Genomic DNA, 97,994 nt, shown 5'->3' with positions numbered 1-97,994 from the left:
CCCCCACCTCCCCACCTCCCCACCTCCCCACCTCTTCACAAACCTCCACCTCCAAAAAATGGGTGCGTCTTTGGGTAGAAGACAATGGAATTGGCATTGCTAGCCAACATCAAGAACGAATATTCAGAACCTTTGAGCGCTTGCATGGCATAGAATCTTATCCCGGAACTGGTATCGGTTTAGCGATTATCAAGCGGGGTATTGAGCGTATGGGAGGTAGGGTAGGAGTTGAATCGCAATTAGGACAGGGTAGTCGATTTTGGATTGAGTTACCCCAAGGCGATTCAAACAGTGAGTAGTTAACAGTTATTAGTCAGAAAAACTGATAACTGATAACTGATAACTGTAAAGTTATAATCTGTACGCTAACGTACTAATCTTCCACTAGGAAGAAGAAGTAGTTTGCAAATTTTTATTAACCTATGACAACTTCTCACGTCGTCACTAGCTCTCAGAGTATGCTTTCCATTCTCTAGCAGCTACGTGCCGTCCTGACTGTTCTGCCAACAGACTACAGCATGTCTCCATCCGATAGCGATCCCAGGTCGATTAATCAACTCTTGGCATCTTTACCGGATGAGGAGTATCAGCACCTGGCTCCCCATCTAGAATATATAAGGCTCTCTCAAGGGCAAATTCTCTATGATCGTGGGGAAGTGATTCGACAAGTCTACTTTCCCACCCGCTCAATGATATCTTTAGTTTCTGTTCTCAAGGATAACTCAACCACCGAATTTGCAATGGTGGGCAATGAGGGCATGATTGGCATTCCGGCATTTTTAGGCGGGAAATTTACTAATAGCCGAGCGCTGGTACAAATAGCAGAAGGCGCTTTCAAAATGGATGCTGAAGTCCTACAGCGTGAATTTGAGCGGAGGGGAGTGTTGCAAAAAAAACTGCTACTGTATACCCAAGCACTCTTAACCCAGATTGGTCAGAATGCAGTTTGCAAATTTCACCATTCCACTGAACAACAACTTGCCCGTTGGTTGCTTTGCGTTCAGGACTGTCTTGGTCGAAATGAGATATTTTTAACTCAGCAGTATATTGCTGATCTGTTGGGAACCCGTCGTGCCACAGTTACAGTTGCAGCAGGTAATTTGCAAGAAGAAGGCATGATTCGCTACAGTCGTGGAAAAATCATAATTCTAAACCGGGCCGCACTAGAGGCAACTGCTTGCGAGTGTTATGGCATAGTAACAGACGAGTTTGCTCGGCTGCTCAATCTTTAACAGTTATCAGTTATCAGTTAACAGTTACCAGTGATCATCTATCACTGATTGAATGCCGCTTATGTACGGAACCGTACAGACAGGGTTACTTCAGCCATGTCAATTTAAGATGCTTGATTTAGAATTGATGGAAGCGATGCCGTGCTAGTTAATCAGCTACTGCTGGCTTTACCAGAGTCGGAGTTCCAACGCCTTGCTCCCCATCTAGAAGAGGTGTCACTTTCCCTTGGTCAAGTTCTTTATGAAGCAGGGGAAAATATTAAGCATGTCTATTTCCCTAATCGAGCAATGGTGTCTTTGATAGCTGTCCTTGAGGATGGTTCGACAACAGAAGTTGGTATGGTGGGTAGCAATGGAGTTGTAGGCTATCCTGCATTTTTAGGAGGCGATCTCACAACAACTCGCACAATCGTGCAGGTTGCTGGTACTGCCATGAAGATAGATGCCAAGCTCCTCAAACGGGAATTTTATCGTGGTGGAGTGCTGCAAAGGCAATTACTACTTTATACGCAGGCTTTACTTACCCAAATTAGTCAAACAGCTGCCTGCAATCGTCATCATTCCTTAGAAGCACGGCTTGCCCGTTGGCTGCTCACTGCCCAAGACCATACGGCTTCTGATACTATACAAATTACTCAAGAGTTTATTGCTGAGTTATTAGGTACACGACGCTCTGGTGTGACTGTGGCAGCTGGCTTATTGCAACAAGCAGGTATTATCCGCTACAGTCGAGGTCGGATTACGATTCTCAATCGCTTGGCTTTAGAGGCAACAGCTTGTGAGTGTTACGGTTTTATTAGAAAAGAATTCGATCGCTTGCTCAACGAAGAGCAAAAGTAAGTTATCCCAATTTTTTGAACAATATCAATAAGTCTTTTTTGGGAAAAATCTGGGTCTTATGTACGCAAGCGTACAGAGCGCTCCTGAGATTTATGTCATGCTATAAGAGTCTTTCTATGACTGTCCTCTGAAATAGTAAATACATTTGACTACTAAACACCGATATGAAAACTCTGTTTAGCACAACCAAATCTTATACTATTTATTTCTCTACTGGCCTCCAGAAATAAAAAATCTCAAGGAGCCAGCTTGTAATGATGAGTCATGGTGAATGTAGTATCTTGCTGGTAGAGGACGATCCCAACGATATTTTCTTAATAGAGAGGGCATTTCGTCGGGCAAATTTGAAGCACTCCATCCATGTTGTCAAAGATGGAGATGAGGCGGTTATGTACCTTGAGGGTCAAGGTTGTTACATAGAAAGAGAAAATTATCCATTGCCAGCGTTAATATTGCTAGATTTAAAACTACCGGGTCGTTCTGGTCTGGAAGTTCTAGAATGGCTCAAGCAGCAACCGTTACTCAAACGAATTCCGGTGGTAGTTCTCACATCTTCACGAGAAAATATTGATATTGACCGTGCTTATGATATGGGGGTAAACTCCTATCTAATTAAACCTGTTGCATTTAATGCTTTGCTGGAGATGATGCAGGCACTCGACTCCTACTGGCTACAATTTAATCAGTATCCTTCTGTTTATTTTAGTTAATCCTAGAGGGCAGAAGGCAGAGGGCAGAAGGCAGAAGGCAGAAGGCAGAAGGCAGAGGGCAGAAGGGGTTCCCCACAAATTCGCTCTCCGAATCGCGAATTTGTGGGGGCCCCGCAGAAGGCAGAGGGCAGAAGGCAGAGGGCAGAAGGAATATTCTTTATATTTCCCATCTCCCCATCTCCCTATCTCCCTATCACCCCACTGCCCCTAATCCCCAACGCCAGGTGCTTTATGCCGGGAAACCCGTCCACCGCACTGGCTCCTCCCTGTCGGTCGTGGGGTCCGGTGAGTTCCCCATCTCCCCATTTCCAGTCAATGGGTAACAACCAGCGATGAGTACTCAGGATCATTCAATTCAACGCATTTTGCTGGTAGATGATAACCCAGACGATCGCTTGTTGGTGATGAGAGAATTAAGTCGAGAGTTTGCTCAAGCTCAAGTAATAGAAATTATTGATGCCAATGCATTGAAACAGGCATTAGCAGCAAATGATTTCGATTTGGTCATTACTGATTATCAACTCAACTGGACAACAGGTATTGAGATTTTGCGTGCTGTCAAAGCTCGCGATCACAATTGTCCTGTGATTATGTTTACCAACACTGGTTCCCAGGAAATTGCGGTTGAGGCAATGAAAGCAGGACTAGATGACTATGTAATAAAATCCACAAAACATTTTCTTCGCCTGAGCCAGGCTGTACGCTCGGTGTGGCAACAACACCAAACTAACCGTAAAGCAGCCCAGTTAGAACTACGGTTACAGTCATTATTGAATCAACTGAGAATAGGTGTATTTCGTGCTACACCTGAGGCAAAAATTTTAGATGTAAATACGGCATTTCTAAATATTTTGGGTTTGCCATCTTTGGAGGAAGTTCAATCATTTATTAGTGAACAACTCTACTCCTTTATGACCAACGAACGTCCTGCTGGTCAAGAGTGGGAACGGGAAATACAATTCCAACGCCTCGATGGGAAAAACATCTGGGTATTGTTCAGTGAAACCCAAAATCAGCTAGATGGTGAAACATTTATAGATGGCTTGATGGAAGATATCACAGAGCGCAAGCAATCAGAAGCAGAGATTCGTCAGTTGAACCAAACATTAGAACTTCGAGTCCAAGAGCGTACAGCCCAATTAGAAGCTATCAACTGTGAACTCGAGGCTTTTGCTTACTCAGTTTCTCATGATCTGCGCTCGCCAATTCGCCAAATCGATGGATTTGTTAATTTATTAAAAGAACACTTAGAAAACACGACCCGTGATGAAATAAGTCTACGTTACCTGCAAGCAATTTTAGAACTAACTAACCGGGCAGGTAAGCTAGTAGATGATTTGCTGACTTACTCCCGCACCGGACGCGCAGAAATGCACTACTCTATCGTCGATATGAACCGTCTAGTTTGGGAGTCAAAGCAACAGATAGAAATGGTTTTCCCCGATAGGAATATCATTTGGTATGTCCAGCAACTACCTCATGTGTGGGGCGATCGCTCTTTATTGCGCCTTGTTTGGCAAAATTTGATTGAAAATGCTGTAAAGTTCACTCAACTGTGCCAGCAACCAATCATTACTATTGGCAGCATTGAGGATGAGCATGAAACTATTTTTTTTATTCAAGATAATGGTGTGGGATTTGACATGCAATATGTCAATCGCTTATTTGGTATATTTCAACGCCTTCATAACCAAACACAGTTTCAAGGAACAGGCATAGGACTTGCTAATGTCCAACGAATCATTCTCAGACATCGTGGCAGAGTCTGGGCAGAGGGAGATATAAATCAAGGAGCAAAATTTTACTTTAGCTTACCAAAAGAAAATATTTAATTACAGTGGGTGATGGGGTGATGGGGAGTGTGAGGAGTAAGAGATAACTAATAACCATTAACCACTAACAACTAACAATTAACAACTAACAACTAACCACTAACCACTAACTATTAACAGATTTCTAATCTACATCGACAGCTAGATGTGTGAACTTACTAAATTTCTTGAAAATAATGCTGCTAGGTTCCTATTAAAATAGGAAATTTGTGGCGTGGCGACACTATTTTAAAAAATCATATCATGATGCGTATTCTGCTGCTGGAAGATTCTTGGGCAGATGCCGAGCTTATCGGTACGTCTTTAAAAAAGAGTATAAATGATTGCGAGTTGGTACGGGTAGAAACTCGTACAGATTTTATAAAAGCTTTGAAAACCGAAACCTTGGATGTAATTTTGGCAGATTACGCTCTTCCCTCTTTTGATGGGTTTTCTGCTTTAGAACTTGCTCGTGCTATCTGTCCAGAAGTACCATTTATCATCATATCTGGGATACTTGGTGAGGAGCGAGCTATTGAAACTCTCAAAAGTGGTGCTACAGATTATGTACTTAAACAACGCCTAGAGCGACTAGTTCCAGCAGTGGAACGAGCCTTGCGAGAAGCGGAAGAACGAAAATTGCTCAGGCAAGCAGAGACAGAATTACGCAAAAGTGAAGAACTATTCCGCACCTCTGTAGAAACCATCTTAGACTGCTTTGCTATTTACTCTGCCATCCGCGATACCTCAGGTAAAATCATAGACTTTCGCATTGACTATGTGAATGCAGCTGCTTGTGAAAATCATGGTTTAACACAGGAAGAGCAATTAGGTAAGTGGTTGTGTAAACTCATGCCCGTACATCAAACAAGTGGTCTGTTTACAGAATACTGTCGGGTTGTAGAAACAGGTCAACCACTGGTAAAGGAGTTGTTGTTGGCAGACGGGGAGAGGGAAAGACAAGGGGGACATGGGGAATGGTTAATAACCAACAATCAACAACCAACCACCAACCATCAACCACCAACAAGAGCCTATGATATTCGTGCTGTGAAGTTTGGGGATGGGGTAGTTGTGACTTGGCGGGACACAACCGAACGCCGACAAGTCGAAGAAGAACGAAAACAACTAATAGCCCAAGAGCAAGCAGCTAGAGAAGAGGCTGAAAAAGCAAACCGCCTCAAGGATGAATTTTTAGCAGTTGTTTCCCATGAACTTCGTACTCCACTTAACTCTATGTTGGGTTGGGCGCACATACTTAGAAATCGGCAATTAAATGAAGCGATCGCTACTAAAGCTTTGGAAACAATTGAGCGTAATGCCAGACACCAAAAAAAATTGATTGAAGATATCCTTGATGTTTCCATGATCATTCAGAATAAACTCCGTTTGGAGTTACAGCCTCTGTACTTAGTTCCAATTGTTCATGCTGCAATAGAAGATATACAGCCACAAGCTCAGGCTAAATCAATCCAAATAGAATCTATGCTTAGTCCCTTCATCAGTCCGGTTATGGGCGATGCGGAACGGTTGCAGCAGATTATATGCAATCTCCTCTCTAATGCCATCAAATTTACTCCTCCTGCTGGTCGAGTGCAGATTTTGCTTCAACAAATAGAGTCTTTTGCTCAAATTACTGTCACCGATACCGGACAAGGCATTAGTTCCGACTTTTTACCCCATGTGTTCGATCGCTTCCGTCAAGCAGACGGCACTACAACCAGAAAATATGGAGGATTGGGACTAGGACTTGCGATTGTTCGGCATTTAGTTGAAATGCACCACGGTCATGTTTATGCTGCTAGTGAGGGAATCGGCAAAGGAGCAACATTTACAGTCCAACTGCCAATCTACAAAATAGAATAGAAAACCTGAAAATTACCGCCTGATGCACACACCACAAGATGCGCGCCAACACACTCCAGCCACCCAGCGCAATCGTGAACCAATTCTAGAAGTACTCATGCAAGTGTTGCCCACTACTGGTAGTGTATTAGAAGTGGCTAGCGGTACTGGAGAACATGCAGTTTATTTTGCTCCTCGTCTGTTTCCTCGTCAATGGATACCTTCTGACCCTAATCCCCTACATCGTGCTAGCATCGCTGCTTGGAGAAAACATGTACCGTGTGAAACTCTTCACCCACCTTTAGAGATTGATGTACGTGAGCCAGTCTGGATAGTGGAGAAAGAAATACCATTTCATCCGTCACCAATTACAGCCATAGTCAATATCAACATGCTCCACATTTCACCTTGGGATGCTTGTTTGGGACTAATGGCAGGTGCAGGTCGCATTCTTTCGTCTGGTGGTATCCTCTACTTGTATGGGCCACTCAAACGGGACGGCAAACATACTGCACCAAGTAACGCTGCTTTTGATGAGTATCTACGCGCCCAAAATTCAGAATGGGGGGTACGTAATCTCGAAGATGTGGTAACAGCAGCTAGTACACACAATCTGAGTTTAGTCAATGTTTATCAGATGCCAGCAAATAATTTTTCAGTAGTATTTAAAGTGAATTACCCTTGATGTGGATTAATGGGTTGACCAATAGTTATGTTTTAGAAACGAACACCGATACACACCGATAAACACCGATGGTTACAGATAGATTATCCGTTATGCGTTTATGTTCAAGCGAATATGAAATTATATTAAGTCCGGCTAATTGCTTACGATATAAAGCTTAGGCATTAAGCATGGGAAAATCATCAGTATCTTAATTACCAATTACCCATTACCCATTACCAATTACCCACCCCAACGGATAGTATAAGTGTTCAAGCGGAAATGACATTAGTTGTTGCTACATTTTATAAGTTTGTTAAACTGCCAGATTACGTTGAGATACAACAACCTTTGCTGTCTTACTGCCAAGCACAAGGCATCAAGGGAACTATTTTACTGGCCGAAGAAGGTATAAATGCTACTGTTGCAGGTTCCCGTGAGGCTATTGATTCCCTACTGTCTTTTTTGCGTTCTGACTCCCGCTTGGCTGATTTGGAACATAAAGAGTCTACTGCTGAGGAACCACCGTTTCAGCGTATGAAGGTACGCCTGAAAAAAGAAATTGTCACTATGGGAATGGCTGATATTGACCCTAATGAAAAAGTGGGAACTTATGTTAGTCCCAAAGATTGGAATGCAGTTATTTCCGATCCAGAAGTAGTGGTAATTGACACTCGCAATGATTATGAATTTAGTATTGGTACTTTTAAAAGAGCGCAAAATCCCGCTACAGAATCATTTCGGCAATTTCCAGAATATGTAAGTAATCACCTTGATCCTAGTCAGCACAAGAAGGTAGCACTATTTTGTACTGGTGGTATTCGCTGTGAAAAAGCTTCTTCTTTTATGTTGGCACAAGGTTTTCAAGAGGTTTATCACCTCAAAGGCGGGATTCTCAAGTATTTAGAGGAAGTTCCACCAGAGGAAAGTCTTTGGGAAGGAGAATGTTTTGTCTTCGATGAACGGGTAGCTGTGAGTCATGGTTTGGAACCCGGTTCTTATGAGATGTGTGTCGGTTGTGGACATCCTATTTCGGAAGCTGACAAAAATTCTCCCAAATATGAAGAAGGAATTAGTTGTCCCTACTGTTTTGATAGTCTCACTCCAGAAAAGAGAGAACGTCTGGAGGAGAAAAAACGACAGATGTCAAGGGGGATATAAGTTATACCAATTTGAAAAAAGAATGCGACAGATGAATTTTGTACAGACGCGATAAATCGCGTCTCATATTCTGAATGTGTCGCAAACATTTTTTGAATCGGTATTAGCTGAGGAGTGTAGTTTTCACAAAGAACTTGAAAATCGCTTATGCTTAGTTTATTTTTCCTGCTTCATTAATTAGCTGCGGTGGCGAAAAATTCTTGCAATTTCTCTGTCTTTGTAAATGCTAAGTATTGAGAAGCCATTTCTGGAGTTAACAGTTCTATCATTAATCTGTTTTCTACCCAAAACTCAATCACATCAAAGAAAGACTCGCGACTACAGCGCACCACGCGCCAACCTTCATTCATACCAACTTGTTCAATTTCTGCTTGGCTGATAGGTACAGAAATTGCTGCATGGGTAGCTGTGAACATAGAAGCATTGGCATTATGGACAAACATACACTGTTCATTTGCTGCTGCACCAGGTACGATTTCAGACCCCAAAGGATAAACTTCAATTGCTGTACCGTGTTCATCGCCAGGAAAGACAAAGTAGCTACCTGGGTGAGGAGCAAAGGGTGCGATTTGTCCTTTCATTACTTTTGCTAAAGCTTGTGCAACACGTTGGGGATTTATGGCGGAAATTGAAATGTGGTGAATCATAGGATAATCTTAATCTTCCAGATGTGACAGGATACAAGCGATCGCTATCCGATTCCGCAAATCAAAAGGTTGTGTTGTAATGTTTTGATTTAGGATATTGTATCTAGCTAGGCCTTGAGTGGTATGTGTTAAAGGCTTTGCGTCAACCTCTGTTTGGATAAAAGAGAGTTCACAACCAGAATTGGTAAGACTTTCAGCCTATAAATTTTACCCTTTGTGCAAAACACCTACAGGTTGACGCAAAAATTCTAATTTTTCATGGCTAAAGTCAAACCATCAGCGATCGCTAACATGCTCAGTGTCACTCTTTGATCTTGATGCAGTTTCTGATTAAATGCCCGAATTTTATTAGTTCGATTATCCTGTTGTTGAGGATCTGCTACTCGACCTGACCATAGTACATTATCGATCGCAATCAGTCCGCCTCGACGCACGAGTTGCAAAGCTAGTTCGTAGTAGTTGTCATAGTTGCTTTTGTCGGCATCAATAAAAGCAAAATCAAAGGTTTCTGCTTCTCCTGCTGCGAGGAGTTTTTCTAAAGTTTCCAAAGCTGGGGCAAGGTGCAAATTGATTTTATCTGCTACACCCGCTTTTTGCCAGTAACGACGAGCGATCGCTGTATATTCTTCATCTACATCACAGGCTACTACTTTACCGTCGGCTGGTAAAGCCAATGCAACTACTAAAGAACTATAACCCGTAAATACACCTATATCTAAAGTCTTTTTTGCTGCAATTAATTTAACTAGCAATGCTAAAAACTGTCCTTGATCGGGTGCGATTTGCATTGTGGCCATAGAGTGCTGTGTCGTTTCCTGACGCAGCTGAGTTAAAATTTCCGGCTCTCGCAAAGATACTGAAAGTAAGTAGTCATAAAGAGATTTGTCTAGTCCAAGAGTTTTATTGTTCATAAAGTGCGATCGCTTTTTATATATTCTTTTCTGTTTTTATCGCAAAAGTGCATAAGTTGATTCTGCCTACACCCATTAAGAAGACAAAGGGGAAGCTACCAAACTTAACTTCTGTAACAATTTGCTACCAACTCTCTTAATCAAAGCTACACATAGTTTGTAGTTGTGTCAGGGACGCAACTACAAACATTTTTTAATTCTGATACTTTTTCACAAATTCTTGAAACAAATCTTCCCCTCGTCTCCCCTGTCCCCCTTGTCTCCTTGGTCGCCAAATTTATCAAACTTATACTGAAACTGTATGAACCCCGACTGTATCCCTAAAGGGCCGAGGAACTGAATAACTTGTGGCGGAAAAAAATTATTGTGTTGTAGAAAGCACGATCACTCAATAATATATTGAGCTTTTTTACAAAAATCTTAAAAAACTCCTGTGAAAAATGAGTTTTACACAAATAATTTACTAATTTAAAAAATAATAAATTTATAGTGCATTTAATTTGTAAATATTAAGCAGTCAAGATATTTACTAATTTTGGGTTTTACGATTCTGAAGCTGGAAGATTAATTTGCTTCACCCATATTCATGAAAGCTCTACCAAATATTCAGCAAAGGGCAAGATTAGCAGCCCTGCATCACTACCAAATACTTGATACTGTCAGCGAAACTGCTTTTGATCATCTTGTGCAGTTAGCAGTCCTGATCTGTGGTACGCCGATCGCCTGTATCAATTTTGTTGATGAAAATCGGCAGTGGCTCAAAGCAAAAGTTGGTTGGGACGTCACTGAACTACCATACGATGTCGGGATGTGTCCTGTCTGTATTCAGCAAAGAGATGTTTTCATTGTTTCTGATAGCTTGGCAAATCAAGTATGGGCAGAAAACCCAATTACAGCAACGCCTTACTACGTGAGATTTTACGCTGGTGTACCTCTGGTGACACCCGAGGGATATGCGATCGCCACCCTGTGCGTGATGGATCGTCAACCCCGACGACTTAACACCGAACAGGTAAAGGCTTTGCAAATTTTAGCTCAGCAAGCAATGCTTTTACTGCACAAGCAATCCACCAACACAATAATAAGGGATTGCCAACATGTAGAAGCAGCACTACGGGAAAATGAACAACGCCTCAAGCTGGCATTACAAGCTGGTAAACTAGGTTCTTGGCAGGTAGATTTAAAAACCGGGGAACTGTTTGCATCGAATCAGTGCAAAGCCAACTTTGGTTTACCTCCCAAAATAGATTTTTCCTATCAAATGCTGTTTGACTGTATCCACCCAGACGATCGCAATTATGTAAGGGATTCTGTCAAGCAAGCTCTAGAACAACAAATTGATTATGAAGCAGAGTACCGATGTATTTGGCCAGATCGCAGTGTCCATTGGATATTAGCGCGGGGGCGTGGCATCTATGAAACTGATGGTACACCGATGCGGATGATTGGTGTCACCTTGGACATCACCGAACGCAAGCAAGCAGAAGAAGCCTTGCGCCAAAGTGAAGAACGATTACAGTTGGTGATCGATGCGACTAATGATGCTATTTGGGATTGGGATATTATCCAGAACACCTGCTTTTGGTCAAAGCGATTTTATGAGTTCTTGGGTTTACCCAATACAGGCAAAAGACACTTCTATGAATCGCTTTATCAATTAGTACACCCCGAAGATCGAGAGCAATTTGCTGAGTTACTCTACCAACATTTAGAACTCAACCAGCCTTACCAAATAGAATTGCGATTGCGTCGCGTGGATGGTAGCTACAACTGGTTTTTAATCAGAGGTAAAGTCATTCGAGATCACAATGGTCGTTCGCTGCGGATGGTAGGAGTACTCAGTGATATCTCGAAACGAAAACGCACAGAAGAAGAATTAAAACAGCAAAATCAGCGATCGCAACTTTTAGCTGAAATTGCCCTGAAAATTCGCCAACCTCTACAAACAGAAGAAATTCTGCAAACCACTGTTACAGAAATCCAAAAACTATTACACACTGATCGAGTCATTATCTTTCGACTGTGGAGTGATGGTTCCGGAACAGTAGTGCAAGAAGCACTCATCAATGGTTGTAGCTCGATTTTAGGCAGGAAATTCTTTGATCCGTGTTTTCAAGAAAATTACCAAGAAGCTTATTGCCAAGGCAGGGTTAATATCATCCCTGATGTCAAAACAGAAAATATCCATCCTTGCCACCGTGAATTTCTGGAAAACATTGGTGTGAAAGGTCACATACTTGTACCAATTATAGTCAGAGATACACTTTGGGGTTTACTAATTGCTCAGCAATGTATCCGTCCTAAAAATTGGAGTAGTTGGGAAATCGAACTATTACAACAGCTGGCAACTCAGATTGGCATTGCCTTAGCCAAAGCGCAATTATTGGAACAAGAAAGACACCGACGTGAAGAATTGGCTCGTTCCAATGCGGAATTAGAACAGTTTGCCTACGTTGCTTCCCATGATTTACAAGAACCATTGCGAATGGTAACAAGTTATTTGCAACTTTTAGAGAAAAAGTATAAAAGCAAACTTGACAGCAAAGCTGATGAATTTATTACCTATGCTGTAGACGGTGCGAGGCGGATGCAAACCTTAATTAATGATTTGTTGAGCTTCTCCCGTGTCAGCACCCGTGGACAGCCTTTTGGCGTAGTTGATTGTCATACTGTTTTGCGACAAGCGCTTGCCAATCTCAAAGTCGCCATTACCGAAACCCATGCAGTCATCACCCACGACGAACCTCTACCCCAACTCATCGCCGACAGTACCCAACTGGTACAAGTATTCCAGAACCTGATTAGTAATGCCATCAAATTCCGCAGCGAACAGCCGCCACAGATTCATATTGGCGTAGCAAGGACAGATGGGGAGGTGGGGAGAACCGGAGGTGGGGAGAATATAGAATTAGGTTCTCCCCATCACCCCATTGCCCCCCAACCCCACAAAGTGGGGACCCCTAGCCCCCCATCACCCCATAATAGAAACCCCATCACCCCATCAAAAAATGAATGGCTCTTCTGGGTGCGTGATAATGGAATTGGTATCGAAGAGCAGTATTGCGATCGCATTTTTATCATCTTTCAACGTTTGCACACCCGTGGCAAGTATCCCGGTACAGGTATCGGCTTGGCAATTTGTAAAAAAATTGTGGAACGCCACGGTGGACGTATCTGGGTTGAATCGCAGTTAGGTCAAGGCAGCACCTTCTACTTTACATTTCCAGATAGGATAGGTAGGGCATCGTGAATGTAAATACTTTAATAGATGTTATGCCTATTGAGATTTTGTTGATAGAAGACAATCCCGGTGATGTAGAGTTGACCAAAATTGCCTTAGAAGACAGCAAAATCTCTGTAAACTTAAATATAGTTGAAGATGGCGTAGAAGCGATCGCGTTTCTACGTAGAGAAGGTAAATATGCCAATGTTCCCTACCCAGACATTGTTTTGCTAGATTTAAATTTACCGAAAAAAGATGGCAGAGAAGTACTAGCAGAAATCAAAGCAGATGAAAAACTAAAGCGAATTCCCGTAGTCGTGCTGACAACTTCTCAAGCAGAAGAAGATGTTCTCAAGGTCTATAATCTCTCCGCTAACTGCTATATTACCAAGCCAGTTGACTTTGACCAATTTGTCAAAATTGTACAATCTATAGAGAACTTCTGGTTTACCATTGTCAAGCTGCCGCCGGAGTAGGGAGAGGTGGGGAGGTGGGGTGATGGGGAGGTGGGGAGATGGGGTGATGGGGCAATGGGGTGATGGGGAGATGGGGTGGTGGGGAGATGGGGTGATGGCGTGATGGGTGTGAGGAGTGTGAGAGGTGTGAGGAGTAAGTATTAAACAACTAACAACCAACCACTAACTACTAACCACTAACTAATGTACCAGACGTGCCATGGCACGTCTGGTAGAACCACTAACCACCAACAAACAACAACCAACAAACAACAATCAACAAACAACAATTGACTAATGACAAATGATCAAAGTTTTGTTGGTAGAAGACAATCCCGGTGATGTCCGTCTGTTGCAAGAATTCTTGTGGGATGTCACTACTGCACAGTTTGAATTGATGCCTGTTGAGCGATTAGACAGGACGCTGAAGTTGCTCAATCAAGAAAGCTTTGATGTCATTTTACTCGATCTTTCTTTGCCAGATAGTCAAGGTTTGGAAACTTTTATTACTTTACACCACCAAGCACCAGCTATTCCGATCATTGTGCTGACTGGTTTAGATGATGAGAGTTTGGCTCTGCGAGCTATGCAGGAGGGGGCGCAGGATTATCTGGTTAAAGGACAGGTAAGTGGTGATTTATTAGTGCGTTGTATGCGCTACGCCATTGAAAGACAAAGAATTGAAGAAGCATTGCGTCAAAGTGAGGAAAGATTTCGAGTCGCACTCAAAAACTCCCCCATTGTTGTTTTCAACCAAGATAAAGAGTTACGTTATACCTGGGTTTACAATACTTCACCGGGTTTTATTAACGAAGAAATTTTAGGCAAACGAGATTTAGACCTAACTGCTGCTGCTGATGCCCAACTGCTTTTTAATATTAAACAACGTGTCCTGGCAACGGGAATAGGAATAAGAAAAGAAGTATCAATAACTACTGCACAGGGAATACGATATTTTGATTTGACAGTAGAACCGTTGCGAAATGAAGCGCAAGAAGTAGTAGGGGTGACTTGTGCCAGTATTGACATAAGCGATCGCAAACTTGCTGAAGAAAAAATCCGCGAACAAGCTGCACTACTAGATATCACTACAGATGCAATTTTTGTCCGAGATTTAGATAATCGGGTTATTTTGTGGAACAAAGGCGCGGAAAATCTCTACGGGTGGCAAGCACAGGAAGCTTACGGCAAAAAAGTTGTGGAACTTTTATATGATGATGAACCCCCAGAGGAACTGGAAATAGCACTTTTAGCAGTGATTAATCAAGGTAAGTGGCAGGGGGAACTACCTAGAATTACTAAAAGTGGTAAGAAAGTTTTAGTTTCTAGTCGCTGGAGTTTAGTTTGTCAAGAAGACGGTACACCAAAATCTATTCTCACTGTTGATACAGACATTACTGAGAAAAAGCAGCTAGAAACGCAATTATTTCGCGCCCAACGTCTAGAAAGTATCGGTACTTTAGCCAGTGGCATTGCCCACGACCTCAACAATATTCTCACACCGATTCTGGCTGTATCTCAACTATTACCACTGAAATTCCCTGAGATTTATTCTGGACATGAACATCTGCTAGAAATACTCGAAGATAGTGCTAGACGTGGTGCTGATTTAGTCAAGCAAGTTTTGTCTTTTGCCCGAGGTGTGGAAGGCAAGCGTATGACTTTGCAAGTCAAGCACTTAATCCGAGAAGTTGTCAAGATTGTCAAACAAACTTTCCCCAGATCCATTGAAGTGTGTATAGATGTAGCGCCAGATTTGTGGACAGTTTATGGAGACAGCACACAACTACATCAAGTGCTGATGAATCTGTGTGTCAACGCTCGTGATGCTATGCCAGATGGTGGGAGTTTGACGATTTCAGCAGACAATCTCTTGATTGATGAAAACTATGCTCGTATGAACTTGGAAGCCAAAGTCGGCCCTTACACTGTGATTACTGTAGCAGACGCTGGTGTTGGTATTCCCAGAGAAATCGTCGAGAGAATTTTTGAACCATTTTTCACTACCAAAGAATTAGGCAAAGGAACGGGTTTAGGACTTTCCACAGTGATTGGTATTATCAAAAGCCACGGTGGCTTTGTCAATGTCTATAGTGAAGTAGGGCGTGGTACTCAATTTAAGGTTTACTTGCCAGCAGCACAGGGAATACAAATAGAGTTAACACCACAGTTAGAACCGCTAGCAGGTAAAGGAGAATTGATTTTGGTGGTAGATGATGAACCTGCTATTCAAGAGATTACTAGAGCATCACTAGAAACTCATAACTACAAAACCCTAGTGGCTAGTGATGGGATTGAAGCGATCGCATTATATGCCCAGAATCGGAACAAAATTAGTGCTGTCCTCATGGATATCATGCTACCGTCTCTAGACGGTTTAACAGCTATTCGTACTTTGCAAAAAATCAATCCGACAGTCAAAATTGTTGCCACCAGCGGACTAGCCTCCAGCAGCAAGTTAGCGGAAGCATCAACAACCAATATCAGTGGATTTTTGTCAAAACCTTATACTGTCAAAGAATTATTACTGACTTTACAGAAGGTTCTGAATGGTTAGTGGTTGATTGTTAGTGGTTGGTAGTTGATTGTTACAACACCCTAACAACAAACAACCCTACCCTGACGGGAAGCCACTTCGTGTCTACGGGTTCGCCAGTCCCCCTACCCTTACCTTAAGCCACTTCGTGTCTACGTGACGGAGACCGCCTTTTTGGGGGGCTGGTCTCACCAACAACCAACCTTGCCTACTGACCAACCCTACCTAATCCTCTAGCAGTTACAGATCTTTGCAAACTAGCCAAAGCGCGATTATAAGACAAAATAGCGCTGACCACATTGCCTTCTGCTTCTGTCAGGTCATCCTCAGCTGCAATTACATCTGTTTGAGTTCCCACACCTGCTTGGAATCGCAAACGCGCCAAACGCAAAGATTCTCTGGCTTGTTCTAAAGCAATATTGGCGGTGTTCACTCGGTCTAAATTGGCTCTTAATTCCGAATAGGCTTGCTCTACTTGGAAGCGAATTTGATTGCGTGTATCGTTAAACTGAGTTTCAGCAATCCTAATATTAGCTCTTTGCTGATCAGCTCTGGCTCTGGCCGCTCCCCCATCAAACAAATTGAGGGTGGCTTGCACTCCTAACGAATAACCATCGGTAACGCTGATACTATCATCAAACTGATCTAATAGGTTATAACTAGCAACTAAGCTGATTTGTGGACCCAAATCTGCCAGTGCTAAACGCCGTTGCTGTTCACTTATATTACGTTGTGCTAACTGTTGTTGCAGTTCCGGGCGGTTTTGATAAGCTAGTACAATAGTATCTTCTAGTGGCAAATTCCAAAGACCCGCCAATCTGACAGGGTCTGCGGCATTGACACTCAGGGCGTCTGGAATATTTAATGTAATGGCTAACTGACTACGAGCAATTCTTTGTTGAGATAATGCCTGACTCAGTTGTTGTTGAGCATTTGCTAAAGTTACCTGTGCTCGCAGTACGTCAAACTGAGTACCTACACCTGCCCTTTCTAGAGCTTGGGCATCGCGCAAAGTTACCTCAGCATTTCTCACAGCAGATTGCCGAATACGGACATTTTCGTCTGCTTCTTGCAGGTTGTAGTAATTTTGGGCAACATTGAGGCGAATTTCTTCAGATTGTCGGGCAACATCCAATTCCTGGAAGCGTAACTGCTCTTCAGCAGCTCCGATGTTGGCTGAGCGTCTGCCTGATGTATAGATATTATAAATAAGTTGTGCCTGACCAGTGAAGGATGTACTCGGTTCATCGCCAGTGGATTGACTACGAAGTTCTGGTGGTAAACCCTCTTCTTGCCGTTGTCGTACTTCTGAAGAGAGTTGACTTTGAGCAGATTGCTGACGGGTAATTCCAGCACTCAAGTCAACAGTAGGAAATAAAGCTGCTTGAGCCTCTCGCAAGCTAGCTCTAGCTCGTTCTAGTTCCAATAAAGCTATTTGTAGTTGTGTATTATTGCGCTGTGCTAGCTCTACAGCTTGTTCTAAGGTAATTGGCTGGGTTCCCCTTTGTCTGACTTCATCTGGTCTAGTAGGAAAGAGCAAGGGGTTACTTTTGTCAGGGTTGAGGTAATCAGGTGGAGGTGTTGTTGGTTTAGAAATAGGTGAAACAATGGGAACTTGGGGAGTTGTTGGTTTTTGTTGGTTGTTGATGGTTGGTGTTGTAGGAGTCGGTGTCGGAGAAACTGCTTGCGATACTAGTTGCGGAGGGTAATTTTGTGGAGAACAACTCATCGTATCTGGTGAACAATTCTCGATTTCCAATAGCTTCGCCGAACCTGAACCTCTAGCGACATTTTTTAAAAAAGCTGAGGCTTGGACATCAGGATTTTGCTTTAATGGTACTGGTGTGACTGAAGATTTAGGTGATTGCTGAGTCGCGATCGCATCACTTACCTCTAGCGGTACTGTTTCTGAAGTTGAGTTTCTGCTAATCCTGACTTCACGCAGCTTTTCCCTGACTTGAGACGATAATGTAGGCTGCTGCACAGAGTTTTTCTCTGATCCAGTTTGAGTCTCCGTAGGAATTTGCCACCCATGCTGATTACCATACTCAAAGGGAGCAACTTGCATAATTTCTGGCTGCAAGTTGCTATCAAAGATCGCAGAAGCGAGTTGATTGCTATCTATTGGCTGGGTTTGGTACGGATTTGCTGCTAAGCTGAAAACACTTGGCACATCCTGAAAAGAAATATCTCCTATTGGTACAGCAACTGTTTTAGTAGCTATTTTGCCAATATCTTGAGTTGCAAACCGTTGCATGTTAGGTGTCTTCAGTTCTCCTAGTGCTGCTGGCTTGATGGTGGTTGGCAAATTAGTTGCAGAACTAGTATTTTTTGCTACCAAGTCTCCAGCATCTACAGGAGTAGAAATACTGGGATTAACAACTTGCTGCGCCCAAGTTGGTTGAGTGGTTAATACTGCTGCTGTTACACCGGGTAAGAAACTATAGAATATAATCTGTCCTTTCACCGCATCCCCTCACACAAAAATAAGGCGGCTTCATACCGTTTTTTCACACAGAATATAACACGAGGCTAACTGGAAGCATCACTGCTATCTTTGTCTTGAAAACTCTTGACAATGCGAGACAGTTCAGCTTTTTCATCGATACTAACGCGAGTCGGCGCTCCGCTGACAATTCTTTCATAATTGCGGAAAGAATCTTTAATTTCCGGACCATCTGCTGTGATATTGTATTCACGAATACCCTTATCGTGCCAAGAGCCGCGCATTTTAAATACATTGATTGCCCGTGCCATTTCTCCACGAATTTCTACATACTGCAACATTAAAATCGTGTCAGTAATTGTGGAGATATGGGAGTCGGTAATCGAATGCGAACCCATAAATTGATCAGTTGTATTAGTAAAAAAGCCTGTGATTTCTTCTTGCTTGGCGTAACCCGTGACACCAATTACAAATTGTCGGAATGCATTATTACTTACACCTCGCGCTAACGCTGAGAGCGAATCAATGGCAATCCGAGCAGGTTTAAAATCAGCAATTTCTGACTTAATAATTTGTAAGTGATCTTCTAACCCAGTTGATTCAGGATAGGTGCAAATGATTTTTAGCAATCCTTGACGTTCTAAATCCTCAAACTCTATACCCCAAGATGAGGCGTTACGTGAGAGCTGAGCGCGCGATTCTTCGTAAGCAAATAGTATTGCCCGTTCGCCATTTTGGCAGCCATTTTGAATAAATTTGCTGACTAATAATGTCTTACCTGTTCCTGTTGCTCCTGTTGCTAAGATAATTGAATCTTTAAAGAAACCACCGCCACACATATCATCTAAGGTTTTAACCCCAGAAGATACCCGTACGTTGGAAGACCTTTGAGTTAAACGCATTGCCCCAAGTGGAAAAATATTGACTCCTTCATTCGTAATTGTGAAAGGATATTCGCCCTTCATGTGTGTTGTACCACGCAATTTCAAAATTTCGACGGTACGACGACGACGTTCCCCTTCCAAGACGTTGCGGACAATTACTACGTTGTCGGAGACAAATTCTTCCACCCCAAAACAAGCAACTGGTCCATATTCCTCAGTGCGTTCTGTGGTAATGATAGTGGTGACATTAAGTTGTTTGAGTCGGGCTACCAAACGGAAAATTTCGCGCCGTACTACTCCAATAGCTTCATATTGCTGAAATACGGCTGTGATGGAGTCGATCGCTACTCTTTTTGCTTTATATTTGCGGATGGCATATTGCAAGCGTTCGATCAATGCTGAGAGGTCAAAGTTACCAACAATATCTTGTCCTTCTGGATCAGGAGAAGCGTCCAAGATAAATAACTTCCCATCGTTGATTAAGCCTTGCAAATCCCAACCAAAAATATGTGCGTTTTTTATGATATCATGGGGCGATTCTTCAAAAGTGACAAACACCCCTGGTTCTTCAAAATAGCTAATACCGTTGAAAAGAAACTGGAGAGAAAATAACGTTTTGCCAGTTCCAGAGGTACCGCTGACCAGAGTAGTTCTACCTACCGGTAATCCACCATGACTAATGTCGTCAAACCCCTCTATCATCGTACGAATTTTTTCTACACCACTACATAGAGGTGCATTGTTTTTCTCTGGTTGGTCGTTTTCTCTCATCTTTTTTTATACTTAACAAATGGGAATTCAACCCAGTTATTATATTAATAAATGTTGAGACTTAGTTTTATCTGTTTATATAGTCTATTCTGCTTGGAATTGTTCGTCTTCTGTTAACTCTTCATAAAGTAAGTCTAAACCAATCAATACTCTTTCTCTGTCTGATAAATCACCAATAATTTTCCGAACTGGTGGAGGCAATATTTTAGATAATGTTGGTGTGGCTAATATTTTATCTTCTTCTGCTAACTGTGGGTTTTTGAGTACGTCTATGACTTTGAGAGTATAAACTCCTTTAAATTCTTGTTCTAATATGTTTTTTAGTGTTCTTAGTGCCATGACTGAATTGGCGGTATTCCCTGCCACGTACAACTTGAGAACATAAGTCTTTTTTATTTTCTTCATAAGGTTAGAGTTTGGGATAAAAAGTAAAGACACCAGCTTTCAGTGCTAACTGATCACGACGGTGAACCTAAGGCTCAAAGACAAAAAGCTTAACTTTGACATAATTTAGGCTTTGTGTCTTCTGCTTCCCTATACTAGTACAACGCGACGGAGATAGAGATATCATCCCAAACTTGGTTAGAAACACACCAAACTTGATTGTTTTAATTTTTTACTTTGAATTCTGTGTAGCGGTACTGCTCGACTCTGCGCCTCAACTTGTGTGATGCCAACCATCTGCAAGCTTTTTATCAATTTTAAGTAGGTAGACATAATTAAACATAAAATGCTTATGCCCATAAACTAGATAGGTTCAATCTTTCTCCATCTGCCATCTACTTACTTTTTTCGGAAGTGATCGCCGATAAAGTTCACACAAGTGAGCAAGGATATCAATCAACGTTAAGCGATAGTCTAGTAAAGTTTCGTCGCTCCGTCCTTCTAATTTTAGCTGTTTGGAAAATTCATCAATTAGTTCCATATGAATTTCTATAATTTGCGGCACAGGAATATTAGCACAAAATACTGCATTGATAAATTTATCAATTTTTTCCTTCAGAGTTTTGTCTGTGGTAAAGTAATCTATAAGAATCTGGCGGTAGTCTGATTTGAGTTCCTGTAAAAATGCCTGTTGTTCGGCTTTTGTCATTTGCTGAAAAAAACTTTGCTGTTCTGGCTGCTGACATCTATTCACATGTGAAATCTTCGCTTCGGTTTTCTATTTTTACTTTTGAACGCAACTACTTCTTCAGTCAAGGATGAGATTTTTCAAGATTTTTTAGTGGTAGTTGCTTGATAACAATATTTATTATTTGTCAAGTCACTAGTGTTACATATTCCCATTGAGCTAATTGTGATTACAGCATAAATTGACCTTAAAGCTGAATTTCTAGTTCAAAACCATAGGCATAGATATGCTTTTTAAGTTGATCAATGTTTAACTTTCCTCATAACGTTGCTAACTTCTGTTTCAAGAAAAATGACGGTGAACAAAGAGCATACTAAATTTCATATATATGAACAGTAAATTAAGTAGAACTTGTAATTTGGCGAACAATCTTACAGTCACATCGGCTGCATAGCTAATTTGTAAAGTTACCTAAAGTTTGGTTCTTAACGAATTGTACAGTCTTATTAACAACTGTTACAGATGCTATTTCAAGCAAGCATTTGAACTGTATTTTGAGGAGGGGATTAGTGTAGAGTAAATTAGTCGTCAATGCTTGCGACTAGACATTATTTATTCATGGGCGCAGCAGACATAAATTGGCACAGATTTAGTCTCATGCTAACTCGGCTGATGTTTGCCTCTTGTCCTTCATCTCTAACCAAATACAGATTCTCTAGTTTTACTCCTTAGATAAGATACTTAAACTAAGTTAAATGTTCGTCGCATTCTAAATCATTATAATTCCTAAAGGTTCTAAAGCGAATCTTTGGAGCCATAATTGTTTTAGTTGTTGCTATCTAAAGAGGCTTTTTAACACCAGCAACACAACTGGCAACAGGAGGCTAAATTCTGAGCGGTGGTTATCGCTAACACAAACTGCTTAGCAGCAAACGATAGACATGCGGTTGGCAGCTATGCTGAAAAGAAATAACACTAATGCTAAAAGCTTTTGTATTATTTCTTACCCTGCTGCACGGGCAGTCCCCCAAGGCAAAAAGTCAGGTGTCTGGGAAAAGGTTTTATTATTTACCCTTTAACTCACACAAAGAACTAAATAGCCATCATAACAACTGCATAAGCACCGAACGGATGAAAAAACTTTCCTTGCTTGTGTCTACTGCATAGCCGCCTTTTTCTAGTCAGTTTTGGGGAACTACGAAAAAACAAAATCGTATTGCAACCCCTGTAAATGTACTTAGCTTATTGGTTAATCTCAAACCGAAAAAGAGCAAAGTCAAACGCCATCGCCCACACAAACTCTTGGAGGGTTGAATTTCTGGTTTCCAAAGCCTTTGAGAAGCAGGTGTAAGGGTGAGTTTTTCAACCCGTAACCTGAATCGCCTGATAACCACGAATGGCAAAGTGAGGATATGGCTGGGAACACAAACAGCACCAGGTTAGTTGCTTGGTGATGCTAGATGTTTCCGCACCGAGAGAATCTACTCGAAAGCTTATGTCAATGTTAAAGTACCCGCTCTACGAATTCATCAGCACTTTACCCATCTGCTCAAGAACAGCAACTCTCAAGGTTGTGTTGGAAATTTTTGAGACGGAGCAGTGCGATCGCTTGGTAGTTTTGAATGAGCAGCAAAAACCCGTCGGGGTAATTTATTCTGCCCATTTGCTACCAGAAATTTTGGCAGCAAATCAAGCAAATAGTCATAAAGCAGGGTCTTTTGATTTAGCACAAACATTGACAAGCTGGGGATCAAGTTTGATACAACCAATACAAACTTTATCCTCGGACTGGGGTGTCGAGGAATTTAGTTATTTGTTGCGATCGCAACAGAATAAAAATAATATTAACCGAGATTGGGCATTAATTGACTCTGAAGGTAAATTTTTAGGATTAATAGATAGCTCACGCTTACTGCAATTTGTGGTTCGGCAAAGAATACAAACTCAACCGCAAATCGAAGATACTACCAACAAAGCCAAATCCCGTCGCCGCAAAACACCAGTGGCAGCTAAGCCCACAAAGGAAACAAAACAGGTAACACCCGTATCTTCACCATTGCTGAATCATCCTTTAATTCAACTCTTAGAGAGACTACCCTGGCCTTTAATGCTGCAAACTAACACAGGCAAGGTTGTAACCCAAAATCCAGCGTGGTGGCAGCAATTAGGAGTATTAAAAGATCCAGAAGGAGTCAGACAACAAGTAGAAGCAATCCTGACTCCGGCAACTCTCAAAAATCTGGAAGATCATACTCACAAAGGGTTAGCTGATAGCAGCACTACTAATCATACTCATCATTATCAAGCTCAGCCGGTAGCCGCGAAAACTCTGCTTCGAGACGAGAATTTGTCAACTAACAGTGAAGTACTGCTACCAACGGCTACAAGTCCATATTCAGAATTACCTACATCATCAGAACAACCTACACAATTATCTTCTAAGGCCAATCGCTGCTTTTTAGATAGCCGACATGGAACTTGTACCTGCGTTGTAGAAGTACAAAACGGGCAAGAAAGAGTCTGGCAATTTGCCAAAATTCCTTTAGACAGTCCAGAACTAAAAGTTAAAAATCCCGGTTCAGACACAGCAGTTAACCCAGACTTGTGGTTAATGCTAGCCACAGATGTCACCGAACAGCAGCAGCTTTGTAAAGAACTAGCAGCAAAAAATGCCGATTTGATGCAACTAAATCGGTTAAAAGATGAATTTTTAGCTTGTATTAGTCATGAGTTAAAAACTCCCCTAACTGCGGTTTTGGGATTATCGCGGTTGTTAGTAGATCAACAATTAGGAGAACTCAACGAGCGGCAAGCGCGTTATGCTGGACTAATTCATCAAAGTGGACGGCATTTGATGAGTGTGGTCAATAATATTTTGGATTTGACCCGCATGGAAACGGGTCAAATGGAACTAATGCTAGCAATTGTTAATATTCGTACAGTGTGCGATCGCGCTGTTGGTGAAGCAAAAGCTATCCATGCCCAAAGTCGCAAAACCATTGTCTCTTCTCATCCTCAGACTGGTGGAGAAGAACACAAATTCAGTCTTTCCATAGAACCAGGCTTAGAAGAAATTGTCGCAGATGAGTTTCGCCTGCGTCAAATGTTGGTACACCTGCTATCCAATGCCTTCAAATTCACCGAAACAGGAGGAAAAATCGGGCTGCAAGTCAGTCGCTGGGAAGGTTGGATTACCTTTACAGTGTGGGATACAGGTATTGGCATTCCCGAACATCAACAGCATCTGATATTTCAAAAATTCCAACAATTAGAACATCCCCTTACCCGTCAGTTTGAAGGTACAGGACTGGGGTTAGTGTTAACTAGGGCCCTTGCTCGTCTCCACGGTGGTGATGTTAGCTTTTTATCTCGTGAAGGTAAAGGCAGTCAGTTTACTTTGTTATTACCACCGAGTCCCCCGAAAGAAGTGGGAAGATTAGGAGAAGAGGAGATGGGGAAAAAGATAATGGGGAGATGGGGAGAAGCGGAGATGGGAAGAAAGATTTCACCCCGCCCCTCCACCGTACCACCCCATCAACCATCCCACTACAACCTCACGCCAAACCTGCGGGAACAACAGAGGCGAAGACAGACATCTACAGTCCATCACTCTAGTTCTTCTCAACAACTAGTATTGGTTGTAGAAGCAGTTGCCCGCTATATTGAAGATTTAACTGAACAACTTACTGGTTTGGGTTATCGAGTAGTAATTGCGCGTTCAGGATGTGAAGCCGTAGAAAAAGCCCGTCGTTTGCAACCTAAAGCTGTATTTCTCAATCCCTTACTACCTTTGCTTTCCGGTTGGGATGTGCTAACCTTACTCAAATCCGATGCTACAACTCGCCACATTCCTGTAATTGTGACAGCAACAGCAGCGGAGAAAGAACAAGCATTTGCCAATCGTGCTGATGGTTTCTTGAGTTTACCTGTGGAACCTCAATATTTAGCACCGCTACTGGAAAGTTTGTATACATTTTCCCAAAAAAAGCCGCACAACAAAGAAGCTAAAGCAACTCCAGTTCATACCCCACTACGAATTCTCAGATTAGCCCATCCTGAAAGAGACACTCTTGATTTGTATCCCCTCCTACTACAACATCGGATCATCGAAGTAGATGATATTGAACAGGCAGAATTGCTAGCGAGAGTGTGGCAGTTTGATGTGGTTTTATTGGATGCAGAAGTACCAGCAGCAGCAGCTTATCTACAAAAACTGAGTAAGTTTCCTCGCTTGGCAACTCTACCGTTAGTTACTTGTGATGTGAAAACCACACAAATAGCTTCTCAAATAGCTGGTTTGTCCGTGTTTCCTTGCTTAATGCGATCGCCCACAAATAACAGCGATAATAGTAAAAAAATAGATGCTTTATTATCAGTGTTGCAAATCGCAGTTGGTATTTCCTGTCCTCCCACTATCTTAGTAGTGGAATTGGCAGCACTGCCAGATTTGCCAGATGCAAAACGCAAGCACTCTAGTAAAAAAAGTTTGGAAAAAGACTCTCAAGCCACAGATTTTCCCCAGCAAGGCTTTAAACCTCTAACTATCTCTCGTGGTTCCGAGTGGTTCCAAGCATTAATTCAGTATTTGCATACAGCCGGACTGAAAGCGACGATAGGTCGATCTTGGGAAGAATTGCTACAACAACTCCGTCACGAAAGCGTTGATTTGTTGCTAATTTGCTTAGAAGAATCTAGTTTGAAAAAAGAAGTATACTCAGCCCTGAAAGTACTAGGAGAGTTACCTGTAAAATTGCCACCCGTTTTAGTACTAGATCAGCAATTAAATCCTGATCTTGCTCAGGAACAGTCCTTAGAAAATGCTGTGGGTGCGATCGCAAGCCAAGTTTTGCCTCGCTCAATATCAATGGAAGATTTGCTAAATCATATTAATCAAGCTTTGGCAAGTAATGAATTGAGTAATTAGGGATCGGGGTGATGGGGTGATGGGGGGCTAGCGGTCCCCACTTTGTGGGGTTGGGGGGCAATGGGGAGATGGGGAGATGGGGAGATGGGGAGATGGGGAGATGGGGAGATGGGGTGAATAACAAATAACAAATGACCAATGACAAATGACAAATGGACTAACTTAAGATGTTACCAAAACTGTGATCGGAGTTAATTTCAATTACTAAATCAACTAGTGTTGGAGATTCGATTAAGGGTTTGATAAATAATTCTGGGTGAAGAGAACACCAAAAGTACTTGACAAATTGCTCAATTTCTGGTCCTGTCATGCCCGGCTTGCCAAGAGCAATCATTTGCTGTTCGGCTTGTTGGCGCCACTTCAAAGAAAGTCGGTAATCTTTGGGATACAGCACAATTAAGCTATCTAATCTTTCCCACAGTGGCAGATAATCACGCAGTTTATGATTGATATCACGGGCAAAAGCTTGATCTTCAGGAGTCAGAATCGGCGGCGGTGGGTGATCAAATGCACTGGGATCTATTGGGCGTACGCCGACAAACCAACCCTCAAATAATACAATGTCTGCATTTGTCACAATTTCTGGGGTAGTTCTATCACCAGCACCGTTGTATGCTGACTTATCAAAGCGAGGCACTGACACTGGTAGTTCACAGCTACGAATTTTGTCTAGTACAGTTAAGCCTAATTCAACATCATGAGTTCCTGGTGGACCACGCCAAATTAAGCGGGGATCATGCTGTTTGAGAATTTGGCGATCGCGATAGGTTTTGTATAGGTCATCCAAAGACAAATTCAGGGTATGATAGCCCAAATGTTCAATAATCAAAGCCAATACCCGACACAAAGTAGTCTTACCTGTCCCTTGTACTCCCAAAAAACCTTGAATTAGCGGCCGATTTAGTTGCTGTCGATGGGATACCAACTTCTTAGCCAGAGGTAGCCACACATTACCCAACACCTCCGACACAGCTTGTGGTTGCATCTGGAGATGAGTTTGGCAAAATTCTAACACATCACGAAATACAGATTTGTCATTGGTCATTTGTTAGTGGTTAGTAGTTAGTAGTTAGTGGTTAGTGGTTGGTTGTTAGTTGTTTAATATTTACTTCTCACACCTCTCACCCATCTCCCCATCACCCCATCACCCCATTGCCCCCCAACCCCACAAAGTGGGGACCCCTAGCCCCCCATCACCCCATCACCCCATCACCCCATCTCTCCACACTCCTTACGATCCCAGCTTGAATGCTTCCAAAAATAAGCTATAGGTGAGACCAACTTTCAAGAAGTTGATTGCTTGCACCCAAAAGACTTGCCTTGCCAAGACGCTGCGATTGTAAAATATCCTATTGGCAATTTCTACTCCCAATACCAAAGTGCCAGCTACTACAATATCCCATTCTGCTGTTTGTCCAGCGGTAGTTGCTACTGCGCTTCCAAGAAAAAAACCCAATAAAAAACTGATTATTAATATAGATATGCGTCGCCAAGGGTTGAAAATCCATTGTGCTAACCGCCTAGTAAGTATATTGAATAGGTTGTTGAGACGAGTATTTTGCATGATTGAGATATTACAAAAAAGTAGAGGGCAGAAGGTAGTCCCTATGAAACTTGTTTTATAGAGACTGCCTTAACACTTCTGCCTTCATGAAATAACTACACTCTTATACTCCCATACCCAGCTTGAGAAGGACTTGGAGCAAAATTTAATTAGATATTCCCATCTTGAAGATATTAGGTTTAGCATAAAGTTGTGTGGATATTATTTGAAGTTGTTTTGGGTTTAGGGTAAACACAAAAATTAATACACAATATCATCATCTTGAGCTAAAGCGAAGAAATGAAGCGTCAAGGAATTTTTTCCTTACTTCCTTCGATATTGATGTTTAGGATGACATGAATTATACATCCTACCCTTAATTCTCATAAAGCCAGTCTTGGCAATTAAACCAGTTACTAGTTATTTGTGATCGGTGACATAGTTTTTATGTTCACTGAGTCACTTATCACTGTTGAGAGTGGGCTAGTATCTTGAACGAGCCTAGAAAAAATACTTATTTGTAATAATTATCAATATGAAATCGCCAATCTACCGTCATGCTGTTCTCGCAGCTGCCTGCTTGGGATTGCTGTTGCTGTCTGTAGGGTGCTATGAAGTAAAAGTATCCTTTGAGGCGGATCAACCCTCTGAATCTCCTGCAAACACTCACTCAGAAAGTGCGATCGCTTCTACTTTAAATACTTCTGTAGCGGCACCTTCAAAAACCTTATTTACATATCATCAAGGCTCGACAGGCAAAGCAACAGGCCAGGGAATTTTACGCATGAGTAATCAAACCGAACAGCCAGTCCGCCTTGCTTTACTAGCACGGAAAGCGGGAGTTAAAAGTAATTCTAAACAAAGCTATGCTGTTCCAGCACATTGGGATTTTGCCCCAGGAGAAGGTAGTGAAAAGGGACTGATTTTATCGCTACCTAACGGTAGCATCAAAATTGAAAAGGGAGATATTTTAGTTGCCTTTGCACAGGATGGTTCCCGTCGCTACTGGGGACCTTACGTGGTTGGCGAAACTCCTGCCCCTGTGTGGAACCCACAAAAGCAAGAATGGGAGTTGATTCTTAGTCAATAGTTAATTGTTAGTAGTTAGTGGTTAGTAGTTAGTGGTTAGTGGTTAGTGGTTGGTGGTTAATATTTGTTTTGAAAACAAAGAACAAAAAATCACAGTTAAACGACTATTGACTAGTGACCCTTGACCATTGACTATTGACTATTGACTCTTGACTTGTGACTCAATGACAATTCGCGCTCTTGACCAGTTGTTAACTAGGATTGGTAAACGTCCAGCCTTTGTGATCGCACTGTCAGCTTTATGGTTGATTTTAGTTGGTGGGATCGCATTTTTTTGGCATTTGGGCAGTATTGGGCTAATAGATGAAACTGAGCCTTTGTTTGCTGAAGCTTCCCGCCAAATGTACGTAACAGGCGATTGGATTACACCGTTTTTCAACGGTAAAACTCGCTTTGATAAGCCTGCTTTGATTTACTGGTGTCAGGCGATCGCATACAGCATTTTTGGTGTGAATGAGTGGGCTGTACGTCTGCCAAGTGCGATCGCGGCAATGGCTGTAATTGGCTTGGCTTTTTACACTGTGCAATGGCAACTGGCAAAACAAGATGCCTTAGAACAAGTTTTTCGTCCTTCTAGGCGCTGGTTAACTGCTGGCATAGTAGCAGCTGTGATGGCACTTAATCCCGAAATGATTGTTTGGGGAAGGACGGGTGTCTCGGATATGCTGCTCACTGGCTGCATAGGATCAGCATTGTTGTGCTTTTTTTTGGGATATGCGAGTCAGGAGGGATCGGGGATCGGGGACAGGGGACTAGGAGGACTAGGGGAAAAGTCTCTTTTATCTTCTCCTGATCCCCAATCCCCTATCCCCAATAAATGGTATCTAGCTTGTTACGTACTAATTGCTGGTGCAATTTTGACTAAAGGCCCGGTGGGTATTGTTTTGCCAGGGCTAATTATCGGCGTGTTTTTGCTTTATCTAGGCAAATTACGAGAGGTCGTGCGAGAAATGCGCCTCTTGCTAGGTATACTGATGATTTTGGGCTTATCACTGCCTTGGTACCTGCTGGTGACTTGGCGCAATGGCTGGAATTACATTAACTCGTTTTTTGGCTACCACAATATTGAACGCTTTACAGAAGTAGTCAATGGTCATACAGCTCCTTGGTATTTTTATTTTCTAGTAGTATTACTGGGTTTTGCTCCATACTCAGTGTACTTGCCGTTATCAATGGCAAGGCTGAAATTTTGGCAGCGCAACTATTGGTGTTCTCAAGAGCGATCGCAACAACTTGGTTTATTTGCCTTTTTCTGGTTTGTGAGCATCTTCGGCTTTTTTACCATAGCTGTCACCAAACTTCCTAGCTACGTCCTGCCCTTAATGCCAGCAGCAGCAATCCTAGTAGGACTTTTGTGGAGCGATTTGTTTAAAGATAGCAGCATAAGGGAGCAAATAGGACAAGGAAGAATTTCTCCCTTGTCTTCCCCCTCCCTCTCCTTCCTCCTCTGGACTGGCTGGGTAAATGTAGTATTTGTATCAGTGATCGCAGTAGCACTGTTTTACGTACCCCGGTTGTTAGGTAGTGATCCGGCTGCACCACAATTTCGCCAACTGCTGCAACAGTCAGGTTTGACAACATTGGGAGGGGTAATCTGGTTAGTGTGTGCAGTGGTATTGGCAGTGGTAATACTGCGTCGTCGTTGGCGTCATTTGATTGGTGTAAATTTATTGGCGTTTGCGCTATCTTTAATTTTTGTCCTAACTCCAGCTTTGTTTTTGATAGATCAAGAACGTCAGTTACCTTTAAGAGAATTATCAGCGATCGCAGTCCAAGCCCAAAAACCAGGTGAAGAATTAGTCATGGTTGGCTTCCAAAAACCCACAGTTGTTTTTTACAGCCAACGTCCCGTAAATTACATCAAAATGAGTGCCGCCGCAGGAGATTATGTGAAAAAGGAGGCTGTGAATAAAACAAAATCTGATTCAATATTAGTTCTAGCTCAACCGAAAAAGTTTCCAGAAATGGGTTTGCAATCAAATAACTATCAAACTTTAGGAAAAAGTGGTGCTTATCAATTAATTAGAGTACCTTTAAATCGATAAATTATTGATTGTTGGTTGTCTTGGTTGTTGTTTGGAATTGAAATTGCAAAAATTTAGATATTCAGATCCCTGACTTCTTAAAGAAGTCGGGGATCTAGTTGTTCACTCATGATTTAGGAATAATATAGATCAATACAGTTCAGATAAGACCAAAACCTTTATCAGGAGGGCAATGTAGAGACGTGCCATGGCACGTCTCTACACATCATCAAAAATTAAAGGTCTAAAGACAGATGCTGGCTCAGCTCCAGATTTAGAAGAAATGACTAAACCAGTTACAAGAATTGATATGGCAACCAAAGAGTTTAAAATAATCTTACGCTTCATTTCCTTTTTCCTAACAAACGATCATCTCCACATCAGACGTAATTTAATATTGGAGTTGTAGTGGAAGAATCAGAAAAGTACTTCACCAAACCACTGAACTTATTCGATTACGAACAGCAAGCCCAGAAGTGCTTGTCTCCTATGACTTGGGATTACTATGCTAGTGGTGCTTGGGATGAAATCACATTGCGGGATAATCACGCTGCTTTCGATAGAATCAAACTTCGTCCCCGTGTGCTAGTTGATGTGAGTAGCCGCAACTTCACAACCAAGATTTTAGATCAACCTCTGCAAATGCCTCTGTTAATTGCACCGATGGCATTTCAATGTCTTGCTGATCCTGATGGAGAATTAGCAACAGCCAAAGCTGCATCGAGTGCAGGTGTGGGTATGGTGCTGAGTACGATGTCTACTAAGAGTCTTGAAGAAGTCGCCCAAGTTTATCACTCACAAACTCCAGATGCACCTTTGTGGTTTCAGTTATATATCCATCGCGATCGCAATCTCACCCGTGCTTTAGTAGAACGTGCTGAAGCAGCAGGCTATCAAGCGCTGTGTGTCACTGTCGATGCGCCTGTGCTAGGGAGGCGGGAGAGAGATACACGCAATCAATTCACCCTACCACCAGGTTTGCAACTCGCCAATCTTACCACCCTCTGCGGACTCAACATTCCTAAGCAACAGGGAGAATCTGGGTTATTTACTTATTTTGCCCAACAACTTGACCCATCAGTCACTTGGCAAGATTTGGAATGGTTACAATCTATATCTCCCTTACCTTTGGCAATTAAAGGAATTTTACGCGGTGATGATACTGTGCGTGCAGTTGCATGTGGCGCGAAGGTGATCATTGTTTCTAATCACGGTGGACGTCAACTAGATGGTGCGATCGCTTCCTTGGATGCTTTAGCGGAAGTCGTAAAAGCTGTAGATGGACGTGCTGAGGTGATTGTAGACGGCGGTATCCGTAGAGGTACTGATATTCTTAAAGCTCTAGCCTTGGGGGCAAAAGCTGTACTTGTCGGGCGTCCTGTGTTGTGGGGATTAGCTGTAGACAGACAAGCTGGCGTGGATCATGTTATCGAAATTTTACGTAATGAACTTGATTTGGCAATGGCATTAAGCGGTTGCGCCAAGTTGGAAGATATTGATTCTAGTTTGTTAGTGGTTGGTTGTTGATGGTTGGTTGTTAGTGGTTAATGGTTGTACCAGACGTGCCATGGCACGTCTGGTACATTGGTTAGTGGTTAGTAGTTAATGGCTACTACTCCTCACACCCCTCACACTCCACCCTACGGGAAGCCTATGAGCGCGTCTACACACTCCACCCTTACCTTAAGCCGCTACGCGTCTACACACCCCTACACCCTCACAGCCATTTTCAAGACAGATTTGGCAAGCTGGTGTTTTTACCCATACAATCAAGTACAGGCTTGGTTGCATCCAACACAAGCCTAAATAGATTTCACTGATTTTTTGGTTAATAATTTCGGCTGAAAAGCGATCGCACTTTCCCAAATGATGGTAAACAGAATCAATGATATCGCTTGGCAAGCACGTCAGGGTAGCGTTGCTGCGATTATTCAAGTGTTAAATGAAAGACTAGCAAATTCTGGTGTGAGAACCAGAGCAATTTATCATGATGGTGTATTACAAATTTTGTGCGAGGCTTCCACACTAGATAAACTAGAGCAATCAACTTTAGTGAAGCAAATTCAGCAAATTCTGGAATCAATCCAACCCCGTAACATTCGTAAAGTCAAGATCAACAGTCGCATAGTCCAGGAACAGCAATTGTTGTGGTTAGAAGAAATTATGCGTGAGCCAGAAAACCAATTGCTGTGGTCAGAAGAAATCATATTAGAACAGCCTAATATTTTTCAACAATTCATTAATAATTACCAAGAGCAAAAATCTGAAGCAGGAAAAATACATTTAAGTAAAACTCAATTATCTCAACCAATACCAATTAGTAACAAATCCAAGAATTCAGCTTGGGGCTGGAATTTTTTTTCTTTAAGTTTAAGTTTATTGTTAATCTTATTAAGCTCGATTATTTATGCGGTGTTAAATGGTAAGTTACAAAATCCCTTGCTACCAGAAACAACAAGTTCTCTCACCCCAACAGCAAAATCTTCAAACTCAGAAGACTCATTTACAATAGCAGTACGAATTGCTAACCAAACTTCCGATGCAGGGAAAATAGCTAAAACATCAACTCAATGGTTAGAAATAGCTGCTAACTGGCAAAGAGCTTCTGATTTAATGGGTAATGTTCCACCCAGTCACAGTCGTTATCAAGAAGCACAAATTCGGACTAAATTGTATAAGAAATATAGTGAAGCGGCACAGAAAGAAGCCGAGAAGAGTAAATTTTAGTTTCTATTAAAAAATATATGCTACAGAGAACAGAGATCAATCTGATGATAGGTCAGATTTTCTCGTGAATGGCTAACTTGAAAAATAGAGATGCAACAACAAAATCGCATCTCTACCAACCAAACTTAACTAAACACTCATCTCCAACATCCGTTGAATTGGACGCAACGCCGCCAATCGTATCTCTTCAGACATCGTGATTTCCGGCGCACGATTTTTCATGGCCAAATACAATTTTTCCAAAGTATTCAACCGCATAAATGGACACTCATTGCAGTTGCAATTATTGATTGGTGGCGCAGGAATAAAATGCTTGGATGGTGCAGCTTTCTGCATCTGATGAATAATTCCCGGTTCCGTAGCCACAATAAATTCTTGAGTCGGACTTTGTTGACAATACTTTAGTAAAGCGGCTGTAGAACCGATGAAACTAGCGTGACGCAAAACAGCAGGTTCACATTCTGGATGTGCGATCGCTTCTGCTTCTGGATGTGCTATTTTCAACTGGACGATTTTCTTTTCCGAAAAAGTCTCATGGACAATGCAGCTACCTTGCCATAACACCATATCTCGCCCAGTCTGTTCCATCACATACCGTCCTAAATTCCGATCTGGTGCAAAAATGATCGGCACATCTTTGGGTATCTGCTGCACAATTTTGACAGCGTTGGAACTCGTACAAATAATATCGCTCATCGCCTTAATTTCAGCAGAGCAATTGATATAAGAAACTACCAAATGTCCGGGATGCGCTGCTTTAAATTCTGCAAATTCTTTTGGCGGACAGGTATCTGCTAAAGAACAGCCAGCATTCACATCTGGTAACAGCACCATTTTATCGGGATTGAGAATCTTGGCTGTTTCTGCCATAAAGTGAACGCCAGCAAAAACGATCACATCAGCATTGGTATCAGCTGCTGCTTTAGAAAGTTGTAGAGAATCGCCAATAAAGTCTGCAATATCTTGAATATCTGGCTCTTGATAATAATGAGCCAGGATTACCGCATTCAATTCTTTTTTTAAACTCTCGATCGCTGCAAATAAATCTAGTGGTAATGCACCCGGTTGGGTTTGATCTCGTTGAATAAGTGCAGTTGTAAACACAGTTAGGCGTAGCTATATTTTACGAATTGTTGTCTTGTCTAAGTAATTATAGTAGTTTTTACCAAAAATAGCAGGAGGGGTAACACTCCTTGGACTCGAATTAAAAATGACGCTTCATGTGAATTCAAGCGGTGACAAAAATCATGTTTTATTATTCGACCACCGTGCAAGGCGATACACACCGATAGACACAGATAGATTACCCGTTGGTAATCCAGTGGTATGTGTCTGACGTAATCATGGCTAATATACCGATAATTATTTAAGGTATCCAAATTTTCACTACCCTACCCGTCAACTGTTGTCCCAACCAAGGCGTATTCTGTGAGAGGGTACGAAGATTTTGTCTGTCAACTTTCCAGCTTTGCTGCGGATCAAATAATGTTAATTCCGCTTTTTGTCCAGGAACGATCGCACTCAAATTCTGTTTTAAACACTCCGCCGGACGACTACTCAATGCTTGCCACAATTGAAGGGCGCTAAATTCACCAGTTTCTACCAGATGTTGCCACAACAAAGGTAGCGCTAACTCTAAACCTATTGCCCCCGGTGGTGCTTCGGCAAATGCTACAGTTTTTTCTTCGTAGGTATAGGGGGCGTGATCAATGGCGATCGCATCTATAATACCTGTGCGTACTGCTTGCCGCAATGCTAACAAATCACTCGGATTACCCAAGGGCGGATCTAAATTTAAATTTGGATTATAGCTTTTAAGTGATTCTGTGTCAAGTAAAACATGCATCCAAGTGGTGCTAGCGGTGATCGGTAAGCCTTGACTTTTTGCCGATGCGATTAGTTCGACGCTGCGGGCTGTGGAAACGCGCATAATGTGTACAGGCGTCCCCGTAGCAGCTACCAATTCGATCAAAGCAGCGATCGCAGAGGTTTCAGAAGCAGCAGGATTCCCTGGCAAACCAAAGCGCAGAGAGTCTGGCCCTTCGCGCATGACTCCATTTGACCTGAGTTGGCGATCGCAACACCAAAGTGCTACAGGCTTTCCCAAGGGCTGGAGATACTCTAACACTCGCCGTACTAGTGCCGTATTTTCCAAAGGCTGACCATCAGCAAAACCGACTACCCCCGCCACCGCTAAATCTGCCAACTCCGTCATTTGCTTACCAGCAACATCAAGAGTGATCGCGCCCCAGATGTTGAGATGGGGCTTTTGTGATAGGGTGGTAGGGTGATGGGGTAGTGGGGTGCTTTTTTCTCCCCATCTCCCCAACTCCAACAACTGCGCCACCACCGCCGGGTTATCTACAGCCGGGGATGTGTCGGGTAAGATGCTAATTCTTGTGAAGCCACCAGCCGCCGCTGCTTTTAGTAGAGAACAAAGGGTTTCCCGTTCTTCAAATCCCGGTTCTCCTGAATGGCTATACAAATCTATCAACCCTGTTCCTAAGACTAATCCACTACAGTCTTGGACGAGAGTGTCTTCTGGCACATCAGAAATACTATTTGCTACTGACTGGATATAACCATCATCAATCAGCACATCAGCTACTTGATCAGTGCCAGAAACCGGGTCAACAATCCGTACTTGTTGTAATAATTCACTTGTCATAACATAACTCTTACAACGCCCCTGCTGCGGTTTTATCTAGCACCCCTCCACCCAAATGAGTGGTAATATTCATTGCTTGCAACACTGGTAAACCATTCAATCCTGAAGGGTAGTCTATAACACTGACTGCGCCATTACCCTGACGGAAATTCCAAAAATTATCTGGTGACAAACCTAGAATATGGCAAAGCAGAGTTTTGTTAGTAGCATCATGAGCAACGACTATCCCGGTTTGGAGTTGGTTTGCCAATGCTGCTTCTACAACTGATTGCCAAGTTGTGACGCTGCGTTCCCATACCTGTTGCAAATTTTCCCCTGCGGGCATTTGTACTTGGGCTGGTACTGTTCGCCAACGTTCTAACTCTCCCGGAAATTCTTGTTCAATTTCTGATTCTAATTTTCCTTCCCAAAGTCCGTGGCTAATTTCTCTAAAACCATCTTGCAATTCTAACTTGATACTGTTGTGGTTCTGTAAGATGATTTGAGCAGTTTCTTTGGGACGTAGCATCGGACTGCTAACGGCAAAATCAAGTTCCACATCTTTGAGAAATGCGGCGGCTTTTTGTGCCTGTAGCCTACCATTTTCGTTGAGAGGAACATCAATTTGACCTTGAAATTTACCTTGGCGATTCCACTCGGTTTCGCCGTGACGGATCAGCAATAAACGCACACCATGATGGTTTGGTCGCACAGAGGGGAGAATATCTCCCAAGTGTTGGGTTTGGTTCATAGATTCGAGCTGAACTGCATCTCCTAAACCACCCGCAAAATTGAGTACACTAATGCCGCAGTTAGATTGTTGGATGGAATGGTAGCGAGATGGAGAAATACCCAGTGCTGTGCTGATTAAAGCTCGATTAATGCCGTTATGCCCTACTATTAAAATCGTCTGACCTGGATGGCGGGACAGAATTTCTTGCCAAAATTGCCGTGCTTGTTCGTACAAACCTAAGACAGGATAATGTTCTCGGCTATTTCCCTCTCTGTCTGGAACAAGCATCTGGAATTGATGGGGCGACTGTTTCCAAATGCGGTAATCTTCCGCAAACTTCTGCTTAACTTCCGCTACAAGCATTTTCTCCCACAAAGGTAAGTCAATTTCTAGCAGCAGATTGGAAGTTTGAGGAACAACAGACTGCCCAGAATTATTTTCTAGCGATCGCCAGATGATATCTGCTGTTTGTTTAGCTCGCTGTAGGGGACTACTATAAATAGCATTGAATGAAATATTACTGAGGGCTTTGCCAACTAAACTGGCATCGTTACAACCTTTTTCAGTTAATTTAGACGCATCGGTGCGCCCTTGAATACGTTTTTCAGTGTTATACGTGCTTTGACCGTGGCGCACGATGATGACCCGAGTCACTTTTTGCCCTCCTCTCTCTAAAGGACTAATTCTACTGCAAACTGCTTCAAGAATATTCTCTTTAAGAGATTTTGGCAGTCATAGGTACTTAAGAGCGATCGCATTTTCTATATATTTTCAGTCAAGATAGAAACTATCGGGAGAGAAAAGTTACTATGACCTTACCTACCAAAGAAATTGTATTAGCGCCAGGAGAGGGAAATCACCTCGTTATCGGTGACAGCGAAGTGACATTTAAAGCAATTGGTGCTGACACACACGGTCACTTGGGTATATTTGAAAACCTCATTCCACCAGGGGGAAGTCGCGCCGCGTCCCTATCGTGGGACATTTGTAAGTGAGAAAAATATTAAGTAGGGATTAGCACCGTTTCCTTAGAAGTCGAAAGTTATACTCTCAGGGTTAACCAACATCATCAAAAGGCAATGATACTTCCTACTTCATACCCTTAAAACGTGCTTTGGCTTGCTTAAACGCATCTTGCATCACAGATTGAATTTTTTGGGGGTCAGGTTTTTTACCTCCCAGCAAATCACCAAAGTATACACAAGCTCCTTCTCCTAATGCCCAAGTGTAGGCAGCAGCCCAAGAAGCAGCAATCACACTGCCGAACCCAGGTATAAACTTAACTAACTCCCGTGCTACCGCCCGTGCAAAAAAACCACCTGCGATCGCACTGACTACACCACCAGCTTGAGAAGGGGTGAGTGTCTGCCCATATAATTTACCTAACAGTCCGACCATTGATACTTGCAATGCAATTAATACAGGCATTGTCGCTAATGGTAGTGGTGTTGCTGCGATCGTTGCTGCAATCACGGCAAATGCCAAAATATAACGGCGTCCTACATCTCGGTAGAGATTACCTATTTTCTCGCCAGTTCCCTGATCTAATAATTGATGAATTGCTCGTGCTTCGGCTTCTGGAAGTAAATCTGCTAGAGTATCCCTCAAAACCTCCAAGCCATAAAACACTGGTGTGTAGCCATCTTCTTCTAGGGTAAAGTCGATGATCACACAGCGATCGTACAGTCCAGCAAAAGTATCCTGTATGGCACTGAAAGCGCGGTTGACCTCTTCATATGTTGGTGGATACTCTGGATGATCGGCAACATCAGGAGGATAAACTTCATGTAAACAGGTAACTGCCAACAAACAGGGAATATCTGGATATTTTTGACGTAACTCCTGAGCAATTTGTCTGAGTGTATCGGTGGCGAAATCGTTAATTTTGACAGTGAGAATCATGACTTTAGCGCCACGACTCTCTTTTTGCAAATCGCCAACTAGTTCTTGAATGACTATATCAGTATCTTGATTAACATCACCTAGCCCGACTGTATCCGTAAAAACCAGTAGAGGTAGGTCGTTGGAAGGATAGGCGTAACGTTGGGTGTGTTGGGTATGGGGGCGAAATCCTTGACCGACAATTTCGGCCGAAACTCCCGTCAATCCCCGTATAATCGAACTTTTTCCAGCCTGAGGCTTACCAAGCAATAAAGCTTCTGTGGTGGGCAGTTCTGCTCGTACTTGCTCTAGAATCTCTGCAACTTGAGCTTCGTTGACACTGAACCATTTCACAAAAGACTGTGAAATTTGTTCTACAGGTAATAATTGTATCAATCGTGCTGTTGTTTTATTCCAAACACTCGCGATCGGATTAGTGTTGGAATTATCTACCGACTCTTTGTTGACATCATCAGTCGGTTCATTTGATTTTTGAATATTTGCTGACTGCAAGTCAGACTCACGTTGCTCAGTCATTGTCCTCTAAAAAATATCTTTAAAATAGACAAAATAGGGTAATGATAAAAATCCAAAAATAACTGCTAAAACAAGTAAATATAATTTCTGGGTGGTACGTTGCACCATCGTCAAGATTTCCTGATAGGAAAGCTGGTGATTTTGAATCATAAAAAAGGCTGGCGGACTAAATACATATGGCAGCAAACGATTAAGTAAAAGCCGCAAAACGAAATTAATACTCCACAGCCATTTACGAACTGGAGCTTGGTTATACTGCCACGGATAAGCAATTTGAGCAAGACGTATCAACGCTTTGGTATCCGGTAAACGCCAAGACTCATATAAAGGTAAGGCATCTGAAAGTTGATCACCACTTTTTTCAAGTGCCTCATTCAAGATATAAACATCTTCTAATGCTGAATTTACACCCTGTCCAATATCAGGTGGAAAGCAATGGATCGCGTCTCCTAAAAGTACTATGCCTTTGTCTGGTTGTTGTTTGAACAAAAAGTATAATCCAGAAGAATATTGAGGATTGGGAAAGTAACCACCTTCACTTTTAGCAAAGCGTTCTGCTTCTGGAAACGATAATATTTTGTTGATAGGTAATTGTGGGAAAGCTTGCTCAATAAATTTATAAACTTCCTCACCACTTTTTAATTCCCAAATTTGATGATCTGGATATGTAATAATATTGGCACTACGAGGCTCATCAGGATTTTTCAGAGGTAACAAACCTAGAGAAACAGAACGCTGACGTTCCCGAAATGCCCCACGAATAGCATAGGCCATAGTGCTGACAGCATGTTCTTTATCAGTGTGATCAAGAGGAAACTTCGGTGGTAAACTCAATACTTTATACCTCAAACCTGAACTAGGTGAGGGAAATTTCTTCATTTCAAATCTGTTTGACGTAGATTTATCCCACTTTTTCAGGGTCTCCCGCACAATAGAGTTAATCCCATCACAACCGACAAGAAAATTAGGCTCAAATCTAGTTTTATTACTATTGTTTGTTTGGGCAAAAACTTCTAACTTTTCTGTATCTTCACTATCTACATCTATTTTATTGATTTCTACACATTGCGTGTTAAATAACACTGTGATGTGGTTTGACCAATTCTTTTCTATTTCTTGGTAGAGCAAATTAACAAATGCTCGGCGTGGTATCCAGTAGGCAGTTTTTCGTTTTGGGTCTACAACAGGTACTTTTGATGTTTTACGGTTGCCATTTGGTTTAATGACTGTTAAATAAAACTCTGTACTTGGTACACTAAGTGTTGCTAACTGCTGAGTTAATCCAAGCAAGTCAGTAAATTTTTGACCCCGACCATCAATTAAATAATTAAATGACTTGTCAGGTTCATAATAATCCGCAGTAGCGCGTTTTTCTAGAACTGTAATATTTGTCCAACCACGTTTGGCTAACACTAACGCAGTGGCAAGTCCTGCTGGCCCTCCCCCAACAATCAATACGTTTTGGTGAGAATATTGGCTTTCTTTTCCTGCCAAAGACGTTTCGGTAAACATATGCTTTTGGTGGCGCCATTAGCCATCAATATCTATAAGTTTCTCTTGCACTTGTGTTACTAACATGTTGCTGATAGTTTATAGCAAGCGCTAAAGCGCTTACTACAAACAAATTTCCCAGCATTAGCCTAGTTGCAATGTAACACTATAGTCTTGAGGGCAACCAGAATCCTAAGATAGACACCATTTGGGTAATGGGTAATGGGTAATTAATAATTTGTGGTTGTTAGCTCCATGCCTAATACTGTTCTTATGCCGGATTTAAGAACTTTGCTACTGTCTGCACATCTTTATCGCCACGCCCAGAACAGTTAATCACAATCCGGGGACTACCGCTGAGTTGGGGACACAAAGTTTCGAGATAGGCGATCGCATGGGCGGTTTCTAGTGCAGGTATAATTCCCTCTAAGCGCGAAAGTCTCTGGAATGCTCCTAAAGCATCAGCATCGGTAACACTGTAATATTCGGCACGTCCAGAATCTTTTAAATAACTATGTTCTGGCCCCACACCCGGATAGTCTAAACCGGCACTAATCGAATGGGCTTCAATCACCTGTCCATCGTTGTCTTGTAGCAGATAACTCATTGCCCCGTGCAATACACCAACTCGTCCTTTTGTCAAGGTAGCAGCGTGTTTATCTGTATCTATACCTTCGCCAGCAGCTTCTACCCCAATTAACCGCACAGATGGCTCATTCACAAACTCGTGAAAAAGTCCCATCGCATTAGAACCACCACCGACACAAGCTATAAGAATATCAGGCAAGCCTCCCCATTTTTCCATTGCTTGAGCGCGGGTTTCTTGTCCAATCACTGCATGAAAATCCCGCACCATCATCGGGTAAGGATGGGGCCCGGCCACTGAACCCAAAATATAGTGAGTCGTCTCTACATTTGTTACCCAATCCCGAATTGCTTCCGAAGTGGCATCCTTGAGTGTACCTGTTCCCGCCGCTACTGGACGTACTTCTGCCCCCATCAGCCGCATTCTAAACACATTCAAAGCTTGACGTTCCATATCGTGAACGCCCATGTAAATCACACATTCCAAACCAAATCGAGCGCAAACTGTCGCCGTTGCTACACCGTGTTGTCCAGCACCAGTTTCGGCAATAATCCGCTTTTTGCCCATGCGTTTTGCCAACAACACCTGACCGATCGCATTATTGATTTTGTGAGCGCCTGTATGATTTAAGTCTTCACGCTTTAAGTAAATTTGCGCTCCTGTTCCATCTGGCCGGGCATAGTGGGCGGTGAGGCGTTCGGCAAAATACAAAGGAGTGGCACGCCCTACGTAGTCGTGGAGTAATTGTTGTAATTCAGCAACAAAAGCAGGTTGATTGCGGTATTGTTCGTATGCTGTTTCTAATTCTGCCAGTGCTGGCATGAGTGTTTCCGGCACGTATTTACCACCGAAGCGGCCGAAGCGTCCTTGGAGGTCGGGCTGTTGATGAGTTTGGGAATTAGGGGAAATGGGAGTAGTGGTCATTCGATTTTGGATTTTAGATTTTGGATTGGTGAGGCACATGTGGTGTCAATAGCGTCGCCATCGCCACGTGCCGTTATAGCTTGGGTTGATGTTTAAACTACAAGATGAACTTAATTATAAAAAAGTCTCAAGCGGATTAGGATAAAAGAAGACTCTTGATCCTGAGATTCTGCTTAATATAAATTTATGGCTTCCCCAAAGGATAAATCATCTAGCGATCGCTTTGTCTACCGTGAATTTGGTGACAATAATTCCCCAGCATTAGAAAGACCAACTCAAGAACTACCACCGGAAAAACAGAATTTGCGGGTACAAGCAACTCGCGCTGGCCGCAAAGGGAAGACTGTCACTGTAATTAGCGGTTTTCAAACTAAACCAGAAACCTTACAAGCATTAGTAAAACAATTGAAAACTCAGTGCGGTACAGGTGGCACAGTTAAAGATAACGAAATTGAAATTCAAGGCGAACACAAGCAGAAAATTCTGGAAATTTTGACCAAGCTAGGGTATAAAGCCAAAATCAGTGGTGGTTGAGATTTAACAGTTATCAGTTATTAGTTATCGGTTATCAGTTTTATCCCTTGGTGATAGTTATGACTTCTGCGGCAGTATCTACTGAAGAAAGAGTACTTGTTGCTGGTGCGACTGGTGGCGTGGGGCAATTAGTAGTAGGCAAGCTGTTGGAAAAGGGCTTTCAAGTTCGTGTCCTGACACGCAACACTGCCAAAGCCCAAAAGATGTTTGATGACAAAGTAGAAATTGCTGTTGGTGATATACGCGAGGAGGCTACACTTCCAGCAGCGATGGTGGATGTGAGTTACACCATATGTTGTACCGGCACTACTGCTTTCCCTTCTGCTAAATGGGATTTTGAGCAAACACCTAATTTGATTACATGGGTAAAGCTATTTTTTAATCCCTCAGATGCCAAAGCCAAAGCAAAAAATAGCCCTGAAAAAGTTGATATACAAGGTGTCACCAATTTAGTACAAGCAGCGCCTTCTGGGTTGAAACGATTTGTTTATGTATCTTCCTGCGGAGTTCTACGCAAAGATAAGTTTCCCTATAGTATTCTCAATGCCTTCGGTGTACTTGATGCTAAACAAAAAGGTGAGGAAGCGATCATAAATTCCGGCTTGCCTTACACTATTATCCGCCCAGGTCGCCTGATTGACGGCCCTTATACTTCATATGACCTCAACACTTTGTTGAAAGCCAAAACAGGAGGTAAGCTTGGTGTAGTAGTGGGAACAGGTGACAAACTCACCGGTCAAACCAGCCGCATCGATGTTGCAACAGCCTGCGTAGAATGTATCACCAATTTCCATTGTGAAAGAAAAATTTTTGAGATAGTCAATACCGGGCCACGACCTTCTGTAATTGATTGGGACGCGCTTTTCTCCAAGTTGGATTGAGAAGGGGAACTCTTAACAGGGAACAGAATACCTAATACACACGGATAATCTATGTGTGTCCATCTGTGTCCATCTGTGTCCATCTGTGTTCGATTCTCAAAAATAATTTCCCACAGACGCGATGTTCCTCACGTCTCCACTCAACAAAATATATTGATGAAATTTTTTTTCTTTTTAAATAGTAGTACTAGTTCACCAAATTGATTTTGACAGTTTGACTAGATCCCCGACTTTTTTAAAAAGTCGGGGATCTGACGTCTTGCAAGCTGTCAAAACTTGTGTGGTAGAGTAGTACTGTTAGCGATCGCTATTGTCATTTCACTGTCTTGATGTTTAGCAGCAAAATGCTTATCCATCAGCGCGGGTATTTCTGTGGCTTTGATGCGACTATAGCGAGTTTTATCGGGCATAACTACATTAGGTCCTGCTTTACAATTCTTCATACAGCCAGTGCCTTTAATAGTTACTTGATCTTCTAAACCGCGATCGCTCATAGCTGCTTGTATAGCTTGGCACACTTCTTTGCCGCCACGTTTCACGCAATCAGATTTTTGACATACTAGGATAGTTGATTTCGCCGTTTTTGGCTTGGTTTCATTCGGGGAGGAAACGGAGAAATTTTCTGTATCTTCTTTTCTTGGCGTCACCGTGTCTATTCTGGCTGCCAAAATTCGCTCAGCTTTTAGCTTGACTTCACCAGTTTTGCGATCGTATTTTTTCTCACCTACAACTTGCAACCAAGTACCACGGGGCAAGCGCCAATCAAAAGCTACCCGTAAATGTTTAGCTAGTTTGACATAACATTCACCGTCAGGAGTTGCTAGCAGTAGCCCTTTGAGTTTATAGCCATCTTTGATCACAAAATCGAGGAATCTTGCCTCCAAACAAAATGCTGTTGTTTCAGTCTCGTGGTATTTACCCATAATTGTGACCTATTTTTTACTAATAAAATCAATGGTTGGCATTTAATTGCGAATTCGGAATTCTTTTACCAACACACTTCTAAAGCCCAAATCAATACTTGCCGAGATGCCGTGAATTGCCGTATGACACTCCAAAGTTGAATAGCTGTGTAAGCATTGTCAATTTGAACTGTCAATGGTTGGTTTGTCTCACACCAGCAAGGAATATCCAATTCCCGCAAACGTTGATAGACCTGCCAACGGTCTGACCAATTCACTTCTACAACGTATTTTGCTTCTAGTTCTGAACTGAAAGACTTCAAGATTGCCGCCCTCAAAGTGCAATAAACTTGCAGTAAATACTGCGCTTCGACTCCGTTGATATAGATGTTATCGGGAGTAGAACTCCTTAAATTAGCATACATTAAGTGCAAACTTTTCTCATTAGTTTTTGATAAAAAATCTCAATCACATACGTAAATCAGAGTAAAAAGGTTAAATAGACAGCTAAAAGAAGCAATAGCAAGTAATAAATAATTAAGTAGTGATTTAATCCTCAAAATTCAAAAATTTGCTATTTATCGCTCCCAAAGAAGACTATTGTTACCTGTCACTTCAAAGTAGCGACACTGGCGGCACAGCATCCGCTATGAATCGAATAAACAAGTCAAATCCTCCCCTTCTGAATAGAAAGTAACCTCACCCCTTCTCCTCTCCTTGGGTAAGGAGAGGAGAAGGGGTGAGGTTTTTTCATTGCTTGGTGGTGAAATTTTTTCATCAGGACTACCCTCAGCATAGCTGCCTTATTTTCAAGACATATCTCAAGTTAAGGAGAAGGGTGAGATTTTAGGAGTTCTTCCTACTTAATGAAAATTTTTACCTTTTATACAAACTCTATTCATTAGCTAACAAACGAAAACACACGCCTACTGCTCGTTCTGTAACTAAATGCTCTTAATGGCTAGTATATTTCAAACGATTTGATGATATGGATTTTCAATAATAAATAAAAACAGAAGTTTTATTTAGTAAAAAATCAGAATTTAATTATATTGCTCCAGTTGGTTTTCATTTTTAAAATGCTAATATGTAAAAACCTAAGCAGTTAGAAACTATAGCTGCTCAAAAGCGAGGAGAACAATGTCTGAAACGCAAACTTTATTACAAAATTTTGGTCAAGTTTACGACAATCCTGTGTTGCTGGATCGCAGTGTTACCACTCCAGTATGCGAAGGATTTAACGTTGTTCTAGCTAGTTTTCAAGGTCTGGCTTTACAGTACCAAAAGCATCATTTCGTAGTTGAAGGTGCAGAATTCTACTCCCTGCACGAATTTTTTAACGATAGCTATCAAGAAATACAAGAGCATATCCATGATATTGGTGAGCGCTTAAATGGTCTGGGAGGAGTACCAGTTGCTACTTTTGCCAAATTGGCAGAACTGTGCTGCTTTGAACAAGAAATAGATGGCGTCTTTTCTAGCCGTGACATGGTAGAAAATGACCTCAAGGCAGAGCAAGCTATTATTAAATTGATCCGTAGCCAAGCTTCTCAGGCAGAAAGTTTAGGCGATCGCGCTACACGTTACCTCTACGAAAAAATCCTTTTGAAAACTGAAGAAAGAGCTTACCATTTAGCTCATTTTCTTGCTAAGGACAGTTTAACTTTAGGTTTCGTTCAACGTGTGCAAAACTAACACCTAATCGCTTTCAAACGCTTTTGTGAAACTTCAAAAAAATTTGCAAGTGTTAGTTGTGAAAAAATTATAAAAAAAGGCAGAGATAAAATTCTAATTTCTCTGCCTTTTTATTCTTGTATATATCAACACACAGTGTTGTTCTAGAGAAATTATTATTTTTCCACAAAAAATATTCCTGAGTAAAAAAACTCTAACATTTGAAAACTTAATTTATATAAAGTTAAAAATTAAACTACCTTTGTATTGAGAAAAATAACTGATAAAAATCAAATTCATCAGCAAGCAAGTGAAAAATGCTACATCATTCCTACATGTGATTTAGATATAAAAAACGCTAAAAACATGTTTAAAAATCTAAAAAAGTAAAATGAAAGTGTAATTTAACTATGTTTATAGTCGTGAGACTTCTGTACCTTTATCAGGCTGCTTCTATCCACAGCAAGCAATTGCACAAAATACTGGTAATACTAGAAAAATCAACAAGAGTGGCTTTTCTTAAATTGGTCACTATGATTTTGTCTAGAAAAGTTGATAATAAACAGCATTAGTAGTGGGTAAAGACCCTTAAAATAATCAGGATTTGTATTCTCTTACTCCAAAGCAAGAACTATGCCGCGCCGTGATGACATCAAAAAGATTCTGCTATTAGGGTCAGGCCCAATAGTAATTGGACAAGCTTGTGAATTTGACTACTCTGGGACACAGGCTTGCAAAGCGTTACGAGAAGAAGGTTATGAAGTAGTGTTGGTCAACTCCAATCCTGCTACGATTATGACCGACCCAGAAACCGCCGATCGCACCTATATTGAACCGCTAACACCAGAATTAGTCGAAAAAATTATCGCCAAAGAACGTCCCGACGCCTTATTACCAACAATGGGAGGACAAACCGCCCTCAACATTGCTGTGACTTTGGCAAAAAATGGAGTGTTGGAACAGTACAACGTTGAGTTAATTGGTGCTAAGTTACCAGCGATTGAAAAAGCCGAAGACAGGCAACTGTTTAACGACGCGATGGCCAAGATTGGTGTTAAAGTGTGTCCGAGTGGAACAGCTTCATCACTAGAAGAAGCAAAAGCAATTGCCCGGCGCATCGGTACTTATCCTTTAATTATTCGTCCTGCTTTTACCTTGGGTGGTACTGGCGGTGGTATCGCTTACAACGAAGAAGAATTTGCGGAAATGGCCCAAACAGGAATTGACGCTTCGCCTGTATCGCAAATTTTGATTGATCAGTCCCTGTTGGGTTGGAAAGAATACGAACTGGAAGTAATGCGCGACTTAGCAGATAACGTTGTTATTATCTGCTCAATTGAAAACCTAGATCCGATGGGTATCCACACCGGAGACTCCATAACCGTCGCCCCTGCTCAAACCCTTACCGACAAAGAATATCAGCGGCTGCGGGACATGGCGATTAAAATTATCCGCGAGATTGGCGTGGAAACTGGTGGTTCTAATATTCAGTTTGCCGTCAATCCTGTAAATGGGGAAGTAGTTGTGATCGAAATGAACCCCCGTGTTTCTCGTTCTTCAGCTTTGGCAAGTAAAGCGACTGGTTTCCCGATCGCCAAAATGGCAGCCAAGTTAGCTGTCGGCTACACCTTAGATGAAATTAAAAACGACATTACGAAAAAAACTCCTGCTTCCTTTGAACCGACTATAGATTATGTAGTCACCAAAATACCCCGGTTCGCCTTTGAAAAGTTCCCCGGTTCGGAACCAGTGTTAACCACACAAATGAAGTCTGTAGGGGAAGCAATGGCAATGGGACGGACATTTAACGAGTCTTTCCAAAAAGCTTTGCGTTCTCTAGAAACAGGGCGTGCTGGTTGGGGATGCGACATCAAAGAAAAACTCCCCAGTGGCGAACAAATTCGCGCCCAACTGCGGACACCAAATCCTGAACGCATTTTTGCTGTGCGCCACGCTATGCAGTTGGGGTTAAGCATTGAAGAAATCTACGAGTTGACAGGTATTGACCCCTGGTTCCTGGAAAAAATGCAGGAACTACTGGAAATAGAAAAATTCCTCAAGCGCACATCCTTGCAGCAGTTGACAAAAGAGCAAATGTATGAAATAAAACGGCAAGGATTTAGCGATCGCCAGATTGCCTATGCCACCAAAACCACAGAAGATGAAGTCAGGGCATACCGCAAACAATTAGGTGTTATCCCGGTTTATAAAACTGTGGATACCTGTGCAGCTGAGTTTGAGGCGTTTACTCCTTACTACTACTCTACCTACGAACAAGAAACAGAGATTTTGCCTACTGATAAACCCAAAGTCATGATTTTGGGGGGTGGGCCAAACCGAATTGGGCAGGGAATTGAATTTGACTATTGTTGTTGTCATGCAGCCTTTGCACTCAAAAACGCAGGCTATGAAACAATCATGGTCAACTCTAATCCCGAAACTGTGTCAACAGATTATGACACAAGCGATCGCCTTTATTTTGAACCACTGACAAAAGAAGATGTCTTAAACATCATTGAGGCAGAAAATCCGGTAGGTATAATTGTGCAGTTTGGTGGGCAAACACCATTGAAGTTGGCTGTACCATTGCAGAAATACTTGGCTTCCCACGATGGGGTGATGGGGAGATTGGGAGATGGAGAGAAAAATCACCCCACCACCCCACCACCCCATCTCCCCACCAGAATTTGGGGTACTTCTCCAGATTCTATTGATATAGCCGAAGACCGGGAGCGCTTTGAGAAGATTCTCAAAGAATTAAATATTGCCCAACCAGCAAATGGTATAGCCCGTACCTATGAAGATGCGTTGATTGTTGCCAAACGCATTGGTTATCCGGTGGTAGTGCGTCCTAGCTACGTGTTGGGAGGTAGAGCAATGGAAATAGTCTACTCTGATACAGAACTAGAACGCTACATGACATTTGCAGTGCAAGTGGAACCAGAACACCCGATTTTAATCGATAAGTTTCTGGAAAATGCGATCGAAGTTGATGTGGATGCGATCGCAGACCACACAGGTAGAGTAGTCATTGGTGGAATTATGGAACACATTGAGCAAGCGGGTATCCACTCAGGAGATTCGGCGTGTTCTTTACCTGCTATTTCCCTATCCGCAGCAGTTCTTGACCAGATTCGTCAGTGGACAGTGCAATTGGCACAAGCGCTAAATGTGGTGGGGCTAATGAATATCCAGTTTGCTGTGGCTGGTTCGCAAACTGAATCGCCCCAAGTTTACATTTTAGAAGCTAATCCCCGCGCCTCTCGGACTGTGCCATTTGTTTCTAAAGCTACAGGCGTACCTTTGGCAAAACTGGCATCCTTAATTATGTCGGGTAAAACTTTAGAAGAACTAGGCTTTACACAAGAAGTCATACCATCCCATATTGCCGTGAAGGAGGCTGTACTACCATTTAATAAATTCCCTGGTACTGATACCATCCTTGGGCCAGAAATGCGCTCTACTGGTGAAGTTATGGGCATAGACAGTGATTTTGGCCGCGCCTTTGCCAAGGCAGAATTAGGGGCTGGTGAGCGTTTACCCTTAAGTGGTACAGTGTTTGTTTCAATGAACGATCGCGACAAAGCAGCAGCAGTACCAGTAGTCAAAGAATTTATCGATTTGGGCTTTGCTGTCATGGCTACCGATGGTACTCGCCGTGTCCTCCAAGAACATGGTTTAGAAGTTGAGTTAGTATTGAAACTCCACGAAGGCCGCCCCCATGTTTTGGATGCAATCAAAAATCACAAAATTCAACTGATTATTAACACACCTTCTGGAGAAGAAGCCCAAAGCGACGCTAGACTGATTCGACGTACAGCCTTAGCTTACAAAATTCCCATTATCACTACCATTGCCGGCGCCAAAGCCACCGTCGCTGCTATCCGTACTCTGCAAAACACAACCTTAGATGTCAAAGTGATCCAAGAATATTGCATGGTTCCATAAGGGATTGGGGAACTCACCGGCCCCTGGTGGAGATTAGGGGCAATGGGGATTGGTGATAAGGGATATTGGATGATTAATAACCACTACCAATTACCCATTACCTATTACCAATTACCCATTACCCATTAAAAACTTAATTATTCCATAGGTATATCATTATAATTAATATAGAGTTTTATTAAGAAAAATTAGAAAAAATTCTTGCCCTTGCTAAAGTTATGGAATAAGCTGGTAGATAGGATTTCAGAAAAATACGTAGCCAAAGTTAGCAAAAAGAACATACAATTACAGTCTGCCCTCTAGTCAAAAATTTATCATAAATGTTACAATGTTTAACAATGTAACAATCGTAAAATGTTTTACAAAACACCATCTTTCTATCCGTAGATACTTGTGCATCAAAAAAAGCAATTGTAGTCTTTAACAACTGAGAACAAATCGGAACATCAACAGTCGTCCTCATCTTAGCGGGCGTGTAAATTGCAAGTTACAGCATGGGTTCCCAGCTTGACTGGGTAGACACCCAGCCGCAGGCATTCATACATAAATGACTTACTTCCACACCCAGAATTATTAAAGAGTAGTGCCATGAAGACCGCTCAGACAGCTACAGACCTAGTGCGGACTTACCTACGTGAAATTGGTCGCGTGCCATTGTTAACACACGAGGAAGAAATTTTTTATGGCAAACAGGTGCAACGGGCAACAGCCCTGCACGAAGTTAGAGAGTTACTTGCCACCCAGTTAGGTCGTGAACCAACATTAGAAGAATGGGCAAAAGCGACACAGTTAGAACCAAGGGAATTAGATCGAGCGATCGCGGATGCCGAAATAGCTAAGCGCAAAATGGTAGAAGCTAATCTACGGCTAGTGGTTTCTGTGGCGAAAAAGTATATCAAGCGCAACGTCGATTTGCTTGACTTAATTCAGGAAGGTAGCATTGGGATGCAGCGCGGTGTAGAGAAATTTGACCCGACTAAAGGCTATAGATTTTCCACCTACGCTTATTGGTGGATACGTCAAGCCATCACTCGCGCGATCGCTGAAAAAGGGCGTACAATTCGCCTGCCAATTCACATTACCGAGAAACTGAACAAAATTAAAAAAGCACAACGTCAGTTATCTCAGAGATTAGGACGTGCCCCTTCAGTTGCAGAATTAGCGCAAGAACTAGAACTAACTCCCAGACAAGTACGAGAGTATCTAGAAAAAGCACGTGTACCTTTATCTCTAGATATACGCTTGGGAGATAACTATGATACCGAACTAGGAGAAATGCTAGAAGATCCAGGAGCATCTCCAGAAGAGTTTGTTACCCAGTCTTCCTTATCTGGTGACTTAGAACGTCTCATGGCAGAACTCACACCACAACAACGGGAAGTAATATCCTTGCGTTTTGGTTTAAACGACGGACATGCCCTAACTTTGGCTAAGATCGGCGAAATACTCAATATCAGCCGCGAACGAGTGCGACAAATAGAACGAGAAGCTCTCAGTAAACTCCGCAAATCCAAACTCGGCATCAATGAATATTTGGCAAGTTAGTTAGTGGTTGGTTGTTAGTTGTTGGTGGTTGGTTGTTGGTGGTCAGTCAGCGCGCAGAAGGGGCGTCTCCCCCATGAGCGACTGATGAACCCGTAGACACGAAGTGGCTTCCCGTAAGGGTAGGGTTAGTTGTTGGTGGTTGGTTGTTGGTTGTTAACTATTAACCACTAACCACTATTGTACAGACGCGAGGAACATCGCGTCTGTACCCACTAACCACTAACCACTAACCAACAACCAATATGGTGATATTTTCCGCTTTGTTTGGTACGGTTACACCCACTGTCAACACAAACTCTACCTGTTACATTAGTTTGCAGGAATACACAACAGCAATAGCAAAGTCAAACAGATTATGAATATCTGTGATTCAAGCTTAGTAAATCAGTTTGGCTGCTGGTGTGGTAGTACAGGAGGAAAAACGTGAGCAACCAATCCAATCGAGTCTCAGAATTTTTTAACAGCGAGTCACAAACCGAGAACTTGCTCTGGCAGTATGTTAAATCATTGAGTCCAGATACTGTTAGCCAGCTATCTAAACCTAGTTCTCCTGAAGTATTTCAGGTGATGGAACGGAACATCGTAGGACTGTTGGGTAATTTACCATCTGAACACTTCGGTGTTACTATCACCACTAGCCGTGAAAATCTCGGTCGTCTGCTAGCATCTGCTATGATTAGCGGTTACTTTTTGCGTAACGCTGAACAGAGAATGAACTTTGAATTAGCGCTGCAAGGTACAGAAGTCAATAACGATCATGAAGTTGAATAGCAATTACAAACTAGCTATTAACTAGCTATTAATAGACTAAACAAGTTGACTTCATGCTTTGTCTTAACCACATAAAATAAATTCAAAATTATTCTCTGCGAAATCCTTCTAGTCTTAGTGTTTGGTTGAAAAGCATAGAGACAAATCAGAAAGCTAAAGTAGTCTAGAAGTAAATCAAAGTTCTGTTGAAGAGAATCAGTTGATTCACCAAGTATTGTGAAGATAGTTGATGTAGTCAGCCTCTGCAACGGAAGTACTAAAAAGATAATATACAAATTGTCATAAAATACATACTCGGCAAATAAATATTTGTCGAGTTTTGTTGTTTGTATGGTAGTTGTTATTACCAAACAATCAACCACCAACTACCAACCATCAACTACCAACAACTATCTATGAATGAAACTACTTTTGTTCCACCTCATAAAATTATAGGTGTTGCCGTAATTGGGAATGACCAAGGACAAATTTTAATTGATCGCCGTCGTCAAGAAGGCGCAATGGGTGGATTGTGGGAATTTCCTGGAGGGAAAATCGAGCCTAATGAGACTGTCGAAGAATGTATTCAACGGGAAATAAAAGAAGAATTGGGAATAGTAGTTGAAGTCGGTGAACACATAATCACCATTGACCATACCTATAGCCATATCCGTGTTACTCTCACAGTACATCATTGTCGCCTCATACAAGGAATTCCCCAGCCGATAGAATGCGATGAAGTACGCTGGGTTAGTGTAGATGAACTAGAGTCTTTTGCTTTTCCAGAGGCGAATATTCAAATTATTGCTGCATTGCGGGAGTGGGGAAATGGGGGGATGGGGTGATGGGGAGGTGAGGAGATGAGGAAGTGCGGGAAGTGTGAGGAGTGGGGGGAGTATGATGGGTAAACAACTAACCACTGTACAGACGTGCCATGGCACGTCTGGTACAACAACCAACAACCACCAACCAACAATCAACCACCAACAACCAACAACCACCAACTACATATACACTGGCAATGTAAAGTGGAACCATGCACCGTTACTGGGTGAAGAATCTACCCATATTTGACCGTAGTGAGCGCGGATGATGCGTTGGCACAAACACAGACCGATGCCGTAGCCTTCTTTACTTTCATCTCGTTCTAGACGGAAATGGTTTTCAAAAATCCGATCGCGATTTTCTTCGGGTATACCAGGCCCTGTATCCCCAATACTAAATTGAACTTTTTGGGTTGTACGGTGCAGTCCTGCCACAGTGATTGTACCACCTTCTGGTGTATATTTAATGGCATTATCCAAGAGATTGATCAATACCTGACGGATGCGTTCTGGATCGGCGTAAACTTGGGGTAAATCTTTGGGAATATCCTTTTCTACTTTTAGGGATTTAGCTGTATAGCGATCGCTCAATTCTTCCAATACATCCAAGCACAGTTGTCCCAAATTCGTTTTTTGCGGCTTGACTAGAAATTCTCTCTCGTTATTACGACCTACTTGCAAAAGGTCAGTAATCATACGGTCTATGATGCGAGTCTGGTTACGAGCTTGCTTAAATAAGTTAGTTGTCATTGTTGGCGTTAGCCGCTCAAAACCTGCTTTGTCTGGATTATAGTTGGATTGTAGAGTTTCTATAGCTATGGCAGTGGCTGTTAGGGGATTGCGAAGGTCATGAGCTAACATAGCAATCACCCTGTCTTTAAATTGCAATTGCTCTTCGAGTTGCTCTTTCTCTTGTTTTAAGCGAAAAATTTCATCTGACAGGTGCAGCAGTTCGGCGGAGAGAGCCACTGAACGAATAGAGGATTTAGAAGATGAAGCTGTACAACCGTTATCCTCTGTATTTTCTTGCAGGTCAGTCTGTAATTTTACATAGGCATCCACTGCGGCTTGCCAGCGAGGCCACCAGCTTTTGAGCTGCGTAATTATGTTACTACCAGCCAGAACATGTCGAGGTTCTGGATGAATTTTGATTAAAGCTGGTGTTGCTACCAGTTTAAAGTGTTCAGCCAAATAGGGTTGTTGTCCGACATCAACAATTTGGAGTTCAAACTTGTAGTCAGCCTGCAATTCTTTCAGATACGCACGAATTAGCTGGACTTGTTGTCGAGACTTTGGTCGTCCATCGACAAAAAGTAACAACTGTAGTGGAGCTTCAGAATAAATAGGCTGATCCTGGGAAGCTTGCATGTAATCGTATTTTAGCACTGGTAACAAACCGACGACGCTTAACAAAAAGTAAAATCGATTGGCGTATGTCGATGATAATGGTCTTTCTTGTTTTTCAATTTAATATCTATTTTAGATTTTTCATACTCCTATTACCCATTGGTTTTTGAGATAGAATTATGTCTTTTTTAACTGTTTGCTCCACTGTAGTGACAGGTCTTATGCTCTAGAGCCTAAGTTGCGATCCTCGCCAAATCAAAATCTTTCGTCAAGAGTAGATGAATTGATTTATACAACAGGTTCTTCACCGTGACAAGAATAGCCTACTGGGGATGGAAACTAAGCCCAAAGTAAGGGCGATCGCATCACCAATAACAATTGATTTAGCTGTTAATTACACAGCTAAATTGAGTACAAACCACAACCGCATTTTCCCAATTACACGATTTCAAGATTCTTGGGAAACACTACCAAGCTTGAATGCTTTGCAGCGGAATGTCAAAACAATTACTGATGGGTTTTTAGTTGCACTTTAGCGCTAACAAAAAAGTCGGCAAACTACCACCAGCCGTGCAATACCATCAAGTTTTTGAAATGGCTAGCACTGGTAGTTTTTTGGTTTTGGTCTATATAGCTTACCATCTTCAGCTAAATAGTCCTAGCGATGGCTTTGCTTTTCTATGGTTGGGTAAAGCAAGTTTGGCCTTATCTCCAGCTTAGCACTTTCGACTATAGTTCACACCTGGGATCAGGGATCAGAGATTTGGAATTGGGGCGTTAGTGTATTATTCTCCCTTGTCCCCCTTGTCTTCCTTGTCTCCTCATTCCCCTTTCCCCGTTCCCCTATCACCCTTCAAATACGCTAGGGTAGGAATTGACACTCAATTTTTGATTTCCTGTGCTGTACTTTCAACGTTCAGCTGTCCTTCTCAGTTTGGCAGTATTACTTACTTCACTCACAGCCTGTACCAATAGTAATATTGGTAAAAGCCTTGAGCAGTCTTTAGCGGCAGATCCTCGACTCAAAGATAACCCAGTTATTTTTGGCGCTAACCAAAAGCCTAATAGCGATCGCCAAAATCCCAACCAATCCACCCAGCCAACAGTCCAATTACCAGCGGATTTCCCCAAAGATATCCCCATATATCCCAACGCTCAAATACAGGAAGTGTCTCCTGCAACTAACTCAGAAAACAAAGTAACTACTCGCTGGCTGAGTTCTGATCCAAGCAATTTCATTGCCAGTTTTTATCGCAATCAGTTGCCAAGTAATAATTGGCAGGTTTCTCAACAGCCTGCTGATGACAGTGGTGGTACTTTTATCGCCAAGCGCAATGATTTGCAGCTTGTAGTTTCTATTCAACCAAAGTCAGTCACTAACGCTGCACCCAATCAACCACAGACAGCCACCGAACTCCTCATTGAGTATCAGCCAAACTCCACAACTACAGCTCAAGCTAGCCCAAATCCCAGCAGCGAAATTACTAGTAATGATACTGCCCCTAAACCAGGCAATCCACAGTTTATTGGTCCTGTACAACCAGAAGGTTCACTCACCCAACCAAATGGTACATCCAATACTAGTAACTCTACACCAACAGTAACATCCAGCACTCAAGAATTCAGCGACTTAAACAAAGCACCCCAAGAACTGCAAAAATATATTCAAGATGTCGCTCGTTTGGGTGTTTTGTCTGTAGAGCCTCAAGCTACGAAAAACAATTCCACAGCCACAACCAACCTGTTTGAACCAAATAAAAACATCACTCGTAGAGAATATGCTCGTTGGCTAGTAGCTGCTAATAATGCTATGTATGCCAACATTCCATCTAAACGGATTCGCTTGGCATCAGCAAACGCACAACCAGCTTTTAGTGATGTACCAAAAACAGATCCAGATTTTTCAGTTATTCAAGGACTAGCTGAAAGTGGTTTATTTCCGAGTCTTTTGTCTGGGGATTCTACACAAGTTTTGTTTCGTCCAGATGCACCATTGACGCGTGAACAATTACTCATGTCGAAAGTACCTCTGGATACCCGCCAAGCTTTACCTACTGCTAGTGTCAGTGCAGTCAGCCAAACTTGGGGTTTCCAGGATGCAGCAAAAATTGACCCCAAGGCGTTACGAGCGATACTGGCTGATTTCCAAAATGGAGAACAATCAAATATTCGTCGAGTCTATGGCTATACGACGCTTTTCCAACCTAAAAAACCAGTAACTCGGGCTGAAGCGGCGGCGGCGTTATGGTACTTTGGTACTCAAGGCGAGGGTATATCGGCAACTGAGGCTTTGAAATTAACACAGAGTCAGGCTCAGCATTGAATATTTTTCATTTTTAGCCATGATCAAATGAATAAATAAGAAATAGTAAAGATAAATCTTGACGAAGATTTGACTCACTCATGATAAAATCCTTTTGACTACGTAGCTTTACGTAGTCATTTTTAATGAGCAAGCTTTATTAGATAACAAAAAATATTTGATACCGAGTTGCATTCATAGATATTACCTCACCCCGCCTTTGGCATCCCTCTGTGTGGGTTCACCAGAGGGGAACTCGGGCCCCCACTCCCCCAAGGGAGTGGGGATTAGGGGCAGGGGGTGAGGTTTTTAAACACAACTTGGTATGAGTTAATTTGTCTAGAAAAACTAGTCTTTTTGCAGATCTAGCTATCAATAATCAGGACAAAATTAATATGAAAAAAGAACTCATTGCGGCAGGATTTTTGCTCATATCTTTTCTGTTGCCGCTGAAATCTTTAGCTACAACACATATTAGTAAAATTTATGTCTTTGGTGATAGTCTTTCTGACCCTGGTAATCTTTACAACGCTACAAAATCCCAAATTCCACCAAGTCCACCCTACTCTGATGGACGTTTGTCCAATGGCCAGGTATGGGTAGAATCTCTAGGAGACGAGCTAGGATTATCCCCGACTTTATTTACTGAGTTACAGAACAGCACCCCCACCGATGGTATTAATTATGCCTTTGCTGGAAGTAGCTCTGGTCTGAGTAATACTTTTGTTCCTGAATCATTATTACCAGGAGTGCTTGGGCAGGTTGGTTTATTTACCCGCTCCTTACGAGAAAGCAATCAATCAGCCGATCCAAACGCACTTTATATTGTTTGGGGTGGTAGCAATGATTATGTGTTTGGTAATGTCACTGATGTTAGCCAACCAATTGCAAATTTATCAAGATCAGTATCATTGCTTGCCCTTGCAGGTGCTAAAAATATCATGGTAATTAACTTACCAGATTTAGGCAAGCTTCCTTTGACATCAGGTCAAGAAAATTCCAGTCAATTAACAAGTTTAAGCCGCAAACATAACATAGCATTGGCAGCAACTTTAATAAATAGTTTGAGTGCAATTCCCGGCGTTAATATCATTCCTATTAATATTAATTCCCTATTTCAAAGGGTGCGACGTTTTCCTAGCGAATTTGGTCTTACCAATGTTACCGATGCTTGTCTAGTAGGTGATTTTGACGATATTGCCCAAGGAAATTTCACTGTATGTACTAATCCAAATGAATATTTATTTTGGGATAGTGTACATCCGACGACACACGTCCACAGGATTGTAGCAGAAACAGCACTCTCCGCGCTGGATACTCAGCCCGTACCCGCACCTTGGCCAAATCAGGAATCTGAGGATTTGCTGCTGTTGAAACAGTAGGAATACTCAAGCTTATTCCAGCAAATCTGGTTCTTGTCGCACCATCATTTCGTACAAAGGTTGAAAACTAAACCAGCCCATGTAATGGGAACCTACCTGGCTTTGTGCTAAGCTGGCGTACTCATGTTTGATTGGCTCTGGTTTACCAGCTGCTTCTGCTAATAATTGAGCTTGACATGTACGTTCCATTGTAATGAACCACCATGCTGCCTCATCAACTGAATGACCGACGGTGAGTAAGCCATGATTTTTCAAAATGACTGCTTTATTATTGCCTAGAGTTTGGGCAATGCGTTGACCCTCTTCTAAGTCGAGAACCACGCCAGTATAATCGTCGAATAAGCTGTGGTCTTCGTAGAACATACAAGCATCTTGAGTGAGAGGATCAAGCAGGCGACCAAGACTAGACCAGCTTTTGCCGTAGAGTGAGTGAGCGTGAGCTGCTGCGACTACATCAGGGCGAGCAGCATGGATTTGAGAATGAATAGTGAAAGCTGCTTGGTTGACGGGGCGATCGCCTGCAATGACATCACCTTTATGGTTAACTAAAATTAAGTCACTGACTCGAATTAAACCGAAGTGCATCCCGAAGGGATTAACCCAAAAACAATCGAGTTGTTCTGGATCGCGAGCGGTAATGTGACCTGCAATACCTTCATCAAACCCAAAACGAGAAAAAAGACGAAACGCCGCTGCTAGGCGTTGCTTGCGATGTAGACGTTCTTCTTCAGGTGTAGAAAAAGTTGGGGGTTGAGGAAGATTAGGTTTCTCAACAGAGATAGCTTGCATTTTGCCCACCTAATATTATGATTGTTTGGATTAAAAAGCTTGTATATCCTTGAGTATACTTATACCCATTTGAAAAAAATTGCGACAGATTGACATTACAAACGCTGATCCAATAAATATTTCCCAATCCAAAATCTAAAATCCAAAATCCAAAATCGTATTATGTGGGATTACGACCACTTATTCAAAATAATTGCAGAATTGGTAATGCACCACTCTCCTAGTGGCGCTGAAACAGAAATTAACCAATACTTGACGCAGAGATTTACAGACCTGGGGGTAAAAGCATGGTGCGATCGCGCAGATAACATCATTGCCAAGATACCTGGTAAAAATTCTGACCGAGCGATCGCCATCACTGCCCATAAAGATGAAATAGGTGGAATTGTTAAAAGTATTGGTGAGCAAGGTAGAGTCGAAGTCCGTAAACTAGGAGGTGCATTCCCCTGGGTTTACGGTGAAGGTGTTGTCGATTTACTAGGCGATAACACAACTATCAGTGGAATTCTCAGTTTTGGTTCTCGTCACGTTTCCCACGAATCACCACAAAAAGTCCAGCAAGAAGACACCGCTGTTAAATGGGAAGATGCCTGGATTGAGACAAAATGCACTACTGCGGAATTAGAAGCAGCTGGCATTCGACCGGGAAGTAGAATGGTGATTGGTAAACATCGCAAGCATCCAATTCGGCTAAAAGACCATATTGCCAGTTATACATTGGATAACAAAGCTTCCGTTGCCATTTTGTTAGCCTTGGCAGAAAAGGTTAAACAACCAGCAGTTGATGTTTATTTAGTTGCATCAGCAAAAGAAGAAGTAGGAGCAATTGGCGCACTTTACTTTACTCAAAACCAGTGCTTGGATGCCTTAATTGCTTTAGAGATTTGTCCTTTATCGTCAGAATACCCAATTGAAGATGGCAAAAACCCTGTGATTTTATCTCAGGATGCCTACGGAATGTATGATGAAAACTTAAACGGACAACTGCGCCAGTCTGCTAAACAACTAGATATATCAGTGCAACTTGCAATCTTAAATGGTTTCGGCAGCGATGCTTCTATCGCCATGAAATTCGGTCATGTCGCCCGTGCTGCCTGTTTAGCCTTCCCGACACAAAATACACATGGTTATGAAATTGCCCATTTAGGAGCGATCGCCAATTGTATTGATTTGTTACAAGTATTTTGTGAAACTCAATCATTTGTTGATTGTTGATTGTTGATTGTTGGTTGTTAGTAATTGGGGAATAGAAGTTTACCAATTACCAATTACCCATTACCCATTACCAATGACCAAAATTCTCTACAATAATCCCAGAGTGGTTGATAAAAGGTATCAGCAAACAAATGCCTAAGACCGTTGCCGACGTAATGAGTCGTGACCCTATTGTAGTCCGACCCGAAACTCCTCTGAAGGAAGCTATCCAAATTCTGGCAGAACGACGCATCAGTGGTCTACCTGTTGTAGATGACGCCGGTAAATTGGTAGGCATTATTTCGGAAACAGATTTAATGTGGCAAGAGACAGGTGTTACGCCTCCGGCGTATATTATGTTTCTTGATAGCGTGATTTATTTAAAAAATCCGGCGACCTACGAACGCGATTTGCACAAAGCCTTAGGGCAAACTGTTGGGGAAGTTATGAGTAAACAGCCGATCACTGTCTCCCCAGACAAAACTCTCAGAGAAGCCGCCAAAATCATGAACGATCGCAACGTTCACCGTCTACCAGTTCTTGACAGCGAGGGTCAAGTAATTGGTATTCTTACCCGTGGTGACGTCATTCGAGCAATGGCAGCAGGCCAAGATTAATAATTGGTTGGTTGTTGTTGGTTGGTAGTTCTTCCAACCAACCACCAACTAACAACAATCAACAACATACCCTTAAAAAGTGAGATTAATAAATGAGTGTCAATCCTGAATCTGTAAAACAATTACTAGTTTCTGAGGATTTGGGCGATCGCTTACGAGCAGTGAATCAAATTCGCCAACTAGAACCAACCATTGGTTTTGAATTAATTCAAAACGCCATTAATGACAGTAATTCCCGTGTGCGTTACTCAGCTGTTAGTCAGTTCGATACCTTGGGTGGACAAAATTTAGATTTGTCTTTGAGCATATTACGCGATCGCTTACTCAATGATCCAGAACCAGATGTGCAAGCAGCAGCAGCAGACTGCTTGGGTGCTTTAAAACTAAAGGCTGCTTTTGAAGATTTGCAGCAGCTTTACCAAACCAGCAATGAATGGATTGTGAAATTTAGCATTATCGCTACTTTAGGAGAATTGGGTGATCCGCGATCGTTTGAACTACTTCAACAGGCGCTTTCCTCAGACAATGAATTAGTACAAACTGCTGCTATTAGTTCTCTTGGAGATTTAGGAGATACACAAGCGGTTCCACTTTTAGCTCCCTACGCTACAAATCCAGATTGGCAAATTCGCTATAGAGTTGCACAAGCTTTAGGTCGCTTGAGAAGTACAGACGCCAAAACTATATTAGAAATATTGGTGAATGACGAAGTGGAGGCTGTTGCAACAGAAGCACAAAAATCTCTGGAAAATTTCTAATATCATTTCACCTGTCTATTGAATAAAACAAAAATCGGTTCACAAATTAGATGATTTTGTTGGCGAATAAAAACGAACTAAGCAATCAGCATTAATCTATGCATATTTCAGTGCGTTTAAACGCACGCAATTTATTGCAAGGTGAGGAAGTAGTGCAAAAGCAAAGTTTTAATGCTGAAAGGCAATTTACCAACAGAATCATTAGATTGGTGAACCGATGTTTATAAAAATTATTTACTTAATACGTATAATTTTCATAAACCAAGTAGTTAATATCATTTACAAGCTACTTGTTTTTATTATTTAAGTATTTTGTTCACATAATTCAGTATAATTTATATTACTGTTTTTAAGTATTTTTCCCAAACTTATTTTCAAAATTAAGAACGGGTAAATGTTCTAATTTTTAGATGACAATTACTCGGATACGGAAATAACATACGGATATGTTTCAGAAGAAACACAAAAATTTGTGCCTGATACCCGAAATCATCCTTAGTTATTTCAAATAAATCATGCAAAAAATCTCTGCTTTAGCAAAAACACTGATCGCATTTTCTCTTGGATTAGGTGTTGCTGCTGCTATGCCTTCAGCAAAAGCAGCTTCTCTAGTTCCCCAATTAGAAGGAGAAGTACAAACAAATCTGGGATGTCTTGATCCAAATCAATGTATTGATACAACTTCATTAGGTTACACAGTCACAAGTTTAGATTATGATGGGGCTGGTGGTTATGGGTCTAGCCGACTATTTGTAGATACTAGAAGCACTTCTAACACCTACCAAGGACAAGGTTTAAAAGTTACTTTTAATACAAAAGATGCGGGCACAAATCCAGCATTAAACGAATATTGGTTCCGTCCTGTAGCAATTACAGAAAGTGGTCAATTACCCGAAAGTGGACAATTAGAAGTTGGTCGCTTCTTATTGGAATTCACAGAGGTGATGTCGGAAATAACTTTAGACTTTTTTGATGTAGAAGATATAGGTACTGCTATCTTGATGCTAAACGGTGAAGATATTACTGATTTAGTTTTACAAGCTGGCAAAAATAACGGTATTCAGTCATTGACTCTTTACGATGTTAAATCTTTTGAGGTGCAGTTGGGTAACGCTTCTTCTAGCAAATTCCCAAAAACAGGTGATGGTGTTGATCTCAAAGGGACTGTGGTTCCTAAACCAGTACCTGAACCAGGAACTACTCTCAGTTTAGGTGCTTTAGTAGTTGTCAGTATATTCGGTTTACGGCAAAGGAAAAAAACCGCTTCACTAGCTTAATACTTGATGATGAAATTACATACTAGTAGTCTACCGCACAAACATTAACTTGTTGGTGATTTCTTGAAAAGCCGGTTTCTCAACTTTAGGAAACCGGATATCCTTAACTCAATAATTATGAATCAGTTAAAAATAAATTCATGTTTAATTAACAAAAAACTCATAATTTAGACATTTATTATTAGCAAAATTCTCCTTCTGTTTGATCTCATTGAGTAGGGATAGTAAATAAGTCCAGCACTTAATTACTCAAAACTACTCAATTTTTTTATTGGCATATTGTAATTTTTAGCCGAGTAAGTAAATTTAGTTGGACGTAGAAGTGAAAACTTTTAGTTACTGTGCATCTTCATAAATAATTGGTATAAGAAAGAGTGAAAATTTTTGGGCAAATATAATTCGCCTGATGAAATTACTCTCATATCAGGAGAAAACATGGAGATGGCAGCGATATTATCTTATTTTGTGTTGATATACTTATAGGTATAATCCACAATATTTGCTTTCTTAATTACTGGGATTTAAATTTATCATCAATGCAACTAAATTAGTAAATCACCAATAATAAGTTAAAAAATATTTTTATTAATAGTTAATAACACGTATAAACCTTGTATTTTTGCGGAGAAAGATTTTGTTTTTCTCTGCAATTAAAGATAATGTAAAATCTATTTTTTGCTCTAGCAAATTCAGCAATTTATCTATTAGCTTAGTGGTGCATCAATAGTACATCATTTTTTCACTGCTATTTTCATTTCAAGTTTGCAGAAGGGGAATCATGCATAAGTTTCATTTTTTAGCAACAATGATAGGAACAGCTTTGGGTTTGGGCGTAGTTGCTGGTATGCCTGCTGCCCATGCTGCTTCTCTTATTCCTGAACAAGAAGGTGAAATCAAGACTAATTTGGGCTGTCTTGATCCGAATAAATGTATTGACACAACTTCATTAGGTTACACAGTCACAAGTTTAGATTATGATGGGGCTGGTGGCTATGGTGCTAGCCGATTATTTGTAGATGATAGAGCCACTTCTAACACCTACCAAGGATCAGGCCTAAAAGTTAGTTTCGGAACGAAAGATGCTGGTACTAATACAGGAGTCAATGAATATTGGTTACGTCCTGTAGCTATCACAGAAAGCGGTAAGTTACCTGAAAATGGTCAATTAGAAATTGGTCGCTTCTTATTTGAGTTCACAGAAGAAATGTCGGAAATAACTTTAGACTTTTTTGATGTGGAAGATATAGGCACTGGTGTCTTACTCATCAATGGCAAGTCTGTTGACAATATGATGTTGTCTGCTGGCAAGAACAACGGTATTCAGACTTTGACTTTTTACAACGTCAAATCTTTTGAAGTGCAGCTGGGTAATGCTTATTCTAGTAAGTTTCCGAAGTATGGTGATGGTGTAAACTTATCAGGAATCAAGGGGACACCAAAAGCTGTACCAGAAGCTGGGACAACCCTGGGCTTGGGTGCTTTGGCAGTTGCAGGTATGTTTGGCTTACGACAACGTAAAAAGAGTGTGCTTGCAGGCTAAAGCCAATACAGTTTTAGCTGCTGATATATTCAGCAGCTTTTTTGCATTGTTTGTGATGATATCAAGCCAGTTCGTGAACTTTAACAAAGTTTAATGATATGCAATGATATTCATCTATTGTCCATTTGGCTGTTGTCTCACTCATAGCGATCGCTTTTATTTCTTTGTTTCGCTATGTAAATTCCCATCGTGACCTAACTTATTAGCAAGAAGTAGATTTGATAGTTTATTTGCTGAAAAAATTAGTGACACAAATCACAGAATTTCTAAATCTAAATCATTCCTAAGGAGTATTATTATTACTTTGGTTGAGAAAAAAAAAGATTTTAGCTAAAACTAAAAGTAGATATTATTTTATAAATTTTGTGGCGTGGGGAGTACTATGATGGAAAGACTTTTGCTAGCTATAGTACTAACATTTACTTTGATCATTTTTACCGAACTGAAATGGCCTTCTTTCGCTCAGACTACCAGAGTCATAAATAGCCAAAACAGGCTGGTTTTTAATTTCAAGCATAAAAATTAATATCTATCTAGCGGTAGACCTGGTGACATGCAGCAACAATGATAGCCCCGGCTAATACCGTTTCACTATCAGTCTGATACTTCTGGTAACAAGGAGACAAGGAAGACAAGGGGAGGATTTGTATCAATAATTTTGTGAAATGGTATAAACTAACCGAGGCTACTATCAAAAGTTCGGCAATCTACTCAAGATACCTCATTTTTGTGTCATTTGGCGTTGCAATTGTTTCAAAGTTTGATACATATCAGGTAAGCGATTCAAAATCGCAGACACTTTTATAAACTGTTTATGAGGGATAGCGGGAAGACCGGAGACAATTTCTCCTGGTGCAACATCGTTGTGAATGCCTGCTTTAGCAGAGGCGATCGCACCATCGCCGATTTTTACTTGGTTGGCAATTCCTGATTGTCCTGCTAAGATTACGCGATTGCCAATTTTCACTCCTCCTGCTATCCCCGATTGTCCTGCCAATGCACAACCTGCACCAATTTGGCAACCGTGACCAATTTGTACTAAGTTGTCAATGATTGTATAACGACCAACCCGTGTTTCACCGACAGCGGGACGATCAATGGCACTGTTACAGCCAACAACAACACCATCTTCTAAAACCGTATAACCAGATTGTTCGACTTTGAGCCACCCGGTGGCAGTAGGCACAAAGCCAAAGCCTTCTGCACCAATGACTGCACCGCTGTGGATTTCACAATCTGCGCCGATGAGAGTACGTTCGTGGATAGTGCAGTTAGCGTGTAAAGTTGTGCGATCGCCTATCTTTGCCTCGGGATAGATGACGACATTAGCATGGATACATACACCACTGCCAATTTCTACTCCTTGATGAACTACTGCATGGGGGCCAATATAAACATCATTGCCAATTTTCACATGTGGATGAATGACGGCGGTAGGATGAATCTCCGGAGTAGGACGCCAAGGCTGGTAGAACAACTTAAGTGTTCTTGCAAATATTAGTTTTGGTTCTGGGGTGGCAATCCAGGCAATACCGCGTTCTTGTGCTTGTGACTGTAATGCCTCATCTTGAGGGACTATTAAAGCACTTGCACCTGTTTTGCCTACCATTGCAGCAAATTTTGGCCCTTCAATGTAGCTGAGAGTATTACTTGTTGCTTCATCAACTGCTGCCATCCCAACAATTTCTGGATCATTGTCTTTATCGAGATTAAGGCTATTACAGACAGCAGCATCACCAAGTTTTGCTAGTATATCGCTAAATTTCATAATCAAAAACGGATTATAAGGGATCAGGGATAGGGATCAAGAATCAGGGAACGGGAGACGAGGGAAGGAGGACAAGGGAGAGAATAAACACCTATCCATGCCCAATGCCGAATCCTCGATTCCTGATCCCCAATTCCTAATTACTCCTTCAGCAGCAAATAATATAGACTACCATTACCACCTGTAATACCGGCGCGATCGCCTGCTAATTTCCCAGTTCCCATAAAATAATCTACCCGTCCCGGGCCTTTAATAGCACTGCCAGTATCCTGATCTAGAACGAAGCGGCTAACTCGGCGCTTAACCAATCTTCCCTTACCAGCAGGATAAGGAAATGAGGCATTAACTATTGCTAATGCTCCTGGCGGCATGAGAGATTTATCTGTGGCGATCGAACGTTCTGGTGTGACTGGTACGCCAATACTGCCAGTTGCAGGTGTACCCCCAGTTTCTTTGAAAAAGACGAAGCGTTCCCACCGTGGTAGATAGTTATTCATCTCCTTAGGATTCTGACGGAAGTATTTGACCAAGATAGGCATTGTTAAATTTTCTAAAGGTAACTTGCCATCTTTGGCCAGTTCTTTGCCAATACTAGTCCAAGGATAGTCTGTGCCTCCTGCATAGCCAACAGAGGTACTTTTACCATTAGTTAATTTGAGTTGGGCAGAACCTTGGATATGTACCAAATATGCATCTAAGCGATCGCGCAACCAAAATAATTCCAAACCACGCAACTGACTTTCATTACCTAGTAAACCATCTTTTCCTTCTAGGTCGATCCGTTTAGGATGTGGTTTTGCCCATGTGTCAAAGTTGGGCGGCAATTTATAAAGAGGATATTTATATACAGAAGTACGAACTTTACTAGCAGTGTACACTGGCTCATAATAAGCAGTGAACTTCACCGTACCTTGGCCGTCATTGCCCACTGATTGATAAAAATCAAATTCTCGACGCACAGCAGCTTGCAGTTGAGCTGGCGATTTAGAACTAATCACCAACTGGCGAAAACGCTGCAAGCTACGACGGACACGATCAAGGGTGATTTCAGGAATAGGATAATTTTGATACGCTGCTTGTGCCTTGTTTGTTGTCAAGTAACGTAAGCTGTTGTCAATAGATGCCAACAAAGCTTTGCGATCGCCCTGTTTGCTTTTTCCACTCCAAAGCTGTTCGTCCCAACCCAAACATTGATGAATAGGTTTACAGTCCGTTCCTAACCTCACTAGTTTTAGTGGTGGTGACAACTCCGGTGGCGGTAACGGTTCAATGGGTGTGGCTGGTGATGGTAAAGGCGTTATGTTAATAGGAACCTGAGCCAACACAGAGCAAACAGGATTTACAAAGCCAAGTCCCAGACTCAAGGAAACTAAAGCAAGCGTTTTTCTCATGATTTATGTAAATCTTTCCACACTAGAACTAAAGAGTGGTTCCACCCGAATTGCCACAATCCGCGAGGGACGCACAACCATGTATTCACCTTGAATGTTTTTGATCGGCACGTTTATAAAATCATCAGAGGCGGATTTGGGCATCAGTTCGCCACTGTACCACTTCTGAAAATCCTGAATCGTCGGAAAACGTACTTCTTCCCGATGACCACTTGCCATTAGTAAGTGTACTGCGTATTCATTGGGAGTTCTAGGCATATTGTTGGAATCATTTGAAACACATCCAACTCATTTTGGACTACGCACTGCCCGAATGGGAAGAGTAAAGAAAGCACAGTTGGGACTATGACGGTTGTTATCCTATTGAGAGTTCCCAGTTTGGGGGATTGGGAATGGGGAACTCACCGGCCCCTGGTGGGGATTAGGGGCAGTGAGGAGTGTGAGGAGATGGAGGAAGTGTGTAGACGCGTAGCGGCTTAAGGTAAGGGTGGAGTGTGAGGAGTAGAATAATAACACTAACCACTAACCAATGTACAGACGTGCCATGGCACGTCTGGTACAACCACTAACCACTAACCACTAACAACCAACAACCAACAATCAACAACCAACAACCAACAATCAACAATCAACAATCAACAACCAACAACCAAAATTAGTAAAGTTTAGTTTCAAAAAAATACACCCTGATCTAAGAATGCTAATCTAATAATTGAAGCTAAACAAAGCTTCCCTGGCAGATCAAACAGCTATATTCAAAAGTAAAAAGAGGTAAAAACGCTGTTGAAACTCAATCTGTCTCGTCATAAAACAACAACACCTAACTCTAAAAGCGATATTTCCTCATAGTGAAAAAAGGGGGCGCTGTGACTGCTTGACTTCACTGAAGTCAAAGGTGATTCACCCAGTACATCCCCGGCTAGAATTAACGATGAGAGGAAGTAACTCAGCTATTAGTTGCTTGGGTGTTGTTGTTTTTTTACACTACTCTCAGCATTTCATTTTCCTTTTGCTCCTTACCCTTTCCCCAGATCGGACTAGTGGGTGTAAGCTGGTACGAAGTGGAATCGCACGAGACATTTGAAATATTTGAAATAGCGCCTTATGTCAATAATTGCTCTTAGAGCATGGTATCTTGAGAATTACGAGCCGATACAAGAACTGGAAAAACGTCCACCGGATATTCGCCTCAGTAAAAAGAGTCTGCTGAAATCTGGGCTAAGAGCAGATTTCTTGGAAGACAGTGATGAAATCAGAAAATCAACGTGGTTTGGTCGCTATTTAGAAGGGGAAAATATTGAATTTTATATAGAAGGTAGTGGTGGCTATTGCGTAGCTAATATTGACTTGATTAGTCACGAAATTTATTTCACCAAACAATCAGTATTAGCACAGTTAGAACCTACTATATTTTTCTGTTCGCAAATAGAATATGCACCAGCAACTGATGCGTTGCGGGAAGCATTATTGATTAGTTTGGAAAAATTGAACTTGCGATCGCGCCTGCCTTTAAAATTAGTAGAATCTTATCGCCCTAAAGAAGCTCCTCTACGACTAGGAAGCGCAATGATGCGAAAAATTCGTCGGAGTTTGTTATTTATTGCAGACACCACACCCATTGCCAAAATCGAAAGCAAACAAAATACTCAATCAATACCTAGCCCAACCGTCTGTGTAGAAATTGGCTATGCTATTAGCAGCAAAAGGTCTGAGCAAATTTTACTAGCACAAATGCAGCGTCCTGATTTTCCAGAGCAGTTTCCCTTTGACTTGCCGCCTACACAAATTTTACAATTTCAAGACACTGTAGAATTACATAAAATTCTGCTGCCAACAATTGAAAGTCAACTCGTACGATTTAAATTGTTTTTCTAAAATTACTTTAGTTAATACTTATGATTTATTAGCTAATAATTGGTGGTTTGTAGGTAGTAGCTGACCACAAACCATTATTTATTTTCTGCTGATTAGAAAAAATCTGCATAAAGATAGATTGAAAAAAATCTCATATATCGCCCATATTACATTAGTAATGTAGTGCATGATGGTAGAAATATTCTAATTAGAAAGAAAGCTTTTATTACATCCCATACCATAATTAGTCGCGTTCTGCCTGATTGTACTAGCACTTGCTTGTGATCAGTCTTTAAACTGACTGCAATCGATTAAATGCAGTTACAACATCTTCAATGCTAAAAGTCAACCGCCTACACCAGCAAGATTTTCATCCAGCCTTTTCACCTTTACTGATTGCACAAACTGGAAGCATAATCGCTATAGTAATCGGCTGCTCAGTTATGCTTGGCTGGTGGTTCGATATTGACTTTTTCAAGAACTGCTTTTATCTCAGCACAGTGACAATGAAAGGTAATACAGCCCTGTGCTTTTTTTTATCAGGTTTATCATTGTGGCTGTCTTTGAGAAGGCAGGAGGCAGGAGGCAGGAGGCAGGAGGAGGAGTACCCACTTAGTCGGGATAAGCAATGGGGAAAAGGCTTCACCCCATTGCCCCCCAACCCCACAAAGTGGGAACCCCTAGCCCCCCATCACCCCACCACCCCACCACCCCATCTCAAAATTATTGCTCGAGTCTGTGCATTCACCGTGTTTACAATTGCGGCACTGACATTAACTCAATATTTATTTGGTTGGGATTTTGGTATTGATCAGTTACTGTTTCACGAAGATGCAAACCCAATGTTGACTTCCCATCCAGGGCGAATGGGTTTGAATACAGCACTGAGCTTTATGCTGGTAGGCAGGTCTTTAGAGCTTTTAGAGAAACCAAAAACCCGTCGCAGTTATTGGTTTGCTCAGATTTTCACGCTGATTACAGTTTTGATTGCTTTATTGGCTTTGGTTGGTTATGCCTATGGGGTAAAGATTTTTTACGGCACACTCCCAAATATCACATCAATGGCATTACACACCGCAATCGGGTTGATTGTACTTTGTCTGAGTATTTTGTGGAAGCGGCCAGAACGGGGAGTAATGCAAGTCATCACAAGTCCGACAGATGGTGGTTTGCTGGCACGTCGTTTATTGATAGCCGCGATCGCAGTACCCTTAATTACAGGGTGGTTAATTCTGCAAGGACAAAAGGCAGGAAAATATGAGGCGGGGTTTGCAATTTCCCTATTTGCCATTTTTCTGATGACAGTTTTTGCAATCATAATTTGGGAAAATGCAGCAGCGATTCAAAAGCTTAGTACTCAACGCGATCGCGCTAAATTAGCATTAAAAGCAAATACAGAAAAACTTAGAAGTTTTGTAGAATCAAATGTCATCGGCATTTTATTTGGTGATATTTACGGTGGTATCAACCATGCCAATGACAAATTTCTGCACATGCTTGGCTACACACGAGAAGATTTACAAGCAGGTGGCATTAATTGGAAAAATATTACACCACCAGAGTATTTACCTGCGGATGCACAGGGTATTGCCCAAGCCCAATCTCAAGGTGCTTGCATCCCCTACGAAAAAGAATACATTCGGCGTGATGGCAGTCGCATTCCAGTTTTAGTAGGTTATACGTTAGTAGGAGAGAAACAACAAGAGTCGGTAGCGTTTATCCTAGATTTGAGCGATCGCAAAAAAGCTCAAGCAGCCCTACTCCAAAGTGAAGAGCGATTTAGATTGGCGGTTGATCACATGCCAGATGTTTTTGCCATTTATGATGCCCAACGGAGGTTTCAATTTGTCAATGCGGCGGCTTTGCAGCATCTCGGCAAGCCGAAAGAGGAAGTTATTGGACGCACTGACGAAGAAATCCTTCCAGTTGAGATTACACAACTTTATCTGCCGATTTTGTTCAAAGCAGTTGAAACACGTACGACTCAAACAACAGAAACCACAATTACTTTACCTAATGACGGCACATTGACAACACTAATTAAGTATGTGCCGGTTGTTGATGAGCAAGGGGAAATTTATCAAATTTTGGCATTTGCTGAAGATATTACAGTCCGCAAGCAGGCAGAAGAAGCACTCCGCAATCAACAAAAATGGTTGGAAGACTTACTCAATCTCATGCCCACACCCCTGTTATTAATAGAACCAGGGACAGCACGAGTCACTTTTGCCAATAAAGCTGCTGACGAAGTCGCTGGGGGCAAATTTCCGAAAGCAGATTCAGCCGCAGATTATCAAGCTCTTTATTACTCAACTGACGCTGGTGGCAATCCCATCCCCATTGAACAATCACCAGGCATCAGGGTAGCCCGTGGCGAACGCTTAGACGGAGTAGAGTTAGACTGGCATACACCAACAGGTGTTCGCTCTTTGCTGATCTATGCTGATACTTTACCAGCAATGCACGGTTATCCAAGTACTTGTGTATTAACCTTCCAAGATATTACCAATCTCAAGCGCGTAGAAAAAGCACTATCGTTAGGTTATAAACGGCTGCAACTACTATTTGGTACAGCCAGCGACTTACTTTCTAGCAAAGAGCCAGTCGCCTTGATTGAAAGTTTATTCCAAAAACTGGCAGAGCAAATAGGTTTAGATGTTTACTTTAATTTTTTAGTGAATGAAAACTCCCAGATAATGCAATTAGCCTCCTGGCACGGAATTGATGAGCAAACTGCTAAAGCAGCCAATTGGCTAGAGATTGGTCAAGGAATGTGTGGTACAGTTGCCCAACAACGCCGTCCCATTTCTATAGAAAATGTTCAGGAATCAAATGATCCGAAAACAGAACTCCTACGTGCAATTGGTATTAAGACTTATTACGGCTACCCATTAATCGCCCAAGGAAAATTATTGGGTACTCTGTGTTTTTGCAGTCGCACTCGCTTGCAATTTAGCCAAAATGAAATGGGAATGATGCAGGCAGTTTGTGATCAAATAGCGATCGCGATCGAACGGGCGCGTTTAATAGCTTCTTTGCAACAACAAACCGAACAGTTGCAAGAGGCAAATCGGATGAAAGATGAATTTTTAGCGATATTATCCCACGAATTGCGATCGCCCCTCAATGCTATTCTGGGATGGTCGCAGTTGCTGCGTTCTCGCAAACTCAACGAAACTCAAATCACCAAAGCATTAGAAACTATAGAACGCAACGCTAAAACACAAACACAGTTGATAGAAGACTTACTAGATATCTCGCGCATCATTAGAGGCAAATTACGTTTGCATGTACGTACTTGCAATTTAATTGCAATCATAGAAGCCGCCTTAGATACAGTACGTCTAGCAGCGCAAGCAAAAGATATTCACATCCAAACTAGCTTTGATTCTAAGGCAGCGTTAGTTTCTGGCGATGGCGAGCGCCTACAGCAGGTAGTCTGGAATTTACTATCCAATGCCATCAAATTTACACCTGGTGGCGGTAAGGTGGAGGTAGTGTTATCACTGATAAAAGAAGAAAAAGAGACACGGGAATATAGAAATACTGAGAGTGTCTTTGATAGATTCTCTGCATCACCCCGGCAAAACATTAGCGCGTCTTCCCAAGCATCATCGCGTCTCCCCACACCAGATGCGACAATAGGGAGAACCCCTGCACATTGGTTCCCTTCTAATTATGCCCAAATTACAGTCACAGACACTGGTATTGGTATCAGTCCTGAGTTTTTACCTTACGTATTTGATCGTTTTCGCCAAGCAGACAGTTCTAGTACCAGATCACATGGTGGGTTGGGACTCGGTTTAGCAATTGTGCGTCATTTAGTAGAAATGCATGGTGGTACTGTTGATGTAGCAAGTCCAGGAAAGGAACAAGGCACAACGTTTACAGTTAAACTACCACTCCTCAAAACTCAAGATTCTATAGTCAACACTGAAGAATTAACAGTCAATAGCCAAGAACCTAATTTAAATTCTCTGCCGATCTCATCCTCTGTTCTAAATGGCGTACGTGTACTAGTCGTAGATGACGAAGCTGATACACGGGACTATCTCACCACTTTACTTAAACAGTCTCAAGCCGATGTGCTAGCAGTAGCATCAGCACAAGCGGCACTAGAGGCTGTTGAGCAGTGGAAACCAGATGTTTTAGTCAGTGACATTGGGATGCCACAGGAAGACGGTTACTCTTTACTCCGGAGATTGCGATCGCTTTCGCCAGAACAAGGAGGAAAAATACCAGCAGCAGCTTTAACAGCCTATGCTAGAGCAGAAGATCGACGTCGAGCTATACAGGCAGGTTTTCAGTTGCATTTGCCTAAACCTATCGATCCATCTGAGTTAATTACAGTAGTAGCTAGCCTTGTGGAACGCACTTAACTGCCAGGGCAACAGAGGACACAGAAGAAGCTCATTTCAATGAAAAAAATCGTAATTTTATTTTGCTTATTACTTTTAGTAGTTGCTTGTCAACCCCGAAGCAAATCTTCCCAAAATGCACAGTTACAAGTCAAAGTTGCACAGGTAGTGAGTGGGCAAACCTTAGAAGTGCTTGGGATGGGCGACCAACCTAATTTAATTTCCCAAGTACGTCTGCTGGGCATTGACGCACCGGATTTACAACAGCGCCCTTGGGGAAATGCCGCAAAAGAACACTTGCAAGCACTAATTAAAGGAGACTCTGTGACGCTGGAGTTTGATGTGGAAGGGCAAGATAAATTTGGGCGGACTCTGGCTTATGTGTGGAAGGATAAAGTTTTGTTGAATGAACAGTTGGTGAAAGAAGGTCAGGCTTTGTTTGTAGGGCGATCGCCTAACCACAAATATGATCAACGTTTAGAACGCGCCCAACAATGGGCTAGAATCATGGGACTGGGCATTTGGAACCCAGAAAAACCCATGCGTTTCACACCTGCTGAATTTCGTCGTCAGAATCGATGAGTCGGAGATCACGAAGGTCAAGCACTAGCACCGCTAATTGATAGTCGCAAAATTGACAATCCTAAAATGATCAAAAACAGTACCAGCCCGATTGTACAGGCATAGCTAATTTCTAAATTATTAAATGCTTGTTCATAGAGGTAATACACTATTGTTTTTGAGCTATTACGTGGACCGCCTTGAGTCATAATGTATACTTCTTCAAATACTTTGGTTGCGGATATTGCTGAAATTACCCCCACTAAAGCTAGATAAGGTTTCATCAAGGGTACAGTGATATCCCAGTGTTTGTTGATGCCATCAGAGCCATCAATTGCTGCTGCTTCGTATACATCATTGGGTATCGATTGCAACCCAGCCAGATAAATTACCATGTAGTAGCCTAATCCTTTCCAGACAGTCACAGCCATAACACTGAAAAGCGCAAACCGGGGACTGGTTAACCAAGGAATTCCCTCGGGAAAAATGCCTTTGAGTAATTGGTTGAGTAAGCCGTTTTCGGCATACAACCATCGCCAAGCAATTCCTGCCACTACCATCGAAATTACCACAGGGGTATAGTAAGCAGCTCGAAACCAATGCATTCCTTGCAGTTTTTGATTGACCAAAATTGCCAGTACTAAGGGGGCGATTACTAAAATCGGCACGACAACCACAAGATACAGCATAGTGTTCACCAGGGTTTGCCAAAAAACAGGATCAACCCATAGGCGGCGGAAATTAGCAAAACCAATCCATGCGGGTGTCTGGGTTAAATCGTATTCGTAACGGGTAAAGCTGAGGTAGAACGCTTGTAGTGCGGGCCAAAAAACAGTGAGTACCAGAATTACCAAAGCAGGCAGCAAAAATAAATAAGGTGTCAGTCGCTGATTGATAAAAATCCAATTTTTCGATGTCAATTTATCCATAGTGGCACTTGATTTTCGTGCTGTTGGCAGATGAGTAAACAGTCCTTACTCGTGCAAGATCGGGAAGCAAACTCATATTACACGAAGGATCGAGGCTGATTCATGATTGTGAATCAACACCAAAAAGGTTGGGAAATAATTTATCATCGCGCCCATGCTTTGCTGGCTGCCGAAATTGCGGGACATTGGAATGCGAAAGAACGTCCCATACGTTGGCTAGAGACAATTGCAGCGATTTCCCATCACGATGATTTGGAAAAAGAATGGGAAGAAAAAAACATTACTGAAGCTGGCGCACCTCTAGATTTTACTTTGATTGAAGATATTGATGTGCCAAAAATACGGCAATTGACCCAGAATGCCCGCTATCGGGGACGTTGGGTAGCGATGATGATTTCTATGCATATGAGTTTTTTACACGAGGGTAATCGTGGTCAGTTACCAGAGTTAGATGAGTTTCTAGATGAACAGTTAAAGAATCAAGACCAATGGCGTAAGGAATTAAATATTACAAAAGATGAAGCTGTGAAAGCTTACGAATTTTTTCAGTGGTGCGATCGCCTCTCACTCATTCTCTGTAATCGAATGATTCCTGTTGGTGAACGTGCTTTAGAGATTGCGACTTTATCAGATGGTAAGCGCTATGATGTTATGCAACGCAGCGACGGTAATCTCACTGTTACTCCTTGGCCTTTTCAGGAGAAGGAATTTACTGTGAATGTGGAAGCTTGCTATGTGGAACAGTTGCAATTTGCAAGTAGTGCCGAACTCTCTCAAGCGCTACAAACTGCACCCATAAAGACTTTAGAGTGGACTTTTGTGAAGTCATAAGTTCTTACGCTTAATGATACTAGCTTGAAACAGAGGTGGGGGTAGAAGGCAAGGAAAAGGTGTTTTCATCGGTACAATAGCACATCTCTAGAGTTTGACAGTTCGTCTTTTGACAGGAGGTGAATATTTAGCCTAAAGTTCCCTATAGAACAAAATCAGCTTTAGCATGTTAGATTTGTGGCTGCTCGTAACCTTAGGGTTCTTGGGAAGTTTTGGACATTGCTTAGGGATGTGTGGTCCCTTAGCTGTGGCTTTTTCTTTGTCTCATCAACAAGAAACAGGTAACTGGCGGCAGCAAATCAAATTTCATACTTTGCTAAATTTAGGACGAATGCTGAGTTATACCCTAGTTGGTGCAGGGATTGGGGTACTAGGTTCTGTATTACTTGCCAGTGGTCAAATGGCAGGAGTTGGTAGTCAATTACGGCAGTGGATAGCGATTATCACTGGTATCATGTTGATTTGGTTTGGGTTAGGACACATCAAACCCGACTTTTTGCCGCGAATACCAGTATTACACCCTTTATTACAGGGAAGTTTGCACAACCGCTTGAGTAGCGCAATGGTCAAACTTTCCTCACAAAATAGCTGGTGGACACCAGCAGCTTTGGGGATGACTTGGGGTTTTATGCCCTGTGGCTTCTTGTATGTTGCCCAAATTAAAGCTGCGGAAACTGGTAATTTGTGGATGGGTGCAGCAACAATGCTGGCTTTCGGTTTGGGGACTCTCCCGATGATGTTGGGTGTTGGTGTGTCTACATCTGTATTGAGTAAAGACAGACGCAGTCAATTGTTTCGTTTGGGTGGTTGGGTAACTCTCACCATTGGTATGCTGACACTGCTGCGGACTGGTGACACTATGGCAGATTATACCGGACATGCGGCACTGATTTTGTTAATGCTAGCCCTCATTGCTCGTCCAATAAGTTACTTGTGGGCAGCACCTTTGCGCTACCGTCGTGCTTTAGGGGTAGGTGCTTTTGTACTTGCCGTTGTCCACGCCGTCCACATGATGGAACACTCTTTGCAATGGAATCTTGATGCTTTTTGGTTCTTACCGCCTGATTTTCAGTTGGGTATGATTGCGGGTGTTGTAGCGTTGGTATTGATGACTCCTGCTGCTGTGACGAGTTTTGATTCGTTGCAAAAGTCTTTAGGCAAGCGCTGGCGACAGATTCATCTTTTGGCTATACCAGCCTTATTGTTAAGTGCTATGCATACTGTGATGATTGGTTCCCATTATCTGGGAAATAAATTAACGACAATACTATTGGGAATAATTACCCTTTGTGTATTGCTAGTAAGAACCAAATTTTTTTGGTCAATATTATCCTTAGAAAAGTTTTATGCATCTCCTAGTAAGTCAAACCGTATTTAATAACAAAATCCCTATGGGTGCGATCGCTTGATTTTTTATCCGTATATCCTGAGTGTCACACACAGCATTTTTCCACATAACACAATAATCTTCCTTAGAGACGCGAAATTTCGCGTCTCTACAGAACAGAAAGATTTAATTATGCGACTCAATTGTTGTTGAGCCATCAGCTTTCACCCAAGCGATCTGAGCAATAGAGCGATCGCGTGCATATTGGCGAATTGCTTCGGCGTCTCGTCCTCCCAAATCCATTTCTACTCGCACCAAGTGAGTAGAATTACGGAGTTTTTGAGCGTAGGCAAAAGCAGCATCATAGGCATTACTGTTTTCTGCTACAACTAACCAGTTACTAGGCGGTGTTCTTTGCGGTAATTGCTGAGAATCAGAAAGAGCCTGGTATAAATCTTCAATAAATAATGCAAAGCCAATACCCGGAATATCCTCGCCTTGGGGGCGATACTGTCCTAAAAGCTGGTCATAACGGCCACCACGTCCTAATACTCTTGCTCCTACTTCGGTATCACTAACTACTTCAAAAGAAATGCCAGTATAGTAGTCGAAGGTTTGAATCAGGCTCAAATCTAGAATTAATGGGAAGTTTGCCTGATTTTCTAGTAACTCAACCAAGGATTTTAGGTTATTTACCGCCTCTTGTTGGGGAGCATCTAAATCCAGGCTACTGACTTTTTGTAAAACATCAGCACTGTTGCCACGCAAATCTAGGATTATTCTGGCACGGGAACGTAATTCTTCAGTTAGGGGTAAACTGTCGATCGCAACTCTGTCAAGATGGGCGATCGCATTGCGGACTTGGTTGCGTAAGTTAGCAGGAAATGCCTGCAACAGTGATTGGGTAATTCCCGCTTCACCCAAAATTAAATACCACTGGTTAATCGAGAGTGCTTGCAAACAATCTGCCAATAACAGCAATACCTCTACATCAGCAAGTAAGCCACCACCACCTAATAACTCTACCCCAGCTTGATAAAATTCCTGCGGTTGATTGCGCCGATAATCCGAAGTGCGCTGGAAAACGTTGGTATTGTAGTATAGACGCTGGGGATAGGTAACTCCCGCCATGCGAGTGACAGCGGTACGAGCGATTGAGGCTGTCAGTTCTGGACGCAGCCCCAATTCTTCGTCTTCGGCATTTTGTAATTGAATCACAGTTGAGCGTTTAATAGCACCCCCCGCCATCAGCGTATCTATCCGCTCTAGCGTTGAGGTGATAATTCTGTGGTATCCCCAGCGGTGAAATACCTGCTGTAGCCTGTTTTCTATCCAGCATTTCTGAGCCACATCAAGGGGCAATAAATCCCTAGCTCCCGCTGGTGGTTGATACACCATTAATCCTCCGTTATATTAGTCCCGTTTTGCTGCAAAATTTCTTCATATATCGGATAATATTATCTGATTTGAACGCGGCTAGAAATATTCGTCTCAAGCACCTTGCTGTTGGTGGGAAATTTCCTAGCAGCGCGTCAAACTCAGCTTGTGTATCCTCTCAACCCGAAGATTAGGGGAAAGCTGCCGCTATCATGCGATCGCACAATCGCGCCAGTTGCTGACTACTTTTTCTTCCCACCAAACAAACCACCAAACAAACCGCCACCTCCCGATTTATCTGGTTGCTTAGTTGCAGCGTTAGGAGATGAAGTCACTTTAGAGCCACTAGGTTGTAGCCCTAAAGCCTTTTCTATTTTCGGTTTCCATGTCAACGCTACTTGATCGTTGGGGTCTAATTTTAGTGCGTTATCAAAGTGAATTTTTGCCATTTTTAGCTGATTCTGTTTCACATACACTAGTGCAATCAGACTATGACAGCGACTATTCTTAGGTTCTAGCTTTAAAGCATCCTGCAACTCTACCTTGGCTTGGGCAAATTGGTTTTTGTCAATTAAAGTTTGAGCGCGACGGAGATACTGTTCTGCTGCTGAATCTTCTTTGGCTGTTGCTGGTGGGGGTGGAGGTGCAGCTGCTGTATTTGGCTTTGGTGTACTGGAGTTAACTGGGGGTTTAGCAGGCGGTGGTGGCGTTGAGACTGCTTTGCCTGCACTCCGCATTAGGTAAACTAAATTCAATTCACTGATTTGAGCAATAGCTTGAATTGATTGCTGCAAAGAATCATATTGAGTTTCTGCAATTTTGGCGATCGCTACTTTGTAAGCTTGTTCTACATTGGGTATACTTACTAATTGTTTTGCAACATCGGTAGTTAGTTCCACGGAAGCAGATTCTTGGACTAAACGCTTGCCCATCTGCGACAGAACAATAATATACTCTGTATAATTTTTTTCTTGAGATAGTTTCTCGTAAGCAGGGTTAACCAACTTTGACAATAAATCGCTTGCCAGCTGTTTTTCCGTTTTACTAGACACAGCAGAACTATCCGGGTGCAGGCGGCGGGCTATTTTCAGATAGCGTTTGCGGATATCCCTAGTATCTGTATTAATTGCAACACCTAAAATTGCGTGGTAGTCTATGAAATCATATCTAAACAATCCACGATCTATTTTGAAGGACATAGAGCAGTTTTATACCAATAAATATGTGATTCTTACTAGTTTATCTTCTGTACTAAGCTTACCTGCAAGAGTTTTTTCCCTTACCTGTTTGCATCCCGACTAATACCACGAAGTCTATTACTGTCGGATTGGAATCTGAATCACAAATTCTGTTCCTTGATTGTGAGTAGAGAAGCACTCTAGTTTTCCCCGATGTTTTTCTGTAATGATTTGATAGCTAATAGACATACCCCTACCTGTGCCTTTACCCACGGGTTTGGTTGTAAAGAATGGATCGAAGATACGATGTTGAATCTGTTCAGGGATACCAGGGCCATTGTCAGTGATCGCAATTTTTACCCGCAGTGAACCAACCAATGAAGTGCGAATTGTAATCTGGCTAGGATGATCTTTTGTATCGTGCTTTCTGTTGAATACCTTGAGGATAATCAGGACTAGTTTCAACAAAACTTCTTGCCTTACCATCTTGAATAGTTTTGCCGACTTCGTTATCTAAATCGTGATCAAACTTAGTATTAACGTTTTGGGGAATAGCATCTGCTAAAATCGTCTTATTGCGGTCTACAATAACGATGTCGCGCTGCTGCTGTTGATGCAACATTTGAACATGCCTCCCCAGATGTGCTACCATCTCATCTCGTGATAAAGGTTTTCGCTCTTCAAGCTCATGATTTGCAAAATATCCCAGTATTTCAGCTAGTTTACGAGCTTCTTCTTGAGCAAGATATTTAGCTGTTTGTGACTGTTGATTTGCCGCGATCGCACCAACCAATCCCGTCAACACAGCAATACTCAAAAACCCCAAAACCAATTTTTGGCTGATTTTCATCCCTATCTCCCAGCGCCAACCCTTCACCAAGCGTTTTACAACTGTCTGTTTTGTAAAATCGCTCTAATCTAGAATTCCCAAAACTCAGCCAGGAACTTTAGTTGTTGGTTGTTGGTTGTACCAGACGTGCCATGGCACGTCTCTACATTGGTTAGTGGTTAGTAGTTAGTGGTTGTTGTCCCCCAAGTCGTCCCCCTTGTCTCCCCATCTCCCCACTGCCCCTAATCCCCACTCCCTTGGGGGAGTGGGGGCCGGTGAGTTCCCCATCTCCTCGATCCCCAATCCCTTATTTACTTCCAGGCAGACAGAGGCGGAACTTGCTGGAGTTCCTGACTGAGAATTTCGTGAAGATGTCCATTTGTCGCCAAAATTCTACCTGACTCAATTTTTATAGGAGTGCGATCATAAGCAGTAACTTTCCCCCCAGCTTCACGCACTATAATAATGCCTGCTGCTATATCCCAAGGAGAAAGGCCCCGTTCCCAGTAACCATCAAGACGTCCACAGGCTACATGAGCTAAATCAAGGGATGCAGACCCGCTGCGTCGTACTCCTTGGGTAAGATGAGTTAGGTGGCAAAATTCTGCGTAGTTGTTGTCAGAAGTTTCCCGGCGATCATAAGCAAATCCCGTCACCAGTAAACTTTTACTTAATTCAGAAGTGTCCGAAACTTTGATGAAACGGCGGTTACGGGTTGCACCGAAATCTTGGGCTGCACGAAATAGTTCGTCGTGAAAAGGATCATAAATCACGCCTACTTGGGGAACACCATTGATCAGTAACCCGATAGAAACAGCAAAAAATGGGTATTGATGAGCGAAGTTTGTTGTACCATCTAAAGGATCAATCGCCCAGAGAAACTCATTTTCTTGATTTCCCAGTTTTCCAGATTCTTCTGTAAGAATGGCATGACTAGGAAAGTGACGACCTAAAACTTGTAAAATGACTTCTTCTGAAGCTTTATCAGCGACAGTAACTAAGTCGCCAGGGCGTCCTTTTTCGGTAATTGCGTCTTCTACCTTACCCAAATAAGCTTGCAAAACTGCACCAGCAGCTAGCGCCGCTTCTGTGGCAATATCTAGAAAAATTTGTAAATTAGTCATTAGTCAAGAGTCATTTGTCATTGGTCATTTGTCATTAGTCCATAGTCAGTGGTTAATAGTCAACAACCAACAACCAACCATCAACAACCAACAAAATTATGAATGCTTTTCGAGTCGGAGTTGCCGGGCCTGTAGGATCAGGAAAAACTGCTTTAGTTGATGCTTTGTGTAAGGCGATGCGCGATAAATATCACATTGCGGTGGTGACTAATGATATTTATACACAGGAAGATGCACAGTTTTTAGTACGTTCTCAGGCTTTGAGTAGCGATCGCATTATCGGTGTAGAGACTGGCGGTTGTCCTCACACTGCTATTCGCGAAGACGCTTCCATGAATTTGGCAGCAGTTGAACAGTTAGAGGCGCGTTTTCCTGATTTGGATTTAGTTTTTTTAGAAAGTGGCGGAGATAATTTAGCTGCTACTTTTAGCCCCGAATTAGTAGATTTAACAATTTACGTGATTGATGTTGCTGCTGGCGATAAAATTCCTCGCAAAGGTGGTCCTGGTATTACGAAATCTGATTTATTGGTAATTAATAAAACTGATTTAGCTCCCTACGTTGGTGCAGATTTAAGTGTAATGGAACGGGATGCCAAAAAAATGCGCGGTGATAAACCCTTTATTTTCACAAATTTGAAAACAAAAACAGGTTTAGCAGATGTAATTGAATTTGTGATTAAAAATATTTGTTAGTAGTTAGTGGTTGGTTGTTGATTGTTGGTGAGACCAGCCCCCCAAAAAGGCGGTCTCCGTCACGTAGACACGAAGTGGTGAGACAGCGACTCTTACGCAGGGGGTTCTCCCCCAATCCCCACTCCCTGTCGGTCGTGGGGGCCGGTGAGTCCCCCATGAGCGACTGCGAACCCGGAGGGCTTAAGGTAAGGGTAGGGGGACTGGCGAACCCGTAGACGCGCAAGCGGCTTCTCGTAGAGTAGGGTTGTTAGTGGTCATTTGTCATTTGTCATTTGTTAATATTTATTCTCCCCACACTCCCCCCACTCCTCACACCCCCACACCCCTTACCTCAATCCGTACCAGACCAACTCCAAGTAGGGTTGCCATTACTCACACCTTTTTTAGTAATGCTGGGAGTGAAATTGTTCGCATCCTGTTTACCTGTCATATCTAAAATCAAAAAGACTTTGCCCCCATTAAATCTGATACGTAAGTGGGAAGGAGAATTGTAGTCTTCGTTATCGTATTTGACAATACCGCCCCCTGCGACACATTGACGATAGGCAGGTTTGAGGTTTGCTACCCAGGTCACACTAAACAAATCTGAAGAGGCGATCGCAAATGGCCCAGCGAAAGAACCTAATTTTGCCTGACCATTAACTGTGTATCCTCCTTCGTAGTAAGGTGCATTTTGCTCTGTCACAACTACTTTTTGAGGACAATTTTTTTCAGGTGCATCAACAGATTTAAAAACACCTAATTCTACCTGTGCTGCTTGGGCTGCAATGGTTGGAATAACGGTAATAATAGCAGTTCCTAAAGTAAGAAAAATAAATTTTTTGTACATTTCTATACTATTGAATATAGTCATTAAGTTATATTTAGCAGATTCAATCATATTGGTTTAGCTATTCAGTTAAAATACTCGTTAAATTAAATAATTTAAACTTAAAAATTATAAGCAAAAATGCTTATAATTTTTCATTAATATTTATGTATTACTTGTTTGACTTAAGCTTAAACAAGCTTGTAAATTACGGCTCCGGTATCTGAATGATTACTAGGTTCTAACAAACCTTCAGCACATAAATGCTGAATTGTTTCCTTAATTTCTGTAATCGGTTTACCAGTAGCGATGACACAATCAGTAATAGATACACTTCCAGCATTGTTTTTAGCTAATTCTAAAATTACTTGAATATCAGACTTAGCATTTATTGACTTATGATTAGCAGTTGGAGCGATATAATCAGCAACATTAATTACGACTTGTTGCGTATTTGTAACATTATTTTGATTGGGACTACCGTAAAGCATTTTGTATTTAAGATTTTTCTCTTCAACCATTCCTGGTATTAGAGCTAAATCTATAAGCTGGCCAAATCCAAATAATCCTAATGTAAACAACCATATAATTCCACTCACATATTTACCAGCGTAAAAGCGATGAATTCCAGCAAATCCAAAAATTACAGTTAGCCAAAGAAGATAAGCAACTCCTGTATTTCTCATATTCAAAGTTCCTTACGGTATTAACTAATGCAGTATTTCTCATGTTTTAAGTTACATTGATTTTTAGATTAACTTAGTATATGCACAATCTACCTCAGAATTTACTCTGTGATATTTAAGTTATTTTATATACATTTAAATTATATTCACTAGTTATTGACTAAGAAAATATTCGTACCTAGAGGATATAAAAGTTAAAAAAATACATTTAATTATATAAAATATTAATATTTAATAATTAAAATTGCTAATTCTCAGTTAAATTACTGAATAAGTACCAAAAGAGTAATGACTCATCATATTATTAAAGCAACTCCAAATACTGTGCATCTAGGTGGGTTTTCCCATGAACTAGAACCAGTATTGATGATTGAATCTGGCGATACGGTAGATGTAGAAACTTACACTGGTTATTATATTTACGACAAAGCACCACCAGAATTTCTCACGCCAGAATTTGTTGATATTTGCGAAAACCTATCGCCAGAACGCAAAATAGCAGGTGGACCGCATTTGCTTACAGGGCCTATTTATGTGCGGGGAGCAGAACCAGGAGATATTTTAGAAGTCAAACTGGAAGCAATCAAACCCAGTTTACCTGTTGGTTTTAATGCTATTCGGACAGGATGGGGAGCTTTACCACACCAGTTTACTCAACCAGCTTTGAGATTTATTCCCTTAGATTTAGAAAATAACGTTGCGGAATTTCCTGTCAATAGTGGTATTAAAATTCCCCTCAGACCTTTTTTTGGTATTCTTGGCGTTGCTACTCCCGAAACGCAACGTTCTTCGATTCCTCCTGGTTGTTATGGTGGTAATATCGATAACCGCGAACTACAAGCAGGTTCCAGAGTATTCTTGCCTATTTTCGTTCCTGGTGCTTTATTTTCTATTGGTGATGGACATGCAGCACAGGGAGATGGTGAAGTTAATGTGACTGCGATCGAAACATCTATGAATGGTACGATTCAACTAACAATTCGCAAGGATTTGCAACTGACTGCACCGATCGCTGAAACTGCCACCGATATTATCACAATGGGGTTTGGTGAGACATTGGATGCAGCCTTAGAACAAGCTTTGAACAACATGATTGATTTTTTGGTAAGGTTGACAAACATATCACCAGAAGATGCCTATGTATTATGCAGTTTGGCAGTGAATTTTCGCATTACTCAAGTTGTGAATATTCCCCAAAAAGGTGTGCATGGAATGTTACCAAAATCTGTTTTTCCAGGAGGAATAAATTTATCAATTTAAACTACAACTAAAAGTATTTAGTTAACATCGACCACCAATACACACAGATAAACACAGATAATTTATGATTGTGCAAATAATGTTTATCCCTGTCGTTTTTACTATAAATTATTTATTAATGTAGCTCAAGTGAAGTTAATTAACTTACAGTAGATTTTATGTCTAACATACTCATTCAATTGTTGGTGATTGGTCTTGTGGCTGGCGTAGCTGGCGGTATGTTTGGTATTGGTGGTGGTGCAATTATGGTTCCAGCTATGGTTTTACTTATGAGCATGGATCAAAAGTTTGCTACTGGTACTTCTATTGCTGCTCAAATATTGCCTATCGGTATTTTAGCTGCAATAGTTTACTACCGTAACGGTAATCTTAATATCAAATATGCGGTAATTATTGCAGTTGGTCTAATAGTCGGCAATTTATTTGGGGCTTTATTTGCCAATCAGCCATTTGTTAGTAGTGAATTGATGAAAAAGCTGTATGGCATATTTTTATTACTGATTGGTTTACGATATTTGCTGTTTAGATAATTAGATATAGCAGCCTAGATTGAATCGTGAGAAAATACTTAGGTTGAACATCAAATATAAAAGTAAAATCTTATTAGCCCTGGCGATTATAAATCGCGGCTACACAGACTAAACCCGCCTGCGCGGGTATTTTATTAAGTCCATGCACCAAAAACAGATGGTGCGTAGTGGTCTTTTCATTTATTTTACTTGCAGTATAAATGTAATGCTGCTACGCACCCTAGATGCTGCTCAACTTATGAGTCTAAAAACTCTGCTATCTAGTGCACTTACCTTTGCGTGACTCTGCATTAAAAAATTACCTACTCATTCAAGTAATTAAAATAACTTGTGATTATTCACAAATTTAGGTATATTGATCGCAAAAACAAAAGCTACAATCTAGCAAATATGTAATTAAAAATTGCATCTACTACTTATTTAATACTAAAAAGAGAAATATTTTTAACACAGTGCGGATCAGCAATAAATATGGATCGTCGTCAGTTTATCAAGTACGCCTCCCTTGCAGGAGCTAGTTTTACCTTTGTTGCTTGTTCTGGAGACAAATCTAATAATCCCCAGGGCGAAGTATCCCCTGGAACATCACCGGTAGCAGCAAATGAGCCTTTGAAGGTAGGATTTGTGTATGTAGGGCCTGTGGGTGATTTCGGATGGACTTATGCCCATGACCTTGGTCGTAGAGAAATGGAAGCAAATCTGCAAGGTAAAGTTAGATCTACTTTTGTAGAAAATGTCAACGAAGGTGCTGACGCTGAGAGGGTAATTCGTCAACTAGCATTAGATGGCAATAAGTTGATTTTTACAACTTCTTTTGGTTACATGAACCCAACAATTAAAGTTGCCAAAGATTTTCCTAATGTTTATTTTGAACACTGTACTGGGTATAAACGCGCTGCCAATGTCGGCACTTATTTAGGACGTTTTGAAGAACCGCGCTACTTAACTGGCATGATTGCTGGTAAGATGACCAAGTCCAATATCATCGGTTTTATCGGAGCATACCCCATTCCAGAGGTAATTCGCGGTATAAATTCTTTTACCCAAGGACTTCGGGCAGTGAACCCTAAGGCAAAAGTGAAAGTAGTGTGGGTACAAAGTTGGTACGACCCAGCTAAAGAAAGAGAAGCAGCACAAGCTTTAATCAATTTAGGTGCAGATGTGCTAACACAGCATACTGACTCTGCTGCTGTTGTGCAATTAGCAGAGGAAAAAGGAATTTTTGCGTTTGGTTATAACACTGATATGAGTCGGTTTGGTGCAAAGGCACATTTAACATCAGCCATTAATAAGTGGGGGAAATTTTACACAGATCAAGCTTTGTCTGTAATGAATGGTACATGGAAATCGGAAGATGTTTGGTTGGGAATTGGTCAAGGGATGGTGGATATCTCACCTATAAATCCTATAGTTCCTCAAGATGTACAGCAATTGGCAATGGCGAAGCGGGAGGAATTTATTAAAGGTACTGCCAATCCTTTTGCGGGTCCCGTAAAAGACCAAAAAGGTACAGTACGGGTGCAGAAGGGTCAGGTTTTGCAAGACAAAGAACAACTAGCAATGAATTGGTATGTAGAAGGAATTGAGGGGTCAATTCCAAAAGCGGAATCCTAATGGCTGCCTTTGTAGATATTTGTGCTGGGGTTCTAGGGGAAAAGCTATGCAAATCTGTCAAAATCCTAATTGTTCCAATCCTTTTAATCCTGATGGCAATAGATTTTGCACCAGTTGTGGTTCAAATAATTTTGGCGCTTTATTTAAGGGTCGTTACCGAATTAGCAGGTTATTGGGTGAGGGTGGTTTTGGCAGAACCTACGAAGCACAAGATATTGATAGACTAGATTCGCCCTGCGTGATTAAGCAATTTGTACCCCAAGTACAGGGAACAGCAGCTTTGAATAAAGCTGCATCTATGTTTCAAGAAGAAGCTAGGCGGTTATATGAATTAGGAGAAAATCACGCTCAAATTCCGCGTTTAGTTGCTTATTTTGGGCAAGGTGCAAATTTATATTTAGTACAAGAATTTATTGCTGGGGACACTTTATTAACGGAACTATTAACAGAAGAATTTAATGAAGCAAAAATTCGGGAACTATTAGCTGATTTGTTGCCTGTTTTGCAATTTATTCACGATCGCAATGTTATCCACCGTGATATTAAACCAGAAAATATCATTCGGCGTCACAGCGATCGCAAACTCGTGTTGATTGATTTTGGTGGTGCCAAACAGGTGACACAAACTACTTTTGCTCGCCAGGGGACAGGAATTTATACAATTGGTTACGCACCTTTAGAGCAAATGCAAGGATATGCTTATCCTGCTAGTGATATCTATGCTTTAGGGGCGACTTGTGTAAGATTGTTGACGGGATGTTTACCATTACAAGATGGTTTTGGTAATCTTGCCGATGCTTTGTATGATGTCAGAAATGCTTGCTGGTTATGGCGAGAATATTTACAAGACAAAGGTGCTAGTGTGAGCAAAGATTTAGAGCAAATTCTCGAGAAGATGCTCAAACACTTCTTACCAGAAAGATATCAATCTGCACAAGAAGTTTTGGAGGATTTGCAGGGTAAGAAGGTTGCTGCTGTTCCGCCTACCATACCAGTTAACTGGGAAGCTTACAATTTTTGGGGACTAGATAAAGCCCAAAGACTAGATTACCAAGGTGCGATCGCTGATTTTAATCAAGCTTTGCAGATGAATCCCAACTATGTAGAAGCATGGAGAAATCGGGGTGATGTGTATTTGCAAATGGGAGATTACCAGGCAGCATTAGCAGATTACAATCAAGCTTTAAGAATCGATCCGAATTTTGCTGGTGCAATCGCTGGACGTAATAAAATTAACTCCATGCAACAGCCGCAAATACCTAGCTATCGTCCAGGAAACCTCAGCAATGTTTCTTTTGCCTATGCTTTGAGTGGACACACCAATCTTGTTCGTTCTGTAGCATTTAGTCGAGATGGACAAACTATTGTCAGTGGAAGTAATGATAAAACCATCAGAATCTGGAATCTGCAAAAGCGGCAATTGCAAGGGGTACTGTCAGAAAAGGGAGAGTGGGTAGTTGTAGCTATTTCCCCCGATGGACAAACTCTCGCTAGTGGTAGCAGCGATAAAACAATCAAAATTTGGCATCTGCAAACTGGTAAATTAATATCGGTACTTAAAGGACACTTTGATTTAATTAATGCACTGTGTTTTAGTCGGGATGGACAAACTCTTGTCAGTGGTTCTCGGGATCGAACCATTAGAATTTGGCATGTGGGAACTGGTAAGTTACAGCGCACTCTGCCCGAAAATACAGGCTTAATTTATAGTCTAGCTATCAGTTATGATGGGAATTTACTCGTCAGTGGTAGTAGTGATAGATTAGTTAGGATTTGGCAATTAGAAACAGGAGAATTACTGCGAACAATTGCGGGATTTCCTGGCTTTGTGCGTGCTGTTGCTATTAGTTCAAATTTACAAGTTGTTGTTGGTGCTGGCTTTGGTAAAACTATTTATATCTGGGACTTATATAGTGGCCAACTCCAACAGGTTTTGGATGGACATAATGGTTCGATTCAAACATTAGCTATGAGTCAAGATGGACAGAGTTTAATTAGCGGTAGTGATGATCGAACTATCAAAATTTGGAACTTAAAAACTAAGACACTGCTGCATACTCTTACCGGACATACTGGCAGTGTCTTATCTATAGATATTAGTCAAGATGGAAAACTCCTCGCTTCTAGCAGCGAGGATAAAACCATCAGAATTTGGCAAGTAAGTTAAGGTGCTAACCAAGAAAAAGGAGCAAAGGGCAGATTTCTTAGTACCCAGTATGCCAAAATAACTTTTAATATCATCCAAATCCAATTAGATTTGATGAAAATCTGGGGAATTTTTTGACCGAAAATTACAGGCGCACTGTAAGCAATATAAGAATAGATTAAGTATGGTAATGATATTACCATCAATGGGTTTAAATCAAAAGCTTTAAGTAGATTTCCATGCAAAAGATAATGTAAGCCTCGGAGTGTGCCACATCCGGGACAATATAGACCAGTTAGCAACCGAAATGGACTAGGAGGGTAAATCTGAGAATCGCTAGGATTAAAAAAATATAAAACTATTGCAGCTAAAATAATAGTACTTGTTAGTGCTGCTACTTTGAAACTTTTTTTAGTGAGCAAGGAATATTTACGGGAATAAAGTGCATTCATTATCATAGAATCAAAAACAAGGGTTTATATAGAGTTTGTCTTTAGGTTCAGTGTTCGTAAGCTTACCGTGAACCCAATGATGCAATCACGAATAATAGGATATAAATTACAATAACAGCCAGTCCTGAACCAAAGGATGCCCAACACCATATTTTGGCATTTTTAGATGCTTGCATAGCACCTTCATAATCCCCGGCAGACAATTTAGAACTTACTTGTGCTGCATAAACGATCGCTACAATTCCAAATGGCAGACAGCAAAAGAGGGTAGTTAAGATTGCTTGTGGCAAATAAGTCGGTACATTCCGGGATTGCATTAAAAAATCCTTAAATTTAAATAACTATCGGCAATCGCTGTATAAAAATTACGCACCTTTAAGATATCAGAGTGTCCTGAAATTCTGTAAATCGACTTAATAAAAATCTATAATAAGTCGAGAATGCAGCAGAGGCAAAATGCAAGGGTTAAATGGGCTGATTCCCTGTTTGCAAGTAAGGAATATTACCAAGTCTTACTCCGGTTTTTTCGCAAATTATCAGGTGAATTTGGCAATTCAACCGGGTGAGATTCATGCTTTGTTGGGAGAAAATGGGGCGGGTAAGAGTACCCTAATGAAAATTATCTATGGGGTGGTGTGTCCTGAAAGTGGTGAAATTTTTTGGCAAGGAAAACAAGTTGATATCACTAACCCAGCAAAAGCGCGATCGCTAGGTATTGGTATGGTGTTTCAGCACTTTTGTTTGTTTGAAACCTTGACTGTAACTGAAAATATCGCCCTGGCGCTTCCTGCTGGCGAAAAATGGAATTTAGCACAAGTTAATCGCAAAATTCGTGTTTTATCTCAAGAATACGGTTTAGATATCAACCCAGATTCCCCAGTTTATACATTATCTGTAGGTGAAAAGCAGCGAGTAGAAATCATCCGTTGTCTGTGTAGTGCTACTAAGTTACTGATTTTGGATGAACCCACGGCGGTTTTAACTCCCCAAGAAATAGAAAAACTATTTCTGACATTGCAGCAAATTGCTGCTGGTGGTTGCAGTATTTTATTCAGCAGCCACAAGTTACAAGAAGTGCGATCGCTATGCACTTATGCAACAATATTGCGAAATGGCGAGGTGATAGCAGAGTGTAACCCCCAAGTAGAGACAATCGATAGTTTGGCAAGGATGATGATAGGCGAGGATGAGGGACACGGGGGACAAAGAGGACAAGGCGGACATGGAGGACAAGAGAATATTACACTCTTCACACTCCCCCCACTCCCCCCCACCTCCCCATCTCCCCACCTCCCCACCTCCCCACCTCCCCACCTCCCCCATCTGCTTACAAGTCCGTAATTTGTGTCTGGAATCAAAGCATCCTTTAGGAATATCATTGCAGCACATTAATTTGGAGGTTCGCAGTGGGGAAATTGTTGGGATTGCGGGAGTTGCAGGTAATGGACAAAGGGAACTTTTAGCAGTTTTGAGTGGTGAAGTAATCTGTCCCAAGGCAGACATGATCATGTTGGGAGAAATGCCTGTTGGTGATTGTGATGTGCCTAAGCGTCGGCGTTTGGGTTTGGCATATGTGCCAGAAGAACGTTGGGGGGTGGGTGTTGTACCAAATATGACTCTTTTGGAAAATGCTTTGTTGACAGGTTACTCACAAGGTTTATTGCGAAATGGTATGATTCGGCAGCGCAAGTTAAAAGCTTGGACTAGTAGAATTTGCGACGCCTTTAATGTTAAACAAGCGGGGTTAAATTCGCTTGCTGCGAGTTTATCGGGTGGTAATCTGCAAAAGTTTATTGTAGGACGGGAGATTCAGCAAAACCCAACTATCTTGATTGCAGCACATCCGAGTTGGGGTGTGGATGTGAATGCAACTGCAACTATTTATCAAGCTTTCATGGAAATGCGAGATATAGGTGCAGGGGTGCTGGTGGTTTCCGAGGATTTGGATGAGTTGTTGAGGTTGTGCGATCGCATTGGCGTCATCTACAAAGGACAACTCTCTCCCTTTGTGCCAATTGCAGATATCAGTCGCGATCAAATTGGTTGTTGGATGGGAGGAGTGAGTTTTGTTTGACTTCAAATTAGAACCCCGTGAACAACCCGCCAAAATTTGGTTAGTTTTATCACCCCTACTGGCATTACTAGGAACAGTGATCGTAGGATTATTTCTGTTTCGTTTCTTAGGTAAATCTCCAATTACTGCATTCACGACTTTATTTATTACGCCTTTAAGTAGTTTGTATGGAATCACAGAAATCGCAGTCAAAGCAGCACCAATTATCTTGATTGCTGTTGGTTTAGCTGTATGTTTTCAAGCCCAAGTTTGGAATATTGGTGCAGAGGGACAATTTACTCTGGGAGCAATTTTTGCTAGTGCCGTAGCTTTAGTATTTGCTAATATCAATAACTATATTGTACTCTTACTTTGTTTATTAGCTGGAATAGTAGGTGGTGCAATTTGGGCTAGCATCCCGGCTGTGTTAAAAGTGAAGTTTTATACTAATGAAATTCTTACAAGTTTAATGTTAAATTATCTAGCAGTTTCTCTTTTAAATTATTTAGTCAGAGGAATTTTACAAGACCCCCAAGGATATAATTTTCCTGAATCTACACCCTTTAGTGAATTCGCCAGTTTACCATCATTAATTACTGGCACAAGGTTACATTTAGGTGTAATTTTTGCCCTCATGGCGGCGGTGTTAATTTGGGGAATGCTGCGACAAACATTTTTTGGTTTTAGTGTGCGGGTAATTGGTGCAAGTCCCAATGCAGCAAATTATGCTGGGATTAAAAGCGATCGCATTATTTGGCTAAGTTTACTCATCAGTGGTGGTTTAGCAGGTTTAGCTGGTGCGTGTGAAGTTCTCGGCCCCATTGGACAATTACGCCCTTTCATTTCTCCTGGTTACGGTTACGCGGCTATTCTGGCTGCATTTGTTGGTCGTTTACACCCGTTGGGAATTATTTTATCTAGTTTGCTGATGGCACTGTTTTATGTAGGCAGTGAATTATTACAGATAAAATTAGGACTGCCCTTAGCTTTAGCGGGAGTTTTTCAAGGCATTGTGTTTTTCTTGCTTTTGGCAGGTGATTTATTAGTTTATAAGCGGATAGTCAATAGTCAATAGTCATTTGTCATTTGTAATTAACCACTAACTACTGTAGAGACGTGCCATGGCACGTCTGGTACAACAATCAACAACCAACAATCAACAACCAACAATCAACAACCAACAAATGATTTTTACCAACATTCTCAACGATACTTTACGCGCAGCTACACCTTTGATTTTGGCCGCATTGGGTGAATTAGTGGCAGAAAAATCGGGTGTTTTAAATCTTGGTGTAGAGGGAATGATGCTGATTGGGGCTGCTAGTGGTTTTATTGTCGCTTCAGTTACAGATAATATCTATTTGGGGTTCTTGGTCGCCCTAGTTGCAGGCATAGCGATCGCTTTCATTCATGCAGTGCTAACAATTACTATAAGTGCCAATCAAGTAGCAACAGGTTTAGCCCTTAGCATCTTTGGTTCTGGACTCAGTGCTTTTATAGGTGCAGATTATGTTGGTCAAACAATTACTGGATTGCAACCTCTAAGCATTCCTATTTTAGAATCCATACCCGTGATTGGGAAAGCTTTTTTTCAGCAAGATATCTTAGTATATCTTTCAGTTATTTTAGTATTTTTAGTCGCTTGGTTTTTGCAAAAAACGCGCTCAGGGCTGATATTGCGGAGTGTAGGTGAATCAACCACAGCAGCCTATGCTTTGGGTTTACCTATAAATAGAGTACGTTATTTAGCAGTTCTATTTGGTGGGGCGATGGCAGGGTTAGCAGGGGCCTATCTTTCCCTAGTGTATACACCTTTTTGGGCAGAAAATATGACTGCCGGGCGGGGGTGGATTGCGATCGCTTTAGTTGTGTTTGCAACTTGGAAACCAATGCGAATCTTGCTAGGTGCTTATTTATTTGGTGGAGTCAGCGCCATCCAATTAATTTTGCAAGGACTAGGAGTAGGTATTTCTCCTTATCTTTTATCTTCTTTGCCTTACCTCGCAACTATCTTAGTGCTGACGATCATATCACGGGATACCACCCGTATCCAATTAGTAGCACCAGCATCACTGGGAAAAACATTGCAGAAATTATGAGTTATGAATTATAAATTATGAAATTTGTGTTTGATGTGGATTGTTGTGGTGACAAAAATTATGTTTTCTAAAAGCGAACACAGATGAACACAGATGAACACAGATGAACAGAGATTGATTTTTTCTTACTAATTTTTATGCAGCCTCCATCTTTTCAACCAATTACCCAACGTCCAGTTTTCACATTACCTCATCAAGCGAGAGTTGCTGTATGGGTAGTAATGAATGTCGAACATTTCACCTTTGGTAAGCTAGGAACAGCAATTCAACCCCATTTAAATAGCTATCCAGAAATTGCTAACTATGGTTGGCGAGATTATGGTAATCGTGTCGGTATTTGGCGGTTATTTGATTTATTCGCTGAATTAGAAATTCCTGTGACGGCGGCAGTTAACGGCGAAATTTGTACACTTTATCCCGAAATTATCGCAGCTATACAGAAATATGGCTGGGAAGTAATGGCGCATGGTATTAATAATTCCACTGGTCATAGTGGGATGGATAGAGATACAGAAATAGAGATAATTGATCGAACTTTAACCTTACTAGAACAAGCCACAGGTAAAAGTCCAAAAGGATGGTTAACGCCGGGATTTTCTATCACAGAATCAACCTTTGAATTATTGTATTCAGCCGGAATTCTTTACACAGCCGACTGGGTAAATGATGACCAACCCTATTGGTATCCATTACCCAACGGTCGCTTGCTAGCAATTCCTTACACCATCGAAGCCAACGATATAACTTTATGTTTGAGTAACCGCTTTTCTGGTGTAGAATTTGCCCAAGCCATAGAAGATCAATTTGATCAACTTTGGCAAGAAGGAGAAACACAAGGGCGAGTCATGGCCATTGGCTTGCATCCATTTATCGTTGGTCAACCATTGCGATTAAAGTATTTGAAACAGTGCTTAACACATATAAAAAATACACCTAATACCTGGTTAACAACAGGCGAAGAAATTTATAACTTAATGAATGAAAATACAAATCAACAAGCTAATATTCATAAATATTAAACTATCAGTGTCCATCGGTGTTTATCTGTGTGCATCTGTGTTCGTAAAAAAATAAAACCCGACTATAGCCAACAATACTCATGACATCTTCACAAACTCAAACTTTAAAAATCCCTGTCATCGATGCCAATTCAGAAAATATCAAACCCTACGGACATCTTTTAGGAGATGATGTCAGTAAACCAGGTTTAGGAATTCCTTTTTATCAAGGTAGAGTCATTGAAGGCGAAAATATTGACTTTACCTATCGCGGCACAGCAACTTTTAGAACCGCGAAAATAATGCCAGGTTATCCTGCCATTCTCTGGCTAGAACGTCACATGCACATGACGCAATTGTTTATTGGTTTAGGACAAGCACCTTTTATCATGGTAATGTCACCACCTAACCATAATCAAGACAAAAATTTACCAGATTTAACTCAAGTCAAAGCCCTAAAATTTCCTCCTGGACATGCGCTTTTGCTACACTTAGGTACTTGGCATGATTTCCCTATTGCTTGTGACAAACCCCTTGTCATTCTCACCGCCAACTCTGATGAAGTTGTCACAGCATTGAGTCAAATGCAAGAACCAGGTGAAATGAATCAAGGCGATGTTTATAAAATTTCTCTACCACAAAGATTAGGTTGTGAAATTCAATTAGATGTTTAATGTTTTCAAAATGCACCAGGTAGCAAATAAATATTAATCTGCTACCTGGTGCGCTTTCCTATGCGATACTCTGCGTTAAAATTAACTAACAATGGATTTGCCAAATATTGAAACTTATTTACGTCCCAATGAGATACAAACTATCAATAATTGGGGTAAAGATTGGGCTTGGTTAGCGGGTGGAACATGGCTATTTTCGGAACCACAACCGCAATTGCGGGTGTTGGTGGATATGCAATCTTTGGATTGGTCAGAAATTGAAGTTCAAGAAGATAATTTAGTCATAGGTGCGACTTGTCCACTCATAAAATTATTACAGTATCCTTGGCAACTAGAATGGACTGCTGTTGCAGGATTAAAAAGTGCTGTTTCTACCCTAGCCGCATCATTAAAAGTTATTAATATGGCGACAGTAGGAGGCAACTTATGCCTAGCTTTATCTGTCGGATCCCTCGCGCCAATCATGATCGCATTGGGTGCAAAATATGAGATTTGGAACTTACAAGGAGAGTCACGTTTAGTAGCCGCAGAAGATTTTCAAATAGGTTCTCGTCAGACAATTTTGCAACCATCAGAAGTCTTGAGACGAGTTTTGATTCCAGTGAAAAATTTAAAATGGCGAGTGAATTACCAGCGTTTTGGTATTGCAGCAACTGATCCAGCTTTAGCAATTGTCGTCAGTGCTTACAATCCTGAAAATTTACAATTCAAATGTGTAATTGGTGCAAGTGTACCTGCACCGAAGTTATTGGATTGTAATCATATAAATATAGACTATTCGCCATCCTTACAGAAAATAGAATTTATCAATAGCCCCAAAGCCAGCGCAACTTATCGCCGTGAAATCACACAAATTTTAATCAAGCGATCGCTTCATCAACTAAAACTAATAAATACACACCCATAACCCATCTGTGTCCATCTGTGTGCATCGGTGGTCGACATTCAAAAATAATCTTTTCACCAACCACAATTCCTATGCAACATCAAACATGCAACAATCATTAACCTTCCAAATTAACAACCAAAAATTTACAGTTACTTGTCATCCCGGAACTAGCCTTTTAACTCTATTACGACAACTTGGTTTGTTTAGTGTGCATCGAGTTTGCGATAGTGGTGATTGTGGTGCTTGTACAGTTTGGGTAAATGATACACCAATTCATAGTTGCATTTACCCAGCGATGCGAATAGCCAATCAATCAGTCACAACCATAGAAGGTTTGTCAGCAAATGGCAAACTTGCGCCAATCCAACAAGCATTTTTGCAAGGGCAAGGCTTTCAATGTGGTTTCTGCACTCCGGGTATGATAATGAGTGCAGCGAAGTTACCTGTTGCATCATCAGAAGAATTGCGTTTAATGCTAAAGGGTAATCTTTGTCGTTGTACTGGGTATCAGGCGATTATTGAAAGTATTAATCAATCTCGACCACAGATGCACACAGATACACACAGATGTGATATTGTTGCAGATTCATCGGTTACGATTGGAAAAAATATTCCCAAACAAGACGGTACAGCAATTGTCACTGGCAAAGCATCCTATACAGCAGATTTTGTACCACCTGGCTTACTCCATCTGAAAGTATTGCGATCGCCTCATCCTCACGCCTACATTCGCAAGATTAATACCGCCGCAGCTAAAGCACTCTCTAGTGTCGTTGCTGTTTTCACCCATGCAGATGTTCCCAGGATACCCTACACCACTGCTGGACACGCCGAACCAGTCCCCGATCCTCTCGATCATTATTTATTAGACCATAAAGTACGGTTTGTAGGCGATCGCGTTGCTGTTGTGGTTGCAGAGTCGGTAGCTATAGCTGAACAAGCTTGTGATTTGATAGAAGTAGATTACGAAATTTTACCCCACCTC

Annotated in this window: 85 protein-coding genes and 1 pseudogene (1 of these 86 only partly in view); 53 read left to right on the top strand and 33 right to left on the bottom strand. The window is 41.6% G+C overall.

The window, feature by feature from the left end:
- The 8 genes from UYI_RS33360 to trhO all read left to right on the top strand — a co-directional run.
- The coding region (locus UYI_RS33360; protein ID WP_051035582.1) for a sensor histidine kinase at positions 1-299 on the top strand (299 nt) is incomplete at its 5' end.
- A gap of 219 nt (positions 300-518) precedes the next feature.
- On the top strand, positions 519-1,232 hold the full coding sequence (locus tag UYI_RS0124965; protein WP_016869410.1) for a Crp/Fnr family transcriptional regulator: 714 nt from the start codon (positions 519-521) through the stop codon (positions 1,230-1,232).
- A gap of 141 nt (positions 1,233-1,373) precedes the next feature.
- The gene (locus UYI_RS0124960) at positions 1,374-2,072 is read left to right on the top strand and encodes a Crp/Fnr family transcriptional regulator (RefSeq protein ID WP_016869409.1); all 699 of its coding nucleotides are present in this window, start codon (positions 1,374-1,376) and stop codon (positions 2,070-2,072) included.
- A gap of 254 nt (positions 2,073-2,326) precedes the next feature.
- On the top strand, positions 2,327-2,782 hold the full coding sequence (locus UYI_RS0124955) for a response regulator (RefSeq protein ID WP_016869408.1): 456 nt from the start codon (positions 2,327-2,329) through the stop codon (positions 2,780-2,782).
- A 332-nt stretch (positions 2,783-3,114) separates the two neighbouring features.
- Positions 3,115-4,614 carry a sensor histidine kinase gene (locus tag UYI_RS0124945; protein ID WP_016869406.1) on the top strand — a complete coding sequence of 500 codons (1,500 nt, stop codon included), beginning with the start codon at positions 3,115-3,117 and terminating at the stop codon, positions 4,612-4,614.
- A gap of 243 nt (positions 4,615-4,857) precedes the next feature.
- The gene (locus tag UYI_RS0124940) at positions 4,858-6,459 is read left to right on the top strand and encodes a sensor histidine kinase (RefSeq protein WP_035139025.1); all 1,602 of its coding nucleotides are present in this window, start codon (positions 4,858-4,860) and stop codon (positions 6,457-6,459) included.
- A 22-nt stretch (positions 6,460-6,481) separates the two neighbouring features.
- Complete coding sequence (locus UYI_RS0124935) at positions 6,482-7,123, top strand: DUF938 domain-containing protein (RefSeq protein WP_016869404.1); 642 nt, start codon at positions 6,482-6,484, stop codon at positions 7,121-7,123.
- 261 nt (positions 7,124-7,384) lie between these two features.
- Positions 7,385-8,263, top strand: coding sequence for an oxygen-dependent tRNA uridine(34) hydroxylase TrhO (trhO, locus tag UYI_RS0124930; protein WP_016869403.1), 879 nt, complete (start codon positions 7,385-7,387; stop codon positions 8,261-8,263).
- 173 nt (positions 8,264-8,436) lie between these two features.
- Here trhO and UYI_RS0124925 read toward each other — a convergent pair whose 3' ends face one another.
- Entirely contained in the window at positions 8,437-8,910 is a 474-nt protein-coding gene (locus UYI_RS0124925; RefSeq protein WP_016869402.1) for a hypothetical protein, read from the bottom strand.
- A gap of 248 nt (positions 8,911-9,158) precedes the next feature.
- Positions 9,159-9,821 carry a class I SAM-dependent methyltransferase gene (locus tag UYI_RS0124920; RefSeq protein WP_016869401.1) on the bottom strand — a complete coding sequence of 221 codons (663 nt, stop codon included), beginning with the start codon at positions 9,819-9,821 and terminating at the stop codon, positions 9,159-9,161.
- A 586-nt stretch (positions 9,822-10,407) separates the two neighbouring features.
- On the opposite strand from UYI_RS0124920, the gene UYI_RS0124915 reads away from it, so the two are divergent.
- Together UYI_RS0124915 and UYI_RS0124910 are read left to right on the top strand one after the other, a co-directional pair.
- Positions 10,408-13,071, top strand: coding sequence for a PAS domain-containing protein (locus tag UYI_RS0124915; RefSeq protein WP_016869400.1), 2,664 nt, complete (start codon positions 10,408-10,410; stop codon positions 13,069-13,071).
- Between the two features lie 23 nt (positions 13,072-13,094).
- A complete protein-coding gene (locus tag UYI_RS0124910) occupies positions 13,095-13,520 on the top strand; it encodes a response regulator (protein ID WP_035139024.1) in 426 nt (141 codons plus the stop codon).
- On the opposite strand, the gene UYI_RS37185 is transcribed toward UYI_RS0124910, so the two are convergent.
- Positions 13,501-13,668, bottom strand: coding sequence for a hypothetical protein (locus UYI_RS37185; protein WP_157226388.1), 168 nt, complete (start codon positions 13,666-13,668; stop codon positions 13,501-13,503). The two genes, UYI_RS0124910 and UYI_RS37185, sit on opposite strands and share 20 nt — an antisense overlap.
- Positions 13,669-13,803: 135 nt before the next feature.
- Between UYI_RS37185 and UYI_RS0124900 the strand changes: the two genes are divergently transcribed.
- On the top strand, positions 13,804-16,056 hold the full coding sequence (locus UYI_RS0124900) for a hybrid sensor histidine kinase/response regulator (protein ID WP_016869398.1): 2,253 nt from the start codon (positions 13,804-13,806) through the stop codon (positions 16,054-16,056).
- 187 nt (positions 16,057-16,243) lie between these two features.
- Here UYI_RS0124900 and UYI_RS0124895 read toward each other — a convergent pair whose 3' ends face one another.
- The 4 genes from UYI_RS0124895 to UYI_RS0124880 form a co-directional block, all read right to left on the bottom strand.
- Entirely contained in the window at positions 16,244-18,502 is a 2,259-nt protein-coding gene (locus UYI_RS0124895) for a TolC family protein (protein ID WP_016869397.1), read from the bottom strand.
- A 65-nt stretch (positions 18,503-18,567) separates the two neighbouring features.
- Positions 18,568-20,136 carry a circadian clock protein KaiC gene (gene kaiC, locus UYI_RS0124890; protein WP_016869396.1) on the bottom strand — a complete coding sequence of 523 codons (1,569 nt, stop codon included), beginning with the start codon at positions 20,134-20,136 and terminating at the stop codon, positions 18,568-18,570.
- A gap of 84 nt (positions 20,137-20,220) precedes the next feature.
- Entirely contained in the window at positions 20,221-20,541 is a 321-nt protein-coding gene (gene kaiB / locus UYI_RS0124885) for a circadian clock protein KaiB (protein WP_026086155.1), read from the bottom strand.
- Positions 20,542-20,893: 352 nt separating this feature from the next.
- On the bottom strand, positions 20,894-21,274 hold the full coding sequence (locus UYI_RS0124880) for a circadian clock protein KaiA (RefSeq protein WP_016869394.1): 381 nt from the start codon (positions 21,272-21,274) through the stop codon (positions 20,894-20,896).
- Between the two features lie 1,435 nt (positions 21,275-22,709).
- Between UYI_RS0124880 and UYI_RS0124870 the strand changes: the two genes are divergently transcribed.
- On the top strand, positions 22,710-26,132 hold the full coding sequence (locus tag UYI_RS0124870; RefSeq protein WP_016869392.1) for an ATP-binding protein: 3,423 nt from the start codon (positions 22,710-22,712) through the stop codon (positions 26,130-26,132).
- Here the strand turns inward: UYI_RS0124870 and UYI_RS37180 are convergent.
- The 3 genes from UYI_RS37180 to UYI_RS0124860 all read right to left on the bottom strand — a co-directional run bounded on the left by UYI_RS37180 (position 26,129) and on the right by UYI_RS0124860 (position 27,696).
- Positions 26,129-26,284, bottom strand: coding sequence for a hypothetical protein (locus UYI_RS37180; RefSeq protein ID WP_157226387.1), 156 nt, complete (start codon positions 26,282-26,284; stop codon positions 26,129-26,131). The genes UYI_RS0124870 and UYI_RS37180 overlap by 4 nt on opposite strands.
- Positions 26,285-26,289: 5 nt before the next feature.
- Complete coding sequence (locus UYI_RS0124865) at positions 26,290-27,177, bottom strand: glycerate kinase (protein WP_016869391.1); 888 nt, start codon at positions 27,175-27,177, stop codon at positions 26,290-26,292.
- Between the two features lie 186 nt (positions 27,178-27,363).
- Positions 27,364-27,696 (bottom strand): DUF565 domain-containing protein, encoded by a 333-nt coding sequence (locus tag UYI_RS0124860; protein WP_016869390.1) that lies wholly within the window; start codon positions 27,694-27,696, stop codon positions 27,364-27,366.
- A gap of 514 nt (positions 27,697-28,210) precedes the next feature.
- On the opposite strand from UYI_RS0124860, the gene UYI_RS0124855 reads away from it, so the two are divergent.
- The 6 genes from UYI_RS0124855 (at position 28,211) to UYI_RS0124835 (ending at position 33,515) form a co-directional block, all read left to right on the top strand.
- Entirely contained in the window at positions 28,211-28,765 is a 555-nt protein-coding gene (locus UYI_RS0124855) for a hypothetical protein (RefSeq protein ID WP_016869389.1), read from the top strand.
- A 163-nt stretch (positions 28,766-28,928) separates the two neighbouring features.
- Positions 28,929-30,809 (top strand): ArnT family glycosyltransferase, encoded by a 1,881-nt coding sequence (locus tag UYI_RS0124850; RefSeq protein ID WP_016869388.1) that lies wholly within the window; start codon positions 28,929-28,931, stop codon positions 30,807-30,809.
- Between the two features lie 187 nt (positions 30,810-30,996).
- Positions 30,997-31,197 carry a hypothetical protein gene (locus UYI_RS37175; RefSeq protein ID WP_016869387.1) on the top strand — a complete coding sequence of 67 codons (201 nt, stop codon included), beginning with the start codon at positions 30,997-30,999 and terminating at the stop codon, positions 31,195-31,197.
- Positions 31,197-32,315: an alpha-hydroxy acid oxidase gene (locus UYI_RS0124840; RefSeq protein ID WP_016869386.1), complete on the top strand. Its 1,119-nt coding sequence runs from the start codon at positions 31,197-31,199 to the stop codon at positions 32,313-32,315. The genes UYI_RS37175 and UYI_RS0124840 overlap by 1 nt, the downstream gene beginning before the upstream one ends.
- Before the next feature lie 78 nt (positions 32,316-32,393).
- Positions 32,394-32,594 carry a hypothetical protein gene (locus UYI_RS37170; protein ID WP_146007603.1) on the top strand — a complete coding sequence of 67 codons (201 nt, stop codon included), beginning with the start codon at positions 32,394-32,396 and terminating at the stop codon, positions 32,592-32,594.
- 63 nt (positions 32,595-32,657) lie between these two features.
- The gene (locus UYI_RS0124835; RefSeq protein ID WP_016869385.1) at positions 32,658-33,515 is read left to right on the top strand and encodes a hypothetical protein; all 858 of its coding nucleotides are present in this window, start codon (positions 32,658-32,660) and stop codon (positions 33,513-33,515) included.
- Between the two features lie 129 nt (positions 33,516-33,644).
- Here the strand turns inward: UYI_RS0124835 and nadA are convergent, their stop codons facing one another.
- From nadA to UYI_RS0124820, 3 genes are all read right to left on the bottom strand, one after another.
- Positions 33,645-34,619: a quinolinate synthase NadA gene (gene nadA, locus UYI_RS0124830; RefSeq protein WP_016869384.1), complete on the bottom strand. Its 975-nt coding sequence runs from the start codon at positions 34,617-34,619 to the stop codon at positions 33,645-33,647.
- 262 nt (positions 34,620-34,881) lie between these two features.
- Positions 34,882-36,183, bottom strand: coding sequence for a dihydroorotase (locus tag UYI_RS0124825; protein ID WP_016869383.1), 1,302 nt, complete (start codon positions 36,181-36,183; stop codon positions 34,882-34,884).
- A 10-nt stretch (positions 36,184-36,193) separates the two neighbouring features.
- Positions 36,194-37,549, bottom strand: coding sequence for a histidine phosphatase family protein (locus tag UYI_RS0124820; protein ID WP_016869382.1), 1,356 nt, complete (start codon positions 37,547-37,549; stop codon positions 36,194-36,196).
- A 155-nt stretch (positions 37,550-37,704) separates the two neighbouring features.
- On the opposite strand from UYI_RS0124820, the gene UYI_RS0124815 reads away from it, so the two are divergent.
- Complete coding sequence (locus UYI_RS0124815; RefSeq protein WP_016869381.1) at positions 37,705-37,890, top strand: cupin domain-containing protein; 186 nt, start codon at positions 37,705-37,707, stop codon at positions 37,888-37,890.
- Between the two features lie 94 nt (positions 37,891-37,984).
- Here the strand turns inward: UYI_RS0124815 and UYI_RS0124810 are convergent, their stop codons facing one another.
- From UYI_RS0124810 to trpB, 3 genes are all read right to left on the bottom strand, one after another.
- Entirely contained in the window at positions 37,985-39,313 is a 1,329-nt protein-coding gene (locus tag UYI_RS0124810; RefSeq protein WP_016869380.1) for a GTPase family protein, read from the bottom strand.
- Positions 39,314-39,319: 6 nt separating this feature from the next.
- Entirely contained in the window at positions 39,320-40,825 is a 1,506-nt protein-coding gene (locus tag UYI_RS0124805) for an FAD-dependent oxidoreductase (RefSeq protein ID WP_016869379.1), read from the bottom strand.
- A 250-nt stretch (positions 40,826-41,075) separates the two neighbouring features.
- Entirely contained in the window at positions 41,076-42,314 is a 1,239-nt protein-coding gene (gene trpB / locus UYI_RS0124800) for a tryptophan synthase subunit beta (RefSeq protein ID WP_016869378.1), read from the bottom strand.
- A 186-nt stretch (positions 42,315-42,500) separates the two neighbouring features.
- Between trpB and UYI_RS0124795 the strand changes: the two genes are divergently transcribed.
- Both UYI_RS0124795 and UYI_RS0124790 read left to right on the top strand, forming a co-directional pair.
- Positions 42,501-42,848: a translation initiation factor gene (locus UYI_RS0124795; protein WP_016869377.1), complete on the top strand. Its 348-nt coding sequence runs from the start codon at positions 42,501-42,503 to the stop codon at positions 42,846-42,848.
- A 59-nt stretch (positions 42,849-42,907) separates the two neighbouring features.
- A complete protein-coding gene (locus UYI_RS0124790; protein WP_016869376.1) occupies positions 42,908-43,729 on the top strand; it encodes an SDR family oxidoreductase in 822 nt (273 codons plus the stop codon).
- Between the two features lie 269 nt (positions 43,730-43,998).
- On the opposite strand, the gene UYI_RS0124785 is transcribed toward UYI_RS0124790, so the two are convergent.
- Together UYI_RS0124785 and UYI_RS0124780 are read right to left on the bottom strand one after the other, a co-directional pair.
- A complete protein-coding gene (locus UYI_RS0124785) occupies positions 43,999-44,652 on the bottom strand; it encodes a (2Fe-2S) ferredoxin domain-containing protein (RefSeq protein ID WP_016869375.1) in 654 nt (217 codons plus the stop codon).
- 65 nt (positions 44,653-44,717) lie between these two features.
- On the bottom strand, positions 44,718-44,954 hold the full coding sequence (locus UYI_RS0124780; RefSeq protein WP_026086153.1) for an Asr1405/Asl0597 family protein: 237 nt from the start codon (positions 44,952-44,954) through the stop codon (positions 44,718-44,720).
- An 817-nt stretch (positions 44,955-45,771) separates the two neighbouring features.
- Here UYI_RS0124780 and dpsA point away from each other — a divergent pair.
- The 5 genes from dpsA (at position 45,772) to mutT (ending at position 53,393) form a co-directional block, all read left to right on the top strand.
- Positions 45,772-46,326, top strand: a complete 555-nt coding sequence (gene dpsA, locus UYI_RS0124775) for a DNA starvation/stress protection protein DpsA (RefSeq protein ID WP_016869373.1) — start codon at positions 45,772-45,774, stop codon at positions 46,324-46,326.
- A 612-nt stretch (positions 46,327-46,938) separates the two neighbouring features.
- Positions 46,939-50,253: a carbamoyl-phosphate synthase large subunit gene (gene carB, locus UYI_RS0124770; RefSeq protein ID WP_016869372.1), complete on the top strand. Its 3,315-nt coding sequence runs from the start codon at positions 46,939-46,941 to the stop codon at positions 50,251-50,253.
- Positions 50,254-50,841: 588 nt separating this feature from the next.
- Positions 50,842-51,798 carry an RNA polymerase sigma factor, RpoD/SigA family gene (locus UYI_RS0124765; RefSeq protein WP_016869371.1) on the top strand — a complete coding sequence of 319 codons (957 nt, stop codon included), beginning with the start codon at positions 50,842-50,844 and terminating at the stop codon, positions 51,796-51,798.
- A 423-nt stretch (positions 51,799-52,221) separates the two neighbouring features.
- Complete coding sequence (locus UYI_RS0124760) at positions 52,222-52,569, top strand: DUF760 domain-containing protein (protein ID WP_016869370.1); 348 nt, start codon at positions 52,222-52,224, stop codon at positions 52,567-52,569.
- A 395-nt stretch (positions 52,570-52,964) separates the two neighbouring features.
- Entirely contained in the window at positions 52,965-53,393 is a 429-nt protein-coding gene (gene mutT, locus UYI_RS0124755; RefSeq protein ID WP_026086152.1) for an 8-oxo-dGTP diphosphatase MutT, read from the top strand.
- A gap of 159 nt (positions 53,394-53,552) precedes the next feature.
- On the opposite strand, the gene UYI_RS0124750 is transcribed toward mutT, so the two are convergent.
- Positions 53,553-54,740: a histidine kinase gene (locus tag UYI_RS0124750; protein WP_016869368.1), complete on the bottom strand. Its 1,188-nt coding sequence runs from the start codon at positions 54,738-54,740 to the stop codon at positions 53,553-53,555.
- Positions 54,741-55,051: 311 nt separating this feature from the next.
- Between UYI_RS0124750 and UYI_RS0124745 the strand changes: the two genes are divergently transcribed.
- The 4 genes from UYI_RS0124745 (at position 55,052) to UYI_RS0124730 (ending at position 58,403) form a co-directional block, all read left to right on the top strand.
- The gene (locus tag UYI_RS0124745; RefSeq protein WP_016869367.1) at positions 55,052-55,255 is read left to right on the top strand and encodes a hypothetical protein; all 204 of its coding nucleotides are present in this window, start codon (positions 55,052-55,054) and stop codon (positions 55,253-55,255) included.
- Complete coding sequence (locus UYI_RS0124740; RefSeq protein ID WP_016869366.1) at positions 55,245-55,439, top strand: hypothetical protein; 195 nt, start codon at positions 55,245-55,247, stop codon at positions 55,437-55,439. Before UYI_RS0124745 ends, UYI_RS0124740 begins: the two co-directional genes overlap by 11 nt.
- Positions 55,440-55,617: 178 nt before the next feature.
- A complete protein-coding gene (locus tag UYI_RS0124735) occupies positions 55,618-57,042 on the top strand; it encodes an S-layer homology domain-containing protein (RefSeq protein WP_016869365.1) in 1,425 nt (474 codons plus the stop codon).
- Between the two features lie 374 nt (positions 57,043-57,416).
- Positions 57,417-58,403 carry an SGNH/GDSL hydrolase family protein gene (locus UYI_RS0124730; RefSeq protein ID WP_016869364.1) on the top strand — a complete coding sequence of 329 codons (987 nt, stop codon included), beginning with the start codon at positions 57,417-57,419 and terminating at the stop codon, positions 58,401-58,403.
- Positions 58,404-58,415: 12 nt separating this feature from the next.
- Here UYI_RS0124730 and UYI_RS0124725 read toward each other — a convergent pair whose 3' ends face one another.
- Positions 58,416-59,192, bottom strand: coding sequence for a class II aldolase/adducin family protein (locus UYI_RS0124725; protein ID WP_016869363.1), 777 nt, complete (start codon positions 59,190-59,192; stop codon positions 58,416-58,418).
- A 162-nt stretch (positions 59,193-59,354) separates the two neighbouring features.
- Here UYI_RS0124725 and UYI_RS0124720 point away from each other — a divergent pair, with 162 nt between their 5' ends.
- The 5 genes from UYI_RS0124720 to UYI_RS0124695 all read left to right on the top strand — a co-directional run bounded on the left by UYI_RS0124720 (position 59,355) and on the right by UYI_RS0124695 (position 64,578).
- Positions 59,355-60,407: a M42 family metallopeptidase gene (locus UYI_RS0124720; RefSeq protein ID WP_016869362.1), complete on the top strand. Its 1,053-nt coding sequence runs from the start codon at positions 59,355-59,357 to the stop codon at positions 60,405-60,407.
- A gap of 131 nt (positions 60,408-60,538) precedes the next feature.
- Entirely contained in the window at positions 60,539-61,003 is a 465-nt protein-coding gene (locus UYI_RS0124715) for a CBS domain-containing protein (protein WP_009454208.1), read from the top strand.
- Between the two features lie 92 nt (positions 61,004-61,095).
- On the top strand, positions 61,096-61,761 hold the full coding sequence (nblB, locus tag UYI_RS0124710; RefSeq protein ID WP_016869360.1) for a phycobilisome degradation protein NblB: 666 nt from the start codon (positions 61,096-61,098) through the stop codon (positions 61,759-61,761).
- Between the two features lie 515 nt (positions 61,762-62,276).
- On the top strand, positions 62,277-63,038 hold the full coding sequence (locus UYI_RS0124700) for an LEVG family PEP-CTERM protein (RefSeq protein WP_016869358.1): 762 nt from the start codon (positions 62,277-62,279) through the stop codon (positions 63,036-63,038).
- A gap of 778 nt (positions 63,039-63,816) precedes the next feature.
- Positions 63,817-64,578, top strand: a complete 762-nt coding sequence (locus UYI_RS0124695; protein ID WP_016869357.1) for an LEVG family PEP-CTERM protein — start codon at positions 63,817-63,819, stop codon at positions 64,576-64,578.
- Between the two features lie 721 nt (positions 64,579-65,299).
- Here the strand turns inward: UYI_RS0124695 and lpxD are convergent.
- From lpxD to UYI_RS0124680, 3 genes are all read right to left on the bottom strand, one after another.
- Positions 65,300-66,346: a UDP-3-O-(3-hydroxymyristoyl)glucosamine N-acyltransferase gene (gene lpxD / locus UYI_RS0124690; protein ID WP_016869356.1), complete on the bottom strand. Its 1,047-nt coding sequence runs from the start codon at positions 66,344-66,346 to the stop codon at positions 65,300-65,302.
- Between the two features lie 140 nt (positions 66,347-66,486).
- Complete coding sequence (gene mltA / locus UYI_RS0124685; RefSeq protein ID WP_016869355.1) at positions 66,487-67,737, bottom strand: murein transglycosylase A; 1,251 nt, start codon at positions 67,735-67,737, stop codon at positions 66,487-66,489.
- 3 nt (positions 67,738-67,740) lie between these two features.
- Positions 67,741-67,995: a hypothetical protein gene (locus UYI_RS0124680; protein ID WP_009454195.1), complete on the bottom strand. Its 255-nt coding sequence runs from the start codon at positions 67,993-67,995 to the stop codon at positions 67,741-67,743.
- A gap of 846 nt (positions 67,996-68,841) precedes the next feature.
- Between UYI_RS0124680 and UYI_RS0124675 the strand changes: the two genes are divergently transcribed.
- The 3 genes from UYI_RS0124675 (at position 68,842) to UYI_RS0124665 (ending at position 74,531) form a co-directional block, all read left to right on the top strand.
- Positions 68,842-69,612: a hypothetical protein gene (locus UYI_RS0124675; protein WP_016869354.1), complete on the top strand. Its 771-nt coding sequence runs from the start codon at positions 68,842-68,844 to the stop codon at positions 69,610-69,612.
- 314 nt (positions 69,613-69,926) lie between these two features.
- Complete coding sequence (locus UYI_RS33355) at positions 69,927-73,970, top strand: hybrid sensor histidine kinase/response regulator (protein WP_016869353.1); 4,044 nt, start codon at positions 69,927-69,929, stop codon at positions 73,968-73,970.
- Between the two features lie 39 nt (positions 73,971-74,009).
- Complete coding sequence (locus tag UYI_RS0124665; protein WP_016869352.1) at positions 74,010-74,531, top strand: thermonuclease family protein; 522 nt, start codon at positions 74,010-74,012, stop codon at positions 74,529-74,531.
- A 17-nt stretch (positions 74,532-74,548) separates the two neighbouring features.
- On the opposite strand, the gene UYI_RS0124660 is transcribed toward UYI_RS0124665, so the two are convergent.
- Positions 74,549-75,439 (bottom strand): carbohydrate ABC transporter permease, encoded by an 891-nt coding sequence (locus UYI_RS0124660; RefSeq protein ID WP_016869351.1) that lies wholly within the window; start codon positions 75,437-75,439, stop codon positions 74,549-74,551.
- A 102-nt stretch (positions 75,440-75,541) separates the two neighbouring features.
- Between UYI_RS0124660 and UYI_RS0124655 the strand changes: the two genes are divergently transcribed.
- Both UYI_RS0124655 and UYI_RS0124650 read left to right on the top strand, forming a co-directional pair.
- The gene (locus tag UYI_RS0124655; RefSeq protein ID WP_016869350.1) at positions 75,542-76,270 is read left to right on the top strand and encodes a DUF3891 family protein; all 729 of its coding nucleotides are present in this window, start codon (positions 75,542-75,544) and stop codon (positions 76,268-76,270) included.
- 166 nt (positions 76,271-76,436) lie between these two features.
- Complete coding sequence (locus UYI_RS0124650) at positions 76,437-77,648, top strand: urease accessory protein UreH domain-containing protein (protein WP_016869349.1); 1,212 nt, start codon at positions 76,437-76,439, stop codon at positions 77,646-77,648.
- 135 nt (positions 77,649-77,783) lie between these two features.
- Here the strand turns inward: UYI_RS0124650 and UYI_RS0124645 are convergent, their stop codons facing one another.
- The 5 genes and pseudogenes from UYI_RS0124645 to UYI_RS0124625 all read right to left on the bottom strand — a co-directional run bounded on the left by UYI_RS0124645 (position 77,784) and on the right by UYI_RS0124625 (position 82,105).
- Complete coding sequence (locus UYI_RS0124645; RefSeq protein ID WP_016869348.1) at positions 77,784-78,995, bottom strand: ATP phosphoribosyltransferase regulatory subunit; 1,212 nt, start codon at positions 78,993-78,995, stop codon at positions 77,784-77,786.
- Positions 78,996-79,216: 221 nt separating this feature from the next.
- Positions 79,217-80,173 (bottom strand): J domain-containing protein, encoded by a 957-nt coding sequence (locus tag UYI_RS0124640; RefSeq protein ID WP_016869347.1) that lies wholly within the window; start codon positions 80,171-80,173, stop codon positions 79,217-79,219.
- 117 nt (positions 80,174-80,290) lie between these two features.
- A pseudogene (locus tag UYI_RS0124635) lies at positions 80,291-80,560 on the bottom strand (sensor histidine kinase); the annotation flags it as partial.
- Complete coding sequence (locus tag UYI_RS0124630) at positions 80,553-81,002, bottom strand: hypothetical protein (protein WP_016869345.1); 450 nt, start codon at positions 81,000-81,002, stop codon at positions 80,553-80,555. The gene UYI_RS0124630 and the pseudogene UYI_RS0124635, both read right to left, overlap by 8 nt.
- Positions 81,003-81,292: 290 nt before the next feature.
- On the bottom strand, positions 81,293-82,105 hold the full coding sequence (locus tag UYI_RS0124625; RefSeq protein WP_016869344.1) for an inositol monophosphatase family protein: 813 nt from the start codon (positions 82,103-82,105) through the stop codon (positions 81,293-81,295).
- A 98-nt stretch (positions 82,106-82,203) separates the two neighbouring features.
- Here UYI_RS0124625 and ureG point away from each other — a divergent pair, with 98 nt between their 5' ends.
- Positions 82,204-82,800: an urease accessory protein UreG gene (ureG, locus tag UYI_RS0124620; protein WP_016869343.1), complete on the top strand. Its 597-nt coding sequence runs from the start codon at positions 82,204-82,206 to the stop codon at positions 82,798-82,800.
- 331 nt (positions 82,801-83,131) lie between these two features.
- Here the strand turns inward: ureG and UYI_RS0124615 are convergent, their stop codons facing one another.
- Together UYI_RS0124615 and UYI_RS0124610 are read right to left on the bottom strand one after the other, a co-directional pair.
- Positions 83,132-83,629 carry a hypothetical protein gene (locus UYI_RS0124615; protein ID WP_026086151.1) on the bottom strand — a complete coding sequence of 166 codons (498 nt, stop codon included), beginning with the start codon at positions 83,627-83,629 and terminating at the stop codon, positions 83,132-83,134.
- A 170-nt stretch (positions 83,630-83,799) separates the two neighbouring features.
- Positions 83,800-84,294: an NINE protein gene (locus UYI_RS0124610; RefSeq protein ID WP_016869341.1), complete on the bottom strand. Its 495-nt coding sequence runs from the start codon at positions 84,292-84,294 to the stop codon at positions 83,800-83,802.
- A gap of 288 nt (positions 84,295-84,582) precedes the next feature.
- Between UYI_RS0124610 and UYI_RS0124605 the strand changes: the two genes are divergently transcribed.
- From UYI_RS0124605 to UYI_RS35250, 4 genes are all read left to right on the top strand, one after another.
- Entirely contained in the window at positions 84,583-85,554 is a 972-nt protein-coding gene (locus tag UYI_RS0124605; RefSeq protein ID WP_016869340.1) for an acetamidase/formamidase family protein, read from the top strand.
- A 158-nt stretch (positions 85,555-85,712) separates the two neighbouring features.
- On the top strand, positions 85,713-86,084 hold the full coding sequence (locus UYI_RS0124600) for a TSUP family transporter (RefSeq protein ID WP_016869339.1): 372 nt from the start codon (positions 85,713-85,715) through the stop codon (positions 86,082-86,084).
- A 471-nt stretch (positions 86,085-86,555) separates the two neighbouring features.
- Positions 86,556-87,698 (top strand): BMP family ABC transporter substrate-binding protein, encoded by a 1,143-nt coding sequence (locus UYI_RS0124595; RefSeq protein WP_016869338.1) that lies wholly within the window; start codon positions 86,556-86,558, stop codon positions 87,696-87,698.
- A 46-nt stretch (positions 87,699-87,744) separates the two neighbouring features.
- On the top strand, positions 87,745-89,865 hold the full coding sequence (locus UYI_RS35250) for a protein kinase domain-containing protein (RefSeq protein ID WP_016869337.1): 2,121 nt from the start codon (positions 87,745-87,747) through the stop codon (positions 89,863-89,865).
- On the opposite strand, the gene UYI_RS0124585 is transcribed toward UYI_RS35250, so the two are convergent.
- Positions 89,862-90,296 (bottom strand): DUF2752 domain-containing protein, encoded by a 435-nt coding sequence (locus tag UYI_RS0124585; protein WP_016869336.1) that lies wholly within the window; start codon positions 90,294-90,296, stop codon positions 89,862-89,864. The two genes, UYI_RS35250 and UYI_RS0124585, sit on opposite strands and share 4 nt — an antisense overlap.
- 62 nt (positions 90,297-90,358) lie before the next feature.
- Positions 90,359-90,613 (bottom strand): CD225/dispanin family protein, encoded by a 255-nt coding sequence (locus tag UYI_RS0124580; protein WP_016869335.1) that lies wholly within the window; start codon positions 90,611-90,613, stop codon positions 90,359-90,361.
- Between the two features lie 139 nt (positions 90,614-90,752).
- Between UYI_RS0124580 and UYI_RS39285 the strand changes: the two genes are divergently transcribed.
- The 8 genes from UYI_RS39285 to UYI_RS33345 form a co-directional block, all read left to right on the top strand.
- Positions 90,753-91,637, top strand: a complete 885-nt coding sequence (locus UYI_RS39285; protein ID WP_016869334.1) for an ATP-binding cassette domain-containing protein — start codon at positions 90,753-90,755, stop codon at positions 91,635-91,637.
- The gene (locus UYI_RS39280) at positions 91,519-92,370 is read left to right on the top strand and encodes an ATP-binding cassette domain-containing protein (protein ID WP_235148014.1); all 852 of its coding nucleotides are present in this window, start codon (positions 91,519-91,521) and stop codon (positions 92,368-92,370) included. The genes UYI_RS39285 and UYI_RS39280 overlap by 119 nt, the downstream gene beginning before the upstream one ends.
- On the top strand, positions 92,363-93,424 hold the full coding sequence (locus UYI_RS0124570) for an ABC transporter permease (RefSeq protein WP_016869332.1): 1,062 nt from the start codon (positions 92,363-92,365) through the stop codon (positions 93,422-93,424). The genes UYI_RS39280 and UYI_RS0124570 overlap by 8 nt, the downstream gene beginning before the upstream one ends.
- Before the next feature lie 46 nt (positions 93,425-93,470).
- A complete protein-coding gene (locus UYI_RS0124565; RefSeq protein WP_016869331.1) occupies positions 93,471-94,448 on the top strand; it encodes an ABC transporter permease in 978 nt (325 codons plus the stop codon).
- A gap of 137 nt (positions 94,449-94,585) precedes the next feature.
- Complete coding sequence (locus UYI_RS0124560; protein ID WP_016869330.1) at positions 94,586-95,467, top strand: polysaccharide deacetylase family protein; 882 nt, start codon at positions 94,586-94,588, stop codon at positions 95,465-95,467.
- A gap of 80 nt (positions 95,468-95,547) precedes the next feature.
- Positions 95,548-96,120, top strand: a complete 573-nt coding sequence (locus UYI_RS0124555) for an ureidoglycolate lyase (protein ID WP_016869329.1) — start codon at positions 95,548-95,550, stop codon at positions 96,118-96,120.
- Positions 96,121-96,211: 91 nt separating this feature from the next.
- The gene (locus tag UYI_RS0124550) at positions 96,212-97,027 is read left to right on the top strand and encodes an FAD binding domain-containing protein (protein ID WP_016869328.1); all 816 of its coding nucleotides are present in this window, start codon (positions 96,212-96,214) and stop codon (positions 97,025-97,027) included.
- A gap of 85 nt (positions 97,028-97,112) precedes the next feature.
- Positions 97,113-97,994, top strand: the 5' portion of a protein-coding gene (locus UYI_RS33345) for a molybdopterin-dependent oxidoreductase (protein ID WP_016869327.1). 567 nt of this gene lie beyond the right edge of the window; only the first 882 of its 1,449 coding nucleotides appear in the window; it begins with the start codon at positions 97,113-97,115; its stop codon lies off the right edge, out of view.

It is taken from the genome of Fischerella muscicola PCC 7414, from assembly GCF_000317205.1.
Taxonomy (GTDB): Bacteria; Cyanobacteriota; Cyanobacteriia; order Cyanobacteriales; family Nostocaceae; genus Fischerella; species Fischerella muscicola.
Note: the sequence above shows the minus strand (reverse complement) of the source record. Positions and strands in the feature narration are given on the sequence as shown.

What these genes read in the sequence shown, in the direction of transcription:
- UYI_RS0124965 (WP_016869410.1), top strand. Translation starts at nt 519, where the DNA reads ATGTCTCCATCCGATAGCGATCCCAGGTCGATTAATCAACTCTTGGCA.
- UYI_RS0124955 (WP_016869408.1), top strand. Translation starts at nt 2,327, where the DNA reads ATGATGAGTCATGGTGAATGTAGTATCTTGCTGGTAGAGGACGATCCC.
- UYI_RS0124945 (WP_016869406.1), top strand. Translation starts at nt 3,115, where the DNA reads ATGAGTACTCAGGATCATTCAATTCAACGCATTTTGCTGGTAGATGAT.
- UYI_RS0124940 (WP_035139025.1), top strand. Translation starts at nt 4,858, where the DNA reads ATGATGCGTATTCTGCTGCTGGAAGATTCTTGGGCAGATGCCGAGCTT.
- UYI_RS0124935 (WP_016869404.1), top strand. Translation starts at nt 6,482, where the DNA reads ATGCACACACCACAAGATGCGCGCCAACACACTCCAGCCACCCAGCGC.
- trhO (WP_016869403.1), top strand. Translation starts at nt 7,385, where the DNA reads ATGACATTAGTTGTTGCTACATTTTATAAGTTTGTTAAACTGCCAGAT.
- UYI_RS0124925 (WP_016869402.1), bottom strand. Translation starts at nt 8,910, where the DNA reads ATGATTCACCACATTTCAATTTCCGCCATAAATCCCCAACGTGTTGCA.
- UYI_RS0124920 (WP_016869401.1), bottom strand. Translation starts at nt 9,821, where the DNA reads ATGAACAATAAAACTCTTGGACTAGACAAATCTCTTTATGACTACTTA.
- UYI_RS0124915 (WP_016869400.1), top strand. Translation starts at nt 10,408, where the DNA reads ATGAAAGCTCTACCAAATATTCAGCAAAGGGCAAGATTAGCAGCCCTG.
- UYI_RS0124910 (WP_035139024.1), top strand. Translation starts at nt 13,095, where the DNA reads ATGCCTATTGAGATTTTGTTGATAGAAGACAATCCCGGTGATGTAGAG.
- UYI_RS0124900 (WP_016869398.1), top strand. Translation starts at nt 13,804, where the DNA reads ATGATCAAAGTTTTGTTGGTAGAAGACAATCCCGGTGATGTCCGTCTG.
- kaiC (WP_016869396.1), bottom strand. Translation starts at nt 20,136, where the DNA reads ATGAGAGAAAACGACCAACCAGAGAAAAACAATGCACCTCTATGTAGT.
- kaiB (WP_026086155.1), bottom strand. Translation starts at nt 20,541, where the DNA reads ATGAAGAAAATAAAAAAGACTTATGTTCTCAAGTTGTACGTGGCAGGG.
- UYI_RS0124870 (WP_016869392.1), top strand. Translation starts at nt 22,710, where the DNA reads ATGTTAAAGTACCCGCTCTACGAATTCATCAGCACTTTACCCATCTGC.
- UYI_RS0124865 (WP_016869391.1), bottom strand. Translation starts at nt 27,177, where the DNA reads ATGACCAATGACAAATCTGTATTTCGTGATGTGTTAGAATTTTGCCAA.
- UYI_RS0124860 (WP_016869390.1), bottom strand. Translation starts at nt 27,696, where the DNA reads ATGCAAAATACTCGTCTCAACAACCTATTCAATATACTTACTAGGCGG.
- UYI_RS0124855 (WP_016869389.1), top strand. Translation starts at nt 28,211, where the DNA reads ATGAAATCGCCAATCTACCGTCATGCTGTTCTCGCAGCTGCCTGCTTG.
- UYI_RS0124850 (WP_016869388.1), top strand. Translation starts at nt 28,929, where the DNA reads ATGACAATTCGCGCTCTTGACCAGTTGTTAACTAGGATTGGTAAACGT.
- UYI_RS37175 (WP_016869387.1), top strand. Translation starts at nt 30,997, where the DNA reads ATGGCACGTCTCTACACATCATCAAAAATTAAAGGTCTAAAGACAGAT.
- UYI_RS37170 (WP_146007603.1), top strand. Translation starts at nt 32,394, where the DNA reads ATGGCTACTACTCCTCACACCCCTCACACTCCACCCTACGGGAAGCCT.
- UYI_RS0124835 (WP_016869385.1), top strand. Translation starts at nt 32,658, where the DNA reads ATGGTAAACAGAATCAATGATATCGCTTGGCAAGCACGTCAGGGTAGC.
- UYI_RS0124825 (WP_016869383.1), bottom strand. Translation starts at nt 36,183, where the DNA reads ATGACAAGTGAATTATTACAACAAGTACGGATTGTTGACCCGGTTTCT.
- UYI_RS0124815 (WP_016869381.1), top strand. Translation starts at nt 37,705, where the DNA reads ATGACCTTACCTACCAAAGAAATTGTATTAGCGCCAGGAGAGGGAAAT.
- UYI_RS0124810 (WP_016869380.1), bottom strand. Translation starts at nt 39,313, where the DNA reads ATGACTGAGCAACGTGAGTCTGACTTGCAGTCAGCAAATATTCAAAAA.
- UYI_RS0124805 (WP_016869379.1), bottom strand. Translation starts at nt 40,825, where the DNA reads ATGTTTACCGAAACGTCTTTGGCAGGAAAAGAAAGCCAATATTCTCAC.
- trpB (WP_016869378.1), bottom strand. Translation starts at nt 42,314, where the DNA reads ATGACCACTACTCCCATTTCCCCTAATTCCCAAACTCATCAACAGCCC.
- UYI_RS0124795 (WP_016869377.1), top strand. Translation starts at nt 42,501, where the DNA reads ATGGCTTCCCCAAAGGATAAATCATCTAGCGATCGCTTTGTCTACCGT.
- UYI_RS0124790 (WP_016869376.1), top strand. Translation starts at nt 42,908, where the DNA reads ATGACTTCTGCGGCAGTATCTACTGAAGAAAGAGTACTTGTTGCTGGT.
- UYI_RS0124785 (WP_016869375.1), bottom strand. Translation starts at nt 44,652, where the DNA reads ATGGGTAAATACCACGAGACTGAAACAACAGCATTTTGTTTGGAGGCA.
- dpsA (WP_016869373.1), top strand. Translation starts at nt 45,772, where the DNA reads ATGTCTGAAACGCAAACTTTATTACAAAATTTTGGTCAAGTTTACGAC.
- carB (WP_016869372.1), top strand. Translation starts at nt 46,939, where the DNA reads ATGCCGCGCCGTGATGACATCAAAAAGATTCTGCTATTAGGGTCAGGC.
- UYI_RS0124765 (WP_016869371.1), top strand. Translation starts at nt 50,842, where the DNA reads ATGAAGACCGCTCAGACAGCTACAGACCTAGTGCGGACTTACCTACGT.
- mutT (WP_026086152.1), top strand. Translation starts at nt 52,965, where the DNA reads ATGAATGAAACTACTTTTGTTCCACCTCATAAAATTATAGGTGTTGCC.
- UYI_RS0124750 (WP_016869368.1), bottom strand. Translation starts at nt 54,740, where the DNA reads ATGCAAGCTTCCCAGGATCAGCCTATTTATTCTGAAGCTCCACTACAG.
- UYI_RS0124745 (WP_016869367.1), top strand. Translation starts at nt 55,052, where the DNA reads ATGGAAACTAAGCCCAAAGTAAGGGCGATCGCATCACCAATAACAATT.
- UYI_RS0124730 (WP_016869364.1), top strand. Translation starts at nt 57,417, where the DNA reads ATGAAAAAAGAACTCATTGCGGCAGGATTTTTGCTCATATCTTTTCTG.
- UYI_RS0124725 (WP_016869363.1), bottom strand. Translation starts at nt 59,192, where the DNA reads ATGCAAGCTATCTCTGTTGAGAAACCTAATCTTCCTCAACCCCCAACT.
- UYI_RS0124720 (WP_016869362.1), top strand. Translation starts at nt 59,355, where the DNA reads ATGTGGGATTACGACCACTTATTCAAAATAATTGCAGAATTGGTAATG.
- UYI_RS0124715 (WP_009454208.1), top strand. Translation starts at nt 60,539, where the DNA reads ATGCCTAAGACCGTTGCCGACGTAATGAGTCGTGACCCTATTGTAGTC.
- nblB (WP_016869360.1), top strand. Translation starts at nt 61,096, where the DNA reads ATGAGTGTCAATCCTGAATCTGTAAAACAATTACTAGTTTCTGAGGAT.
- UYI_RS0124700 (WP_016869358.1), top strand. Translation starts at nt 62,277, where the DNA reads ATGCAAAAAATCTCTGCTTTAGCAAAAACACTGATCGCATTTTCTCTT.
- UYI_RS0124695 (WP_016869357.1), top strand. Translation starts at nt 63,817, where the DNA reads ATGCATAAGTTTCATTTTTTAGCAACAATGATAGGAACAGCTTTGGGT.
- lpxD (WP_016869356.1), bottom strand. Translation starts at nt 66,346, where the DNA reads ATGAAATTTAGCGATATACTAGCAAAACTTGGTGATGCTGCTGTCTGT.
- mltA (WP_016869355.1), bottom strand. Translation starts at nt 67,737, where the DNA reads ATGAGAAAAACGCTTGCTTTAGTTTCCTTGAGTCTGGGACTTGGCTTT.
- UYI_RS0124680 (WP_009454195.1), bottom strand. Translation starts at nt 67,995, where the DNA reads ATGCCTAGAACTCCCAATGAATACGCAGTACACTTACTAATGGCAAGT.
- UYI_RS0124675 (WP_016869354.1), top strand. Translation starts at nt 68,842, where the DNA reads ATGTCAATAATTGCTCTTAGAGCATGGTATCTTGAGAATTACGAGCCG.
- UYI_RS33355 (WP_016869353.1), top strand. Translation starts at nt 69,927, where the DNA reads ATGCTAAAAGTCAACCGCCTACACCAGCAAGATTTTCATCCAGCCTTT.
- UYI_RS0124665 (WP_016869352.1), top strand. Translation starts at nt 74,010, where the DNA reads ATGAAAAAAATCGTAATTTTATTTTGCTTATTACTTTTAGTAGTTGCT.
- UYI_RS0124660 (WP_016869351.1), bottom strand. Translation starts at nt 75,439, where the DNA reads ATGGATAAATTGACATCGAAAAATTGGATTTTTATCAATCAGCGACTG.
- UYI_RS0124655 (WP_016869350.1), top strand. Translation starts at nt 75,542, where the DNA reads ATGATTGTGAATCAACACCAAAAAGGTTGGGAAATAATTTATCATCGC.
- UYI_RS0124650 (WP_016869349.1), top strand. Translation starts at nt 76,437, where the DNA reads ATGTTAGATTTGTGGCTGCTCGTAACCTTAGGGTTCTTGGGAAGTTTT.
- UYI_RS0124645 (WP_016869348.1), bottom strand. Translation starts at nt 78,995, where the DNA reads ATGGTGTATCAACCACCAGCGGGAGCTAGGGATTTATTGCCCCTTGAT.
- UYI_RS0124640 (WP_016869347.1), bottom strand. Translation starts at nt 80,173, where the DNA reads ATGTCCTTCAAAATAGATCGTGGATTGTTTAGATATGATTTCATAGAC.
- UYI_RS0124630 (WP_016869345.1), bottom strand. Translation starts at nt 81,002, where the DNA reads ATGAAAATCAGCCAAAAATTGGTTTTGGGGTTTTTGAGTATTGCTGTG.
- UYI_RS0124625 (WP_016869344.1), bottom strand. Translation starts at nt 82,105, where the DNA reads ATGACTAATTTACAAATTTTTCTAGATATTGCCACAGAAGCGGCGCTA.
- ureG (WP_016869343.1), top strand. Translation starts at nt 82,204, where the DNA reads ATGAATGCTTTTCGAGTCGGAGTTGCCGGGCCTGTAGGATCAGGAAAA.
- UYI_RS0124615 (WP_026086151.1), bottom strand. Translation starts at nt 83,629, where the DNA reads ATGTACAAAAAATTTATTTTTCTTACTTTAGGAACTGCTATTATTACC.
- UYI_RS0124610 (WP_016869341.1), bottom strand. Translation starts at nt 84,294, where the DNA reads ATGAGAAATACAGGAGTTGCTTATCTTCTTTGGCTAACTGTAATTTTT.
- UYI_RS0124605 (WP_016869340.1), top strand. Translation starts at nt 84,583, where the DNA reads ATGACTCATCATATTATTAAAGCAACTCCAAATACTGTGCATCTAGGT.
- UYI_RS0124600 (WP_016869339.1), top strand. Translation starts at nt 85,713, where the DNA reads ATGTCTAACATACTCATTCAATTGTTGGTGATTGGTCTTGTGGCTGGC.
- UYI_RS0124595 (WP_016869338.1), top strand. Translation starts at nt 86,556, where the DNA reads ATGGATCGTCGTCAGTTTATCAAGTACGCCTCCCTTGCAGGAGCTAGT.
- UYI_RS35250 (WP_016869337.1), top strand. Translation starts at nt 87,745, where the DNA reads ATGCAAATCTGTCAAAATCCTAATTGTTCCAATCCTTTTAATCCTGAT.
- UYI_RS0124585 (WP_016869336.1), bottom strand. Translation starts at nt 90,296, where the DNA reads ATGAATGCACTTTATTCCCGTAAATATTCCTTGCTCACTAAAAAAAGT.
- UYI_RS0124580 (WP_016869335.1), bottom strand. Translation starts at nt 90,613, where the DNA reads ATGCAATCCCGGAATGTACCGACTTATTTGCCACAAGCAATCTTAACT.
- UYI_RS39285 (WP_016869334.1), top strand. Translation starts at nt 90,753, where the DNA reads ATGCAAGGGTTAAATGGGCTGATTCCCTGTTTGCAAGTAAGGAATATT.
- UYI_RS39280 (WP_235148014.1), top strand. Translation starts at nt 91,519, where the DNA reads ATGGAGGACAAGAGAATATTACACTCTTCACACTCCCCCCACTCCCCC.
- UYI_RS0124565 (WP_016869331.1), top strand. Translation starts at nt 93,471, where the DNA reads ATGGCACGTCTGGTACAACAATCAACAACCAACAATCAACAACCAACA.
- UYI_RS0124560 (WP_016869330.1), top strand. Translation starts at nt 94,586, where the DNA reads ATGCAGCCTCCATCTTTTCAACCAATTACCCAACGTCCAGTTTTCACA.
- UYI_RS0124555 (WP_016869329.1), top strand. Translation starts at nt 95,548, where the DNA reads ATGACATCTTCACAAACTCAAACTTTAAAAATCCCTGTCATCGATGCC.
- UYI_RS0124550 (WP_016869328.1), top strand. Translation starts at nt 96,212, where the DNA reads ATGGATTTGCCAAATATTGAAACTTATTTACGTCCCAATGAGATACAA.